At 71.0% G+C, this 113608-nt stretch carries 105 protein-coding genes and 5 pseudogenes (1 of these 110 cut by a window edge); 51 read left to right on the top strand and 59 right to left on the bottom strand.

Going from position 1 to position 113608, the window contains the following annotated elements; translation table 11 throughout:
• Positions 1–1099: 1099 nt before the first annotated feature.
• The 3 genes from I6J71_RS35525 to serA all read right to left on the bottom strand — a co-directional run bounded on the left by I6J71_RS35525 (position 1100) and on the right by serA (position 7642).
• Positions 1100–2140: a 3-isopropylmalate dehydrogenase gene (locus I6J71_RS35525; RefSeq protein WP_204090853.1), complete on the bottom strand. Its 1041-nt coding sequence runs from the start codon at positions 2138–2140 to the stop codon at positions 1100–1102.
• A 292-nt stretch (positions 2141–2432) separates the two neighbouring features.
• Complete coding sequence (locus I6J71_RS35530) at positions 2433–5774, bottom strand: S8 family serine peptidase (protein ID WP_204090854.1); 3342 nt, start codon at positions 5772–5774, stop codon at positions 2433–2435.
• Between the two features lie 269 nt (positions 5775–6043).
• Positions 6044–7642 carry a phosphoglycerate dehydrogenase gene (serA, locus tag I6J71_RS35535; RefSeq protein ID WP_204090855.1) on the bottom strand — a complete coding sequence of 533 codons (1599 nt, stop codon included), beginning with the start codon at positions 7640–7642 and terminating at the stop codon, positions 6044–6046.
• A gap of 1026 nt (positions 7643–8668) precedes the next feature.
• Here serA and I6J71_RS49245 point away from each other — a divergent pair.
• The 3 genes and pseudogenes from I6J71_RS49245 to I6J71_RS35545 all read left to right on the top strand — a co-directional run.
• Positions 8669–8794, top strand: a pseudogene (locus I6J71_RS49245) (ankyrin repeat domain-containing protein); the annotation flags it as partial.
• A 58-nt stretch (positions 8795–8852) separates the two neighbouring features.
• Positions 8853–9512, top strand: a complete 660-nt coding sequence (locus I6J71_RS49250) for an ankyrin repeat domain-containing protein (RefSeq protein ID WP_239155517.1) — start codon at positions 8853–8855, stop codon at positions 9510–9512.
• Between the two features lie 61 nt (positions 9513–9573).
• Entirely contained in the window at positions 9574–10473 is a 900-nt protein-coding gene (locus tag I6J71_RS35545; protein WP_204090856.1) for a nuclear transport factor 2 family protein, read from the top strand.
• A 68-nt stretch (positions 10474–10541) separates the two neighbouring features.
• Here the strand turns inward: I6J71_RS35545 and I6J71_RS35550 are convergent, their stop codons facing one another.
• The 4 genes from I6J71_RS35550 to I6J71_RS35565 form a co-directional block, all read right to left on the bottom strand.
• The gene (locus I6J71_RS35550) at positions 10542–10817 is read right to left on the bottom strand and encodes a DUF397 domain-containing protein (protein ID WP_204090857.1); all 276 of its coding nucleotides are present in this window, start codon (positions 10815–10817) and stop codon (positions 10542–10544) included.
• 83 nt (positions 10818–10900) lie between these two features.
• Positions 10901–11914, bottom strand: a complete 1014-nt coding sequence (gene ilvC / locus I6J71_RS35555; protein WP_204090858.1) for a ketol-acid reductoisomerase — start codon at positions 11912–11914, stop codon at positions 10901–10903.
• Positions 11915–12005: 91 nt separating this feature from the next.
• A complete protein-coding gene (gene ilvN / locus I6J71_RS35560) occupies positions 12006–12512 on the bottom strand; it encodes an acetolactate synthase small subunit (protein WP_204090859.1) in 507 nt (168 codons plus the stop codon).
• Positions 12509–14413, bottom strand: coding sequence for an acetolactate synthase large subunit (locus I6J71_RS35565; protein WP_204090860.1), 1905 nt, complete (start codon positions 14411–14413; stop codon positions 12509–12511). Before I6J71_RS35565 ends, ilvN begins: the two co-directional genes overlap by 4 nt.
• A gap of 344 nt (positions 14414–14757) precedes the next feature.
• Between I6J71_RS35565 and I6J71_RS35570 the strand changes: the two genes are divergently transcribed.
• The gene (locus tag I6J71_RS35570) at positions 14758–15369 is read left to right on the top strand and encodes a PH domain-containing protein (protein ID WP_204090861.1); all 612 of its coding nucleotides are present in this window, start codon (positions 14758–14760) and stop codon (positions 15367–15369) included.
• Between the two features lie 74 nt (positions 15370–15443).
• Complete coding sequence (ilvD, locus tag I6J71_RS35575) at positions 15444–17288, top strand: dihydroxy-acid dehydratase (protein ID WP_204090862.1); 1845 nt, start codon at positions 15444–15446, stop codon at positions 17286–17288.
• 71 nt (positions 17289–17359) lie between these two features.
• Here the strand turns inward: ilvD and I6J71_RS35580 are convergent, their stop codons facing one another.
• Entirely contained in the window at positions 17360–17932 is a 573-nt protein-coding gene (locus I6J71_RS35580) for a DoxX family protein (protein ID WP_204090863.1), read from the bottom strand.
• Positions 17933–17998: 66 nt separating this feature from the next.
• Positions 17999–18907, bottom strand: a complete 909-nt coding sequence (locus I6J71_RS35585) for a 2-hydroxyacid dehydrogenase (protein ID WP_204090864.1) — start codon at positions 18905–18907, stop codon at positions 17999–18001.
• A gap of 142 nt (positions 18908–19049) precedes the next feature.
• On the opposite strand from I6J71_RS35585, the gene I6J71_RS35590 reads away from it, so the two are divergent.
• A complete protein-coding gene (locus I6J71_RS35590; protein WP_204090865.1) occupies positions 19050–20261 on the top strand; it encodes a sorbosone dehydrogenase family protein in 1212 nt (403 codons plus the stop codon).
• A 30-nt stretch (positions 20262–20291) separates the two neighbouring features.
• On the opposite strand, the gene I6J71_RS35595 is transcribed toward I6J71_RS35590, so the two are convergent.
• The 4 genes from I6J71_RS35595 to gatC are packed head-to-tail and all read right to left on the bottom strand — an operon-like array spanning position 20292 to position 24126.
• On the bottom strand, positions 20292–20810 hold the full coding sequence (locus tag I6J71_RS35595; RefSeq protein WP_204090866.1) for a hypothetical protein: 519 nt from the start codon (positions 20808–20810) through the stop codon (positions 20292–20294).
• Complete coding sequence (gatB, locus tag I6J71_RS35600) at positions 20811–22316, bottom strand: Asp-tRNA(Asn)/Glu-tRNA(Gln) amidotransferase subunit GatB (protein ID WP_204090867.1); 1506 nt, start codon at positions 22314–22316, stop codon at positions 20811–20813.
• A complete protein-coding gene (gene gatA / locus I6J71_RS35605; RefSeq protein ID WP_204090868.1) occupies positions 22313–23830 on the bottom strand; it encodes an Asp-tRNA(Asn)/Glu-tRNA(Gln) amidotransferase subunit GatA in 1518 nt (505 codons plus the stop codon). The genes gatB and gatA overlap by 4 nt, the downstream gene beginning before the upstream one ends.
• Positions 23827–24126: an Asp-tRNA(Asn)/Glu-tRNA(Gln) amidotransferase subunit GatC gene (gene gatC / locus I6J71_RS35610; RefSeq protein WP_204090869.1), complete on the bottom strand. Its 300-nt coding sequence runs from the start codon at positions 24124–24126 to the stop codon at positions 23827–23829. The genes gatA and gatC overlap by 4 nt, the downstream gene beginning before the upstream one ends.
• A 211-nt stretch (positions 24127–24337) precedes the next feature.
• Between gatC and I6J71_RS35615 the strand changes: the two genes are divergently transcribed.
• Entirely contained in the window at positions 24338–24991 is a 654-nt protein-coding gene (locus I6J71_RS35615) for an amino acid-binding protein (protein ID WP_204090870.1), read from the top strand.
• Between the two features lie 96 nt (positions 24992–25087).
• On the opposite strand, the gene I6J71_RS35620 is transcribed toward I6J71_RS35615, so the two are convergent.
• The 4 genes from I6J71_RS35620 to I6J71_RS35635 all read right to left on the bottom strand — a co-directional run bounded on the left by I6J71_RS35620 (position 25088) and on the right by I6J71_RS35635 (position 29599).
• A complete protein-coding gene (locus I6J71_RS35620; protein WP_204090871.1) occupies positions 25088–25579 on the bottom strand; it encodes a GNAT family N-acetyltransferase in 492 nt (163 codons plus the stop codon).
• Positions 25572–27737, bottom strand: coding sequence for an NAD-dependent DNA ligase LigA (ligA, locus tag I6J71_RS35625; RefSeq protein ID WP_204097393.1), 2166 nt, complete (start codon positions 27735–27737; stop codon positions 25572–25574). Before ligA ends, I6J71_RS35620 begins: the two co-directional genes overlap by 8 nt.
• Positions 27738–27799: 62 nt before the next feature.
• Positions 27800–28510, bottom strand: coding sequence for a hypothetical protein (locus tag I6J71_RS35630; protein ID WP_204090872.1), 711 nt, complete (start codon positions 28508–28510; stop codon positions 27800–27802).
• 51 nt (positions 28511–28561) lie between these two features.
• Complete coding sequence (locus tag I6J71_RS35635) at positions 28562–29599, bottom strand: methionine synthase (RefSeq protein WP_204090873.1); 1038 nt, start codon at positions 29597–29599, stop codon at positions 28562–28564.
• Positions 29600–29731: 132 nt separating this feature from the next.
• On the opposite strand from I6J71_RS35635, the gene I6J71_RS35640 reads away from it, so the two are divergent.
• From I6J71_RS35640 to I6J71_RS35650, 3 genes are all read left to right on the top strand, one after another.
• On the top strand, positions 29732–30421 hold the full coding sequence (locus I6J71_RS35640; protein WP_204090874.1) for a scramblase: 690 nt from the start codon (positions 29732–29734) through the stop codon (positions 30419–30421).
• 103 nt (positions 30422–30524) lie between these two features.
• Entirely contained in the window at positions 30525–31568 is a 1044-nt protein-coding gene (locus I6J71_RS35645; RefSeq protein WP_204090875.1) for an MBL fold metallo-hydrolase, read from the top strand.
• Between the two features lie 13 nt (positions 31569–31581).
• Positions 31582–32034 carry a GNAT family N-acetyltransferase gene (locus tag I6J71_RS35650; RefSeq protein WP_204090876.1) on the top strand — a complete coding sequence of 151 codons (453 nt, stop codon included), beginning with the start codon at positions 31582–31584 and terminating at the stop codon, positions 32032–32034.
• A 15-nt stretch (positions 32035–32049) separates the two neighbouring features.
• Here I6J71_RS35650 and mnmA read toward each other — a convergent pair whose 3' ends face one another.
• The 4 genes and pseudogenes from mnmA to I6J71_RS35670 form a co-directional block, all read right to left on the bottom strand.
• Positions 32050–33141: a tRNA 2-thiouridine(34) synthase MnmA gene (gene mnmA / locus I6J71_RS35655; protein ID WP_204090877.1), complete on the bottom strand. Its 1092-nt coding sequence runs from the start codon at positions 33139–33141 to the stop codon at positions 32050–32052.
• 4 nt (positions 33142–33145) lie between these two features.
• Positions 33146–34339 carry a cysteine desulfurase family protein gene (locus I6J71_RS35660; RefSeq protein WP_204090878.1) on the bottom strand — a complete coding sequence of 398 codons (1194 nt, stop codon included), beginning with the start codon at positions 34337–34339 and terminating at the stop codon, positions 33146–33148.
• A 64-nt stretch (positions 34340–34403) separates the two neighbouring features.
• A pseudogene (locus I6J71_RS35665) lies at positions 34404–35538 on the bottom strand (MFS transporter).
• Between the two features lie 41 nt (positions 35539–35579).
• On the bottom strand, positions 35580–36794 hold the full coding sequence (locus I6J71_RS35670; protein ID WP_204097394.1) for a LuxR C-terminal-related transcriptional regulator: 1215 nt from the start codon (positions 36792–36794) through the stop codon (positions 35580–35582).
• 214 nt (positions 36795–37008) lie between these two features.
• Between I6J71_RS35670 and I6J71_RS35675 the strand changes: the two genes are divergently transcribed.
• On the top strand, positions 37009–37914 hold the full coding sequence (locus I6J71_RS35675; RefSeq protein ID WP_204090879.1) for an NADP-dependent oxidoreductase: 906 nt from the start codon (positions 37009–37011) through the stop codon (positions 37912–37914).
• 444 nt (positions 37915–38358) lie between these two features.
• On the opposite strand, the gene I6J71_RS35680 is transcribed toward I6J71_RS35675, so the two are convergent.
• The 4 genes from I6J71_RS35680 to I6J71_RS35695 form a co-directional block, all read right to left on the bottom strand.
• Positions 38359–39249 carry a 1-acyl-sn-glycerol-3-phosphate acyltransferase gene (locus I6J71_RS35680; RefSeq protein ID WP_204090880.1) on the bottom strand — a complete coding sequence of 297 codons (891 nt, stop codon included), beginning with the start codon at positions 39247–39249 and terminating at the stop codon, positions 38359–38361.
• Positions 39246–40028 carry a GNAT family N-acetyltransferase gene (locus tag I6J71_RS35685; protein WP_204090881.1) on the bottom strand — a complete coding sequence of 261 codons (783 nt, stop codon included), beginning with the start codon at positions 40026–40028 and terminating at the stop codon, positions 39246–39248. Before I6J71_RS35685 ends, I6J71_RS35680 begins: the two co-directional genes overlap by 4 nt.
• Before the next feature lie 152 nt (positions 40029–40180).
• Positions 40181–41140, bottom strand: coding sequence for an electron transfer flavoprotein subunit alpha/FixB family protein (locus I6J71_RS35690; protein WP_204090882.1), 960 nt, complete (start codon positions 41138–41140; stop codon positions 40181–40183).
• Positions 41141–41168: 28 nt separating this feature from the next.
• Positions 41169–41954, bottom strand: coding sequence for an electron transfer flavoprotein subunit beta/FixA family protein (locus I6J71_RS35695; RefSeq protein ID WP_204090883.1), 786 nt, complete (start codon positions 41952–41954; stop codon positions 41169–41171).
• A 244-nt stretch (positions 41955–42198) separates the two neighbouring features.
• Here I6J71_RS35695 and I6J71_RS35700 point away from each other — a divergent pair, with 244 nt between their 5' ends.
• On the top strand, positions 42199–43038 hold the full coding sequence (locus tag I6J71_RS35700; protein ID WP_204090884.1) for a DegV family protein: 840 nt from the start codon (positions 42199–42201) through the stop codon (positions 43036–43038).
• On the opposite strand, the gene I6J71_RS35705 is transcribed toward I6J71_RS35700, so the two are convergent.
• Positions 43016–43441, bottom strand: a complete 426-nt coding sequence (locus I6J71_RS35705; protein WP_204090885.1) for a hypothetical protein — start codon at positions 43439–43441, stop codon at positions 43016–43018. The genes I6J71_RS35700 and I6J71_RS35705 overlap by 23 nt on opposite strands.
• Before the next feature lie 53 nt (positions 43442–43494).
• Here I6J71_RS35705 and I6J71_RS35710 point away from each other — a divergent pair, with 53 nt between their 5' ends.
• The 3 genes from I6J71_RS35710 to I6J71_RS35720 are packed head-to-tail and all read left to right on the top strand — an operon-like array spanning position 43495 to position 46318.
• Positions 43495–44268, top strand: coding sequence for a class I SAM-dependent methyltransferase (locus I6J71_RS35710; RefSeq protein WP_204090886.1), 774 nt, complete (start codon positions 43495–43497; stop codon positions 44266–44268).
• A complete protein-coding gene (locus I6J71_RS35715; protein ID WP_204090887.1) occupies positions 44265–45800 on the top strand; it encodes a glycoside hydrolase family 57 protein in 1536 nt (511 codons plus the stop codon). The genes I6J71_RS35710 and I6J71_RS35715 overlap by 4 nt, the downstream gene beginning before the upstream one ends.
• A gap of 29 nt (positions 45801–45829) precedes the next feature.
• Positions 45830–46318 (top strand): glutathione peroxidase, encoded by a 489-nt coding sequence (locus I6J71_RS35720; protein ID WP_204090888.1) that lies wholly within the window; start codon positions 45830–45832, stop codon positions 46316–46318.
• Positions 46319–46358: 40 nt separating this feature from the next.
• Here the strand turns inward: I6J71_RS35720 and I6J71_RS35725 are convergent, their stop codons facing one another.
• Positions 46359–48158, bottom strand: coding sequence for a glycoside hydrolase family 2 protein (locus tag I6J71_RS35725; protein WP_204090889.1), 1800 nt, complete (start codon positions 48156–48158; stop codon positions 46359–46361).
• Between the two features lie 79 nt (positions 48159–48237).
• On the opposite strand from I6J71_RS35725, the gene I6J71_RS35730 reads away from it, so the two are divergent.
• From I6J71_RS35730 to I6J71_RS35740, 3 genes are all read left to right on the top strand, one after another.
• Positions 48238–49491, top strand: a complete 1254-nt coding sequence (locus I6J71_RS35730; RefSeq protein ID WP_204090890.1) for a glycosyltransferase family 4 protein — start codon at positions 48238–48240, stop codon at positions 49489–49491.
• A 272-nt stretch (positions 49492–49763) separates the two neighbouring features.
• Positions 49764–50417, top strand: a complete 654-nt coding sequence (locus tag I6J71_RS35735; protein WP_204097395.1) for a phosphoribosyltransferase — start codon at positions 49764–49766, stop codon at positions 50415–50417.
• Between the two features lie 62 nt (positions 50418–50479).
• On the top strand, positions 50480–51031 hold the full coding sequence (locus I6J71_RS35740) for a metallophosphoesterase family protein (protein ID WP_204090891.1): 552 nt from the start codon (positions 50480–50482) through the stop codon (positions 51029–51031).
• A gap of 517 nt (positions 51032–51548) precedes the next feature.
• Here I6J71_RS35740 and I6J71_RS51340 read toward each other — a convergent pair.
• From I6J71_RS51340 to I6J71_RS35755, 3 genes are read right to left on the bottom strand one after another with little or no spacing between them, the layout of a single operon-like run.
• Positions 51549–51797: a transposase gene (locus I6J71_RS51340; protein WP_370542016.1), complete on the bottom strand. Its 249-nt coding sequence runs from the start codon at positions 51795–51797 to the stop codon at positions 51549–51551.
• A 25-nt stretch (positions 51798–51822) separates the two neighbouring features.
• Entirely contained in the window at positions 51823–52602 is a 780-nt protein-coding gene (locus tag I6J71_RS35750; protein ID WP_204090893.1) for a class I SAM-dependent methyltransferase, read from the bottom strand.
• Between the two features lie 55 nt (positions 52603–52657).
• Positions 52658–53116, bottom strand: a complete 459-nt coding sequence (locus I6J71_RS35755) for a nuclear transport factor 2 family protein (RefSeq protein ID WP_204090894.1) — start codon at positions 53114–53116, stop codon at positions 52658–52660.
• 90 nt (positions 53117–53206) lie between these two features.
• Here I6J71_RS35755 and I6J71_RS35760 point away from each other — a divergent pair, with 90 nt between their 5' ends.
• Positions 53207–53755: a TetR/AcrR family transcriptional regulator gene (locus I6J71_RS35760; RefSeq protein ID WP_204090895.1), complete on the top strand. Its 549-nt coding sequence runs from the start codon at positions 53207–53209 to the stop codon at positions 53753–53755.
• Positions 53756–54423: 668 nt separating this feature from the next.
• On the opposite strand, the gene aceB is transcribed toward I6J71_RS35760, so the two are convergent.
• Together aceB and aceA are read right to left on the bottom strand one after the other, a co-directional pair.
• Positions 54424–56070, bottom strand: a complete 1647-nt coding sequence (gene aceB / locus I6J71_RS35765) for a malate synthase A (protein ID WP_204090896.1) — start codon at positions 56068–56070, stop codon at positions 54424–54426.
• Between the two features lie 75 nt (positions 56071–56145).
• Positions 56146–57435, bottom strand: a complete 1290-nt coding sequence (aceA, locus tag I6J71_RS35770) for an isocitrate lyase (RefSeq protein ID WP_204090897.1) — start codon at positions 57433–57435, stop codon at positions 56146–56148.
• A gap of 229 nt (positions 57436–57664) precedes the next feature.
• On the opposite strand from aceA, the gene I6J71_RS35775 reads away from it, so the two are divergent.
• Together I6J71_RS35775 and ilvA are read left to right on the top strand one after the other, a co-directional pair.
• Positions 57665–59089: a short-chain fatty acyl-CoA regulator family protein gene (locus I6J71_RS35775; protein WP_204090898.1), complete on the top strand. Its 1425-nt coding sequence runs from the start codon at positions 57665–57667 to the stop codon at positions 59087–59089.
• Between the two features lie 53 nt (positions 59090–59142).
• On the top strand, positions 59143–60399 hold the full coding sequence (gene ilvA / locus I6J71_RS35780) for a threonine ammonia-lyase IlvA (protein ID WP_204090899.1): 1257 nt from the start codon (positions 59143–59145) through the stop codon (positions 60397–60399).
• A gap of 15 nt (positions 60400–60414) precedes the next feature.
• Here ilvA and I6J71_RS35785 read toward each other — a convergent pair whose 3' ends face one another.
• From I6J71_RS35785 to I6J71_RS35795, 3 genes are all read right to left on the bottom strand, one after another.
• A complete protein-coding gene (locus I6J71_RS35785; protein WP_204090900.1) occupies positions 60415–60756 on the bottom strand; it encodes a nuclear transport factor 2 family protein in 342 nt (113 codons plus the stop codon).
• A gap of 38 nt (positions 60757–60794) precedes the next feature.
• Complete coding sequence (locus tag I6J71_RS35790; protein ID WP_204090901.1) at positions 60795–62246, bottom strand: alpha/beta fold hydrolase; 1452 nt, start codon at positions 62244–62246, stop codon at positions 60795–60797.
• A gap of 145 nt (positions 62247–62391) precedes the next feature.
• Complete coding sequence (locus tag I6J71_RS35795) at positions 62392–63111, bottom strand: FadR/GntR family transcriptional regulator (RefSeq protein ID WP_204090902.1); 720 nt, start codon at positions 63109–63111, stop codon at positions 62392–62394.
• 78 nt (positions 63112–63189) lie between these two features.
• Here I6J71_RS35795 and I6J71_RS35800 point away from each other — a divergent pair, with 78 nt between their 5' ends.
• Both I6J71_RS35800 and I6J71_RS35805 read left to right on the top strand, forming a co-directional pair.
• Entirely contained in the window at positions 63190–64071 is an 882-nt protein-coding gene (locus tag I6J71_RS35800; protein ID WP_204090903.1) for a carbon-nitrogen hydrolase family protein, read from the top strand.
• Positions 64068–65402, top strand: coding sequence for an APC family permease (locus tag I6J71_RS35805; RefSeq protein ID WP_204090904.1), 1335 nt, complete (start codon positions 64068–64070; stop codon positions 65400–65402). Before I6J71_RS35800 ends, I6J71_RS35805 begins: the two co-directional genes overlap by 4 nt.
• Before the next feature lie 13 nt (positions 65403–65415).
• Here I6J71_RS35805 and I6J71_RS35810 read toward each other — a convergent pair whose 3' ends face one another.
• Positions 65416–66171, bottom strand: a complete 756-nt coding sequence (locus I6J71_RS35810; protein WP_204090905.1) for an acyltransferase — start codon at positions 66169–66171, stop codon at positions 65416–65418.
• A gap of 53 nt (positions 66172–66224) precedes the next feature.
• Between I6J71_RS35810 and I6J71_RS35815 the strand changes: the two genes are divergently transcribed.
• Positions 66225–67175 (top strand): nucleoside hydrolase, encoded by a 951-nt coding sequence (locus tag I6J71_RS35815; RefSeq protein ID WP_204090906.1) that lies wholly within the window; start codon positions 66225–66227, stop codon positions 67173–67175.
• Positions 67172–68302 (top strand): bifunctional lysozyme/C40 family peptidase, encoded by a 1131-nt coding sequence (locus I6J71_RS35820; RefSeq protein WP_204090907.1) that lies wholly within the window; start codon positions 67172–67174, stop codon positions 68300–68302. Before I6J71_RS35815 ends, I6J71_RS35820 begins: the two co-directional genes overlap by 4 nt.
• Here the strand turns inward: I6J71_RS35820 and I6J71_RS35825 are convergent.
• Positions 68272–69101: pseudogene (locus I6J71_RS35825) on the bottom strand (helix-turn-helix transcriptional regulator). The gene I6J71_RS35820 and the pseudogene I6J71_RS35825 sit on opposite strands and share 31 nt — an antisense overlap.
• 54 nt (positions 69102–69155) lie before the next feature.
• Between I6J71_RS35825 and I6J71_RS35830 the strand changes: the two are divergent.
• Complete coding sequence (locus tag I6J71_RS35830) at positions 69156–70136, top strand: zinc-binding dehydrogenase (RefSeq protein WP_204090908.1); 981 nt, start codon at positions 69156–69158, stop codon at positions 70134–70136.
• A gap of 350 nt (positions 70137–70486) precedes the next feature.
• Here the strand turns inward: I6J71_RS35830 and I6J71_RS49255 are convergent.
• From I6J71_RS49255 to I6J71_RS35850, 4 genes and pseudogenes are all read right to left on the bottom strand, one after another.
• Positions 70487–70564: pseudogene (locus I6J71_RS49255) on the bottom strand (hypothetical protein); the annotation flags it as partial.
• A gap of 69 nt (positions 70565–70633) precedes the next feature.
• On the bottom strand, positions 70634–70786 hold the full coding sequence (locus I6J71_RS35840) for a sterol carrier protein domain-containing protein (protein ID WP_239154101.1): 153 nt from the start codon (positions 70784–70786) through the stop codon (positions 70634–70636).
• A gap of 69 nt (positions 70787–70855) precedes the next feature.
• Positions 70856–72073, bottom strand: coding sequence for a GNAT family N-acetyltransferase (locus I6J71_RS35845; RefSeq protein WP_204090910.1), 1218 nt, complete (start codon positions 72071–72073; stop codon positions 70856–70858).
• A gap of 65 nt (positions 72074–72138) precedes the next feature.
• The gene (locus I6J71_RS35850) at positions 72139–72810 is read right to left on the bottom strand and encodes a DNA alkylation repair protein (RefSeq protein ID WP_204090911.1); all 672 of its coding nucleotides are present in this window, start codon (positions 72808–72810) and stop codon (positions 72139–72141) included.
• Between the two features lie 218 nt (positions 72811–73028).
• Between I6J71_RS35850 and I6J71_RS50195 the strand changes: the two genes are divergently transcribed.
• From I6J71_RS50195 to I6J71_RS35865, 3 genes are all read left to right on the top strand, one after another.
• Complete coding sequence (locus I6J71_RS50195) at positions 73029–73643, top strand: TetR/AcrR family transcriptional regulator (RefSeq protein ID WP_304503251.1); 615 nt, start codon at positions 73029–73031, stop codon at positions 73641–73643.
• A gap of 21 nt (positions 73644–73664) precedes the next feature.
• Positions 73665–74564 (top strand): carboxymuconolactone decarboxylase family protein, encoded by a 900-nt coding sequence (locus I6J71_RS35860; protein ID WP_204090912.1) that lies wholly within the window; start codon positions 73665–73667, stop codon positions 74562–74564.
• A gap of 91 nt (positions 74565–74655) precedes the next feature.
• Positions 74656–75015 carry a GatB/YqeY domain-containing protein gene (locus I6J71_RS35865; RefSeq protein WP_204090913.1) on the top strand — a complete coding sequence of 120 codons (360 nt, stop codon included), beginning with the start codon at positions 74656–74658 and terminating at the stop codon, positions 75013–75015.
• 46 nt (positions 75016–75061) lie between these two features.
• Here I6J71_RS35865 and I6J71_RS35870 read toward each other — a convergent pair whose 3' ends face one another.
• The gene (locus tag I6J71_RS35870) at positions 75062–75793 is read right to left on the bottom strand and encodes an SDR family oxidoreductase (RefSeq protein WP_204090914.1); all 732 of its coding nucleotides are present in this window, start codon (positions 75791–75793) and stop codon (positions 75062–75064) included.
• 123 nt (positions 75794–75916) lie between these two features.
• Between I6J71_RS35870 and I6J71_RS35875 the strand changes: the two genes are divergently transcribed.
• The gene (locus I6J71_RS35875) at positions 75917–76759 is read left to right on the top strand and encodes a helix-turn-helix domain-containing protein (RefSeq protein ID WP_204090915.1); all 843 of its coding nucleotides are present in this window, start codon (positions 75917–75919) and stop codon (positions 76757–76759) included.
• Positions 76760–76832: 73 nt separating this feature from the next.
• Positions 76833–77560 (top strand): annotated as a pseudogene (locus I6J71_RS35880) (SDR family oxidoreductase).
• 1 nt (position 77561) lies between these two features.
• On the opposite strand, the gene I6J71_RS35885 reads toward I6J71_RS35880, so the two are convergent.
• Genes I6J71_RS35885 through I6J71_RS35895 form a run of 3 tightly spaced genes read right to left on the bottom strand, consistent with a single transcriptional unit; the run spans position 77562 to position 79026 of the window.
• Positions 77562–78062: an SRPBCC family protein gene (locus I6J71_RS35885; protein WP_204090916.1), complete on the bottom strand. Its 501-nt coding sequence runs from the start codon at positions 78060–78062 to the stop codon at positions 77562–77564.
• On the bottom strand, positions 78007–78402 hold the full coding sequence (locus I6J71_RS35890) for a helix-turn-helix transcriptional regulator (protein WP_204090917.1): 396 nt from the start codon (positions 78400–78402) through the stop codon (positions 78007–78009). The genes I6J71_RS35885 and I6J71_RS35890 overlap by 56 nt, the downstream gene beginning before the upstream one ends.
• Positions 78403–78432: 30 nt before the next feature.
• Complete coding sequence (locus tag I6J71_RS35895) at positions 78433–79026, bottom strand: helix-turn-helix domain-containing protein (protein ID WP_204090918.1); 594 nt, start codon at positions 79024–79026, stop codon at positions 78433–78435.
• Positions 79027–79120: 94 nt separating this feature from the next.
• Here I6J71_RS35895 and I6J71_RS35900 point away from each other — a divergent pair, with 94 nt between their 5' ends.
• From I6J71_RS35900 to I6J71_RS35915, 4 genes are all read left to right on the top strand, one after another.
• Positions 79121–80128 carry an NAD(P)/FAD-dependent oxidoreductase gene (locus tag I6J71_RS35900; protein WP_239154102.1) on the top strand — a complete coding sequence of 336 codons (1008 nt, stop codon included), beginning with the start codon at positions 79121–79123 and terminating at the stop codon, positions 80126–80128.
• A 2-nt stretch (positions 80129–80130) separates the two neighbouring features.
• Entirely contained in the window at positions 80131–80751 is a 621-nt protein-coding gene (locus tag I6J71_RS35905; RefSeq protein ID WP_204090920.1) for a cyclopropane-fatty-acyl-phospholipid synthase family protein, read from the top strand.
• A 327-nt stretch (positions 80752–81078) separates the two neighbouring features.
• Entirely contained in the window at positions 81079–81477 is a 399-nt protein-coding gene (locus I6J71_RS35910) for a hypothetical protein (RefSeq protein WP_239154103.1), read from the top strand.
• Complete coding sequence (locus tag I6J71_RS35915; RefSeq protein ID WP_204097625.1) at positions 81474–81809, top strand: hypothetical protein; 336 nt, start codon at positions 81474–81476, stop codon at positions 81807–81809. Before I6J71_RS35910 ends, I6J71_RS35915 begins: the two co-directional genes overlap by 4 nt.
• 5 nt (positions 81810–81814) lie before the next feature.
• On the opposite strand, the gene I6J71_RS35920 is transcribed toward I6J71_RS35915, so the two are convergent.
• Entirely contained in the window at positions 81815–82135 is a 321-nt protein-coding gene (locus tag I6J71_RS35920) for a putative quinol monooxygenase (protein ID WP_204090921.1), read from the bottom strand.
• A 53-nt stretch (positions 82136–82188) separates the two neighbouring features.
• Between I6J71_RS35920 and I6J71_RS35925 the strand changes: the two genes are divergently transcribed.
• Together I6J71_RS35925 and I6J71_RS35930 are read left to right on the top strand one after the other, a co-directional pair.
• On the top strand, positions 82189–82620 hold the full coding sequence (locus I6J71_RS35925; RefSeq protein ID WP_204090922.1) for a MarR family winged helix-turn-helix transcriptional regulator: 432 nt from the start codon (positions 82189–82191) through the stop codon (positions 82618–82620).
• Between the two features lie 333 nt (positions 82621–82953).
• Entirely contained in the window at positions 82954–83940 is a 987-nt protein-coding gene (locus I6J71_RS35930; RefSeq protein ID WP_204090923.1) for a chitinase, read from the top strand.
• A gap of 90 nt (positions 83941–84030) precedes the next feature.
• On the opposite strand, the gene I6J71_RS35935 is transcribed toward I6J71_RS35930, so the two are convergent.
• Genes I6J71_RS35935 through I6J71_RS35955 form a run of 5 tightly spaced genes read right to left on the bottom strand, consistent with a single transcriptional unit; the run spans position 84031 to position 88662 of the window.
• Positions 84031–84792, bottom strand: a complete 762-nt coding sequence (locus I6J71_RS35935) for an HAD family acid phosphatase (protein ID WP_204090924.1) — start codon at positions 84790–84792, stop codon at positions 84031–84033.
• 34 nt (positions 84793–84826) lie between these two features.
• Positions 84827–86050 (bottom strand): class I SAM-dependent methyltransferase, encoded by a 1224-nt coding sequence (locus I6J71_RS35940; RefSeq protein ID WP_204090925.1) that lies wholly within the window; start codon positions 86048–86050, stop codon positions 84827–84829.
• Between the two features lies 1 nt (position 86051).
• Positions 86052–87017, bottom strand: coding sequence for a class I SAM-dependent methyltransferase (locus I6J71_RS35945; protein ID WP_204090926.1), 966 nt, complete (start codon positions 87015–87017; stop codon positions 86052–86054).
• Positions 87014–87793 (bottom strand): enoyl-CoA hydratase/isomerase family protein, encoded by a 780-nt coding sequence (locus I6J71_RS35950; RefSeq protein WP_204090927.1) that lies wholly within the window; start codon positions 87791–87793, stop codon positions 87014–87016. Before I6J71_RS35950 ends, I6J71_RS35945 begins: the two co-directional genes overlap by 4 nt.
• A gap of 56 nt (positions 87794–87849) precedes the next feature.
• Positions 87850–88662, bottom strand: a complete 813-nt coding sequence (locus tag I6J71_RS35955; RefSeq protein ID WP_204090928.1) for an ABC transporter ATP-binding protein — start codon at positions 88660–88662, stop codon at positions 87850–87852.
• Positions 88663–88977: 315 nt separating this feature from the next.
• Here I6J71_RS35955 and I6J71_RS35960 point away from each other — a divergent pair, with 315 nt between their 5' ends.
• Positions 88978–89523, top strand: a complete 546-nt coding sequence (locus tag I6J71_RS35960; protein ID WP_204090929.1) for a cysteine dioxygenase family protein — start codon at positions 88978–88980, stop codon at positions 89521–89523.
• The gene (locus I6J71_RS35965) at positions 89520–89915 is read left to right on the top strand and encodes a rhodanese-like domain-containing protein (RefSeq protein ID WP_204090930.1); all 396 of its coding nucleotides are present in this window, start codon (positions 89520–89522) and stop codon (positions 89913–89915) included. The genes I6J71_RS35960 and I6J71_RS35965 overlap by 4 nt, the downstream gene beginning before the upstream one ends.
• Positions 89916–91116: 1201 nt before the next feature.
• Here I6J71_RS35965 and I6J71_RS35970 read toward each other — a convergent pair.
• From I6J71_RS35970 to glgP, 3 genes are all read right to left on the bottom strand, one after another.
• Positions 91117–91386, bottom strand: a complete 270-nt coding sequence (locus I6J71_RS35970; protein WP_370542017.1) for a hypothetical protein — start codon at positions 91384–91386, stop codon at positions 91117–91119.
• 85 nt (positions 91387–91471) lie between these two features.
• Positions 91472–91975, bottom strand: a complete 504-nt coding sequence (locus I6J71_RS35975; protein WP_204090931.1) for a GNAT family N-acetyltransferase — start codon at positions 91973–91975, stop codon at positions 91472–91474.
• Positions 91975–94518, bottom strand: a complete 2544-nt coding sequence (gene glgP / locus I6J71_RS35980; protein WP_204090932.1) for an alpha-glucan family phosphorylase — start codon at positions 94516–94518, stop codon at positions 91975–91977. Before glgP ends, I6J71_RS35975 begins: the two co-directional genes overlap by 1 nt.
• Before the next feature lie 98 nt (positions 94519–94616).
• Here glgP and I6J71_RS35985 point away from each other — a divergent pair, with 98 nt between their 5' ends.
• The gene (locus I6J71_RS35985) at positions 94617–96038 is read left to right on the top strand and encodes a neutral zinc metallopeptidase (protein WP_204097397.1); all 1422 of its coding nucleotides are present in this window, start codon (positions 94617–94619) and stop codon (positions 96036–96038) included.
• Positions 96039–96112: 74 nt separating this feature from the next.
• On the opposite strand, the gene I6J71_RS35990 is transcribed toward I6J71_RS35985, so the two are convergent.
• Positions 96113–97090: a tetratricopeptide repeat protein gene (locus I6J71_RS35990; RefSeq protein ID WP_204090933.1), complete on the bottom strand. Its 978-nt coding sequence runs from the start codon at positions 97088–97090 to the stop codon at positions 96113–96115.
• A gap of 104 nt (positions 97091–97194) precedes the next feature.
• Between I6J71_RS35990 and I6J71_RS35995 the strand changes: the two genes are divergently transcribed.
• Entirely contained in the window at positions 97195–97599 is a 405-nt protein-coding gene (locus I6J71_RS35995; RefSeq protein ID WP_204090934.1) for a hypothetical protein, read from the top strand.
• A gap of 1 nt (position 97600) precedes the next feature.
• Here the strand turns inward: I6J71_RS35995 and I6J71_RS36000 are convergent, their stop codons facing one another.
• The gene (locus tag I6J71_RS36000; protein ID WP_204090935.1) at positions 97601–97906 is read right to left on the bottom strand and encodes a thiamine-binding protein; all 306 of its coding nucleotides are present in this window, start codon (positions 97904–97906) and stop codon (positions 97601–97603) included.
• A gap of 86 nt (positions 97907–97992) precedes the next feature.
• On the opposite strand from I6J71_RS36000, the gene I6J71_RS36005 reads away from it, so the two are divergent.
• Positions 97993–98493, top strand: coding sequence for a MarR family winged helix-turn-helix transcriptional regulator (locus tag I6J71_RS36005; RefSeq protein ID WP_204090936.1), 501 nt, complete (start codon positions 97993–97995; stop codon positions 98491–98493).
• A 103-nt stretch (positions 98494–98596) separates the two neighbouring features.
• Here the strand turns inward: I6J71_RS36005 and I6J71_RS36010 are convergent, their stop codons facing one another.
• The 3 genes from I6J71_RS36010 to I6J71_RS36020 all read right to left on the bottom strand — a co-directional run bounded on the left by I6J71_RS36010 (position 98597) and on the right by I6J71_RS36020 (position 105023).
• Positions 98597–98968, bottom strand: coding sequence for a DUF3817 domain-containing protein (locus tag I6J71_RS36010; RefSeq protein ID WP_204090937.1), 372 nt, complete (start codon positions 98966–98968; stop codon positions 98597–98599).
• A gap of 218 nt (positions 98969–99186) precedes the next feature.
• Positions 99187–101715, bottom strand: a complete 2529-nt coding sequence (locus I6J71_RS36015; protein WP_204090938.1) for a GH92 family glycosyl hydrolase — start codon at positions 101713–101715, stop codon at positions 99187–99189.
• 77 nt (positions 101716–101792) lie between these two features.
• Positions 101793–105023, bottom strand: coding sequence for a GH92 family glycosyl hydrolase (locus tag I6J71_RS36020; RefSeq protein ID WP_204090939.1), 3231 nt, complete (start codon positions 105021–105023; stop codon positions 101793–101795).
• 338 nt (positions 105024–105361) lie between these two features.
• On the opposite strand from I6J71_RS36020, the gene I6J71_RS36025 reads away from it, so the two are divergent.
• The 9 genes from I6J71_RS36025 to I6J71_RS36065 form a co-directional block, all read left to right on the top strand.
• Positions 105362–106345 (top strand): LacI family DNA-binding transcriptional regulator, encoded by a 984-nt coding sequence (locus I6J71_RS36025; protein ID WP_204090940.1) that lies wholly within the window; start codon positions 105362–105364, stop codon positions 106343–106345.
• Positions 106342–107379: a class I mannose-6-phosphate isomerase gene (locus I6J71_RS36030; protein ID WP_204090941.1), complete on the top strand. Its 1038-nt coding sequence runs from the start codon at positions 106342–106344 to the stop codon at positions 107377–107379. Before I6J71_RS36025 ends, I6J71_RS36030 begins: the two co-directional genes overlap by 4 nt.
• Before the next feature lie 4 nt (positions 107380–107383).
• Positions 107384–108148, top strand: a complete 765-nt coding sequence (locus I6J71_RS36035) for an ATP-binding cassette domain-containing protein (RefSeq protein ID WP_204090942.1) — start codon at positions 107384–107386, stop codon at positions 108146–108148.
• A complete protein-coding gene (locus I6J71_RS36040; RefSeq protein ID WP_204090943.1) occupies positions 108145–109188 on the top strand; it encodes an ABC transporter permease in 1044 nt (347 codons plus the stop codon). Before I6J71_RS36035 ends, I6J71_RS36040 begins: the two co-directional genes overlap by 4 nt.
• Before the next feature lie 37 nt (positions 109189–109225).
• Complete coding sequence (locus tag I6J71_RS36045) at positions 109226–110224, top strand: ABC transporter substrate-binding protein (protein ID WP_204090944.1); 999 nt, start codon at positions 109226–109228, stop codon at positions 110222–110224.
• Between the two features lie 106 nt (positions 110225–110330).
• Positions 110331–111395 carry a sensor histidine kinase gene (locus tag I6J71_RS36050; RefSeq protein ID WP_204090945.1) on the top strand — a complete coding sequence of 355 codons (1065 nt, stop codon included), beginning with the start codon at positions 110331–110333 and terminating at the stop codon, positions 111393–111395.
• The gene (locus I6J71_RS36055) at positions 111392–112147 is read left to right on the top strand and encodes a LytTR family DNA-binding domain-containing protein (RefSeq protein WP_204090946.1); all 756 of its coding nucleotides are present in this window, start codon (positions 111392–111394) and stop codon (positions 112145–112147) included. The genes I6J71_RS36050 and I6J71_RS36055 overlap by 4 nt, the downstream gene beginning before the upstream one ends.
• 238 nt (positions 112148–112385) lie before the next feature.
• Positions 112386–112733 (top strand): hypothetical protein, encoded by a 348-nt coding sequence (locus tag I6J71_RS36060; protein WP_204090947.1) that lies wholly within the window; start codon positions 112386–112388, stop codon positions 112731–112733.
• Positions 112734–113608, top strand: partial view of a cation acetate symporter gene (locus I6J71_RS36065; RefSeq protein WP_204090948.1) — the 5' portion only. The gene runs 868 nt beyond the window's last position; the window shows 875 of its 1743 coding nt (coding positions 1–875); the start codon lies at positions 112734–112736; the stop codon falls past the right edge of the window.

The following is a 113608-nucleotide window of genomic DNA, read 5'->3' on the forward strand; positions in this document are numbered from 1 at the left end:
GGCAAGAAGGCTGCGTAGCGCTCGCCTGCCATCCGGGAAACTCGAGGCCACGTCGGCGATGCCAGAGCCGCAAGTCACCCGGGGCATGGCGGAAGAGTCCGTACGATCCACTGTAGACTAATGAGCCCATCATCCGGCGGTCCGGGCTGAGGGCGAACATCAGCTAGGTGAAGCAGTCGTCGCTGCAGCGACGGCCTCGCCACGGTGAGCGACTGACCGAGGGTGGTGACCGTCTACGGGTAGCCGACGGCGCAGCGAAACTGTCTCCTGTGGACGCTCGACCTCGTGGTGCGGTGAGTGTGGTCGCTAGGACTGTCCTCCGCGGACTCGAGCCGGCCGAACACAACAGCTGCGGCCGGGCGGATACCTGTGTGACACGCGGGACGCGAGCGTTGTCGACTTGTCGCTGGCGTGGGGTCCGAGCGCCAGTACGAGAACGACGCCGATCGGACGACCGCGCGAGCGCCGCGGCGGCGCGGAACCCGCGGCCCCCGGCCAGAGGCACGGCACCGCCGGTTTCCGGGGCAGGTCTCCGCCGGAGGGGCAGCCGCCGGTGGGACCGCATCGGTTGAGGAATCCACGCAGAATGGCATCAGCTGCCTCCGAGAAGGAAGATCCCGCAGGCCAGGAGCGAAAACGGTGCCGACCCCCGCAGAACACGACGGGCAGACCCTCAGTCAGCGACCCGCGAAGAACGACAACAGCCGCCTCCGAGAAGGAAGATCCCGCAGGGCAGGAGCGAAAACGGTGCCGACCCCCGCAGAACACGACGGGCAGACCCTCAGTCAGCGACCCGCGAAGAACGGCATCAGCTGCCTGCGGAAAGGGAGATCCCGCAGGGCAGGAGCGAGAACGGTGCCGACCCCCGCAGAATGCGACGGGCGGGCCCGTCGGTTCAGCGGTCCGCACAGGAGGACGGCAGCCGTCGGAGAGAGCGAGGTCCCGCAGGCCGCGACGGGCCAGGGCGGGAAAGGCAGACGGTGGAACTGAGCCACCGACAATGCCAGGTCGGCCCGCGGTCTGCGAACACAGACGGCGGGCCGACCGTTGCGGATCAGGGCCGGAGTTCGACCGGCTCCGCGGTGGGGTCCGGAATACCTCAGCCGGCTGTGCGGACGTTCGACGAGACGAGCGCGGCGAGCCGGTCGCCGATGGCCTGGGTCGTGCCGGGGGACGCCTGGTCGCGCGTGGCGAGGTCGAAGGCCACCGAGGCCTCGATGCGGCGGGCCGCTTCCTTCTGGCCGAGGTGGTCGAGCAGCAGCGACACGGACAGCACGGCGGCGGTCGGGTCGGCGAGACCCTGGCCGGCGATGTCGGGGGCGCTGCCGTGGACCGGCTCGAACATGCTCGGGTTGCGGCGCGTGATGTCGAGGTTGCCGCTGGCCGCGAGGCCGATGCCGCCGGTCACGGCGGCCGCCAGGTCGGTGAGGATGTCGCCGAACAGGTTGTCGGTGACGATCACGTCGAAGCGGGACGGGTCGGTGACCAGGTGGATGGTCGCGGCGTCCACGTGGGAGTACGCGACGGTCACGTCGGGGTGCTCGAGCGAGGCCTCCTCGACGATGCGCGACCACAGCGACCCGGCGTACTCCAGCACGTTGGTCTTGTGCACCAGGGTCAGGTGCTTGCGAGGCCGCTCCTCGGCGCGGTTGAACGCGTCGGCCACGACGCGGCGGATGCCGAACGCGGTGTTGACGCTGACCTCGGTCGCGACCTCGTGCTCGGTGTCCTTGCGCAGCAGGCCACCGTTGTTCGTGTACGGGCCTTCGGTGCCTTCACGCACCACGACCATGTCGACCTCACCGGGGTCGGCGAGCGGGCCGCGCACACCCGGGTAGAGCCGCGCCGGCCGCAGGTTGACGTGGTGGTCGAGCTCGAAGCGCAGGCGCAGCAGCAGGCCGCGCTCCAGGATGCCGCTCGGCACCGTCGGGTCGCCGACCGCGCCGAGCAGGATCGCGTCGTGCTGGCGGAGCTCGCCGAGCACCGACTCCGGGAGCAGCTCTCCCGTCGAGTGCCACCTCGCGGCACCGAGGTCGTAGTTCGTGATCTCCGCCGCCGGTGCTACTTCACCGAGCACCTTGAGCGCCTCGGAGACCACCTCGGGCCCGATCCCGTCACCTGGGATCACCGCGAGCCGCATCCACACACCTCCGTAGACCAGGCCACCGAACGCACCGATGGCCCATCCGCAAGAAAACGCCAGCAGCGGAAGGTTACCGGCCGTAGACAAGACGCCGTAGCCGCACCACCCTTATGCCGCATCCTCCCGCAGGGTGAGACACCTGAACGGGTGAATGACAAAGGGGGCTTCCCGGGCAGGAGCACCCCGGAAAGCCCCCTTTTCCCACCATTCGGGCGGGCCCGCCGGCGAACCGGGCGTGCCCCGAACGGAGGATCTCGTCACCCCGCCTGGCCGGGTGACGAGGATGCCGCTACGGCCGCGTGACGGCCGACTCCACCCGCACCACACCGGCCCGCGAGCCGGCCGCGTTGTGGTGCTCGATCGCCAGCAGGCCCTTCGCCTTGTCACCGGCGGCAGCAGCCGGATTGCGGGTGACGACCAGCGCCGTGCCCGGCTTCGCGACGTGTGCCAGGGCCGCGTCGCCGCCGCCCTGCACCGAGAACGCCGGGTTCAGCGCGTCGAACGACAACGGCGTGCCGACGAAGTCGATCAGCCCGTCGGTGGTGCCCGGCGCGACGTAGTACCCCGCCGTACCGACCGTGTAGCTGATCCGGTGCGACGCGGCGTTCGGGTCGATGCCCAGCGCGGCGATGCTGACGGGCAGCACCAGCACGTTGGTGTCGAACGCGTTGGTGTCCACGTCGCCCAGCTGCCCGTTGACCGCCTGCAGGTCGACCGTCGGGTTGCCCGACTGCGTCAGCGACACCGTGGCCGACAGCAGCACGTCCGTGTCCGTCGCCTTCGTCACGAAGGTCTCGAAGTCCGGCTTGCCGTCGCCCGTCGTGTCGATGTCCACGAACGGGATGGTGTTGCTGCCGATGTTCGCGAAGTCGCCCCACGTGGTGAGACCGAACGCGAGCATCGCGTTCTCGGCGTCACCGTGCTGCTTCGCCAGCGGAGCCGTCGACGCCGCACCGATGTAGCGCAGGTCGCCGCCCTCGGCCGTTTCGTTCAGGGTGCAGTCGGTCGTGACGCCCGCCTCGCACTCGGGCAGCTGCGGCGATTCCGCCTGCAGCTCCAGGACGCTGATCAGCGAGCGGTAGCGCTGCGCACCGCTGCCCTGGTCGAGGCCCTTGCCGCCGAGGTTGAGCACAGCCTGGTTCTGCCGGTCGCCGAAGCGCAGCGAACCCGGCGTCGTGATGGCCGCGACCGGTTTCGGCGCCGAGTACACGGCCACCCGCAGCGGCACCGTGGCGCCGTCCTTCGGGGTGAACGCGACGCGGCCCGACGCGTCGGCCAGGAACTGGCGGGCGAGGCCGGCCTGCGCGGCCTCCATCGTCGGGTCCATGACCTTGCGCAGCGCCTTCGGGTCGGCGATCCGCAGCGTCACCTTCACCGTCGCGACCCCGCGCGGGTTGAGCTTCAGCGAGCTCTTGTTCACCGAGTACTGCACACCGGGCAGCGAGTTCACAGCTTCGTAGCCGACCGAGTACTCCACCGGCTTCACGCCCTTGTTGACGACCTTGATCGTCTTCGACAGCGTGACGGGCCCGGCCACCTCGACGTCGCCGAAGGTCACGCTGACGGCGCCCGGGTCGTCCTGCACGTACGCGAGGACCTGGTTGTCCAGAGCGGCCTTGGCATCGATGCGACCGGCGCCCACCCGCTGCGGCGCATAGGTGTGGCCCGCGCCGTCGGAGATGTCGTGCGCGGCCGAACCGACGACGTCGGCCTTGACCTCTTCGACGTTCCAGTCCGGGTGCGTCTGGCGGACCAGCGCCGTGATGCCCGCGGTGTGCGGGGTGGCCATCGACGTACCCGAGATGGACAGTCTGCCGTTGCCGCTGCCGCGGAAGGCCGAGGTGATCGTGTCACCGGGCGCGGCGACGTCCGGCTTCACCGCCGGGCCGCGCCCACCGCGCGAGGTGAACGAGCTCGGGGTGTCCACGATGGACTTGTCGGTGGTCTGCAAGCTGGCTCGACCGGTGCCGAAGAGGCGGACGGTCAGCGTGCCCGCGGTCAGGCCTGGCCGCACCGCGGTCGTCGCCTTGCCCGTGAGCTGGAACATCGGCACACCCGCGTTGCCCGCGATGCCGGCGGCGGGGTGCTCCAAAGTGGACGAGAGCAGCACGCCCTTGGCGCCCGCGGCCTGCGCGTTGTTGGCGCGCGCGGCCGAACCGCAGGCGCGGGTGGCGTCGTTGTCGTCCCACTCCAGCCACGCGATCTTGCCCGCGACCTTCGCCTTGTCCTCGGCGGAGAACGCGGCGCAGCCCGCGCTGTTGGCGGCGGAGATCGGCACGACGGGCGCGGTCAGGTCGAGCGTGTCGTAGCCGGTGTAGTCCTGGCTGTACTGGCCCGGCTGCTGGCCCTGGATCGGCGCGGTGACCTCGAGCGCGTCCTTCAGCTCACCGGCGTCGCGGCTGCTGGCGACGGTGAGCGCCTCGGGCGTGTTGCCCGGCGAGCCCGCCACGTCGTTGAGGTCGCCGCCGTTGCCCGCCGCGATGACCGGCAGGACGCCGTTCTGCGCGAGCTTGCGCACGAACAGCGAGTCCGGGTCGTCGGGCGCGCCGAAGTCACTGCCCAGCGACAGGTTGACGATGTCGAGGTGATCGGTGAAGTCGCCGTCGCCGTCGGGGTCGAGCGCCCAGTCCAGCGCCTGCGACGTGACGTTCGTGGACCCCGTGCAGCCGAAGACCTTGATGGCGTACAACAGCGCCTTCGGCGCCGTGCCCGGGCCGATCTTCATGGCGTCGAGCTTGGTCTTGTTCAGCTTCTTGTAGTCGCCGGTGAACGTGGTGCCGTCGGCGTTCACGCCGAAGCCCGCGATGGTGCCGGCCACGTGCGTGCCGTGCTCGCCGCACCCGATGGGGTTGGGGTCCGGCTTCGGCGTCGGCGAGCCGGTCTGGCCCGCGGAGTCGTAGTCGTCGCCGACGAGGTCCGTACCGCCGATGACCTTGGCGTTCGGGAACAGCGGCGACGGCTTGGTCCGGTCCACCGACTGGTAGGCCGCCGGCGTGCCGGGGCCGCCGAAGTCGGCGTGGGTGTAGTCGATGCCGTCGTCGATCACGCCGACGCGGATGCCGTCACCGAACTTGCCGGTCTGCTGCCAGCTCGCGAGCGTGTTGGTCAGCTCCGCGGCGCTGGCGTTGGTCTTGGTCTTCGGCACGACCGTGCGCACCGAAACGACGTCCGGCCGCTTCGCGAGTTCGCGGATCTCCGCCGCGTCGGCGGTGACCACGGCCCCGGCGACGGCGTTCGCCGTCTGCGTGACCAGCTTCGTGCCTGCGTCGGCCTTCTTCAGCTGCCCGACGACCGAATTCACGGCGGCGGCCACGTCGGCCTTCGCGGCACGCGCGGCCTGCTTGGCTTTCTCCTTGCCGGCACCCTTGCCCTGCTCGGCGTTGAACGCGTCGACGGCCGGCTTCTTCGCCAGCTCCACGAACGCGGTGATCTGGCCCCGCGCGGCGCTCAGCCGCGGCGAGATCTTGCCCTGCAACCCCGCGGCGCCGACCTTCGCCGGCGCGACCGGGTCGGCGAGCGGCGTGTCCTGCGCGGACGCGCCCGAAGCCGTTGTGATGGCCGCGGCCAGCACCAGCGCTGACACCGCGGCCGTCGAACGGGCAGCCCACCCGGGTAACCGGGATCTGCTCATGACTATCCAACCCCTTCGCTCGAGGCCTGGATCACGAACCTGCCCGGTCGCTCCCGCACACCACCCCCGACAGGTGAGCCCGGGCGCCGCGCCGTGCTCTCACGGCGCGTGGTTCTGCCTCGCGGCACAGAACCTAGCTGCCCGAAACACCTACTTTCGTGCCGAAAAAGCTCCGTTATGCGAATGTTGCCGGTCTGGGCGAACCGCTGCAAAGGAAAGCCCCTTCCCCGCCGGACGACGGGAAAGGGGCTTTCGAGAAACGAGCGGGACTAGTTGAAGTCCACCGAGCGGATGACGTGCGCCCCCACGGTGGCACCGATCGGCTCGAGGACGTTGCCGTCCACGTGGCGGTCGACGCGCAGCAGCATCACGGCGTCGGAGCCGTCGGTGGTCTGGCTGATCTGCGCGGCCTCGATGTTGATGCCCGCCTCACCGAGCAGCGTGCCGACGCGGCCCATCACGCCCGGGCGGTCCGGGTATTCGAGCAGCAGCACGTTGCCCTCGGCCCGCAGGTCGAAGTGGCGGCCGTTGACCTCGACGAGCTTCTCGACCTCGTCCTTGCCGGTGACCGAACCGGACACCGTCAGCGTCGCGCCGTCCGCGTGGACCGCGCGCACCGTGACCTGGCTGCGGAACTTCGGGCTCTCGGTCTCGCTGACGAGTTCCACCTGCACGCCCAGCTCCTCGGCGAGCCGCGGCGCGTTGACGAAGGTGACCTGGTCGTCGACCACCCCGGAGAACACGCCGCGCAGCGCCGCGAGCTGCAGCACCGAAGTGTCCTCACTGGACAGCTCGCCCTTGACCTCGACGGTCACCGAGGTCGGTGCCTTCGGGCTCAGCGCCGTGAGCACCCGCCCCAGCTTCTGGGTCAGCGCGAGGTACGGGCGCACGTGCTCGCCGACGGAACCGCCGCCCGAGACGTTCACCGCGTCCGGCACGAAGTCACCGCGCAGCGCCAGCAGCACGGAACGCGCGACGTCGGTGCCCGCGCGGTCCTGGGCCTCGGAGGTCGACGCGCCGAGGTGCGGGGTGACCACGACGTTCGCCAGCTCGAACAGCGGGCTCGCCGTGGTGGGCTCCGTGACGAACACGTCGATGCCGGCACCGCCGACGTGGCCGCTGCGGATGGCGTCGGCCAGCGCGTCCTCGTCGACGAGCCCACCGCGGGCGGCGTTGACGATGATCACGCCCTGCTTGGTCTTCTTGAGCGCCTCGGCGTCGATGAGACCCTTGGTCTCCGGCGTCTTGGGCAGGTGGATGGAGATCGCGTCGGCGCGGGCGAGCAGCTCGTCGAGCGGCACGAGCTCGATGCCGAGCTGGGCGGCGCGGGCGGCCGAGACGTAGGGGTCGTACGCGATCAGCTTCGTGCCGAACGCGGCGAGGCGCTGGCTGAACAGCTGGCCGATCTTGCCGAGGCCGACGACACCGACGGTCTTGCCGTTGAGCTCGACACCCGAGAACGAGCTGCGCTTCCACTCGCCGCCGCGCAGGCTCTGGTCGGCGGCCGGCACGCGGCGGGCGACCGAGAGCAGCAGGGCCACGGCGTGCTCCGCGGCCGAGACGATGTTGGATGTCGGGGCGTTGACCACCAGGACACCGCGCTCGGTGGCGGCGGGCACCTCGACGTTGTCCAGCCCGACACCGGCGCGGGCGACGACCTTGAGCTGGGTGGTCGCCCCGAGCACCTCGGCGTCGACCTTCGTGGCGGATCGCACCAAGAGCGCGTCGGCGCTCTTCACCGCCTCGAGCAGCGCGGGACGGTCCGTGCCGTCCACATGCCGGACCTCTACCTCGTCACCGAACACACTCAGCACGGAAGGAGCGAGCTTCTCCGCGATGAGGACGACGGGTTTGCTGGGGTTGGTCACGATGCGGCTCCCACTATCTGGTCACGAAATCGAGGACGCTCTGCTGCGGCGCACGCCATTGTGCCCGGATGCGCGGGAGTTTAGCCCGGTTGGCGGCCCCGGTGCTGCCCGCGTTGTTAACTCGCTCGTAATCCGGGGAAAACGCGGTCCCGGTGCCGGTCAGGGTCGCGGGGGTGTCCGGCGGGCCCGGGCGGCGGATTGCCGCTCGCCGCAACGGAAGCGCCAACCGCCCGGTCCGCGACCGGTCCGGCGCGATCAGATGTTTTGGGTGTTCCACCAGATGAGATGCGATGTCTGGTGCCCGAGTGGTCGATGGGACAAAAGGACTGAACGGGGCCGTAGTTGTCACGCGGACAGGAGGGCCAGGCGGGGTAGAGTGGCGGGGCGCGGTGAGGGCCGCGTCCTGTCCGCGGAAAGGGCTGAGCCCACCCCCGAAGTGAGTGCCGAGTGCGCGCCTTCTTCCCTGCCGGTGCCGGTGGACCACGGGCGAACCGAGGGAAGGAAGGACCCTCCATGGCTGCTCTGCCCGCGAAACTCGATCTCGGCCAGGTGCGCAAACGCGCGAAGGACCTGGCGCGCGCCGAATCGGTCGAACTGTCCGAGGCGCAGTTCCGGATCGCCCGTGAGCACGGATTTCCCAGCTGGCCGAAGTTGCAGGCGTACGTGCGCCGCAGCCTGGAGGGCGCGCAGCACGCCTACCACGCCGACATCGACTACTACAGCGAGCGCGCCCTGGGACTGCTCGCCTCCGCCGACGACGGGACGCCGAGCGCGCGCGCCGCGTTCGACCGGCACCGGCAGCCGTTGACGCGCGGGGGCGCGCGCACGGTCGTCGCGCGGGAGCACGGGTTCACGTCGTGGCGGGGGTTGCGCGAGCACGTCAAGACGCTGACCGGGAGCGGGGAACCGTTCGCGCGGGCGTACCGGCTGGTGGAGGCGCGGGACGTCGACGGGCCGGCGGGGCTCGTGGACGAGTTCCCCGAACTCGCGCACGCCGTCGGCACCAACGGCAACGACCTGCTCGGCATGGCCGGCGCGACGTGCGACGAACGCCTCTCGCGCGTGCTTTTGGCGCGTGGCGCCGATCCCGCACGCGGCAACGCACACGGCTGGACACCGTTGCACCAGGCGGCCTACAGCAACCTCCCGCTGCTCACCGACCTCCTGCTCGACGCCGGCGCACCACTCGACGTCGCGGCCCGTGGCGACGGTGGGACCCCGCTTGTGGTTGCGTTGTTCTGGGGCAACCGGACGGTGGCGGAAAAGCTGGCGCGGCACGGGAAAGCCCCGCGCAACCTCCGCGTCGCCGCGGGCCTCGGGGACGCGGAGCTGCTCGACGAGCTCGTCCGTCCGAACGGGACACTCGCGCCGGCGGCGGGCGCGCATCGCGAGTTCTACCGGCCCACAGCGGTTTCCCGTTCTGGCGCCCGTCCGGCGACCCGGCCGCATCCGCGACGAGGCGCTCAGCTGGGCCGCGCGCAACGACCGCACCGAAGCCCTGCGCACGCTCGCGGCGCGCGGCGCGAACCTCGACGCCGACGTCTACCGCGGCACCGCGCTCAGCTGGGCCGCGGCGCAGGGCAAGGTCACGGCCGTGCGGACGCTGCTGGAGCTGGGCGCGGACGTCAACCGTGTCGGCACGTTCGGCGGGCCGAAGCACGGCGTCGGCATCACGGCACTGCACCTGGCCGCCCAGAACAACCACCTCGACGTGCTCGAGGTGCTCATCGCCGCGCCGGTGCCGACCGCGACGCGCGCGACGGCCAGTGGCACTCCACGCCCGAGGGCTGGGCCGAGGCGTGCGACAGCCCGGCGGCGCGCGAACTCTTGGCGCGAGCCCGGTAGCCCGGTAGACAAGCGGAGTCCGTAGTCCGTATCGTGGCCCGACACGAGACGGACTACGGACTCCGTTTCACGACTGGGAGGACGCCATGACCACACCCCGCGAGGTCTTCGACCGGCTCTCCGAAGGCATCTCCGACGGCCGGTTCGACGACCTTTCCCAGCTCTACGCCGAGAACGCCGTCGTCGAGCACCCCACCGCGATCCCGCGCCCGACAAAGCTCGAAGGCCGCGCCGCGGTGCACGACCGGTTCGTCGGCGCGCTGGCGACCGCGTTCCGGGTGAAGAGCCACGACGTCGTCGTGCACGAGACCACCGACCCCGAGGTGATCGTCGCCGAGTACGCCTACACGGCCGAGTCGAGGAGCACCGGCAAGACCGGCGAAGTGCCCAACATCCAGGTCCTGCGCGTGCGCGACGCCCACATCGTCCACAGCCGCGACTACCACGACTACCTGCGCCTGGCCGCCGTGCAGGGCGCGGCCGAAGGGCTCGCCGGCGCCTACGCCCAGGTCCCGGCCCACGAACCCGGTTCCGCCAATCCGCGCCCGGCGCAGCTCGGCGACCGGATGAGTCCGCTCGGCGTGTTCCAGCGCCTGTGCTTCGGCGTTTCCGACCGCCGCTGGGCCGAGCTGCCCGAGCTGTACGCCGAGCAGACGGACGTCCGCCACCCGTTCCTGCCCGGCTCCCCCGTGCTGCGGTCCCGCGCGGACCTGCGCGACCACTTCGAGGTGGCGGGCAAGATCGGCATCAACCTGCAGGCGACCGATCTCGTGGCGCACCAGAGCACGGACCCCGAGGTGCTCATCGGCGAGTTCGCCTACGAGGGCGAGCTCGGCGACGGCACGCCGTTGCGCGTCAACAACATCTTCGTGCTGCGCGTGCGCAACGGGCTCATCGTCGAGTCCCGCGACTACGGCGACCACCCGGCACTGGCCGCCGCGGCGGGGCGGTTGCCGGAGCTGGTCGCGAGCGTCTCGGCTGCGTAGGACTCCAGGAATCCTGGCGACGCCGGACCCGGCCCGGCAAATGCTCGAGTTCTTGTGGCCGTGACCGGCTAGGCGCCGAGATCGTCGGGCAGGTCGAACTCGCCGTCGCGGACGCCCTTCACGAAAGCGTCCCACTCCGAAGGCGTGAACACGAGCACCACGCCGTCCGGCTTGGCCGACTGGCGCATCGCGACGTACGTGACTCCGTCGGTGTGCGGCACGAACGCGTACTCCACGCAGTCTTCGAGCGTGACGCCCGCGGGCTCGGCGCGGATCCAGGCGGCGGCGGACAGGTCGAGCTCGTGCCGGATGTGCGCCTTGTCGTCGACGGGCTGATCACTCATGGCCCCAGCGTAACGATCGCGCGGGAACGCCGAAGGCCCCCTCACCGGCGCGCGGCGAAGGGGCCTTCGGGAGATCACGGCACTCAGGCGGTCTCGGTGATCGGGCGGTCCACCCACGACATGAGAGCACGCAGCTTCTTGCCGGTCTGCTCGATCGGGTGCTGGTTGCCCTGCTCCTCGAGCTTGGTGAAGTTCGGGCGTCCGGCCTCGTCCTCGGCGACCCACTCGCGGGCGAAGGTGCCGTCCTGGATCTCGCCCAGGATCTTCTTCATCTCCTCCTTGACCGCAGGCGAGATCACGCGCGGGCCGCGGGTGAGGTCGCCGTACTCGGCGGTGTCGGAGATCGAGTACCGCTGACGCGCGATGCCGCCCTCGTACATCAGGTCGACGATCAGCTTCAGCTCGTGCAGCACCTCGAAGTAGGCGATCTCCGGGGCGTAGCCGGCCTCGGTGAGCACCTCGAAGCCGGTCTGCACCAACGCCGACGTGCCGCCGCAGAGCACGGCCTGCTCGCCGAAGAGGTCGGTCTCGGTCTCCTCGGTGAAGGTCGTCTTGATGACACCCGCGCGGGCGCCACCGATGGCGGCGGCGTAGGAGAGCGCGAGCGCCTGGGCGCTGCCGGTGGCGTCCTGCTCGACCGCGATCAGGCAGGGCACGCCCTTGCCGTCCACGAATTGGCGGCGGACGAGGTGGCCCGGGCCCTTCGGGGCGACCATGGCGACGTCGACGTTGCCCGGCGGCTTGATCAGGTCGTAGCGGATGTTGAAGCCGTGCCCGAAGAAGATCGCGTCGCCGTCCTTGAGGTGCGGCGCGATGTCGTCGGCGTAGATGAAGCGCTGCTTCGTGTCCGGCGCCAGGATCATGATGAGGTCGGCCTCTTCGGCCGCCTCGGCGACCGACAGCACGCGCAGGCCCTGCTCCTCGGCCTTGGCCCGGGACTTCGAACCCTCCGGCAGGCCGATGCGGACGTCGACGCCGGAGTCGCGGAGGCTCAGCGAGTGGGCGTGGCCCTGGCTGCCGTAGCCGATCACGGCGACCTTGCGACCCTGGATGATCGACAGGTCGGCGTCGTCGTCGTAGAAGATTTCCACTGCCATGGGGGTACTGCTTCCTTCCTGAATGTCTACGGGGGTCCAGCGTGGGCTTCCCCCGGGCGAAGTCCGGGGGCCGACCCCCGGACAACACTGCTCAGCGGGGTGAGGTGGCGGTGATCGAGCGGGCCCCGCGACCCACCGCGACCATGCCCGACTGCACGAGCTCGCGGATGCCGTACGGCTCGAGCATGCGCAGCAGGGCGCCGATCTTGTCCGACGTCCCGGTCGCCTCGACGGTGAGCGCCTCCGGGGACACGTCCACCACCTTGGCACGGAAGAGCTGAACCGTTTCGAGGACCTGGCTGCGCACGGTGGCGTCGGCCCGGACCTTCACGAGCAGCAGTTCGCGCTGCACCGCGGAAGACGGCTCAAGCTCCACGATCTTGATCACGTTGACCAGCTTGTTGAGCTGTTTGGTCACCTGTTCGAGCGGTAGCTCTTCGACGGCGACCACGATCGTCATGCGGGACACCTCGGGATTCTCCGTAGGGCCCACGGCGAGGGACTCGATGTTGAAGCCGCGGCGGGAGAACAGGCCGGAGACCCGGGCGAGCACGCCGGGCTTGTTCTCGACCAGCACGCTCAACGTGTGGACGGTCATCGGTCTTCTCCTTCCGCATCGTCGGCAACGGCCTCGACAGCTTCGACGGCTTCCCGCGAAACCTCATCGTCGTCGAAGAGCGGCCGGATGCCGCGGACGGCCATGATCTCGTCGTTGCCGGTGCCGGCGGCCACCATCGGCCACACCTGGGCATCCTTCCCCACGACGAAATCGATCACGACGGGGCGGTCGTTGATCTCCATCGCGCGGCGGATCGTGGCGTCGACGTCCTCCTTGGTCTCGCAGCGCAGGCCCGCGCAGCCGAGTGCCTCGGCGAGCAGCGTGAAGTCGGGGATGCGGTGCTTGTGGGTACCGAGGTCGCTGTTGGAGTACCGCTCCGAGTAGAACAGGTTCTGCCATTGCCGGATCATGCCGAGGTTGCCGTTGTTGATGACGGCGACCTTGATCGGCGCGCCCTCGATGGCGCACGTGGCGAGTTCCTGGTTGGTCATCTGGAAGCAGCCGTCGCCGTCGATCGCCCACACCTGCTGGTCGGGCAGGCCGAACTGCGCGCCCATGGCCGCGGGAACGGCGAAGCCCATGGTGCCGAGGCCACCGGAGTTGATCCACGTGCGCGGCTTCTCGTACTTCACGAACTGCGCGGCCCACATCTGGTGCTGGCCGACGCCCGCTGTGAACACCGCGTCGGGGCCGGCGAGCTCGCCGATGCGCTCGATGACGTACTGCGGCGACAGCGAACCGTCTTCCGGCCACTCGTAACCGGCCGGGTAGGTGTCGCGCCACGAGTCGACCTGCGTCCACCAGTCGGTGAGGTCGGGGCGGCGGCCGTGCTCGAACTCGGCCTTCACGGCCGCGATCAGCTCGGTGATGATCTCCTTGCAGTCACCGACGATCGGCACGTCGGCCTTGCGGTTCTTGGAGATCTCGGCCGGGTCGATGTCGGCGTGGACGACCTTGGCCTCGGGCGCGAAGGACGACGTGGCGCCGGTGACGCGGTCGTCGAAGCGGGCGCCGAGCGCGACCAGCAGGTCGGAGCGCTGCATCGACGCGACGGCGGCGACCGAGCCGTGCATGCCGGGCATGCCGACGTGCTGGCGGTGCGAGTCGGGGAACGCGCCGCGCGCCATCAGCGTGGTGGCGACCGGGATCCCGGTCAGCTCGGCCAGCTCCAGCAGCTCCGCGGAGGCCCCTGCCTTGATCACGCCACCGCCGACGTACAGCACCGGGCGGCGCGCGTTCGCGATGAGCTTCGCGGCTTCGCGCACCTGCTTGCCGTGCGGCCGCAGCGTGGGACGGTAACCCGGCAGCCGCATCTCGGGCGGCCAGGAGAACGAGGTCATCTCCTGGAGCACGTCCTTGGGGATGTCCACCAGCACCGGGCCGGGCCGGCCCGTCGACGCCAGGTGGAACGCCTCGGCGATGGTCCGCGGGATCTCCGCCGGGTCGGTGACGAGGAAGTTGTGCTTGGTGATCGGCATCGTGATGCCGCAGATGTCGGCTTCCTGGAACGCGTCGGTGCCGATGAGGCCGCGCGTCTGCTGGCCCGTGATGGCGACGACCGGAACCGAGTCCATGTTGGCGTCGGCCAGCGGCGTGACGAGGTTGGTGGCGCCCGGACCCGACGTCGCCATGCAGACGCCGACCTTGCCGGTCGCCTGGGCGTAGCCGGTGGCGGCGTGCCCGGCGCCCTGCTCGTGGCGGACGAGGACGTGGCGGACCTTCGTGGAGTCGAGCAGCGGGTCGTACGCCGGGAGGATGGTGCCGCCGGGAATGCCGAAGACGACTTCGGCCCCGACCGCTTCGAGTGAGCGGACGAGCGCCTGCGCGCCCGTGACCCTTACCGGGGTTCCCGCCGGCGGCGCCGGCTTCGGACGTGCTCCGGGGGCACCCGGCGCGGTGGGCCCGGGCTTCGCGTCGCTGCGCGACGTGGCACTGGTCATCGGTTCTGCCTCGTGGGTTCTCGGTGTCACTCGTTCGGGTTGCTTCGGGCCGTGCGGCCGGTCTGAAACCGGTTCTACGCAACAAAAAACCCCCGCCGACCATAGGGTCGTACGAGGGTCGCGCGTCGACGCAGCGGAGGCCTTCCTAAGCGTCGACGCGCTTGGGAAGTACGAGGCCGGTCTGCGTGGTCACGGCTGCGACGTTAGTCGGGCGCCCGCGCGAGTGTCAACTCTGCGGGACGGCGGTTCCGCATGCTGGACCGGCAGTGCAGCCGCGCGCCCCCGCACGCGGGCGCCCGCGACCCGGGCGCAGGCGCGCGAGCGGCGCGGTGCACCATTCATTGGTGGCCGAAGAAAAGCAGGACAAACGCGCGGACGAGGGCCGGAAGGCCGTGTTCAAGATCCCCAACACGGCGTACATGGCGATCGCGCTCCTGACCGTGTGTGTGACACCTATCGCACTCGGGGAGATCAACGGGCTGCAGTGGCTCTACATCTTCCCGGTGGCGCTCTTCGTGTTCGTGCTGCGCACGCGGACGGTCGCCACGCGGGCGGGTCTCGAAGTGCGGACGGTGTTCGGCAAGCGCGACCTGCCGTGGTCGGCGCTGAAGGGCCTCGCCATCACCGACCGGGCGCGCGTACGGGCCGTGCTGGGCGACGACACCCAGATCACGCTGCCCACCGTGCGGACGCGCCACCTCCCGGTGCTGTCCCTCGTGAGCGAAGGGAAGATCAAGGACCCCTCCGGTGTGCTGAGCGAGGACGACCTCAAGCCCGGCGCCACCGAGAAGACAACCGAGAAGACCACGGCGGCGACCGCCGAGCAGGCCGCCGCGAAGAGGACCGAAGAAACCGCTGAAAAAGACGCGCCGGAACCCGCCGGCGAAGCCGTCGAGCAGGCCCCCGATGCCGCGCCCGCGGAGACCGGCGGGGATAAAGCCAAACCCGGTGAGTAGAATTGGTAGGACCAGTTTGCGGAGAGAGTTTCCGACTCCGCCTGGACCAGCCTTTCTGACCTGGGAGAACGCCCGTGCCGCACCTCCGTTCCCGGACCACCACCCACGGTCGCAACGCGGCGGGCGCGCGCTCGCTCTGGCGCGCGACCGGGATGACCGACAGCGACTTCGGCAAGCCGATCGTCGCGATCGCCAACTCGTACACGCAGTTCGTGCCGGGCCACGTGCACCTCAAGGACCTCGGTGAGATCGTCGCCGAGGCCGTGAAGGAAGCCGGCGGCATCGCGCGCGAGTTCCACACGATCGCCGTCGACGACGGCATCGCGATGGGGCACTCGGGCATGCTCTACTCGCTGCCCTCGCGCGAGATCATCGCGGACTCCGTGGAGTACATGGTCAACGCGCACCAGGCCGACGCGCTCGTGTGCATCTCCAACTGCGACAAGATCACGCCGGGCATGCTCAACGCCGCCATGCGGCTCAACATCCCGACCGTGTTCGTGTCCGGTGGCCCTATGGAGGCCGGCAAGGCCGTGGTCGTGGGCGGGGTCGCGCAGGCGCCGACCGACCTGATCACCGCGATCGCCGCGTCGGCGAGCAGCGAGGTGGACGAGGAGGGCCTGTCCGCCGTCGAGCGTTCGGCGTGCCCGACCTGCGGTTCGTGCTCCGGCATGTTCACCGCGAACTCGATGAACTGCCTCACCGAGGCGCTGGGCCTGTCGCTGCCCGGCAACGGGTCCACGCTGGCCACGCACGCCGCGCGCCGCGACCTGTTCTCGGGCGCCGGCCGGACAGTCATCGAGCTGTGCAAGCGCTGGTACGGCGAGGACGACGCCTCGGTGTTGCCGCGCTCGATCGCCACCAAGGAGGCGTTCGAGAACGCGATGGCGCTCGACATGGCCATGGGCGGCTCGACCAACACGGTGCTGCACATCCTCGCCGCCGCCCAGGAGGGCGAGGTCGACTTCACGATCTCCGACATCGACGCGATCGGCCGCCGCGTGCCGTGCCTGTCGAAGGTGGCGCCTAACTCCGACTACCACATGGAAGACGTCCACCGGGCCGGCGGCATCCCCGCCATCCTCGGCGAGCTCCGGCGTGGCGGACTGCTGAACACCGGCGTCCACTCGGTCCACTCGCCCGACCTCGACTCGTGGCTGGACGAGTGGGACATCCGCGCGGAGAAGCCGTCGGAGAAGGCGCTCGAAATGTTCCACGCGGCGCCGGGTGGCGTGCGCACCACGCAGGCGTTCTCCACGGAGAACCGGTGGTCCTCGCTCGACACCGACGCCTCGGGTGGTTGCATCCGCGACATCGAGCACGCGTACACGAAGGACGGCGGCCTCGCGATCCTGCGCGGCAACCTCGCCGAGAACGGCGCGGTGATCAAGGCCGCCGGCATCGACGAGGACCTGTGGCACTTCGAAGGCCCGGCCCGCGTGCTCGAAAGCCAGGAAGAGGCCGTGTCGGCGATCCTCAACAAGGAGATCCAGGCCGGCGACGTGCTGGTGATCCGCTACGAGGGACCCGCGGGCGGGCCGGGCATGCAGGAGATGCTGCACCCGACGGCGTTCCTCAAGGGCTCCGGCCTCGGCAAGAAGTGCGCGCTGATCACCGACGGGCGCTTCTCCGGCGGTTCGTCGGGCATCTCCGTCGGCCACATCTCGCCGGAGGCGGCCGGCGGCGGCCTGATCGCCTTGGTGGAGAACGGCGACCCGATCGTCATCGACGTCCACGAGCGGCGCCTCGAGCTGCAGGTCGACCCGGAGATCCTGGCCGAGCGGCGGTCCAAGATGGAGGCGGCCGAGCGGCCGTGGCAGCCGAAGGAGCGCCAGCGCCCGATCACCGCGGCGCTGCGGGCCTACGCGCGGATGGCGACGTCGGCCGACACCGGTGCGGTGCGCGACCCGAACAAGTGATCCTCGGCTGAAGAAGGCCGGTCACCCCGGGGTGGCCGGCCTTCTTCGTGTCTGTGGCTTACGTCTGCGGGTCAGCGAGCGAGGACGATGACGACCACGGACGCCGCCGCGGCCAGCAGCAGCGAGACGATGCCGAGCGGCAGCGGCCGCTTGCGCCACGGCGTGTTCTTCTCCAGCGAGATGCGGCCGGCGCCGGTGAAGATCAGGGCGAGAGCGACGATGCCGATGAGCAGCTCGAACTCCCAGCCGCGCCCGTCACCCACGAAGAAGCCGCCGTGGAACTTGGCGTAGACGGCGTTCGCGGCCACGCCGAGGATCCCGGCGGCCGCGAGCGGCGTGAACAGGCCGACGAGCAGCAGCGCGCTGCCGCCGACCTCGACGATGCCGGTGATCCAGGACAGCAGCGTCGTCTGCTTGTGGTAGCCGAACGTCTCGAGCACCTGGGCGAAACCCGTGATGCCGGGTCCGCCGAACGCGCCGAAGAGGTGCTGCAGGCCGTGCGCTCCCACGATCGCGGCCAGGCCGACGCGCAGGATCAGGAGGCCGAAGCCGAGCCCGCCCTGGCGCACTTCGTCGTCGTCGCCACCGGAGTCGTCGACCCCGGACAGCAGGCTGGTCTGGTAGTCGTCCCCTTGACTGGTCACGCGCGAAGGGTAGGGGATCCCGACCCTAGCCGCGAGCGAGCGCGCCGAGGTCAAGGAACCGACCTGTCAGTATTCGCCGTGCACGAGGTTGTCGGGCAGTTCGCCGCCCGCGTAGCGCGCGATCTCGGCCGCCGCGACGGCGTACGAGCGCTTGCGGACCCCGGCGACGGCGCCGCCGACGTGGGGCGTGAGCAGCAGACCGGGCGCGGTCCAGAGCGGGTGGTCGGCAGGCAGCGGTTCGGGGTCGGTGACGTCGAGCGCGGCGCGCAGGCGGCCGGCGGTGAGCTCGGCCAGCAACGCGCCGGTGCGCACGACCGGGCCCCTGGCGGCGTTCACGAGGACGGCGCCTTCGGGCATCGCGGCGAGGAACTCGGCGTCGACCATGCCGCGCGTGCTCGAGGTGAGCGGCACCATGAGCACGACGATGTCGTGGTCGGGCAGGAGTCGAGGCAGTTCCGCGACGCCGTGCACGCCGTCGCGCGCGGACATGCCGACCATGGTGCAGCGGACGTCGAACGGTTCGAGGCGCCGCCGCAGCTGCCGGCCGAGGTCACCGGCGCCGACGATGAGCGCGCGCTGCCCCTGCAGGGTTTCGGCGGGGAGCTTGCGCCAGCTCTGGTCCTTCTGGGCGGTCGAGAAGGCGTCGAGCTTGCGGTACATCGACAGCAGCACCGCGACGACCCACTCGGCGGTGCTGCCGCCGTGCGCGCCGCGGCACGTGGAGAGCAGGACGCCGTCGGGGAGCTTGCCGACCCAGTCCTCGGCGCCGGCCGACAGCAGCTGCACGAGCTTGAGGTTGGGCAGTTCGCGCCACAGCTCGTCGCCCGCGGGGTGGCGGCCGGGGATGAGGACCTCCGCCTTGGCGGCCTCCGGCGGCACCGGGTCGCCCCACTGGTAGCGCACGGGCTGCACCGCGGGGAGCTCCGAGAGCGCGGCGACGCCCTCGTCGTCGGGGACCAGCACAGTCAGCGTCATGATCGCCACGTTACTGATCCGGCCGAAAGCAGGCGGATCCCGGGCAATACGCGGATAGCCGTGACTGTGGTCGGATCAGTAACCGAACGGCACCGTAACCACTTACTCCCCGCTCACGCGGGGGCACCTAGGCTGGAGCATCATGCGTACCCGGTACCGGTGGTCGGCGCCGCTGGCCCTCCTCGCTTGCGGCGGCCTGCTGCTCTCGGGCTGCGCGCGGTTCGACGACACCGCGGCCGGCCAGAGCTTCAGCCCCGCACCGGTGCCGAGCCCCGAGTCGCCGCCGCAGGTCCAGGACCCCAACGATCCGTCGGGCGACGGGCAGAGCCCCAGCCAGCGTGGCCCGCAGCAGTCGCCCACGACGATCCCGCCGCCGCAGGGGTGCAAGGACTTCGACAAGGCCGTGATCGCGACGTGCCTCGACACGGTCGCGGCCGTCGCCGGTCTGCCCGGTGACGGTGCGATGCCGGCGGCACTGGCGGGCGAACGGAAATCGGGCCGCGTGCTGCTCGCCACCGCGGGCCGCGACGCGACGCCGTTCGAGCAACTGGACGTGGTGGCCACGGGTGACGGCGGACTGACGTCGCTGGCGCTCTCGCCGAGCTACGTCGAGGACCAGCTGGTGTTCGCGTACATCACGACGCCCACGGACAACCGCGTGGTGCGCTTCGCCAAGGGGCAACCGCCGAAGCCCGTGCTCACCGGCATCCCGAAGGGCGCGACCGGCAACCGCGGCGCCCTGCTGAGCGACGGCAAGGGTGCGTTGCTGGTGGCGACCGGCGACGCGGGCAACCCCGCGGCGGCGGCGGACCCGAAGTCGTTGGCGGGCAAGGTGCTCCGGATCGACACGTCCGGCGCGCCGGCCACCGGCAACCCCACGGCGGGTTCGGCCGTGTACGCCTCGGGCCTGCACAACCCGGGCGGGCTGTGCGCTTCGTCCGACGGCAAGCGGGTGTGGGTGGCCGACCAGCCCGGCGGCCCGGACGCGCTCTACCGCGTGCAGGTGGGCCAGGCTCTGTCGACGCCCGCGTGGACCTGGCCGGACAAGCCGGGAGTCCTCGGCTGCGCCGACTTCTCCGACTCGAACGGCATCCTGGCCGTCGCGTCGTCCGTCGGCCTGCAGAACCTCCCGGTCACCCCGGACGGCGCGGTGACCGGCAAACCCACCGTCAGCCTCGACGGCAAGGGCAAACCGCCGATCACGTACGGACGTCTGGCGGGGATGAGCATGATCAGCCCGCAGCTGGCCGTCGCCGGCACGACCAACAAGGACGGCGGGAAAACGGTGTCCAGCGACGACCGCGTCGTGCTGATCACGGTCACCGAAACCGGCGGCGGGCTCGGCAAGGACTGACCGGCCGGCTGCTCGTCCCGGCGTGTCAGCTCAGGAACGGCGCCGCGGTTGGCGGGATTCGGTGCGCGCGGCCCGGATGTCCAGGATCGAGGCGGCGATGGAGATCAGCGCGAACAGCAGGCCCAGGTAGCGCCCGACGCCCGGGTTGATCACCACGCCGGCGGTCGCCAGGAACGCGCGCTGGTCGCTGTCGAAGACCCAGTCCAGCGTGGCCCAGCCGATGATCATGAGCAGTAAGGCCCCGAGGGCGCCGACGAGCCAGAGGTGGGGCAGTCCGCTGGTCCGGACCTTCCGGACCTGGCCGAAGAGCACCACCGCGAGGCCCGCGAGCAGCAGCACGAACGGCGGGAACCACGAGAAGAAGTCCGAATGCCACGCCGAACGCACGACGTCGTCGTGGGGCAGCGTTGCGAACGCGTCTTGGACGTCGGGGGTGGCGGTGTCGGCGGTGAGGACCGTCCAGGGGAAGAACAGCGTCCCGAGCGCGAGCAGCCCGGCCCCGAGGCCGAGCCACTCGCGCCACGACACGCGTTTTACGTCGAACGCCACTCAGGAACCGACGCGCTCGATGATCAGCTCGCGCACGCGCTTGGCGTCGGCCTGGCCCTTGGTGGCCTTCATGACCGCGCCGACGATCGCGCCCGCCGCGGCGACCTTGCCGCCGCGGATCTTGTCGGCGACGTCCGGCTGGGCGGCCAGGGCTTCGTCGACGGCGGCCAGCAGCGCCGAGTCGTCGGACACGACCTTCAGACCACGCTTGTCCACGACCTCGCGCGGCGAACCCTCGCCCGCGAGCACGCCCTGCACGACCTCCTTGGCGAGCTTGTTCGTCAGCTCACCCGAGGACACGAGACCGATCACCTCGGCCACCTGCGCCGGCGTGATCGCCAGCTCCGCGAGCTCGACTTCGCGCGCGTTGGCCTCCTGCGCGAGCGTGTTGACCCACCAGCCGCGCGCCTCGTCGGGCTTCGCGCCGGCCTCGACCGTGGCCGCGACCAGGTCGACGGCGCCCACGTTCAGCAGGTCGCGCAGCGCCTCGTCGGACAGGTTCCACTCGGTCTGGATCCGCTTGCGCCGCTCGGCCGGCATCTCCGGCATCGTCTTGCGCAGCTGCTCGACCCACTCGCGCGACGGCGCGATCGGCACCAGGTCGGGCTCCGGGAAGTAGCGGTAGTCCTCCGCGGTTTCCTTCGTGCGGCCGGCCGAGGTCGTGCCGTCCGCCTCCTGGAAGTGGCGCGTCTCCTGCTTGATCGAGCCGCCGCCGGCGAGGATCGCGGCCTGGCGGGTCATCTCGTACCGCACGGCGCGCTCGACGCTACGCAGCGAGTTGACGTTCTTCGTCTCCGTGCGCGTGCCGAACTCCGTGGCGTCCTTGGCCATCAGCGAAACGTTCGCGTCGCAGCGCAGCGAGCCCTGGTCCATGCGGACGTCGGACACCTCGAGCGCGCGCAGCAGGTCGCGCAGCGCCGTGACGTACGCCCGCGCCACCTCGGGCGCGCGCTCACCCGTGCCGGTGATGGGTTTGGTGACGATCTCGATCAGCGGCACACCGGCGCGGTTGTAGTCGAGCAGCGAGTGCTCCGCGCCATGAATGCGGCCGGTCGCGCCCCCGACATGGAGCGACTTGCCGGTGTCCTCCTCCATGTGCGCGCGCTCGATCTCCACGCGCACGACCTCGCCGTCGTCGAGCGTCACGTCGAGGTAGCCGTTGAAGGCGATCGGCTCGTCGTACTGCGACGTCTGGAAGTTCTTCGGCATGTCCGGGTAGAAGTAGTTCTTCCGGGCGAACCGGCACCACTCGGCAATCTCGCAGTTGAGCGCGAGCCCGATGCGGATCGCGCCCTCCACGGCCTTGCCGTTCACCACCGGCAGCGCACCCGGCAGGCCCAGGCACGTCGGGCACGTCTTCGTGTTCGGCTCGCCGCCGAACTCGTTGACGCAGCCGCAGAACATCTTCGTCTTCGTGTTGAGCTCGACGTGGACCTCGAGCCCGAGGACCGGGTCGAACCGCTCGACGACGGCGGCGTAGTCCATCAACTCGGCCACGGCAGTCACTTCGTTCCTCCCAGCTCCGGGACCTTGTGCACGAGCGACCCGCCGGCGGCGGCGTCGCGCGCGGCCTCATAGGCGGCACCGACGCGGTAGAGCCGGTCGTCGGCGAGCGCCGGGGCCATGATCTGCAGGCCGACCGGCAGTCCGTCCTCGTCGGACAGTCCACTCGGGACGCTCATCGCGGCGTTGCCCGCGAGGTTCGACGGGATGGTGCAGAGGTCGGCGAGGTACATCGCCATCGGGTCGTCCACGCGCTCGCCGATCTTGAACGCCGTGGTCGGCGTCGTCGGCGACACCAGCACGTCGACCTGCTCGAAGGCGCGGTCGAAGTCGCGTTTGATGAGCGTGCGCACCTTCTGCGCCGAGCCGTAGTAGGCGTCGTAGTAGCCCGACGAAAGCGCGTACGTGCCCAGCATGATCCGGCGCTTCACCTCGGCGCCGAAGCCCTTTTCGCGCGTGAGCGACATGACCTCTTCGGCGCTGTGCGTGCCGTCGTCGGCCACGCGCAGGCCATAGCGCATCGCGTCGAACCGCGCGAGGTTCGACGACGCCTCGCTCGGCGCGATCAGGTAGTACGCGGGCAGCGCGTACACGAAGTGCGGGCACGAGACCTCGACGACCTCGGCGCCCAGCGCGCGCAGCTGCTCGACGGCGGCCTGGAACGAGCGCAGCACGCCGCCCTGGTAGCCGTCGCCACCGAATTCCTTCACCACACCGATGCGGACGCCCTTGAGGTCGCCCCCGGCGCCCTGGCGGGCCGCGGCGACGACGGGCGGCACCGGCGCGTCGATGGACGTCGAGTCCATCACGTCGTGGCCGGCGATGACCTCGTGCAGCAGGGCAGCGTCGAGGACCGTCCGCGCGCACGGCCCGGCCTGGTCGAGCGACGACGAGAAGGCGACGAGGCCGTAGCGCGAAACACCGCCGTACGTGGGCTTCACGCCGACCGTGCCGGTGACGGCGCCGGGCTGGCGGATCGAGCCGCCGGTGTCCGTGCCGATGGCCAGCGGCGCCTCGAACGCGGCGATCGACGCCGACGAGCCACCGCCCGAACCGCCGGGGATGCGGGCGTGGTCCCACGGGTTGTGCGTGGGACCGAAGGCGGAGTTCTCGGTGGACGACCCCATGGCGAACTCGTCCATGTTCGTCTTGCCGAGGATGACGACGCCGGCTTCGCGCAGCCGGCGCGTGACCGTCGCGTCGTAGGGCGGGAGCCAGCCCTCCAGTGTGCGCGAGCCGCACGTGGTGGGGATGCCCTCGGTGGTCAGCACGTCCTTGAGCGCCAGCGGCACGCCAGCCAGCGCGGAGGCCGGCTGCTCCCCCGCGGCCAGCTGCTCGTCGACGGCCTTGGCCGCGCCCAGCGCGCCTTCGGTGTCGATGTGCAGGAACGCGTGCACGTGGGTGTCGACCTCGGCGATCCGGTCCAGATGGGCCTGGGTGACCTCGACCGCGGAGACCTCACGCGCGTGGATCTTGCCCGCCAGCTCGGCGGCGGTCAGCTTGACGAGTTCACTCACTGTTCTTCTCCCAGAATCCGCGGCACCCGGAAGCGGCCCTCCTCGGCGGCCGGCGCGCCGGCCAGTGCCTGCTGCTGCGTCAGGCAGGGGCGCACTTCGTCCTCGCGGAAGACGTTCGTCAGCGGCACGGCGTGCGAGGTCGGCGGGACGTCCGCCGCCGCGACCTCGCTCACCTTCGCCACCGAGTCCAGGATCTGGTCCAGCTGGCCCGCGAAGACGTCCAGCTCGTCGTCGGTGACGGCCAGCCTGGCCAGCTTGGCGAGGTGCGCGACCTCGTCTCGGGAAATGTTGGGCACGCGGGTGACTCCCGGGGTGTGCTGTGCGGGTGCTCTCGGAAGCTGCAAGTCTATGGTGACGGCGTCGGACGGCTCGACCGGGTCACGGGCGGGCGGGGCGTCCCGTTCGCCGGACATCGGGTCCCCAACCCGTGCCCGGTCTGTCACAATCGGCGCCCGGTTACCGCGTTCCGCGACAAGGGTGGAACGCCTGAGGCGAGAGGGGCGTGTGGTGTCGTTCCTGCTGCGGGTCCAGCTTCCGGACTCCCCCGGCACCCTCGGCGCCGTCGCGACGGCACTCGGCACGGTGGGCGCCGACATCCTCAGCGTCGACGTCGTCGAGCGCGGAGGCGGGGTCGCCGTCGACGACCTCGTGGTGGAACTCCCGTCCGGGCGCCTGCCCGACGCCCTGATCACCGCGGCCGAAAGCATCGAAGGCGTCGAGGTCGACGCGGTGCGGCCCTACGCCGGGATCCTGGACACGCACCGCGAGCTGGAGCTGGTGGAGGAGATCGCCGCCCAGCCGAAGTCCGGGCTGGACCTGCTGGCCGAAGGTGTGCCGAAAATCATCCGTGCGGGCTGGGCCGTCGTGGTCGCCCACACCGACTCGGGCTACCGCCGGCTGGCCTCGTCCAGCGCCGCGCCGGAGAACCCGTTCGACGACCTGCCCTGGCTGCCGCTTGAGCGCGCCACGGTGCTGGACGGCGAAGAGGACTGGATCCCGGAGACGTGGAAGGAGCTCGGCACGGAGCTCGCGGCCACGCCGCTGGGCAAGCCGGGCAAGGCCCTGCTCGTCGCCCGCCCGGGCGGCCCCAACTTCCGAGCCGCCGAGGTCGCCCGTCTGGCCCACTTCGCCGGCATCGTCGCCGTCGTGCTCGACGGCTGACGAACCGGATCGACCCACCCGGCACCGGCCTCTGCTGGTGTCCGGCCGCGCCTGTGCTCCGAAACACCCCGCACCGAACCCCCTCTTGGCCGGGCCCTACAGGTCGTATTCGTAGGCGATGAGCGTGACGGTCGGGAACGGGCGCCAGTCGCGGGCGGGCAGGCGGCGGAACCCGATCCGTTCATAGAGTCGGTGGGCCGTGCGCATGCGGTCGAGGCTGCTCAGGACGACACGGCGGAGGCCAAGGGCGCGGCCGCGCGTCAGCACGGCGCGGGTGAGGGCCTCGCCGATGCCGCGGCCGCGGGCGGCCGAGGAAACGGCGAGCATGCGGAACTCGAGTTCGCCGTCGCGGGAGATCTCGGCGTAGTGCGTGCCGGGATGGACGATGGCGACGGTGCCGGCGAGCGAGCCGTCCGCCACCGCGACGAGGAGTTCGGCGTGTTCGGCCCGATGGGCCACGTCGCGGAGTTCCTTCTCGTAGCCGACGTCCTCGGCAAGCAGGCCGTCGGCCCGGTAGGCCTCGACGGTGAGGTCCCCGACCACCGCGAACTCCTCCGGGCGCGGCGGGCGGATCTCGACGTCACCCATCGGAAGACCCACCGGCCTCCGAAGACTCGCCGGCCTCGTCGCCGCCCGCGGGCAGTGCCAGCTCGGTGGCCGCCTCGGGGCCGCGCTCCAGCAGCACCCGGAAGCCGCCCTCGTCGAGGACCGGGACCTTGAGCTGCACGGCCTTGTCGTACTTCGAGCCCGGCGAGTCGCCGACCACGACGAAGGCCGTCTTCTTCGACACCGAACCCGCGGCCTTGCCGCCGCGCGCCATGATGGATTCCTTCGCCTCGTCACGCGAGAACGAATTCAGCGAGCCCGTGACCACGATCGACAGGCCCTCCAAGTTGCGCGGGATCGAGTCGTCGCGCTCCTCTTCCATGCGGACGCCGGCTCGGCGCCACTTCTCGACGATCTCGCGGTGCCAGTCGACCTCGAACCACTCCTGCACGGCGTGCGCGATCGTCGGCCCGACGCCGTCGACGTCGGCCAGCTCCTCCTCGCTCGCCTCCTCGATCCGCTGCACCGAGCCGAACTCCCTCGCCAATGCCTGCGCCGCCGTCGGGCCGACGTGGCGGATCGACAGCGCGACGATCACCTTCCACAAGGGACGGTCCTTGGCCGCGTCGAGGTTCGCCAGCAGCTTCTTCGCGTTGGCCGACAGATCACCCGCCTTGGTGCGGAACAGCTCCACCTCTGACAGCGCGTCCTCGTTGAGGTCGAACACGTCACCCTCGTCGGCGACCACGCGCGCGTCGAGCAGCGCCACCGCCGCCTCGTAGCCGAGCACCTCGATGTCGAACGCGCCGCGCCCGGCCAAGTGGAACAGCCGCTCCCGCAGCTGCGCTGGGCAGAAGCGGGTGTTGGGGCAGCGGATGTCCTTGTCGCCCTCCTTCTGGTAGGCGAGCTCCGTGCCGCACTCCGGGCAGTGCGTGGGCATGACGAACTCGCGCTCGTTGCCCGTGCGCGCGTCGACGACCGGGCCCAGCACCTCGGGGATGACGTCACCGGCCTTGCGGATGACGATGCGGTCGCCGATCAGCACGCCCTTGCGCTTGACCTCTTCCGCGTTGTGCAGCGTCGCGCGCGCCACCGTGGAGCCCGCGACCTTCACCGGCTCGGTCACGGCGAACGGCGTGACGCGCCCCGTGCGCCCGACACCGACCTGGATGTCCAGCAGCGTCGTGATCGCCTCTTCCGGCGGGTACTTGTACGCGATCGCCCAGCGGGGCGCCCGCGAGGTCGTGCCGAGGCGCCGCTGCAGGGCGACCTGGTCGACCTTGATCACGACGCCGTCGATCTCGTGCTCGGCATCGTGGCGGTGCTCGCCCCAGTACGCGATGTGGTCGGTGAGTTCCTTCGCCGTGTGCAGCACGCGCGTGTGCGGCGACACCGGCAGGCCCCACGCCGCCAGCGCGTCGTACGCGTGAGACTGCGTGACCGGTTCGAAGCCCTCGCGCTTGCCCAGGCCGTGGCAGATCAGCCGCAGCCGGCGCTCCTTCGTGATGCGCGGGTCCTTCTGCCGCAACGAACCCGCCGCCGTGTTGCGCGGGTTCGCGTACGGCGGTTTGCCCGCGTCGACCATCTTCGCGTTGAGCTCCAGGAAGTCCTCGACGCGGAAGAACACCTCGCCGCGGACCTCGATGAGCTTGGGCACCGGGAACTCCTCGGTGCCCGTGAGCTCGTCGGGGACCTGCTCAAGCGTGCGGATGTTGAGCGTGACGTCCTCGCCGGTGCGGCCGTCGCCGCGCGTCAGGCCGCGCGTGAGCTTGCCGTCTTCGTACAGGAGGTTGATGGCGAGCCCGTCGATCTTCAGCTCGGCCAGGTACTCCGTCTGCCCGATCTCCTTCTCGACGCGCTCCACCCAGGTGAGGAACTCGTCGGTGTCGAACACGTTGTCCAGGCTCAGCATGCGCTCGAGGTGGTCGTACGCCGTGAACTCGGTGGAAAACGTGCCGCCGACGTTCTGCGTCGGCGAGTCCGGCGTGACCAGCGCCGGGTACTCGGCTTCGATCGCCTGCAGCTCGCCGAGGAGCTCGTCGAACTGCCCGTCGGAGACGATGGGCGAGTCCAGCACGTAGTAGCGGAACTGGTGCCCGCGGACGTCCTCGGCGAGGGCGCCGTGGCGCTCGCGCACGTCGGCGGGGACGTCAGTGACGTCAGTGACGTCAGTGACGTCGATGACGTCTCCGGCCGCCACTGCCACTTCAGCGGGGGCGGCCAACTGGTCCTGAGGAAGGTCGCTGCTCACGGGTGGTAACCCTAGCCGGAGCCGCCGACAGTTTCGCCTGGTCGTTCGTTCAGACCCCGGACGAGGTCACGGAGCTCTCCGAGGCTGATCGTGCCCGCCGGCTCGGCCTGCGCGGTTTCGACGCGGCGCAGCCGTTCGGCCGCGAGCCGCTCACCGAGCGTCGCGTCGAGCGGGAGGAAGGTCATCGTGGTGCGCGCCGCCTCGTCGAGCTCCACCAGCGCCGGGTGGTACACCGCGACGTCGACGACGTCCCCGTCCACCTGCGCGACCACCCGCACATCGCCCAGCGAGATGCGGTGCTCGCCGAGGTTCACGGTGACGCCCGCCGGGTCCGGGACCGGGGGCACCGAGTCGTGGTACTCCCAGATCGCGTCGTCCGGCGGCGCGGCGGCCTTCCACGCGTCGGTGAACGGCCGCAGCTCCGGGTCTTCCTGTCCGCTCACCACGAGGGCGTACACGGCCGTCCGGCCGCGTTCGAGCGAGAAGTGCAGCCGCGGGTGCAGGGCTTCGACCAGTTCGCACAGGTCGTGCTCCACGCGGTGCGGCTCGCGGTCGCCCAGCGCGGCGCTGACCTGCGGGAGCAGCTCGAACCACCTCTCCCAGAACGTCACCGCGGCCGCGTCGGCGTCGGACGGCACCGGCTGGTCGGGCCACGGCGTGCGCGGGTCGGGCGGCGTGCCGTCGACCGTCGGATCGGCTGAGCGGCGGCGGAACAAGCGCATCGTTTCGAGTATCCCCCGTTGTCGGTCCTTCACCGACACGCTACCGCGCGCTCACCACGTCTCGGGCGGTTCCACGAAACCCTTTCCGAGGTCGCGGGCCAGCGCCAGCGCTCGCCGCATCCACTCGCCCGTGGCCCCGGCCATCCCGCAGGTCGGCGTCGGCACGGCGCGGCCGGCCAGGATCGACCGGTTGAAGCCGAGGCGGTCGACGAGCTTGAGCACGGGGTCGGCCACGTCCTTCAGGCTCGGCCGCGTCCCCGGGTCCGTCGCCGGGACGAGCCCCAGGAACAGCACGGTACCGCTGTCCCACGTCTCGCCGATCTCGTCGAGCGTCTCGGCCGACGCCCCGCCGAGCAGCGTGACGTCGAAGGCGATCGCGTCGGCCCCCGCCGATCGCAGGAGGGCGAGTGGCGGCTTCGGCGCGCAGCAGTGCACGAGGACGGGCTGGTCCGTGATGGCCTTGACGCCCTCGATCATGGTCGTCAGCACTTCCCGGGCCTCCGGCTCGGGCACGGCGGCCACGTTCCCGTACCCCGACGGCGTCGGCAGGCTCCCGGCCAGCACCGCGGGCAGCGTCGGCTCGTCCAGCTGCACCACGACCGGTGCGCCGATGCGCGCCTTGAGCTCCGCGACGTGCTGGGCCAGCCCGTCGAGCAGCGAGGCCGTGAAGTCCCGCAGTGCGCCGCGGTCGGTGAGCACGCGGTGGCCGCGCGCGAGCTCGATCCCGGCGCCCAGCGTCCACGGCCCGGCCACCTGCGTCTTGACCACCGGCGGCGCGGCGCCGGCCTTCTCGCGGGCTTCCTGCACGGCGTCGAGGTCCCACTGCAGCAGGTCACGCCCGCGGCGGTGGTCGTGCCCGGGCCGGCCCGCGACGCGGTAGCCGCTCGGCACGACCTCGACGGCGAGGTCCACGAGCAGCGCGGCGGTGCGGCCCAGTAGGTCCGCGCCCACGCCACGCGCGGGCAGCTCCGGCAGGTGTGGGAAGTCCGGCAGCTCGCCGAACACGACGGCGGCCGCCTCGACCGGGTCCGTGCCCGGCATCGAACCGATCGCGGTGGCGGCGCCGTCGGGCCAGGCTCGTTCAGTCACGGGCGAATTCTCGCCGACCGCGTCCCGGCGAGCGGCACCGGCCTCTCCCCACTCACCCGGGTGAGCCGGACATTCGCCGCATATCCCTTTGCCAGCACCGATTTCGCGGAGACAGCGATACTCTGGATGGCCATGACGAGTCCCTCGCCACCACCGCCGGGCCGGCACCCCGGCGAGGTGAACCCCGCCCGGCTGCGCCGGTGGGACGGCGAGCCGCGGATCCCCGAACGCCGCTCGCCGCTCGTGGGCGGCACCCTGTTCACCGAAACCGTGCTCGTGGTCAGCCGCCGCGCCGCGGTCGTCGAGACCAGCGAGGAGTACGGCGTCTTCGACCAGCACGGCGCCCGCCTGGGCGGCGTGGCCGACGTGAGCCAGGGCTTCCTGCGCAAAGCCGCGCGGCTGCTGCCGAAGTACGACCAGTACGTGACGCACAAGTTCGAGGTTCGCGACGCCAACCACAGCACGGTGCTCAAGGTGGCGCGCCCGGCGAAGGACCTGCGCTCGCGCTACGTCGTCACCCGCGCGGACGAGACTCCGATCGGCGAGATCGTCCCCGCTCGCGGCACCGACGGCACGCGGTTCACCTTCGTCGTCGGCGGGCGGACGGTCGGCACGGTCACCGCCACGGGAGGCCAGTCCTGGGACGTCGTCATCGAGAACCACGCCGGCACCGAGATCGCGCGCCTCGGTGATCCACCGCCGGGCGCGACCGAGGACACCTACGTCGCCGAAATCCCGCGCCAGCTCCCCGAACCCCTGGCCAGCCTGGTCGTCGCGACGGCGCTGACGATCGACACCGCGCTGACCCGGGAAACCGCCTGAGCGAGTGACCGTTGTCTCAGGCCGTCCAGGTGGACAGGGCGCCGGTCAGCGCCCAATGTGAGGAAAGACGGGACGCCGGAGTCCTGCCTGGACGGAGGTCGCCGTGGAGCCGTTGCCCGAGGACAGCAACCGGAACTGGACGGAACCCGGGGTCTACGAGGTGGCCGCCGGCGTCTACCGGATCCCGTTGCCGTTGCCGAACGACGCGCTCCGTGCGGTGAACGTCTACGCCATCAGCGACGGCACCACGCTGGCGCTGGTCGACTCCGGCTGGGCGCTCACCGAGTCCCGCCAGCTGCTTTCCGACGCGCTGAAGGGCATCGGCGCCGAACTCGGTGACGTGCGGGAATTCCTGGTCACCCACGTGCACCGCGACCACTACACGCAGGCCGTGGTGCTGCGGCGCGAGTTCGGCAGCAAAGTGTCGCTGGGACAGCTGGAAGAACCATCCCTCAAGGTCACCGCGGATCCCGACCAGCTGCCGATGCAGGCGCAGGTCGAGCTCCTGCGCCACTGCGGCGCAGACGAGGTCATCGCCGCGCTGGCGAAGATGTTCGGCGACGTCCCGCGCCGCACCGACGTCGACCAGTGGGAGGACCCGGACGAGTGGCTTACGCCGGGCCGGCGCACGGTGCTGCCGAACCGCGAACTCGAAGTGGTTCACACCCCCGGCCACACCACGGGCCACGTCGTGTTCCTCGACGGCGCGGCCGGCCTGCTCTTCTCGGGTGACCACGTGCTCCCCCACATCACGCCGTCGATCGGCTTCCAGCCCGTGCCGGCGGATCTTCCGCTCAACGACTACCTCGACTCGCTCCGGCTCGTGCGCGCCCTGCCCGACCAGCGCCTGCTGCCCGCCCACGGCCCGGTGGCCGGCAGCGTCCACGAGCGCATCGACGAACTGCTCGAACACCACCGCCAGCGCTTGGAAACCATGGCGGCGCAGATCGACGCGGGCGCCAGCACCGCGTTCGACACGGCGAGCAGGCTGGGCTGGACCCGGCGCGGCCGCAAACTGTCCGAAATGGACGCCTTCAACCAGATGCTGGCCGTGCTGGAGACCGCGGCGCACCTGGATCTGCTGGTGTCGCAGGACAAACTCAGGGTGCAGACGATCGACGGGGTCCGCCACTACGGGACGAACTGAAACACTGGTCCCCATGCCGGGAATCACCGTGCGGCGCGCCCGCCGCGAAGACGTCGGAACCATCGTCGAGCTGCTCGTGGACGACCAGCTCGGCGCGACGCGGGATTCGGCCGACGACCTCGAGCCCTACCTGCGCGCGTTCGAGGCCATCGACGCCGATCCGCAGCAGCTGCTTCTCGTCGCGACGGACGACGACGAGCCCGTGGCGACACTGCAGCTGACGTTCATCCCGGGCCTGGCCCGGCGAGGCGCGCTGCGCGGGCAGATCGAGGCCGTGCGCGTGCGCGCCGATCACCGGGGCGCGGGTCTGGGCGGTGAGCTGGTGCGGTGGGCGATCGACGAGTCGCGCCGGCGCGGGTGCGCGCTCGTGCAGCTGACGTCGGACACCTCGCGCACGGCCGCGCACCGGTTCTACGAGCGACTCGGCTTCACCGCGAGCCACACGGGGTTCAAGCTGCGGCTCTGACCGTCCACTGGGGACTCAGCGGGTGCCGGAGATCTTCGCGCTGCCCAGCACGAGGTCACCGGCCCGCGCATCCGGCCGGTACAGCACCACGACCTGGCCCGGGGCGACGCCGCGCAGCGGTTCGCGCAGCTGGATGCTCACGCGGTCCCCGTCGGATTCCGCGACGGCTTCGGCGATCCCGCCGTGCGCGCGGACCTGCACGACGCATTCGGTCGGCCCGTCGAGCGCCTCTCCGCCGGGCCAGATCGCGCGGTCGGCGTCGATCGTGTGCACACCCAGCCCCGTCTGGGACCCGACCTTCACCGTGCCGGAAACCGGCTCCAGCGACAGCACGTACCGCGGCCGGCCGTCGGCGGCGGGAGCGTCGATGCCGAGGCCCTTGCGCTGGCCGACGGTGAAGCCATGGACACCGGTGTGCCGCCCGAGCACGGCGCCGGTCTCGGCGTCGACCAGCCGGCCGGGCCGCTGGCCCAGCCGGTTCTCGAGGAACTTCTTGGTGTCGCCGTCGGGGATGAAGCAGATGTCGTGGCTGTCGGGCTTGTGGGCCACGGAAAGGCCGCGCCGCTCCGCCTCGGCGCGCACGTCGGACTTCCACGAGTCGCCGAGCGGAAAGATGGCGTGGGCGAGCTGCTCCGGCGTCAGCGAGGCCAGCACGTACGACTGGTCCTTGCCCTCGTCGGCGCTGCGCCGCAGCTGCAGCTCCCCGTCGACGGTCGCCAGCCGCGCGTAGTGGCCCGTGGCCACGGCGTCGAAACCCAGCGCCATGGCCTTGTCGAGCAGGGCCTCGAACTTGATCTTCTCGTTGCACGTCACGCAGGGGTTGGGCGTGCGCCCGGCCGCGTACTCACCGACGAAGGTCTCCACGACCTCTTCGGTGAACCGCTCGGCGAAATCCCAGATGTAGAACGGAATCCCGAGGATGTCGGCGGCGCGGCGAGCGTCGTGCGAGTCCTCGATCGTGCAGCAGCCACGCGAGCCCGTGCGCAGGGTGCCGGGTTTCGCCGACAGCGCCAGGTGCACGCCGACGACGTCGTGGCCCGCGTCGACCGCGCGCGCGGCGGCAACGGCCGAATCGACTCCTCCGCTCATGGCGGCCAGTACCCGCATTACCTCACACCTCTTGCTTCTGGGTCTGCTTGCGCATGCCGGCGAGCCCCGCCTGCCGCGCCCGGGCGACGACCCCGCCGATCTCGCGCGCGAGCGCGGAGACGTCCTCCAGCGTCGACGTGTGGCCGAGTGAGAACCGCAGCGAGCCGCGCGCGGCGGCCGCGTCGGCGCCCATCGCGAGCAGCACGTGGCTCGGTTCGGCGACGCCGGCGGTGCAGGCCGAGCCGGTGGAGCACTCGATGCCCTTGGCGTCGAGCAGCATCAGGAGGCTGTCGCCGGCGCAGCCGGGGAACGTGAAGTGGGCGTGGCCGGGCAGGCGTTCGCCGCCGCCGTTGAGGACCGCGTCGGGCACCTCGCGCCGGACGGCTTCGATGAGCTCATCGCGCAGCTTCCCGACGCGGTCGGCGTACTCGGCGCGGCCTTCGGTGGCCACGCGCACCGCGGCGGCGAAGCTGACGATCGCCGGGACGTCGAGCGTGCCCGACCGCACGCTGCGCTCCTGGCCGCCACCGTGCAGCACGGGCGTGCACTCGGTGTCGCGGCTCAGCAGCAGGGCACCGACGCCGTACGGCCCGCCGAGCTTGTGGCCCGTCAGGGTCAGTGCGGACGCGCCGCTGGCGGCGAAGTCGACCGGGACGGCGCCGACGGCCTGCACGGCGTCGGTGTGCAGCGGGATCTCGTGCTCGGCGCAGATGGCGGCGAGCTCGGTGATCGGGTTGATCGTGCCGACCTCGTTGTTGGCCCACATGACCGTGACCAGGGCGACCGTCTCGGGCGACGAGCCGATGGCCTCGCGCAGGGTCTCGGGCGAGACACGGCCGTGGTCGTCGACCTCGAGCCACGTGATCTCGGCGCCGCTGTGGGACTCGAGCCACTCGACGGTGTCGAGCACGGCGTGGTGCTCCACGGAGCTGCACAGGACGCGGTTGCGCTCGGCGCACCCGCTCTGGCGCGCCCAGTAGATGCCCTTGACCGCGAGGTTGTCACTCTCCGTGCCACCGCCGGTGAAGATGACCTCCGACGGCCGGGCGCCCAGCGCGTCGGCGATGATCTCGCGCGACTCCTCGACAACGCGACGCGCGCGGCGGCCCGAGGAGTGCAGCGCGGAGGCGTTGCCCACGGTGGACAAAGCCTCGGTCATCGCCGCTACGGCTTCGGGCAGCATCGGCGTGGTCGCTGCGTGGTCGAGATAGGTCATCGCCTCCTCAGGGTAGTCCGCTCCGGCCGGTGACGAAGGTCGCCCTGGGCCCGGAAGTGGTCTGTCACACCTTCCGCGGCCACCGGCTCGTCAGCCGGACGCCCAGCACGGCGAGCAGAACCAGCGCGGCGCAGAGGATCGCCATCGCCGGCGCCGGGTGCACAGCCGAGGCGACCGCGGCGAGCAGCACACCCCCGAGGCCGATGAGCAGCGCGGAGCCGACCCAGTCGGCCAGCTGCATCGCGGAAGTGTTGAACCCGCGTTCGCCCTCGGGCGAATACCGCAGCAGCAGCACGGAGATCGACGGCATCCCGATGCCCATCCCGGACCCGCCGACGGCGCAGACCACGAACGCGAGCCACGCCGGGCACCACGGCTGCGCGACGAACCCGAACCCGAGCAGGGCCACCGCGACCAGTGCGAAGCCGACGCGCAGCGTGGCCTGGCGCGACGACCCCGGCCACGCCGTAGACCAGGGCGAGTGGTGACGGGTGCTGGACCGCCCACGTCAGCGCGGCGATCCCGAGCGCTGCGATCACCGCGGGCAGCACGCCGGCGCGCCGGGCCGAAGGCTCCGGGAGGTGCGCGGGCAGCCGCCGGACGACGACCACCAGCAGCGAGACGCCGATCGCCACGAGCGGAACCAGCCCCAGGAACACCCAGCGCCACCCGACGCTGACGGTGATCAGCCCCGCGACCGACGGTCCGATCACGGCCGGCAGGATCCACGCGGCAGCATTCGCGGCGTAGATGACCGGGCGTTCGCGGTCGGTGAACGTCAGAGCGATCAGCAGCGACACCGCGACGAGCAGGAAACCCGAGCCGAGGCCCTGCAGCGCGCGGCCGGCGAGCAGCGCCGGCATGGTCTGCGCGGTGCCGGCGACGATGAGGCCCGCGGCGAAGAGCGTGGGCCCGATCAGCAGCGCCGGTGCCGGGCCGCGGCGGTCACCCATCCGGCCGGACAGCACGGTCGCGACGACGCTCGCGATGAGGAACGTCGTGAAGGGCCACGAGTACAGCGCGAGGCCGTGCAGATCGGCGACGAGCGTCGGCATCGCGGTGGCGACGCCCAGGCCTTCGAAGGCCACCAGCGTGACCACGAGCAGCAGGCCGATCGTCGTGAGCCGGTGGTCCTGGCTCCAGAGAACGCCTTTTCGAGGCCGGCTTCCGCTGGTCCGGGCTTCCACCGTCTGGCTCATGATCGCAGACTGCTACCTCCATCGCGGTGGAGGTCAAGCGATTATCCCGCCGTCCGGTGCACCGGCGCCGCTTCGAGCCGCAGGTCGTGCGCGAGCGCCGCGGCCTCCCCACGGGAGCTGACTTCGAGCTTCTCCAGGAGGTTGCGCACGTGGAACTTCACGGTGTGCTCGGACAGCTGCAGCCGCGCGGCGATCTGCCGGTTGCGCAGTCCCTGCGAAATCCCCGTCAGGACTTCGAGTTCGCGCGCGTTGAGCCGGTCGAGCGGGCGCAGCTCGGGTGGCTCGACCGGGTCGAGCGGCAGCGCGGCGGTGATCGTCGTGCCCCAGCCTTCGACGGCGTCGATCTCCCAGCTGCCGCCCAGCGGCGTGATGCGTTCGGTGAGACCGGGATCGACGACGACGCCGGGCACCGCCGGGTCGTCGTCGCGAACGGTGATGCGGAGGGCGGAGCCGTCGAGACGCCAGGACGCGCGGATGCGGGTCGTGCCGGCGCGGTCCAGCGCGGCCATCACGAGGCCGCGCGTGACCGTGCGCGCCGTGTGGGCGATGTCCTGGCGCAGCCGGCGGTCTTCGGCGGGCCCGGCGAGGTCGACGGCGACGTCGGCGTGGCCGACGATCGGCGCGAGCTGGTCGGCGAGCACGCCGAACGCGGCGCGCGCCGGCTCCGCGGTCAGCGCCTGATCGCGGCCGGCCGCGGCCTTCAGGTCCACGAGCGCGCGGGCAGCCAGGTCGGTCGCGGTCTGGCGCGCGGCCGCATCGGCGAGCCGGCCGGAGCGCAGCACGGACAGGAGCGCGACGAGCGTCGCCGCGTGCGTCTGGCCGAGGTCGGTGGTGGTCTGGGCGCGCGCGGCCGCGGCGGCGAGGTTGCCGGCGAGCACGTCGGGGCTGGGGTCGACCGCGCGCTGCCCGGCGTCGACGCTGGTCAGCTGCCACAGCCGCGCGGAGAGGCGCAGCGCCGTGGCCGAGGGTTCGGCTTCGTTCGGGACGAGGGCGATCACCGCGCCGTTGCCGACGGCCGGGCGCGAGGCGAGCAGGACGACGCGGCGTTCGGCCCCGGCGAGCACCCCGTCGAGGACAACTGCTTCACCCGGCACGGCGCGTTCGGCGAGGTGGTCGAGCTCGGCGCTCGTGACGGCGTCGGTGACCGACTGGTCGCCGGTGACCTTGAACGGGCTGCGCGTGCAGTCGCCCGTCTGCATGGCCGCGGCGCGGTGCGGCAGCACGGCGGCGAGCTCGTGGGAGAACCGGGGCAGCATCTCGGGCCGCGGCGCGGAGACGACGCGCACGGCGACGTCGAGCACGTGCGCCGGGTCGGTTCAGGTTCCGTCCATGCGTCAACAGTAGGCGCGCCCGGGGTGGCGGGGGCTGCTCGTCCGGCTGGTGAACGCTGCTCGTCCGAGCGGTTCGGATCGGGCCGCGGCACAGTTGACTGGAGGAAACACGAACAACCGAAGGGGAGTACGAACGACCATGCGAGCCATCACCTTCGCCGAGTACGGCGGGCCGGACGTGCTGCGGCTGAGCGAAGTACCGGTGCCCGAGCCCGGCCCGGGGCAGGTCCGCGTCGCCGTGCGGCGCGCGGGTGTGAACCCCATCGACTGGAAGATCCGCAGCGGCGCCATGGCCGAGGGGTCCGCGCCGGAGCGCCCGCAGATCCCGGGCGCCGAGTTCTCGGGCGTCGTCGACGCGGTCGGCGACGGCGCGGGCTTCGCCGTCGGCGACGAGGTCTTCGGCTGGTCCGCCACCGGCTCTTACGCCGAGTACGCGCTGGCCGGGGCCATCGCGCGCAAGCCGGCGGACCTCTCGTGGGAAGACGCCGCGGCGCTGCCCGTGGCGGGCGAAACGGCACTGCGCGTGCTGCGGCAGCTCGACGTCAAGTCCGGCGAAGTGCTGCTGATCCACGGGGCGAGCGGCACCGTGGGCCGCTTCGCCACGCAGGCGGCCGTCGCGCTGGGCGCGACGGTGATCGGCACGGCGGGGCAGCGCAGTCTCAACGACGTCAAGGCGCTGGGCGCCATCCCGGTGCTCTACGGCGACGGCTGGCCGCAGCGCGTGCGCGAAGCGGCCGACCGCCCCGTGGCCGCGGTGTTCGACGCGTCGGGCCACGGCGTGCTGCCGGACTCCGTCGAACTGCTCGGCTCGAAGGACCGCGTCATCACGATCGCCGACGGCGCCGCCTTCGAACTGGGCCTGCCCTTCTCCGCCGGCGGTGCCAACGACGCGACGCCCGAGGTGCTGGCGGAAATCCTCCAGCACGTGGGCCGCGGCCTGCGGATCGCGCACGGCAGCAGCTACCCGCTCGAGGAAGCTGCGGCCGCGCAGCAGGAGAGCCAGGCGGGGCACCCGGGCGGGAAGATCACGCTCGTCGTGTCCTGACCGGCGGCGGGCCTGGCCGGGGCGGACGGTGGTCCGAACGGCCAGGCTCGGCAAGCCGGCCTGCCCGGGCCGGCAGCGAAAGGGCGGCTGGGTTCCTTCGACCGGGGCCATCGCACAACCAGCGCTGTCAGCGAACCGGCCACGGCTTCGGGGCAGCCGCGGAGCAGCACCAACCCGAGCACCCCGAGTGGAAGCCCCCATTCGTTTTCGCCTGTCGAATCGCGCGCAGGCAACCCCACCGGGAAAGCGCGGCTGCGGGCTTCTCCCCTCATCGAAACCGGCCCGCGAACAGCGGCGTGCGGGCACCGGCGCCGCGGCTCGGCGGCCTCGCGGCAGGAGAGCCAGGCGGGGGACCCCTGCAGGAAGATCACGCTCGTCGTGTCCCGACCGGCCGCGGGAGACGAAAACGCGGGTGCCCCGGCGGCACCCGCGTTTTCCGTGCGGTCAGTGAACCGGGTGCGCCTCGGCCTTCGAAGTCCCGATGGGCTTCGCCCGGCGGCGGCCCTGGGCCGGGATGCGGACGGTGCCGAGGGCGGAGTGGACGGACGCCTCGGCGAGAGCGGCCAGCGATCGGCGGTCCCCGGCGCGGCCGGGGGCGATTTCGGGGCACACGTGCGCCTCCAGGACCAGCCCGCGCAGCGCGGCGACCCGCCGAAGGGACGCGATGAGGGATTCCGGGCCGATGAACGCGGGCCGGCTGGTCTCGCGGCCGTCGGCGAGGCGGTAGCGCAACGCGATGGGGCGGACGGGCACACCGCCGTCGATGGCGGCCTGGAAAGTGGCCGTGGTGAAGCGGCCCGCCGCCAGGCCGCACCACGTGGTGCCTTCCGGCGTGACGTTCACGAGCGAGCCGGAGCGCAGCGCGTCCGCGAGTTCGGTCATGGTGCCCGGCAGCGTGCGCAGCCGTTCACGGTCGAGGAAGATGCTGCCGCCGCGGCGCACGAGGGTGCCCAGCACCGGCCAGGAGCCGATTTCGACCTTCGCGAGGGCGCGCATCGGGCGCAGCGCGTTGATCGCGACGATGTCCAGCCACGAGATGTGGTTGTTCACCACCAGCGCACCGCGGCCGGCGGGCGCGGCGAGGAAGTCCGCACCGCCGTGGACCACGAGCTTCACGCCGAACGCGCGCAGCACCGAGCGGAAGATGGTGCGCACCAGGCGTTCCCGGCCGCGGCCGCGCAGCACGAGCAGCAGCGGCGCCGCCAGGAGCGCGGTGAAGACGACCCCGATCGCCGACGCGAAGCGCAGGACGCGGCGGGGGAAGGAAACCGTCTCGAAGCCGTCGGTGAGGCAGTCGTCGCCGCAGGGCGACGTCGGCATCCAGGCGTGGCTCATACCTGAACCCCGAGGAAGAACTTCAGGTAGCGCTCATCGACCTGGTGCAGGTCGAGCACCACGAAGAAGTCGGCGACGCCGAAGTCCGCGTCGAGCGCGGGCGGGCCGCACACCGTCGCGCCCAGCCGCACGTAGCCCTTGATCAGCGGCGGCAGCATCGCCCGGTCGGGCCGCGCGATCCCGTCGGTCTCCCACGGGTGCAGGGGCGCGACGCGGCGCGTCTCGTCCGAGTAGTGCTTGGCGCGCAACACATCCCACACGCCGGCGGCGTAGCTGCCGCCATCGCTCAGCGGCACGGACGCGCAGCCCGCGAGGTAGCGGTGGCCCGACAGCAGCATGTACCGCGCGATCCCCGCCCACATCAGGCTCATCACGGCGCCGCTGCGGTGGTCCGGGTGCACGCACGAGCGGCCGGTCTCCACGAGCGAGCCACGCAGGCCGGAAAGCGCGCTCAGGTCGAACTCGCTGTCGGAGTAGAGGCTGCCCGCCAGCGTCGCACGGTCCGGCGGCAGCATCCGGTAGCAGCCGACGATGTCGCCGGTCTTGTCGTCGCGCACCACGAGGTGGTCGCAGAACTCGTCGAAGTAGTCGACGTCTAGTCCCGGTTTTCGGGAATTGAGCTGCGCGCCCATCTCCTCGGCGAAAACGCGGTGCCGCAGCTTCTGCGCGGCGAGCACCTCTTCGTTGTCGTGGGCCACGAGCAGGGAGTACCGCGGCGCATCGGCCGGAAGCTGGACACCCGCCTGATCAGTGCTGACGAGGAGCTGTGACGACGTCATGAACACTGTGTACCTGCCGCCGGGAAACCGCAGAGAGTGCCAATCGATGACCGATTAGTGCACGTTCAGTTAATTGCGGGTTCTCAGGCTCTTCTCAGGAAACACCGATGGCCGCTGAGCGGGACACCCAGCGGCCATCGGAGGGGAGCAGGTCAGCCCTTGCGCTTCTCGACCGCTTCGGTCAGCTGCGGCGCGACGTTGAACAGGTCGCCCACGATCCCGAAGTCGGCGATCTCGAAGATCGGCGCCTCGGCGTCCTTGTTCACGGCGATGATGGTCTTCGACGTCTGCATCCCGGCGCGGTGCTGGATCGCACCGGAAATGCCCAGCGCGATGTACAGCTGCGGCGACACGGTCTTGCCGGTCTGGCCCACCTGGAACTGCGCCGGGTAGTAGCCGGAGTCGACCGCCGCGCGCGACGCGCCGACAGCCGCGCCGAGCGCGTCGGCCAGCTTCTCGACGACGTCGAACTTCTCGGCCGAGCCGACACCGCGGCCACCGGAGACGACGATCGACGCCTCGGTGAGCTCGGGCCGGTCGCCGCCGACGATCGGCTCGATGCCGGTGATCTTCGCCGACTTCGCCGCGTCCTGGGCCGGGATCTCCACGGTCTCCTCGACAGCCGCGCCGTCGGCGGCTTCGGCCTCGACCGCACCCGGGCGGACCGAGACCACCGGAACACCCTTGGCGGCCTTGGACTTCACGGAGAACGCGCCACCGAAGACGGACTGGTCCACCGAGCCGTCGGCGTTCACGCCCACCGCGTCGTAGAGCAGGCCGGAGCCGAGGCGGACGGCCACGCGCGCGGCCACCTCCTTGCCCTCGGCGCTCGCGGCGACGAGCACGGCCGCCGGCGACGCCTGCTCGGCGAGCTTCGCCAGCACGTCGACCTTCGGGGTCACGAGGTAGCCCGCGGCGTCGTCACCCTCGGCGACGTAGATCTTCGCGGCACCGTGACCGGCCAGCGCTTCCTTCGCCTTGGCCGCGGTGCCCGTGGGCCCCACGACCACGGCGGAGGGCTCACCGAGCGCACGGGCGGCGGTCAGCAGCTCGAGCGTGACCTTCTTGACATCACCGTCGACGTGGTCGACGAGGACGAGTACTTCAGCCATTTTCCGGAATCCTCCTCGAAACCGTGTCTCAGATGAGCTTCTGCGCGACCAGGTACTCGGCGACCTTCGTGCCGCCGTCGCCCTCGTCCTCGACCTTCTCGCCCGCCGTACGCGGCGGCTTCGGGGAGGACTCGAGCACGGTGGACCACGCGTTGGCGAGGCCGACCTCACCCGCGTCGACACCGAGGTCGGCGATGGTCAGCTTCTCGACCGGCTTCTTCTTGGCCGCCATGATGCCCTTGAACGACGGGTAGCGCGGCTCGTTGATCTTCTCGCCGACGCTCACGAGCGCGGGCAGGTTCGCCTCGAGGTGCGTGATTCCGTCCTCGGTCTCGCGGTCGGCCTTCACCGAGGTGCCCTCGACGCTCAGCTGGCGCACGTAGGTCAGCTGTGGCAAGCCCAGCAGCTCGGCGAGGATCGCCGGCACGGCACCGCCGCGGCCGTCGGACGCCTCGTTGCCCGCGATGATCAGGTCATAGCCCTCGACCTTGCCGATCGCGGCGGCCAGCACCTTCGCGGTGGCGATGGCGTCGGAGCCGTGCAGCGCCTCGTCGGAGACGTGGATGGCCTTGTCCGCACCCATCGACAGGGCCTTGCGGATGGCGTCGGTGGCGCGGTCGGGGCCCACGGAGATCACGGTGACCTCGCCCTCGCCGGCCTCCTTGATCTTCAGCGCTTCCTCGACGGCCTTCTCGTTGATCTCGTCGAGCACGGCGTCGGCGGATTCGCGGTCAAGGGTGTTGTCGGCACCGGTGAGCTTCCGCTCCGAGTAGGTGTCCGGTACCTGCTTGACCAGGACAACGATGTTCGTCATGGGTCTTCTTCGACCTCCCGGTTGGGGCCGGTCTCTCGGCCGCGGGACAGTGCTCTACTGGCCGGTAGATTAGGGCCAATCCCGCGGCGGGACCCGCCGAGGTGACGGCATTCACCTGGATGAGCAATCTTCTGGGACCATCGTCCCGGTAGTCGACCGGTTAACCCTTCCAGCACACCGCTCGCCCGATCGGACCAACGGTGGGCTACTGGCAGTAGGCCGACAAGCGTTAACCTCCCGCACCATGCCCGCGCACATCGCCGTAGTCACGGACTCGACCTCGTGCCTGCCCGACAAAATCGCCGCCCGCTGGGGCATCGACGTCGTGCAGGTCCAGCTGCACGTCGGGAACCTCATGGACGACGAACACCGCTTCGACCGCGCCGACCTCATCGCTGCCATGAAGTCAGGACAGAACGTCTCGACCTCGCCACCCGATCCGGGCGCGTTCTTCTGGACGTACCAGGACGCCGCCGCGCGCGGCGCCGCCGCGATCGTCAGCCTCCACATCTCGGGGCGGCTGTCGGAGACCGTCCAGGCCGCGCGCGAAGCGGCGCAGCAGGTCCGGATCCCCGTGCACATCATCGACAGCGGAACGGCCAGCATGAGCCTCGGCTACGCTGCCGTGTCCGCCGCGCGCGTCGCCGCCGCCGGCGGCCAGCTCGTGCGCGTGCTCGAAGCCGCCGAACGCCGCGTCCGGTCCGCGACCGAGCTGATCTACGTGGACACGCTCGAGTACCTGCGGCGCACCGGCCGCGTCGGCGCCGCCCAGTCGCTGGTGGGCACGGCGTTCTCGATCAAGCCGCTGCTCACCGTCCGCAACGGAGAGGTGTCGCCGCTGGCCCGCGTTCCCGGCACGAAGCGCGCGATGAACCGCCTGGTCGACCTCGCCGTGAAGGCGGCGGGCGACCAGCGCGTGGACATCGCGGTGACCCGCTTCGGCTCCGACGAGACCGAAGTCGTCCGGCGGCTCAAAGAGCGCATCCCCGGCATCACGGAGGTCGTGGCCGGGGACGCGAGCACGGTCATCGGCGCGCACGTCGGGCCGGGCGCGCTGAGCATCACGGTGTCACCGACGAACTGACCCTCCGCCCGGGCACGAACAGCAGCACGAGCGGGACCAGCACGGTCAGCGCCAGCGAGCCGAGGATCAGCACCCGGTCGAGCGGCGCGTAGTGCCCGGCGTGCGCGAGGTGGTACACGAAGTGCGGCGCGGTGAACAGCAGCGTCGCGATGCACGCGAGCCGGGCGACGGCTGTGGTGCCGATCACGACGGCGCCGATCAGCGTCGCCGCGAGCGCCAGGCTCAGCGCGCCGTAGTCGCGGATGAGGTGTTCGTCGAAGGCGCTGTCCATGCTGACCCAGCCGTGGCGGAAGCCGGGAAAGTCCTGGTAGAAGCCCATGGGCGACAGGGTTGGCCACAGCCCCGACACCGCGGTGAGGAGACCGAGCAGGGCGAGCAGTACACGGGTCACAGTCCGTTGCATGCGCTTTGAACGAGCCGGCGAACGTGAATGTGACACGCGCTAGGGTCGCGCAGGTGACCCACGCAGCCACCCGAGCCGAGGCACTGCACCTCACAGGCGAACGGACCGTCCCGGGCATCCCCGAGGAGAACTACTGGTTCCGCCGCCACGAGGCCGCCTACCTCGCCCTGCTCCCCCACTGCGCCGGCGCGACGGTGCTGGAGGCCGGCTGCGGTGAGGGCTACGGCGCGGGGCTGATCGCGACGAAGGCGAAGCGCGTGCTGGCCCTGGACCACGACGTGCCGACCACGGAGCACGTGCGGCGCCGCTACCCGGACGTCGCGGTGGCGCGGGCGAACCTGGTGCACCTGCCGCTGGCCGCCGGGTCCGTCGACGTGGTCGCGAACTTCCAGGTCATCGAGCACCTGTGGGACCAGGCCGGGTTCCTCGCCGAATGCTTCCGCGTGCTGCGCCCGGGCGGGAAGCTGCTGGTCACCACACCCAACCGGCTCACCTTCACGCCGGACTCCGACACGCCGCTGAACCCGTTCCACACCCGTGAGCTCGCACCGTCCGAACTGGACGGTCTGTTGCGCGCCGCCGGCTTCGCCGTCGAGACGCTGCACGGTCTGCACCACGCGGAGAGCCTGAGGGAACTCGAGCAGCGCCACGGCGGCTCGATCATCGACGCGCAGCTCGCCGTCGTCATGGGCTCACTGCCGGGCCAGGCCGTCTGGCCGGCGGACCTGCTTGCCGACGTCGCCGCGATCCGCGCCGGCGACTTTTCGATCGGCGCCGACGACGTGAACGCAAGCCTCGACCTCCTCGTCGTGGCGGTGCGCCCGTGAGCCCGGCGCCTGCCGAGGGGACCTTCTGCCTCGTTCTGCACAGCCACCTGCCCTGGCTGCCGCACCACGGCAGCTGGCCGGTGGGCGAGGAGTGGCTCTACCAGGCGTGGACGCACTCGTACCTGCCGCTCGTCGACTTGCTGCAGCGCTTCGCCGCCGAAGGCCGCCGTGACGTGCTGACGCTCGGCATGACCCCCGTGCTCGCGGCGCAGCTGGACGACCCGTACGCGATCAGTGCGTGCCACGACTGGCTCGGCCACTGGCAGCTGCGCGCGCGGCACGCGGCGACGCTGTGGGGCGGGGACCCGCTGCTGCGCGACCTGGCCGCGGCCGAGCACCAGGCAGCCGTACGCGCGACCGAAGTCCTGGAAACGCAGTGGCGCCACGGGTTCTCCCCGATGCTGCGGTCGCTTGTGGACAGTGACACCGTCGAACTGCTCGGTGGGCCGCTCGCCCACCCGTTCCAGCCGCTGCTCGACGAGCGTGTCCGCGCGTTCTTCCTGGGCGAAGGACTGGCCGACACCGCGCTGCGCCTCGGGACGCGACCGGCGGGCATCTGGGCGCCGGAGTGCGGGTACGAGCCGGGAATGGAGCACGGGTACGCCGCCGCGGGCGTCCGCCGGTTCCTGGTCGACGGGCCGTCGCTGCGCGGCGATACGTCCGCCGCGCACCCGGTCGGCAGCTCCGACGTCGTGTGCTTCGGCCGCGACCTCGAGGTGACTTACCGTGTGTGGTCACCGAAGGCCGGCTACCCCGGGCACGCCGCGTACCGCGACTTCCACACGTGGGCGCACGAAGTGGGCCTGAAATCCTCGCGCGTGACGGGCAAGCAGGTGCCCTCCCACGAAAAGGCGCCGTACGACCCGGGGCTGGCCGCGGACGTCCTCGGTGTGCACGTGAAGGACTTCGTCGACACGGTCGTCGCGCGACTGCGGTCGCTGCGGGAGCAGCACGGCCGGGAGTCGCTGGTGGTGGCGGCCTACGACACGGAGCTGTTCGGCCACTGGTGGCACGAGGGGCCGGCGTGGCTCGAGGGCGTACTGCGCGCGTTGCCCGAAGCGGGCGTGCGCGTGACGACGCTGCGCGGTGCGCTGGAAGCCGGCCACGTGGGCGAGCCGATCGACCTGCCCGCGTCTTCGTGGGGTTCGGGCAAGGACTGGCGCGTGTGGGACGGCGAACAGGTCGCCGACCTCGTGCAGGACAACGCCGCGCTGCAGAAGCGGTTGCTGGACCTCGTCGACGGCCACTTCGCGGAGCACGGGCGGACCGCTCGCGACCCGGTGGCCGACCAAGCCGTCGCCGAGGCGATGCTCGCCCTGTCGAGCGACTGGGCGTTCATGGTCACGAAGGACTCCGCCGCGGACTACGCGCGCCGGCGCGCCCGCGTGCACACCGAGCGCTTCGACGCGCTCGCCGGGCTCTTGCGCTCCGGCGACCGCGCGCGGGCGCTCGACGTGGCGGCGCAGTTCCGCCGCGCCGATGGACCGTTCGGGCAGCTGGACGCGCGCCGGCTGCTCGGACTGAACGACTGAAACCGCTGGAACGAGGGGAACACCGAGGAATGAGCATTCGCGACATCCCGCTGAAGACGCTCACGGGCGAGGACACCACCCTGGGCGCGCTCGGCGGCAAGGCGCTGCTGCTGGTCAACGTCGCGTCGAAGTGCGGCCTGACCCCGCAGTACACCGGGCTCGAGCGCCTGCAGGAACGCTTCGGCGACAAGGGGTTCTCCGTCGTCGGGTTCCCGTGCAACCAGTTCGCCGGCCAGGAACCGGGCACGGCGGAGGAGATCCGGACGTTCTGCTCCACCACCTACGGCGTCACCTTCCCGCTGATGGAGAAGATCGACGTGAACGGCGAGGGCCGGCACCTGCTGTACACCTCGCTCACCGAGACCACCGACGCCGACGGCGAAGCCGGTGACGTGCAGTGGAACTTCGAGAAGTTCCTGATCAACGCCGACGGCGAGGTCGTCGGCCGCTTCCGGCCCCGGACCGAGCCGGAGGACGACACCGTGGTCAAGGCGATCGAGGCCGTGCTGGCCGCTTGATCCCAGCGTGAGGGGCGGGGTCGGGCGACCCCGCCCTTCACTATGCCGGGTTTTCCGGTGGTTTCAGGGTTTCGACGGCCGGGAACGAGCCGCGCGCGATCACGGCCCGGTTGTGCTCCGCCGCGACGGCCTCGTCCAGCTTGGTCACCCGGCGGTCGTAGGTGAGCAGGCCGTTGACCTCGTTCTCGACGTCCGTGGTCTGGGTGTAGACCGCGCCCGAGAGCCCCAGCTCGTCGACGAGAGCCGCCAACCGCGTGCTGACTTCCGCGTAGCGGCGCGTGAGCTCTTCGGAGCCGGCGGTCATCTCGTACGCGTTGGGCGGGCCGGGCCAGCGGTGCTCGTCGAGCACGAGCCCCAGCCCGCCGTACTCGCCGTCGACCAGCGCGCGGTGGTCCTGCACCCGCGGCTCCCCCGGGCCGACGTAGGTGTGGTCGTCGTAGACGTCGCCGGCGCCGAGGTCCGGGCGGGAGAAGCAGCAGTTGATCCCGCTGTTGGCGACGACGAGCCGCGTCGGGTCCAGGTGCTTGACCAGCTCGGCGATCCGGGCCGTGTCGAACTCGCCCCAGCCCTCGTTGAAGGGCACCCACGCGACGATCGACGGGACGTTGCGCAGCTGCCGCACCATCGTGCGCAGCTCCTCCTCGAACCGCTCCTTTCCTTCGGGCACGGGGTCGGGAGCCGGGCCTGGCGGGCCGTCGAAGGACACCACCAGCGAGGGCATGTCCTGCCACACCAGCAACCCCAGCCGGTCGGCCCAGTGGTACCAGCGCGCCGGTTCGACCTTCACGTGCTTGCGCACGAAGTTGAAACCGAACTCCTTCGTCTTCTCGAGGTCGAAGCGCAGCGCTTCGTCGGTCGGGGCCGTGTAGCCGCCGTCGGGCCAGTAGCCCTGGTCGAGCGGTCCGTGCAGGAAGGTGACCCGGCCGTTGAGCGCGATGCGCGGCCGGCCCCCGGCGTCGGGAACCACGCTCACCGTGCGCAGCCCGCCGTAGCTCGCGACTTCGTCGAGGAGGTCGCCGTGGCGGTCGAGCAGGCGGACGGTCAGGTCGTAGAGGTGTGGGTCGTCGGGCGTCCACCAGTGTGGTTCGGGGACGTCGGCCCGCAACCGGGTGCCGGCGGCACCACGCACGCGCGCGAGCTCGGCCCCGCCCGCCGAAACCACCAGCTCGACCTCCACGCCGCCCGTGACCTGCGGGAACACGGTGAACCCGGCCAGGTCCGGCGTCAGTTCCAGTTCGGTGACGCGGTGTCCGGGCACCGGTTCGAGCCACACCGGCTGCCAGATCCCGGACGTCGGCGTGTAGCAGATGCCGCCCGGCGCGTTGCGCTGCTTGCCGAGCGGGAACGGCGCGATGTCCGTGCGGTCCTCGGCGCGCACGGTCAGCTCCTGCGGCCCGGCCGCGCGCAGCACGTCGGTGATGTCCGCCGAAAACGCCGAGTAGCCGCCTTCGTGCGTGGCCACGAGCTGGTTGTTCACCCAGACCCGCGCCGTTTGGTCGACCGCGCCGAAGTGCAGCAGCACGCGCTGCCCCCGCCAGTCGCCGGGGACTTCGAACAGCCGCCGGTACCAGAGCACCTCGTCGCGCCGGCCGATCCCGGACAGCGCCGACTCCGGCGCGAACGGGACCAGGATGCGCTCGCCGTAACCGACCGGCCGCGGCTCTTCGGGCGAAAAAGGCCACCCCGCGTAGTCCCACACGCCGTTGAGGTTCAGCCACCGCGGCCGCGTGAGCTGGGGTCTCGGGTACTCGGCGAGCACGTCTTCGGGGCCGACGCGGTCGGTCCACGGCGTCGGCAGGGTCACGTCCGCGCGCTGCCACTCGGGCTCGCTGGAAGTCATCACCTCCGATGGTGACAGAGATCCGGACGCGTGACAGCCGGGCGAACCGGCGATATTGACTGGCGAGTAACCTCTGCCCATGCGCGTGCTGATGCTGTCCTGGGAGTACCCGCCCGTGGTCATCGGCGGGCTCGCCCGGCACGTGCACGCGCTGGCGCGCCACCTGGCCCAGCAGGGTCACGACGTGGTCGTGCTGTGCCGCCACCAGGCCGGCACCGACGCGTCCACGCACCCGCGCAGCGACCGCGTGGCCGAGGGCGTGCGGCTGATCCGCGTCGCCGAGGACCCGATGCACCTGACGTTCGAGCACGACCTCGTCGCGTGGACGCTCGCCATGGGCCACGCGATGATCCGCGCCGCCCAGGACCTGCTGCGCACGTGGCAGCCGGACGTCGTCCACGCGCACGACTGGCTCGTGACGCACCCCGCGATCGCCATCGCCGAGGCCGCGCGCGTGCCGCTGGTGGGCACGATCCACGCGACCGAAGCCGGCCGCCACTCCGGCTGGCTCTCGCACCCGCTCAACCAGCAGGTGCACTCCGTCGAGTGGTGGCTCGCCAACCGCGCCGACGCCGTGATCACCTGCTCGCAGGCCATGCGCGCGGAAGTGGCGCACCTGTTCGAGATCGACGCCGCCGATGTCACGGTGATCCACAACGGCATCGAGGAACGCAGCTGGCGGGTGTCCGCGGCCGAGGTGGCGCGCATGCGCGAGCGGCACAGCCCCGACGGCGCGCCGTTCCTGCTGTTCTTCGGCAGGCTCGAATGGGAGAAGGGCGTGCAGGACCTGCTCGCCGCGCTCCCCCGCGTTCGCCGGCGGTTCCCCGGCACGCGTGTCGTCGTCGCCGGCAAGGGGCGCCACCACGACGAGCTCGTGATCCAGGCGCGCAAGCTGCGGATCCGGCGGGCCGTGGACTTCGTCGGCCACCTGCCCGACCGGGAGCTGCGCGCGCTGCTGGCCGCGGCCGACGCCGTGGTGCTGCCGAGCCGGTACGAGCCGTTCGGGATCGTGGCCCTCGAAGCCGCTGCCGCGAAGGCGCCGCTGGTGGCGTCCACGGCGGGGGGCCTCGGCGAGGTTGTCGTCGACGGCGAGACGGGGCTCGCGTTCGAACCTGGTGACGTCGCGGGCCTGGCCACGGCCGTCACGACGGTGCTCGGTGACGCGGCCGCGGCGACGCGGCGGGCGCGCGCGGCCCAGTCACGCCTCGCGGCGGACTTCGACTGGGGACGCATCGCGGAGGCGACCGCGGAGGTCTACGGGCGGGCGCGTCCGGCCGAACCGGTGGAGCTGGGCCGCCCGAAGATCGCGACGGGCAACGCGTTCGAACTGTGAGCGGGCCCGCCGTCAGAAGTGGCAGGGCCGGATGCAGGCGGCTGGGACCTGCGCGGGCACCGGGAACGCCCGCGCGGCGGTGGGAGCAAGGGCGAAAAGGGCGGCGAACCCGGCGCTGAATCTGCTGGTCATGACGACTCCCGGGAATTCGGTGGCGGCCGGAAGCATCCGTCGGGCGCCGTCGGGGAAACAATAGGGGCAGCAGTAGGAAGGCCTACCTGAACGCGGTGGGTGACCGGCTCGCCGGGCACCCGCGCGGGAAGCCGGGACGCATGAAGGTGATGTTCGCCGACCGAACCGACGCCGGGCGGAAGCTGGGGCGGGCGCTCGCGCGCGAGCGGTGGGTGGCGCCCGTCGTCCTCGGGCTGCCGCGCGGCGGCGTCCCCGTGGCGGCGGAGGTCGCGCGGGCGCTCGACGCGCCGCTGGACGTCGTGGTGGCCCGCAAGATCGGGGCGCCGGGGCGGCCGGAGTTCGGCGTCGGCGCGGTGACGGCCGAGGGACCGCCGTACTACTCGATGGCGGCGCTGCACGTCTTCGGGCTCACGCCGGAGCGGATGGCTCGGGCGTGCGAGCGCGAACGCGCCGAAGCGCGCCGCCGGTTGAAGGCCTACCGGGGCGACCGACCGGAGCTCTCGGTGACCGGGCGCGACGTGCTCGTGGTCGACGACGGGCTCGCCACGGGTGTCACCGCGATGGCCGCAGTCCGGCAGCTGCCCGACGCGCTGCGGGTCGTGCTGGCCGTGCCGGTCTGCGCGCCGGAGTCCCTGGTGGAGTTCGAGGGTGAGGTGGACGGGCTGGTGACGCTGGCCGCGCCGAAGCGGTTCGGAGCCGTCGGGCGGTGGTACGCCGACTTCGACCAGGTGTCCGACGCGACCGTGGTGCGGCTGCTCGGAACCGGGCGACCCTCCACAACGGACGGTGCGTAAATCCCTGGCGCGACACCGGGTTCGTGGCGCAAGCTGGTCGCCGACGAAGGAGCGGCACGACCATGGACGTCTGGTTCACCTCCGACACCCACTTCGACCATCAGCTGGTGGCCGGCCTGCGCGGGTTCGCGACCCCTGCGGAGCACGACGCGCACGTGGTCGAGAGGTGGAACGCCACCGTCCAGCCCGGCGACCAGGTGTGGCACCTGGGTGACGTCGGCATGGGCCGCCTCGCGCGGTTCGCGGACACGCTGCGGCAGCTCAACGGCGAGATCCACCTCATCACGGGCAACCACGACGAGCCGTGGCCCGGGCTGCGCCAGGCGCACCGGCACCAGCGCGCGTGGCTGGAACACTTCGCGACCGTGCAAGCTTTCGCGCGCCGGCGCATCGAGGGCCGCAACGTGCTGCTGAGCCACTTCCCGTACGAGGGCGACCACGTCGGGGCGGACCGCGGATCGCAGTACCGCCTGCCCGACGAAGGGCTTTCGCTGCTGCACGGCCACGTCCACGGCCTGTGGCGCAAGCGCGGGCGGCAGCTGAACGTCGGCCTCGACGTGCACGACCTGCGTCCGGTTCACCTCGATGCGGTGGCGGCCGAACTGGCGGGCTAGGCGCGGACGGTCAGTCATCGGAGCCGCAGGATGATGGCGGCGAGGGTCACGGCCTGGTAGTAGGGGCGCGTTTGGCGTAGCGGGTGGCGAGGGCTCGGAACTGCTTGAGCCGGTTGAAGCAGCGTCGCACGACGTTGCGCTGCTTGTAGACCTCGGGATCGAAGACGGGTGCTCGCCCGGCGCGCGAGCCCTGTGGCCCTGCGGCGGGCGATCTGGTCATGGCGCTGCGAGCTGGCAACAGTGAGCCGCCGCCGCATCGCCTCACGGGCCGAGGGGGCGAATACGCCCTGTCCGCGATCAGCGTCTCCGCTCGCGACCTGGGGCGACCCGGACCGGGCCGGGCGATGCCGAGGCCGTCCAGCAACGGAACCCGCTGCGGCAGTGTCTCCGGTTCGGCCCGCGTGAGCCGAAACCCCGCATCGGCAGGCCACCCCCGTTGAGGACGAGGTGGATCTTCGTGCTCAGCCCGTCGCGGGACCGGCCGAGTTCTTCCCCGTCGACGACGATGGCGTCGACCTCACCGCTGTATCCCCGTTTTCCGGGCGCCGGCCGAGTGCTGATGCGCTCGGACCACACTCGAATCCACCGAGACGATCCACTCAAGCTCACCACCAGCGTCGTCTGTGACGATCACGTGGTCGAGGACCTCGCCCCGGGTGCCGTCCTTGGTCCACAACCGCAACCGTTCACGCGCGGTCTTCGACGGCCCACCACGCTCGGGCAGGCCACGCCACGCAGCACCAGTGCGCAGCGACACCAGACACACAGCTCAACCACCTACAGGACATACGCTAGGCGCGGCCGGTCAGGATCGTCACGCGCACGGGTTCGGTGAAGGGCGCGTGCGGCGCGATCGCGGTGCGGATGCGGTCTTCGAACACCGGGCGTTCTTCGGCGGACGGCAGCTGGTCCTCGCCCATGGCCGAGTAGACGCCGCCGATGATCTCCTCCGCGGTGAGGTCGCCGGTGTAGCCGACGACACGGACTTCGGTGGCGTACCCGCCGGCGGTGAGCGCGGCGCGGTAGCGCTCCTGGCTCGCGTCGTCGGTTCCGCAGGCCGCGGTGATCGGCTGGCCGAACCAGCCGGACAGCACGCCGCGCAGGGCCTGCGACCACGCACTGTCCTGCAGCCACAGGGGTTCGCCGTTGGTGACCACCGCGATCCCGCCGCCCGCGCGTAGCAGCGGCTTCACGGCGGCGAAGAGCGTCGCGTGGTCCATCCAGTGCAGGGCTTGCCCGACGGTGACCGCGCCGAGCCCGCCGAGCACGGAGCCCAGCGCGGGGACGTCGGTGTCGCTGCCGAGGAGCCACGACGCGGTGGTGACCCCGGCGTCCGCCGCGGTCTGGCGGGCTCGCGCGAGCATGTCGGGCGAGGGGTCCATGCCCACGACGGCGCGGACGCGCGCGGCCATCGGCACGGCGAGCTGGCCGGTGCCGCACCCGAGGTCGAGGACCACGTCGTCCTCGCCCAGGGCGAACGCCTCCGCGATCGCGTCGAACGCGGCGGGCGGGTACCCGCGGCGGAAGCGGTGGTAGAACTCCGTGACTTCTCCGCTGAATCCGAGGCTCATGCTTCGAGACTGGCGAGAGCCCGAGCCGGATGCACGCGGTTTCGCTGACGGCCGATCAGTAGATCGGGAACTCCTTGCCGTGCTCGGCTTCCGGGCGCTTGCCGAAGATGCGGCGCTCGCTCTCGTCGATCGGGCGGTCGTTGATGCTGGCCTCGCGGCGGCGCATGAGGCCGTCTTCGCTGAACTCCCACAGTTCGTTGCCGTAGCTGCGGTACCACTGGCCGGCCGCGTCGTGCGACTCGTACTGGAAGCGCACGGCGATGCGGTTGCCGTGGAAGCTCCAGAGTTCCTTGCGCAGGGCGTAGTCGAGCTCACGCTCCCACTTCTGCGTGAGGAACTTGACGATCTCCTCGCGGCCGGACACGTGGACGTCGCGGTTGCGCCACTCGGAATCCTCCGTGTAGGCGAGCGCGACCTTCTCGGGGTCACGGGTGTTCCAGGCGTCCTCGGCTGCCTGGACCTTCTGGCGGGCGGTGTTCTCGTCGAACGGCGGGAACGGCGGACGGCCGGTCATGGGGCTCCTCCCGATCATGTGAGAACGCACGTTCTCCCTACTTTCTTGTAGCATAGAGAACGTTGATTCTCAGTACCAGAGGGACACCACGTGAACACGGCGGAAGCCACCGAACGGCTGCTCGAAGCGGCTGAGGACCTGTTCTACACCCAGGGCGTGCAGTCCGTGGGGATGGACGCCGTGCGAGCCCGGTCGGGGGTATCGCTGAAGCGGCTGTACCAGGTTTTCCCGTCGAAGGACGACCTGGTGGCCGCGTACTTGAACAAGCGGGACGAGCGGTGGCGGCGATCGCTGCGGGACTTCGTGTCGGCGCGCGGCGATGATCCGCTGGCGGTGTTCGACTGGCTCCACGCGTGGTTCAGTGAGCCCGGCTTCCGCGGCTGCGCGTTCGTGAACTCCTTCGGCGAGTTCGGGACACCGGCACCTGGAGTGGCGGCGGCGATCCAGCACCACAAGGACGAGGTGCGGGGATATCTGCGGACGCTCGTGGGCGAGGAGGCGCCGGCGGACCAGCTGTTCTCGTTGATGGAGGGGGCGACTGTGCTGGCGGCGATCAACTCGGATCCGGGGGAAGCGTTGGTGGCTCGAGCGGCGGCGGAGACGTTGCTGGCGGCTCGCGGTGCTGTGGTGGGCGGGTAGGCCTGGGGCTGGATTTCTGGGGGGATCGCGGGCCTTCGGGCCGCGGGCTTTTTGGGTTGGCGGAGCCGGCGTAGACGCGGGCGGCTCGCCGCGCTGTCGTGGGTGGGTAGAGACCTGGGGTTGGATTTCTGGGAGGCGCGGGCCTTCGGGCCGCGGGCTTTTTGAGTTGGCGGAGCCGGCGTAGACGCGGGCGGCTCGCCGCGACTGGCGCGCAACGTTGCGCTGGGGACTCGTCCTGCATCCCGAAGCCGATGATGGTAACGACGGTCTGGATCACCTTATCAAGGCTGGAAAGCGTGCTTTGACAAGGTGATTCAGACCGCGTGGGGGCTTCGGATCGAGGTGCAGGGCGGAGTCTGCGTGCAGGTGTGGTGGCCGTGTCCGTGGCGGTTGGTCTGGGTGGCGGCGGCTGGTTTCAGAGCCGGGCTTGGCTTCGCCGTGCGCCGCGGGACAGCCAGACATGCCCCACCCGGGGGGTCGAGCTTCTCCCTCACGACAAGCCGAGTGGCCGACCACCCGAAGGGGCCGGCCGCTGGGCAGGCGAAGTGTGTTTCGGGTCCGGTGGCGGGGAGCCTCCGCCACCGGACCCGTCTCGCCCGCGCCGTCCCAAAGCGGTGCGGGCGAGGCCGGCCGGGCCTGGTCAGGACAGGGGCGGCCGGGGTCGGGGGCTAGCGGCAGTCCGTGAGGTGGCGGGCGTAGGCGCCCGTCGTCAGGAAGCTCGGGAGCTTGTCGCCCAGTGCGGTCTCGGTGAAGATGGCGCGGGCGTCGTCGAGGCGGTGACCGGTGGGCAGGTCGGCGCGGACGCGGTCGAACTCCTCGTCCAGGAATTCCACGGCCAGCTCGCGGGTCAGGGCCGTGCCGTCGGCGAACTTCGTGCCGTTGCGGATCCACTGCCAGACCTGGCAGCGCGCGATCTCGGCCGTCGCGGCGTCTTCCATGAGGTTGTGGATGGCCGCGGCGCCCGTGCCCCGCAGCCAGGAGTCGAGGTAGCGCAAGGCGACGTTGATGTTCGCCCGCACGCCGTCCTCGGTGACCTCGCCGCCGGCGGACGCGACGTCCAGCAAGTCGGCCGCGGTGACGTCGACGTCCTCGCGCAGGCGACCCAGCTGGTTCGGCCAGCCGCCGAGCACCGTGTCGAAGACCTCGCGGCAGACGGGCACCAGGCCGGGGTGCGCGACCCACGAACCGTCGAACCCGTCGCCCGCCTCGCGTTCCTTGTCCTGGCGGACCTTTTCCAACGCGGTCGCGTTCGCCTCGGGGTCCTTGCTCGGGATGAACGCCGCCATGCCGCCGATGGCGTGCGCGCCGCGGCGGTGGCACGTGCGCACCAGCAGCTCGGTGTAGGCGCGCATGAACGGGACCGTCATCGTCACCTGCGCGCGGTCCGGCAGCACGAAGTCGGCGCCGTGCGCGGAGAAGTTCTTGATGACGCTGAAGATGTAGTCCCAGCGGCCCGCGTTCAGGCCCGAGGCGTGCTCACGCAGCTCGAACAGGATCTCGTCCATTTCGAACGCCGCGGTGATCGTCTCGATGAGAACGGTCGCGCGGATCGTGCCGCGCGGGATGCCGAGTTCCTGCTGTGCGAACAGGAACACGTCGTTCCACAGCCGCGCTTCGAGGTGGTTCTCGAGCTTCGGCAGGTAGAAGTACGGGCCGCTGCCGCGCGCGATCAGCTGGCGCGCGTTGTGGAAGAAGTACAGGCCGAAGTCGACCAGGCTCGCGGACAGCGGGCGCCCGTCGATGCGCACGTGCTTCTCCACGAGGTGCCAACCGCGCGGGCGGGCGACGATCGTCGCCGGGTCCTCGCCGATCGTGTAGTGCTTGCCCACCGCCGACGTACTTTTTCCCGCGGAGGCGGCATCAGACACAGTGGTGGTGAAGTCGATGTTGCGGCGGATGGCGTCGTACAGGTTGAGCTGGCCGTCGACGATGTTGTGCCAGGTCGGCGAAGTCGCGTCCTCGAAGTCCGCCAGCCAGACCTTCGCGCCGGAGTTCAGCGCGTTGACGGTCATCTTGCGGTCCGTCGGGCCGGTGATCTCCACGCGGCGGTCTTCGAGACCGGGCGCGGGCGGCGCGATGTGCCAGCTGTCGTCGGCGCGGATGCGGCGCGTCTCGGGCAGGAAGTCGAGGTGCTCTTCGCCCGCCTGCAGGCGCTCACGACGGCGGCGGCGCTCGTCGAGCAGCTCGCGGCGGCGGCCGGCGAAGGTGTTGTCGAGCTTGGCCACGAAGTCCAGCGCGGCCGGGGTGAGGATCTCGGCGAACCGGTCACCGGCGGGTCCGGCGACCTCGATGCGGTAGTTCAGCTTGTCGGCCATCTCGTACCTCCGCGAAGAAAAGGAAGGGGGGCGGGCCGGCGACCGGGTCGCCGGCCCGCGGGAAGAACTGCTGCGTCAGTGGAACTGGTCTTCTTCGGTGGAACCCTTGAGCGCGGTGGTCGAGCTCTCCGGGTTCAGCGCCGTGGACACCAGGTCGAACCAGCCGGTGCCGACCTCGCGCTGGTGCTTCGTGGCGGTGTAGCCGCGCTCCTCCGAAGCGAACTCGCGCTCCTGCAGCTCGACGTAGGCGCTCATGCCTTCACGGGCGTAGCCGTGCGCCAGGTCGAACATCGAGTAGTTCAAGGCGTGGAAGCCGGCCAGCGTGATGAACTGGAACTTGTAGCCCATGGCGCCGAGCTCGCGCTGGAACCGCGCGATGGTGTCGTCGTCGAGGTGCTTCTTCCAGTTGAACGACGGCGAACAGTTGTAGGCCAGCATCTGGTCCGGGTACTGCGCCTTGATCGCCTCGGCGTACTTGCGGGCGACCTCGAGGTCCGGCGTCGACGTCTCCATCCAGAGCAGGTCGGCGTACTGCGCGTAGGCCAGGCCGCGGTCGATGCACGGCTCGATGCCGTTCGTGACCTCGTAGAAGCCCTCCGACGTGCGGCCCCCGGTCAGGTACTTCCGGTCGCGCTCGTCGACGTCGCTGGTCAGCAGCGTCGCGGCCTGCGCGTCGGTGCGGGCGACGACGAGCGAAGGCACGTCGAGCACGTCCGCGGCGAGACGGGCGGCGTTCAGGGTGCGCTCGTGCTGCTTGGTCGGGATCAGCACTTTGCCGCCGAGGTGGCCGCACTTCTTCTCCGACGCGAGCTGGTCCTCCCAGTGCACCCCCGCGGCGCCGGCGGCGATCATGCCCTTCATCAGCTCGAACGCGTTGAGCGGGCCACCGAAGCCGGCCTCGGCGTCGGCGACGATCGGCGCGTACCAGTCGATGTCGGTTTTGCCCTCGGCCCAGTTGATCTGGTCAGCGCGGCCCAGCGCGTTGTTGATGCGGCGGACGACGGCCGGGACGGAGTTGGCCGGGTACAGGCTCTGGTCCGGGTAGGTCTGGCCGGCCAGGTTGGCGTCGGCCGCGACCTGCCAGCCGGACAGGTAGATGGCCTTGAGGCCCGCGCGGACCTGCTGCACGGCCTGGTTGCCGGTGAGGGCGCCGAGGGAGTTGACGTAGTCCTCGGTGTGCAGGAGCTTCCACAGCCGCTCCGCACCCCGGCGGGCCAGCGTGTGCTCCTCGGTGACGGAGCCCCGCAACTTCACCACGTCGGCGGCGGAGTAGGTCCGCTGGACGCCCGCCCAGCGGGGGTCGGTCTTCCACTGCTCGGCCAGCTCGGCCGCCGCCTGCTCGAGCTGCTTGGCCTGCTCGGTCATCGGACTCTCCCGTGTTGCGAAGTTTGCGATTGCTCGCCTTGCCTGGCCACAACCGTGACACGAGCACGAAAAGGCGGTCCATAGTTCCAATTTGCCAATTTCTGTGAATGTTGTGTACCATCTTGCAAAGCTTGCGAATCATGGGTTCACAAGGAAAGGGAAAACCGCCGGGCTTGATCGTTCACGTAATCGTTCAGGCCTGGAGACCTTGCGGCCGATCGGAGGAGCGATGGACAAAACTTTCGCCGGGGCGCGTCTGCGGCATCTGCGCGAGAGCCGCTCGATGAGCCAGGCCGACCTCGCTCGTGTGCTCGAGATCTCACCCAGTTACCTGAACCAGATCGAGCACAACTCCCGGCCGCTGACCGTGCCGGTGCTGCTGCGGATCACCCAGGCGTTCGGCGTGGACACGGAGTTCTTCGCCAACAACGACACGTCTCGCCTGGTCGCGGACGTGAAGGAGGCGCTGCTCGACGAGGTCGTCGGCGTCGACGTGACCACCAGCGAGCTCAACGAGCTGGCCTCCAATCTGCCCTCGATCGCGCAGGCGCTGGTGAAGCTGCACCGCAGCTACCGCAACGCCGTGGAGAGCACGGCCGCGCTCACCACGGAAAACGGCCTGGGCCTGCACGGGAGCGCTGCCGCGCCACTGCCGCACGAAGAGGTGCGCGACTTCTTCTACGAACGCGAGAACTACGTCGCCGAACTCGACGAGCGCGCCGAGCGCATGGCCGCGGAGATCCCGCTGCGCCGCGGCACGGCGCTGACCTCGCTGAAAGACCGGCTCTGGCAGCGCTACGGCGTGAACGTCACCAGCGACGGCCTCGACGAAGCAAAGGGCCAGCAGCACAAGTACGAGCCCGCGACGCGCGTGCTCCGGCTGGCGCCGAGCCTGCGCGTGGGGCAGCAGGCGTTTCGCATGGCTTCGCAGATCGCGTTGCTCGAGTACGACGACCTGATCACCGAGCTGGCCGATTCGTGGGCGTTCTCGGGTCCGGCCGCGCGCACGCTCGCGCGCGTCGGCCTGGCGAACTACTTCGCCGGCGCGCTGATCCTCCCGTACGGACCGTTCCTGGCGACGGCGGAGAAGTTCCGCTACGACATCGAGCGCCTGTGCGACCACTTCGGCGTGGGTTTCGAGACGGTTTCCCACCGCTTGTCCACGCTGCAGCGGCCCAAACAGCGCGGGATCCCGTTCTCCTTCGTGCGCGTCGACCGCGCCGGAAACATGTCCAAACGCCAGTCCGCTGCGGGCTTCCACTTCTCCCGCGTGGGCGGCGCGTGCCCGTTGTGGAACATCTACGAGGCGTTCGCCTCGCCGGGCAAAATCCACACCCAGATCGCCGCGCTCCCCGACGGCAAGCGGTACTTCTGGATCGCCCGCACGGTGTCGCGCAACATCGGCGGCTACGGCAGCCCGGGCAAGACCTTCACCGTCGGCCTCGGCTGCGAACTGCGCCACGCCGGCCGGCTCGTGTACTCGACGGGCCTCGACCTGGACGAGCCCGCCGCCGCGACGCCCATCGGCATGGGCTGCAAGGTCTGCGAACGCCCGAACTGCTCCCAGCGCGCCTTCCCGGCGATCGGCAAACCACTGACCGTCGACGAGAACACCAGCACCTTCGTGCCCTACCCGGCGGTTCCCAAGGTGTGAGAAGCGCCGGTGCACCGGGAGTGGGCCGGTCAGCGGGAAGTACATTCAGCCGGGTGCACGACATCGACACGGTGAACGCGGACCTGGTGGAACAAGCGGCCGAGCGGTTGGCGGGCGTGATTTCCCGGACGCCACTCGAGCCGAACGCACGGCTGTCGGCCAAGGTGGACGCCCGGGTGTGGCTCAAGCGGGAGGACCAGCAGACGGTCCGCTCGTACAAGATCCGCGGCGCGTACAACTTCATCGTGCAGCTGGACGAGCCCACGAGGGCCCGCGGGGTCGTGTGCGCGAGCGCCGGCAACCACGCGCAGGGTGTCGCGTACGCGTGCCGGCGGCTGGGCGCCAACGGGCGCGTCTACGTGCCGGGCACGACGCCGCGGCAGAAGCGCGAGCGGATCGCCACGCTGGGCGGCGCGCACATCGAGGTGATCGTCGTCGGGGAAACCTACGAGGACGCCTTCGCCGCCGCGAACGAGGACGCGCAGCGCACGGGCGCGACCCTGGTGCCCGCGTTCGACGACCCCCGCACGGTCGCCGGTCAGGGCACGGTGGCGCTGGAGGTCGTGGAGCAGCTCGGTTTCGTGCCGGACGTGCTCGTGGTCCCGGTCGGCGGTGGTGGCCTGCTGGCCGGCATCGCGACGTGGGTGCGCGAGCGCCACCCGGACGTCCGCGTCGTCGGCGTCGAGCCGGAGGGCGCGATGTGCATGGCCGCCGCGGTGAAGGCCGGGGAGCCCGTGCAGATCGATTCGGTGGACCCGTTCGTCGACGGCGCCGCCGTGCGCGAGGCCGGCGCCGTGACCTACCCGCTCGTGCGCGACAGCGGCGCGGAACTCACGTCGGTGGCCGAAGGCGCCGTCTGCACCGAGATGCTCGCGATGTACCAGTCCGACGGCATCATCGCCGAACCCGCGGGCGCGCTGGCCGCCGCCGCGCTCGGCACGACCGCCCTCGTGGAACCCGGCCAGACCGTGGTCTGCATCGTCTCGGGCGGCAACAACGACGTCAGCCGCTACAGCGAGATCCTCGAGCGCTCCCTCATCCACGAAGGCCTGCGCCACTACTTCCTCGTCAACTTCCCCCAGGAACCCGGCGCCCTGCGCCGCTTCCTCGACGAGATCCTCGGCCCGGAAGACGACGTCACGCGCTTCGAATACGTGAAGCGCAACAACCGCGAACTGGGCCCCGCGCTGATCGGCATCGAGATCACGCGACCGGCCGAGCTGCCGGGCCTGCTCGCGCGGCTGGCGGCGAGTCCGCTGCAGGTCGAGCGGGTGGAAGCGGGGAGCCCGCTGTTCCACTTCCTGCTCTGACCTCAGAGCGCGGGCTCAGAGTTCCGCGCTGCCCTCGCGGTAGATCTTCGCCGAGGCGATGCGGCCGTCGCGCAGCCGGTAGAAGGCGGCGATCGCGAACGTGCGGTCCTCGCCCTCGTGCGTGAGACGTTCGGTCAGCTCGGCCGCCACCACGTCGCCGTCGGCGACCACGGTGTCGATCGTGAGCGTCGGGAGCAGCCGCGTCACGGCGCTTTCGAACAGCTCCCGCAGCCCGGCGCGGCCGCGGGCCACGGTGGTGCCCGTGATCCAGCCGGCGTCGTCGGTGAAACCGGCGAGCAGCGCCTCGACGTCCCGGTCGTTGAACGCGGCCACATGCCGCCGCAGCAGGTCGCTCATGCATTGACCGCAGCTGCGGCGGCACGTGGCTTTTCGCGTTACGGCTGCGGGGCCGGGATCGGGTCGCCCGGGCACGACTGCGTGGCGGGCTTGCCCGTGTCGAAGAAGGTGACCGCCGCGGAGGCGCAGGGCAGGCTCGACAACGAGCCGTGGGCGTCGTCTTCGACAGTGAGCAGCGAGCCGCCGATCTGACGCTGCATGGCGAACGCCCAGCCGATGGGCGTGACCGGCTCGTAGGTGTGGCCGACGAGCTGCAGCGGGCTCTTGCCGGGCGTGAAGTGCCACTGCGTGGCGGGCACGGGCCAGCCGACGCACAGCTGCTCATAGATGCCGAACCCGCCGGTCTCGGGATTGGCCTTCAGCCGGTCGAGGCGGTCCTGCCACACCGTGTCGAAGTCGCGCGGGCTCGGGGATTCGTTGCACAGCAAGGCGTTCTGCTGGAAGGAATTGCCGCCGGTGCGTTCGGTGTCCCAGCCGAAGCCGGACGACGCCGCGGCGGGCCGCGAACCGGGGGCGCCGCCGGCGCGGATCGACGTCAGCTGCCCGGCCGCCTCGACCCACTGGCGGCGTGGATAAGCGAAGAGCTGGTTGACCGTGTCGCCGTTCACCGGTGAGCCGTCCGGACCCGGGCGCGGGTGGCCGGCGAGCTGGTCTCGCAGAGCGAGCAAGGCCTTCTCGACCTGGGGTTCCGTGGTGCCGAAGTGGTACGCCGAGTCGTAGCGGGCGAGCCAGGCGGCGAACTCGCGGAAGGTGTTCTCCCCCGCCTCGGCCTGGCCGTCGTCCATCGTCTTGACGCTCAGCTCCGGTGGCATCACGGAGTCCAGCAGCATCTTGTCGACGTGGCTGTCGAAGAGCGTCCGGTACTCGGCGCCGAGCGCCGTGCCCCAGGAAACGCCGTAGTAGCCGATCTTGTCCTCGCCCAGCGCCTCGCGGATGCGGTCGACGTCGCGGGCGATGTTCGGTGTGGTGAACGACTTCACCAGTGCCGGGTCCTTCGCGAAGCACGCCGCGTTGGCCGCTGCCCGGTGCTCGGCGGCGAACCGCGCCTGGTCCTTTTCGGACAGTGCGGGATCCGGCTGGGCGTCGTCCTCGTCGCACGCCAGGCTCGCGCTGTAGTCGACGCCGCGCGGGTCGAAGCCGATGAGGTCGTGGTGCTCCAGCAGGCCCGACGCCTTGCTCCCGGCGATGGTCAGCGGCATCTTCATCCCGGACTGGCCCGGGCCGCCCGGGTTGAACACGATCGAGCCCGTGCGCTCACCGGTCGCGCGGATGCGGCTCACGGCGATGTCGATCGTGCGGCCACCGGGGGCGGCGTAGTCGAGCGGCACGGGCACCAGCGCGCACTCCGTGCGCTGGTCGTCGGGGTCCCAGCCCTTCGCGATCGACGCGCAGGGTTTCCAGTCCAGGCCTTGAGCGGACGCCAGTGCGGGCAGGAGGGGGACCATCGCCACGGCCGCGACGACCGGGACGAGCAAGCGGATCTTCGGCATGCCGATGATCATGGGCGAGGGGCCCAGGCGCCCGGATCGGCCGATCGGCCGAGGTGCACCGCCGAACAGCCGAACCGGCGGTCCGACGGTCCGACGGTCCGAAATGGACACAGTAGGCGCTGTGGACGCCGCGTACACCGTGGTTTCAGACCTGGTCGGACAGCCCGACGAACATCGTCCGGTGCAGTTCCCCCACGTGGGCGCGGGTCACGCGCGCCGCCTCGTCCGGATCGCGCGCGGCGATCGCGCGGACGAGCACCTCGTGCTCCCGGTTGGACGCCCGCAGCGCCGACAGCCGGTACGGCAGGTAGAAGCGGTACAGCTCGTGCAGCACTCCCGAGTACTGCTTCACCGCGGCCGCCGGTGCGCCCGACGCCGCCACGGTCAGGTGGAACTCGGCGTCGAGGTCGTGGAACTCGGCCCAGCCGGTGGCGGCGTCCATACGCCGGACGAGATCGCGCAGCTTCTCGACGTCCTCGTCGGAGCGCCGCAGCGCCACGAGTTGCGCCAGCCCCGCTTCGATCACCAGCCGGTGGTCGATCAGGTCGCGCACCTCCGCCGACGACTCGCGGTACGCGCCCACCTCCCCGACCCGGCCCGCCGGCGCGTCGAGGGCCACGTGCGTGCCACCGGTGCGGCCTCGGCGCCGGACCAGCACGCCGTCTTCGCACAGCGACACCAGCGCCCGGCGCACGGTGATGTCACCGACGCCGAGCGCGCTCGCGATCTCGCCGTTGGGCGGCAGCCGCTCCCCCGGCGCGAGCAGGCCCAGCTCGATCGCCAGCGCGATGCGGGCGCGCACGGTGTCGAGCGCCGACAGGCGCCGGATGCCCGTCAGCGCGGGTGAAGCCAGGTCCGCAGCCATGCCGCGAACGATACCCAAGAAAACATCTCAAAGTGAACACTATTGTTTAAGTGTGCAAGATGGACTATTTTTCGGCTCATGCCCCGCCCCTTGCCGATCGCGCTGGCACAGCTGCCACCGCGCCCGTACACCGATGGCATCGCGACGTTCGCGGACCAGGTCGGGACCGTGCTGGCCGAGCACCCCGGAACCCGGCTCGTCGCCTTCCCCGAGCTGCACCTGTGCGGCGTCGAAGGCACTGTCGCCGAACGCACCGAGCAGCTCAACGCGGCCGCGCAGCCCCTCGCCGGGCCCCGGACCCGCGAGCTGGCCCAGCTGGCCGGCGACCTCGGCGTCTGGCTGTCCCCCGGCAGCGTCTGCGAACGCGGCGAACACGGTGAGCTCTTCAACACGGCCCTCGTCTTCTCGCCCGGAGGCGAGCTGGCCGGCAGCTACCGCAAGGTGTTCCCGTGGCGGCCGTACGAGCCCTACGACCCGGGTGACCGCTTCGTCGTCGCCGACCTCGCCGGCGTGGGCCGGCTCGGCTTCTCGATCTGCTACGACGCCTGGTTCCCCGAGGTCACGCGCCACCTCGCGTGGCTCGGCGCGGAGCTCGTGCTGAACCCGGTGCAGACCACCACGCCCGACCGCGCGCAGGAGCTCGTGCTCGCGCGCGCCAACGCGATCACCAACCAGGTTTTCATCGCGAGCGTGAATACCGCCGGTCCGCTGGGGGTAGGTGACAGCGTCCTGGTCGACCCCGAGGGCGCCGTGCTCGACGAGTTGCCGGGTGCCGAGTCCGGCGTGCTCGCCCGCACGATCGACCTGGACGAGGTCGCCCGCGTCCGCCGGGAAGGCACCGCCGGAGTGAACCGGATGTGGGACCAGTTCACACCCGCCGACCACCCCCTGGAACTCCCGCTCTACCAAGGCCGGATCGAGCCCGACCGGTGGCGTCCGCGAGAAGAAGGAGCCCGATGAGCACGACGAAGGCGACCCCCGGAGCCCGGCTCGACCGGCAGCTCGGCCTGTCCGGCGTGCTGCTGTTCGGCATCGCGTACATGGCGCCGCTGATCGTGCTGGGCACGTTCGGCGTCGTGGCGACGACCACCGAGGGCACGGTGCCCTCGGCCTACGTCGTCGCGCTCGTCGCGATGCTGTTCACCGCGGCCAGCTACGGCAAGATGGCCGCGACGCACCCCGTCGCCGGCTCGGCTTACACCTACGTGCGCAAGGCCGTCGACTCCCGCGTCGGCTTCCTCGTCGGCTGGGCCGTGCTGCTCGACTACTTCTTCCTGCCGATGGTGATCTGGCTGATCGGCGGCGCGTACCTGTCGGCGCAGTTCCCGGACGTGCCGAGCTGGCTGTGGCTCATCGCGTTCATCGCGATCACGACGGTGCTCAACGTGCTGGGCATCAAGATCGCGGAGAAGGCCAACTTCATCTTGATGGCGTTCCAGGTGCTGGTGATCGCGTTCTTCATCGTGCTGTCGCTCAAGCAGGTGCTGTCCGACGGGCACTCGCTCGCGAGCGGGGATCCGTTCTTCCACCCGGGCAGCACGTTCGGCACGATCTCGGGCGGCGCCGCGCTGGCCACGTACTCGTTCCTGGGCTTCGACGCCGTCACGACGCTGACCGAGGAAGCCGTGGAGCCCAAGCGGACGATCCCGCGCGCGATCCTGCTGACGGCGCTCATCGGCGGTGGCGTGTTCATCGTGCTGGCGTACGTGACGCAGCTGGTGCACCCGGGTTCCTCGTTCGCCGACGAATCGTCGGCGGCGTTCGAGATCGCCGGGCACATCGGCGGCAACGCGTTCGCCGCGTTCTTCCTCGCGGGCCTGGTGGTCGCGCAGTTCGCGTCAGGCATCGCAGCGCAGGCCAGCGCTTCGCGCCTGATGTTCGCGATGGGCCGCGACGGCGTGCTGCCGCGGATCTTCGGGCGGCTGCAGCCGAAGCTGCACACGCCGGCGTTCGCGATCGGGCTGACCGGGCTCGTCGGGCTCATCGCGCTGGCGCTGGACGTGACCACGTCGACGTCGTTCATCAACTTCGGCGCGTTCACGGCGTTCACGATGGTCAACGTCAGCGTGATCGCCACGTGGCTGCGGACGCGGCACGAGACCAAGCACAACGTGCTGACGTGGCTGGTCGCGCCGGTGATCGGCGCGGTGATCGACCTGTGGCTGCTGGTGAACCTCGACGGGCTCGCGCTGACGTTCGGCCTGGTGTGGCTCGGGATCGGGATCGCCTACCTGGTCGTGCTCACGCGCGGGTTCCGGCGGCCGCCGCCGGAGATGACCTTCGAGGAGTGAGCCGTCAGCCCCGTCAGCCTTCGCCGAGGGTCTTCTGCAGGGCCTTGTTCGCCTTGCGGGCCATGTCGGCGACGGCTTCGCGGCGGGCGGCGTCGGCGGCGTAGTCGTCCTTGCGGTTGCGGACGACGCGCGCCGGCGAGCCCACCGCGATGGAGTACTCCGGGATGTCGCCGCGGACCACGGCGTGGGCGCCGAGCACGCAGCCGCGGCCGATGCGCGTGCCCTTGAGAACGCTGACTTTCGTGCCCAGCCACGTGTCAGGGCCGATGCGCACCGGTGCCTTCACGATGCCCTGGTCCTTGATGGGCACGTGGATGTCGGACATCACGTGGTCGAAGTCGCAGACGTAGACCCAGTCGGCGACGAGCGTGGCGGCGCCGAGCTCGATGTCGAGGTAGCAGTTGATCACGTTCTGCCGCCCGAACACGGACTTGTCGCCGATGCGCAGGGACCCTTCGTGGCAGCGGATCGCGTTGCCGTCGCCGATGTGGACCCAGCGGCCGATCTCGAGCCTGCCGTAGCCGGGACGGCAGTGGATCTCGACGTCCTTCCCGAGGAACACCATGCCGCGCAAGATGATGTGCGGGTTGGCGAGGCGAAATTTCAGCAGGCGGTAGTAGCGTACGAGGTACCACGGCGTGTACGCGCGGTTGCGCAGCACCCAGCGCAGTGAGTCGGCCGTCAGGAACTTCGCCTGCTGCGGGTCGCGCCGGGCCCGCCGCCAAGCGCGCACGCGGGACAAGGCGGGCGCACCCCACATCGACGTCATGCCGTTGACCGTAACCTGTGGGAGGACGCCCGCCACAGGCAAGGGGAGCAGGGATGGGGACCAAGCTGATCATCGACACCGACCCGGGTGTCGACGACGCTTTCGCGATTTCGCTGGCCGCGGTGTCGCCGGACGTCGAGCTGCTGGGGGTGACGACGGTCTTCGGCAACGTGCCGCTGACCAGCACGACCGCCAACGCGCGGCGGCTGCTGCAGCTGTGCGACCGCCCCGACGTACCGGTCGCCGCCGGTGCGGCGCGGCCGCTGGTCCACGCCAACGACCGCGGCTCCCGCACCGTCCACGGCACCGACGGCCTCTCCGGCCGCGCCGGCACGCTGCCCGCCGCGACGCGTCCGCTCGAGTCGCTCGACGCCGTGGGGCTGATGGTCTCACTGCTGGAAGCGGCGGACGAGCCGGTGACCATCGCGCCGATCGGCCCGCTCACCAACATCGCCGCACTGCTCGCGGCGCACCCGGGCGTGCGCTCGAAGATCGCCCGCATCGTGCTGATGGGCGGTGCGATCATGCGCGGCAACACCACGGCCGCCGCGGAGTTCAACGTCTGGGCCGACCCCGAGGCCGCGCACCGCGTGCTCGCCGAGGAGGACCTCCCGACGGTGGTGGTCCCGCTCGACCTCACGCACCGCTGCGCCGTGGACAGCGCATGGCTGGCGAAGCTCGCCGCGTCGGGCCCGCTGGGCCACACGCTCGAAGGGTTGACCCCCGCCTACGTCGCCCACTACCGCCAGGTTCTCGGCTTCGAAGGCATGGTGATGCACGACGCGGTGGCCGTCGCGGAAGCGATCAGCCCCGGGCTCCTGCGGACCGAGACGTACCCGGTCACGGTGGACACCACCTCGGGTCCGGCGCGCGGGATGACCGTCGTGGACCGCCGCGCCGTCCCGGCGCACGCCGTGGGCCGGCCGGTCGAGATCGCCACGGACACCGACCTCGACGGCTTGCGCGAGTTCGTCCTCTCGAGACTCGCCGGGGGTCCGCGATGACGGAGCCAGGCCTCGATTCCGAGCAGCCACCGAGAAAGCCGCGCCGGCGGCGGGCTCTCGTCGTCACCGCGGCGGTGGTCGTGGCCGTCGCGGCGCTGATCATGGCCGTGCAGGTCGCGCCGGGCGCGCAGCAGCCCGTGAACACCGCGGCGACGCCACAGCCGACGCCGGCCGGCACTGCTTCGCCGGTGCCGGCGCCGTCGACGCAGCCGAACGTGCCGCAGCCGAGCGAGTTCGACGCGTGGGCCTCGAAGACGAGCCAGTGGCTGGACATCCCGCTGCGGGCGATGACGGGGTACGCGAAGGCCACCGTCACGCTCACGAAGGAGCAGCCCGGGTGCCACCTGTCGTGGGTGACGCTGGCGGCGATCGGCAAGATCGCGAGCAACCACGGGCGCGCCCACGGCGACCACGTCGGTGACGACGGCGCGATGACCAAGCCGCTGGGCACCGTCGAGGTCCGCGACTTCTACCACCACGTGGTCTCGACGGCGAACGCGTCGGGCCCGATGCAGCTGTCGCCGGCCGTGTGGGCCAAGTGGCAGCGCAGCGCGTCGGGTGGCAAACCGGATCCGCAGAACGTCGACGACGCCGCGCTCACCGCGGGCCGCGCGTTGTGCGCGGGCGGGCGCGACCTGGCGACGGATTGGTGGAACGGCGTCGCCTCGCTGCAGGGCGCACCGGTTTCACTGCACCGGATCCTGGCGACGGTGAACGTCTACGGCACCGTCGGGCAGAGCAGCGGCGCACCGAACCCGGCCGTGCTCAGCGCGGTCGACTTCGCGATCGACCAGATCGGCCTCCCGTACGTGTGGGGCGGCAACGGCAGCGGCGACCCCGACCCGGGCTTCGACTGCTCCGGCCTCACGACCGCCGCGTACGGCAGCGCGGGCGTGAAGCTCACGCGCACGGCCGACACGCAGTTCCGCAGCGTCCAGCACGTGACCGAACCGCAGCTCGGCGACCTGATCTTCTTCGGCGCGCCCGCCACGAAGATCCACCACGTCGGCCTGTACATCGGCAACCAGCAGATGATCGACGCGCCGCAGACGGGCCAGGCCGTGCAAGTCCACCCGTACCGCAGACCCGGCGACGACTACGCGGGCGCCGGGCGGCCGACCGCCTGACCCGGCGCGTGGTTCTGCGCCCGGTGGCGGCCGGGTGTGGTGCCGACGACGGCGGTGAAGGCTTCGATGAAGTGGCTGGGGTTCGCCCAGCCACACGCGTGCGCGACGGACGTCGTCCGGTGCCCTTCGGCGAGCAGGACGAGCGCGTGGCAGATGCGCAGCTGCGTGCGCCACTCGTAGAAGGTCATGCCCAGCTCGTCGTGGAAGAGCCGGCTGAGCGTGCGGGCACTGGCTCCGGTCTTCCGGCCGAGTTCTGCCAGCGCGGTGGTGTCCGCGGGATTCTCGCGCAGCGTCCGGGCGACGGCCCGCAACCGGTCATCGCGCGGTTCCGGCAGGTGCAAGGGCTGCTCGGGTGCTTCGTGGAGTTCGTCGACGAGGACTCGCCGCAGCCGGTCGCGAGCGCCACGGCCGAGGGTGCGGGCGGCAGGGTCGTAGTTGCGGGGGCCCGTAAGGGTGAGCAGGGCTTCGCGGGCGAGGCCGGAGGCGGTGAACACGGCGGGGTGCTCGGGCAGGAGCCGCGCGAGTGAGGCCGGCAGGAACACGATCCGCATGTCGGTGGCGCCGTGCGCGCGGTGGTGGTGCGTGAACCCGGCCGGGGTCCACGCGACCCGGTTGACGGGCACGATCGACGTGCCGCGCTCGTGTGCACCGACAAGACGCCACGAGCCGCGTACACCAGGTGGCCACGCGGATGCGACTGCGTGGGGCTCGCTCCCCCTGCAGGCCAAGCGTGCGCTCCCCCGGACGGCCAGAGGTGTGATGTCGCAGGGGTCCGGGAAGGTTGGCGGCCAACGGGCACAGCTTGGCATTCTACCGGTGGTCCGCCACACCGCGCCCGGACGACAGTGCAGGTATGCGTGCGACGATGCGAGCGGCGGTCTGTGTGAGGGCCGGTGGTCCGGAAGTGCTCGAGCTGAGGGAGCTGCCGGTGCCGGCGGTCCGGGACGCCTGGAGTCTCGTGCGGGTCAAGGGCGCGGGGCTGAACCGCTCGGAGCTGCGGACCCGGCAGGGGTTTTCCCCGAATGTGAGGTTCCCGCGGGTGCTCGGCATCGAATGCGTGGGAACCGTGGCGGTTTCGGCCGATCCCGGGCTGCCGGAAGGCTCGACGGTCGCGGCGGTGATGGGCGAGATGGGCCGGGACTTCGACGGCGGCTACGCGGAATTCGCCCTGCTGCCGAACTCGCTGCTGATGCCGATCACGACCACGCTGCCGGGGGAGGTCCTGGCCGCGCTGCCCGAGACGTACCTGACCGCGCAGGGCGCCCTGGATGCGGCAGGGGCCACGCGGAGGCGGCTGCTGATCCGCGGAGGGACCTCTGCGGTGGGACTCGCGGCCGCGGCGCTCGCGGCGGGTCGCGGCGTCGATACGGCGGCCACGACCCGGCGCCGGGACAAGATCGGCGCGGTGACCGCGGCCGGTGCCGACCACGTGCTGGTCGACTCCGGAGGGTCGCCGGCGGAGAGCGTGTCCGCGCTCTGGCCTGAGGGTGCGGATCACGTCCTCGATCTCGTCGGAACGAGCACGGTGGCGGACTCGCTGCGCCTCGTCCGCCGGGGCGGCACGGTGTGCGTGGCGGGTTCGCTCAGCGGCTGGCTGATCCGGGACTTCGAACCCATCGCGATGATCCCGTCGGGCACCAGGCTCACCGCCTTCCACAGCGACACCCTCAAGGGCAGCGCCGGCGCGGCCGTCCTGCAGCGCATCGTCCACGACGTCGAGACCGGCGCCCTCCGGCCCGCCGTCGACCGGGTCGTCGGCCTGGCCGACATCGGTGCGGCGCACCAGCACCTGGAGGACAACCGCGGCGCTGGGAAGCTCGTCCTGGTGCCGTGACGGTCACAGCCAGCGCAGGCGAGCGTCCTCACCACGGTGCCGACCAGGGCGAGCGCGCCCAGACCGCTCGCGTCGACGGGCCGCGCACTCCCGCACTCGGCTTGGTCGACTTTCGTTGCGGCGCAACGATCCCTGGTGACCACCAGACAGTCGGAAAGCCCATCTGGCGCCGTAACGGTCAAAACCAGTGCAGGCAGTGCGGCACGCGCTCGCCGCGGCCGGGTGACGGGCCCGCGCCGTACCGCCGAGGTGGTCGAGCCTAGGTCGCCTACGTCGAGCGAAAGGTGCAGGCAGTGCGGCGCGCGCTCGCCGCGGAAAAGCGCATCGGAGAAAACGGCCACGGCCCGGTGGCGGGCCTGGACGTGCCCGGCCCGCACGAGCGTGCTCGGCGCGGTGCCCCCGAGATAGATCGAGCCCAGGTCGCTCACATCGAGCGACAACTCGGACGCCGGGTCGTCGGCCTGGACGACAGCGTTCGGCCACCGATACCTGAGCGGTCAAAACCAGTGCGGGCAGTGCGGCGCACGCTCGCCGCGGAAAAGCGCATCGGAGAAAACGGCCACGGCCCGGTGGCGGGCCTGGACGTGCCCGGCCCGCACGAGCGTGCTCGGCGCGGTGCCCCCGAGATAGATCGAGCCCAGGTCGCTCACATCGAGCGACAACTCGGACGCCGGGTCGTCGGCCTGGACGACAGCGTTCGGCCACCGATACCTGAGCGGTCAAAACCAGTGCGGGCAGTGCGGCGCACGCTCGCCGCGAAAAAGCGCGTCGGCAAGAACGGCCACGGCCCGGTGGCGGGCCTGGACGTGCCCGGCGCGCACGAGCGTGCTCGGCGCGGTGCCGCCGAGATAGATCGAGCCCAGGTCGCTCACGTCGAGGGACAGGTCGGGCTGCAAGTCCGTCGGGACGCACTCGGCCTTGCCGTCCCGGGCGGTGAGCAGGTAGCGGCCGTGTTCGGCGAGGAACGGGTCGGCTACGTCGAGGACGAGCTCGCCGTCGGCGAACCAGCCGCGCGTGGTCAGGGCCCGGGGGACGTCGAGCAGGCGTACCCAGAGCCAGTCGGTGTCGTCGGTCACCTGGCCCGCGCGGAAGTCGGCGAGCTGCCAGCGCAGCGGGTGATCGGGCGGGCAACGCTTGAACACGACTTCGCTCACGAGGTCGTGACCGAGCGCGAACCGGGCCAAGGCCGTCGAGACGGCGTCGTCGGTGGTGATGATCTCGTCGACGGTCAGGGTCTCGGGTTCGCTCAGGCAGTAGCTGGCGTACCCGTCCGGGGCGCCGTCGGCGTCGCGGTGGACGGCGACGTAGCGTGGCGCCGCGGCGACCGGCGGCTGCCCCGCACCCGAGGCCCACCAGCGGTGCGGCCGGGAGAGCGCGCCGGGCTGCGCGCGGCGGTAGGAGTCGTAGACCGTTTCCAGAATGTCGCCGCATTCGGCCCGACGCAGCACCTCGATGGAGCCGGCGGCCGGACCGGCCGCCGCCCGGGCTCGCGGGTCGGCGAGGGCCGCCCGGTGGCGCGGCACCGTCAGCCGCTGCTCGTAGGTCGCCGGGCCGTAGCCGAACCTGCGGTAGATCACGGCTTCGGAAGCCAGCAGCACGGAGAGGAACTCGCCGCGGGTGCGCAGTTCGGTGAGCTGGTGGCGCATCAGCGCGGTGAGCACGCCCTGGCGCCGGTGCGAGGGCAGCACGCCGACCGCGGTCACGCCCGCGGCCGGCGCGACGAGGCCACCGGGCAAGGTGAGTTCGAAGGAGTACGCACCGGCGGTGCCGACGGGCCGCCCGTCCGCCGTCACGGCGAGCAGGCTGCGGTCCATTTCGAGCGCCGCCCACCAGACCCCACCGCCGTCGGCAGGGGTTTCCGGGAACCGCGCGAACGCGGCGTGGAGCGTGTCGACGAAGACGTCGAGGTCCTTCCCGGTCGTGGCCCTGATCTCCATCGCCGCCGCTGCCTCCCTGGTGTCCCGCCACAGCGAAGCGCCGGCCCGGGATCGGAGCAACCGAATTACGCGTGCTGCTTGCGGCGCACCATCTCGGTGATCCAGACCGGCGCGTACGGCGACGTGCAGTTCGGCGGAGTCGGGTAGTCCTTGAGCACTTCCAGTCGCTCCCCGATGTCGATCGCGCGGGCACGCAGCGGCGCGTGCTCGATGCCGATCTGCGCCAGGCAGTGGTTCATCGCCCACTGCAGCCGGTCCGGGGCGTCCTTCATCTCGGCTTCGATGACGTCGAGCAGGCCCGCCAGGTCGAGACCGTCGGGCTTCTTCGCCACGCGTTCAGTGCTCAGCGCCCAGCCGGCGCTCGCGACCCCCGGATCCGGGTCGGCGGTCCAGGCCTGGCGCAGCTCCTCGGCGTGCGGACTTTTCTTCACCACGTAGTTCACGAGCCAGTCGTGCACCTTGGGGCTGCGGGCCTCGCGCAGCATGGTGTCCAGCTCGGCCCGCTCGAACGCCTTCGGCCGGCAGATCAGCAGCGACAGCAGCTGGGCCGCGGTGTCGCCAGCCGCCCAGAGCCCGCGCGCCAGGTCCTGCTGCGTCTTCAGCCGTTTCGCGACCGCGCGCAGCTCGCCGAGGTTCACGCCGTGGTCGTCGCCGTGCTTTTCGTTTACCGCACGGGCTTTCGGATCCTCGAGCGCGGCCAGTTCGGCCAGCACCTCGGCCACCGTCGTGTCGGTCACGTCAGCCTCCCGTCCGGTTCGGGCGGGCCCAGCCTAGTCGGCGGGTACGTCCGAATCCGCAGCCGAACACGTGAGCGCCGACGCGATGGTGCGGCCGCCGGTGATCGAACGACGGCTCAGCCATAAGGGGCGGCTTCCACCTGCGCAGGGTCGCATTGGCGCGCCAACGCTACACACGCGTATAGTCCGCTACACGTTTGTGTAGTGAGGGAGGATCCGTGCCCGACCGCAGCCCGGACGTCGACGACCTGACCGCCCGCGCGCGCATCCGCGACGCGGCGATGCAGCAGTTCGGCGAGCTGGGGTTCGACCGCGCGACGATCCGCGGCATCGCCGAGGCCGCGGGCGTCTCGTCGGGCCTGGTGCGCCACCACTTCGGCTCGAAGCAGGAACTGCGCGACGCGTGCGACGCGCACCTCGTGAAGCTGATGCGCGGGCTCAGCGACCAGGTCGAGGCAGGCGCGGGCGGCAACCACGTCGCGGCGGCGCGGATCGCGGTCGGGCCGTACCAGGCCTACCTCGCGCGCGCCCTGGTCGAGGGAGAAGCAGCACCGCTGTTCGACGAGATGGTGGAGCTGAGCGCGCAGTGGCTCGCCGCTCGCGACACCGAACGCAGCGACCCACCGGCCGCCGACGCGAAGGTGCGGGCCGCGGTGAGCACGGCCATGGCGCTGTCGATCACCGTGCTGCACCAGCACGTGTCGCGCGCGCTGGGCGTCGATGTCTTCAGCCCCGAAGGCGACGCGCTGCTCGCGCGCGCCCTGATCGACCTGTACTCGCACCCCATGCTCAGCCTCGAAGACGCGCGTACAGCGCTCCAGCACCTCAAGTGACCGTTCTGGGAGGAACCCGTCATGCCGCACGCCACCAGTCCCCGCATCACTCCGCTGCCGCTGGCGGAGCTGACCCCCGAGCAGCAGCGGCTCGCCCGGCTCGGCGCGGACACCGTGATCCAGGTCCAGGCGAAGAACCCCGCGCTGATGCAGGCGTCCGCAAGCCTCGGCGCGTTCCTCCTGGGCCAGGGCGAGCTGCCCCCGCGCCTGCGCGAACTGGCGATCCTGCGGGTCGCCCTGCGGTGCGACGCGCCGTACGAGTGGGCCAACCATGTACCGGCCGCGCTCGGCGCGGGCGCCACGGCCGACGAAATCAACGCGCTCACCGATCCCGCCGCGACCTGGGCACCCGAAGCCGGCGCGGTGCTGCGGGCCACGGACGAGCTGTGTGCCGAAGCCTTCGTGTCCGACGAGACCTGGGCCGCGCTCGCCGCGGAGTTCGCCGAACCGGCGATCCTGGAAGTGCTGTTCCTCGTCGGGTACTACCGGATGATGGCGGGGTTCCTGAACTCCGCGGGCGTCGCGGTGAAACCGGGCCGGCCGGTGCTGGGCGAACGCGTGGTCCCGGCCATTGCCGAAACCGCGCCGGTCCTCACGCGCCCGAGCAGCGGCCGGACCGGAGTGGACGGGACCTGGCACATCACCTTCACGCACCCGGCCGGCAGCAAGGAACTGGTGCTGGACCTGAAGAGTTCGGGCAGCGCGGTGGCGGGGTCCATCGTGGACACCCAGCTCGGCGTGACGGTCCCCATCACCTCGGGCACGGTGGAAGGGAACCGTCTGGAGTTCGCGGCCGTGGTGACCGAACCGGCGAGGTTCGAGATCGACGTGACGGGCACCGTCGACGGCGACGTGTTCACCGGAGCGGTGACGATCTCCGGCGGCGGGACGTTCCCGTTCTCCGGTACCCGGGCGGGGTGAAGCCGGCCCGGCGAAGGGAAAACCACGCGCCCGGCGAGGTGGCCGGCTGCTAACGTCCCTGCCGTTCACCACCACTCCGGACGGGAAAACCATGCGCGCCAACCTGCGTGCCGGCCTCACCACGGCACTCAAGAACCGCGACCGCGTCGCCACCACCGCCCTGCGCTCGGCACTGGCGGCGATCGACAACGCCGAAGCCGTGCCGGTCGATCAGCCGCTGTCCACCGCGGCGGGCGATGAGCACGTCGTGGGCGCGGCGCTCGGCGTGGGAGCCGCGGAGGCGGACCGCCGGGAGCTGACGGAGGCCGACGTGCGCGCGATCGTGGAGAGCGAGGTGCGTGAACGCACCAGCGCCGCCGACGAATACGAACGGCTCGGGCGTATCGACGCGGCCGACCGGCTGCGCGCCGAGGCCGACGTGCTGCGCCGGCACCTCGAACCGGCTTCGTGACTGCCGATCCGGGCGTCGCCGGCGACCGACGCCCGGATCCGCGCGATCAGACGAGGACCGTGCCGCCGTCGAGGAGGTGGACGGTGCCCGTCGCCCAGGGCTGGGTCATGAAGTAGACGAAGGCGTGCGCGACGTCGGACGGCTCGCCCGCGCGGCCGGCCGGCAAGGCCGAGCCGGAGGCGTACATGACTTCGCGATCTTCAACGGACATGTTCTGCCACAACGGCGATCGCACGACACCCGGCGCGACGGCGTTCACGCGCAGCGGCGCGAGTTCCACCGCCAGGGAGCGCGTGAGCCCTTCCATCGCCGCGCACAGGCTCGCCGCGATGGCCCAGCCCGGGCCGCCGCGCGTGCCGGCCGTGCCGCTGGTCAAGGTGATCGAGCCGCCTGGCCTCAGGTGCGGTACCGCGGCCTGCACGGCGGCGAGCGCGCCGAAGTAGCGCAGGGTGAAGAACCCGCGGGCGACGTCGAGGTCGAGGGTGTCGATCGGTGTCAGCGACAGGGGCTCCCCCGCCGTGAAGGCCAGGTGGTCGAACTCGCCGTGGCCGGCGAAGAACGCGCGGACCGCGGCGGCGTCGGTCAGGTCGAGGGCCTGACCCGTGGCCCCGGACGGCAGCCGGGGCAGCGCGGTGTCCACACTGGACTGCCGGCTCGACGCAACGGTGACCTGCGCGCCTTCCTCGGCCGCGGCCACCGCCGTCGCGAGGCCGATGCCCGAGGTACCGCCGAGAACGACAACACGCCGGCCGGTGAGGCGGCCACTTGCCTGAGTCATGGGTTTCCTTTCGCCGTGGAGGTTCCCTTCCACGATGCGGCCACGACCGGGCCTCGGTCCAAGACCTGTTCCGGCGCCTGTGATACCTCACAGGTATCACTGCGAACAGGTACCGTGGTGCGGGTGAGTGGCAACGATCTCGGAGAGTTCCTGCGTGCACAGCGCGCCCGGCTGGGCCCGGAGTCGGCGGGGGTGACCAGCCACCGCCCGAGGCGGGTGAGCGGGCTGCGGCGCGAGGAGGTCGCGGTGCTGGCGGGCGTCAGCGCCGACTACTACGCGCGCCTGGAGCAGGGCCGTGAGCGCAACCCGTCGGGCCCGGTGCTCGACGCGATCGGCCGCGCGCTGCACCTCGACGCCGACGGTCTCTGGCACGCCTACCGCCTGGCCGGCCTCACGCCCCGGCTGCCGGAGCACCGGCGCGACGACGTGTCCCCCGAGCTGCTGCGGCTCATGGACACCTTCCCCACCGCCGTGGCGTACGTCACTAACCACCGGCTCGATCTGCTCGCCACCAACGCCCTGGCCGACGCACTGCTTTCCCCCGTCGGCAAACCCGCGAACATGGTGCGCACGCTGTTCCACGACCCGGCCGCGCGCGAGCTGTTCGGCGAATGGCCGCAGATCGCGGCCAGCGCAGTCGACGCGCTACGTCTGGCCAGCGGCTACGACCGCGAGGAGGTCGGCGAGCTCGTCGACGAGCTGCTGGAGTCGAGCGAAGAATTCGCGACGTTGTGGGGCAATCACGGCGTGAAGGGACTTTCGGGCCCGCGCAAGACGTTCCGGCACCCGGCTGTCGGACGGATCGTGCTCGACCACCAAACGTTCGACGTGCGCGACGCCTCCGGCCAGTATCTGGTCGTCGGCCTCGCGGAGGCGGGCAGTCCGAGCGCCGACGCGCTGGCGCTGCTCGGGTCGCTGCACGCCGTGGCCGACGGCCCGCGCGGAACCAGGGTGCGCCACACCTAGGCAACCGCGTCCTTCTCCGCAGCTGTGCGCAGCGGCAGCCTCGAGCTCACCGCACAACTCACGAGGAGTACGCATGAACGGCAAGATCGCGCTGGTCACGGGCGCGAGCAGCGGCATCGGCGAGGCCACCGCGCTGCGGCTGGCCGCCGACGGTCACCACGTCGTCTTGGGCGCTCGCCGCACCGACCGGCTCGCGGCACTTACCGCGAAGATCCGCGCGAACGGCGGCCGCGCCGAGTTCCGGGCGCTCGACGTGACCGATCTCGGCAGCGTCCGCGCGTTGGTGACCGCCGCCCACGAGGCCCACCGCCGCGTGGACGTGCTGGTGAACAACGCCGGCGTGATGCCCTTGTCCACACTGGACCAGCTGCGGGGGTCGACGAGTGGCACCGGATGATCGACGTGAACCTGCGCGGCACCCGGCACGGCATCGCCGCCGTGCTGCCGATCCTGCGCGCGCACGGCAGCGGCCACGTTGTGAACGTCGCTTCGACCGCCGGCCTGCGCGTGGACCCGACCGCCGCCGTCTACTGCGCCACGAAGTTCGCCGTCCGCGCCCTGTCCGAAGGCCTGCGCCAGGAGAACACCGACGTGCGCGTGACGATCATCAGCCCGGGGTTCACGCACTCCGAGCTCGCCGACCGCGGCGGCGACCCCGAGACGCAGGCGGGGGCGCGGGCCGCGAGCGGGCGGCTGGGCATCCCGGCTTCGGCCGTCGCGGACGCCATCGCCTACGCCGTGCGACAGCCGGCCGCGGTGGACGTGAACGAGATCGTGGTGCGGCCGACCGTCCAAACGTGACTCACGCGAGCGAGACGGCCAGCTCCTCGAGCGCGTCCAGCTGCTCCTGCATGCCACCCTCCATCCCGGACTCGATGATCGCGTCGCGTACTTGCCTGCTGCCGGTTTCCGTGAGCAGCGTGAGTGTGGTGCGGTCGCCGGTCCCGGCGAACGTGGTCGTGACCAGGACGGCGTCCTCGTCCGGCGCGCCGGACTGCTCGTAGACCTCGGTGTGCACGAGCCGCTCGTTCGGCACGATCTCGCGGTACTCGCCGTGGAAGGAGACCTCGAACCCCCCGTTGGCCTCCATCGCGTAGCGCCACCGGCCGCCGACGCGCAAGTCGATCTCGACGGTCTTCATCGTGCCGCGTTTGCCTGCCCAGAAGCGCTTCACCAGGTCCGGCGTGGTCCACGCGCGGTAGACCAGGTGCCGGGGCGCGGCGAACTCGCGCGTGATCAGGATCTGGTCATCGGCCGGCAGCGTCACCTTCGCCGTGCCCGTTGTCGTGCGTGTCTCGGTCATCTGTCTCACCCTCGGTTCGGTCGAGTTCCTCCAGCACGGAATCCAGCAGCTCGAACCGCTCCTCCCAAGCGCGCTCGAACCGGCGCACCCAGTCGTGGATCGGCTTCAGGGCGCGGCCGTTGAGCCGGTAGAGCCGCTGGCGTCCTTCGTCGCGGACGTCGACCGCACCCACTTCGCGCAGCACGCGCAGGTGCTTCGACACCTGCGGCTGCCCCAGCCCGAGCAGCCGGACGAGGTCGTTCACGGGGTGCTCGCCGCCGGCGAGCACGTCCAGGATTTCCCGCCGCCGGGGCTCCGCCACGGCGTTGAACACGTCGGTCGTCGTCGCTGCTCGTGCCATGCGACCATCATATGCCGATATGGGTATGCGTCAAGAGGCTGCCGGACGAGCCCGCACGTGGAACCGTTCACCCTGCGGCCCGAACAGGGCGAGGACCTCACACGGCACGTCGCCGGGGTTGCCGAACCAGTGCGGCACGTGCGTGTCGAACTCCACGACCTCACCCGGCTTGAGGATCACGTCGTGCTCGCCGAGGATCAGCCGCAACTGTCCGGAAAGGACGTACGCCCACTCGTAGCCCTCGTGCACCCGGGGTTCGGGGTCGCTGTCGGGCCAGCGCGGCGGGAAGATCTGCTTGTACGCGCGCAGCCCGCCGGGCCGGCGCGTCAGCGGGATGAACGTGATGCCGTGGCGCACGAACGAGCGCGTCCGCAACCGCGGATCGCCGGTCGGCGCGGTGCCGACCAGCTCGTCCAGCGGCACCTGGTGGGCGCGCGCGAGGGTGAGCAGCAGCTCCAGCGTGGGCTTGCGCTGACCCGATTCGAGCCGCGAGAGCGTGCTCACCGAGATGCCGGTGGTCTCCGAGAGCTGCGCGAGTGTCGCGTTGCGCTGCTGGCGCAGCGCTCGCAGCCGCAGGCCGACCGTTTCGAGGACGTCGTCGACGTCCGGGAGTTCACCGTCCATGCCTCTATTTGCCACTTCGGCAAACTTATTTGTCAAGCCGGCGAGATCGCCGGATAGTCCGAAGCGGAGACGGACACACAGGAGGGATCCACAGGTGAACGAGAACTACGACGTCGTGGTGGTCGGCGGTGGGGCCGCGGGCTTGAGCGGCGCGGTGGCGCTGGCGCGCTCCCGGCGCTCGGTTCTGGTGGTCGACGCCGGCGAGCCGCGCAATGCCCCGGCCGGCCACGTGCACAACTACCTGGCAAGAGAAAGCACGCCACCCGCCGAACTGCTGGCGATCGGCCGCGAGGAGGTGCTCGGCTACGGGGGCGAGGTCGTGCGCGGTGAAGTCACCTCGGCCGCCGCGCTCGACGGCGGCGGGTTCGCGGTGGGGCTGGGCGACGGCCGGACCACGCAGGCGCGCCGCCTGCTGGTGGCGACCGGCCTCGTCGACGAGCTGCCCGAAGTGGCCGGTGTTGCCGAAAGGTGGGGTCGCGACGTGCTGCACTGCCCGTACTGCCACGGCTGGGAGGCGCGCGATCGGGCGATCGGCGTGCTCGCCACGAACCCGATGGCCGTGCACCAGGCGCTCGTGTGGCGGCAGCTGACCGACGACGTGGTCGTGTTCTCCCACACCGCGGCGGAGTTCGACGCCGAGCAGCTCGACCAGCTGGCGGCGCGCGGGATCCGCGTCGTGGCGGGCGAAGTAGCGGCACTGCGCGTGGAGGGCGACCAGCTGACGGGGGTCGAGCTGGCGTCCGGCGAAGTGGTGGCGCGCGAATTCGTCGTGGTCGCGCCGCGCTTCACCGCGCGGGCCGGCGTGCTCGAGCAGCTGGGGCTCGAGCCGGTGGAGACGGTGGTCGGCGGGCAGGTCATCGGCAGCACGGTGCCGGCCGACCCCACGGGCGCGACCGAAGTGCCCGGCGTGTGGGTGGCCGGGAACGTGGCGGACCTGAAAGCGCAGGTCGTGATCTCCGCGGCCGCCGGGCTCACGGCCGGCTCGATGATCAACGCCGATCTGGTGGCCGAAGACGTGCGGCGAGCGCAGTCGCGGTTCTCGCACGAGGTGGAACGCGAAGTCGCCGCGCTCGTCGGCGGCCCGGACCGGCACGGGGTGTGACGGTGGAGCACAAGGAAGTTCCCTTCGACGAAACGTCGTGGGACGAGTGGTACCGGTCGGCGCCGGTCATCTGGAGTGGGAAGCCCAATGCGCAGCTCGTGACCGAGGCCGGTGGTCTCACGCCGGGGACTGCGCTTGACGCCGGCTGTGGAGAAGGTGGCGATGCGGTGTGGCTCGCGCAGAACGGGTGGCGGGTTGTGGCGGCGGACTTTTCCGCGACCGCCCTGGAGCGAGGGGCGGTGCAGGCCGAGGAGCTCGGGGTGGCGGACCGGGTTCGGTGGCGTGCGGTGGATTTGGCGGAGTGGGTGCCTGAGGAGAAGTACGACTTGGTGACGTCGCACTTCCTGCATTTGGCGTCGGTGCAACGGGAGGTGATCTTCGGGCGCCTGGCTGAGGCGGTGGCGCCGGGTGGGACGTTGCTGATCGTGGGCCATCATCCGTCCGATGTGGAAGGTGGGCATCGGCTGGATGTGCCTGACCTGTTTTTCCTCGCGGAGGATGTGGCGGGGACGTTGGACGGGATGTGGGAGTCGGTGAAGACGGAAGCCCGCGAGCGGAAGGCTGTGATCGAGGGGGAGGAGGTGGTGATTCGGGACACGGTGTTGGTGGCGCGGAGGCGGTGAGGGGCTTGGGGGCCTCGCGGGGGTGTGTCGGGGGGATGCGGGTCCTCGCGGGGCGTGTTGCTGTTGGGCTGTGGCTGGGATGCGGTCCTGCACGGGGGCGTGTCGCCTGGCGTATGCACCCCGGAGCGCGAGTGTGACGACGGCCGCTGACCCCGTGTCAAGGCGGGAAAGCGTGCCTTGACACGGGGTCGGCGGCCGTGTGGAGGCTTCGGATCGAGATGCCGGGCGGGGGCTGGGTGCAGGACACTTGGCGTAGTTCGTCGCGATGCGCCCGCGCGTGCCGAACAACCCGAGCAGCGAGACGCCGCGGAGCGGCACCGCCTGTCCGTGCTCGGCGGGCTCGCCGCCCTGTCCCTGGACGCAATGGCGTCCGTCGCCTACGGGCCCGAGGCGATCGTGCTGGTGCTCGCCGTCGCGGGCGGCGCGGGACTCGGGTTCGCGGTGCCGGTGACGCTGGCGATCGCGCTGCTGCTCACCGTGCTCACGTTCTCCTACCGCCAGGTCTTCGCGGCCTTCCCCGACGGCGGCGGCGCGTACGGCGTGAACCGCGCGCACCTCGGCCGACGGGCTTCGCTCGTGGCGGCCGAGTCACTGGTCATCGACTACGTGCTCAACTTCGCCGTGTCGGTGGCCGCCGGTGTCGCCGCTCTGACGTCGGCGTTCCCGGAACTGCTGCCCTACCCGACGTGGTTGTGCCTCGCGGTGCTGGCAGTCGTGACGGGGTGAACCTGCGCGGCATCGACCTGCCCCGCCGCACGGTGACCGCCACGTTCGCGTCGGGCGAAGGCCGGCAGACCCACACGGAATCCGCCCCCTCGCTCTCGCTGGTGCTCCTGCTGGCCGGCGTGCTGCCGACGCCGGACAAGACCGTCGTCGCGGTCGGATCCGACGGCGACGGCGCGGCGGTGACCCTCGCCGAAGAATCGGCCGGCGGCCGCCCACTGCTGCTCTCGATGGCCGAAGACGGCGCGCCGCTCGACCTCCCCCGCCTCGTCCCCCTGGGCGGCGTGAAGGGCGGCCGCTACGTCTCGGAGGTCACGGCGCTCGCCGTGAGCTGATCCCGTCAGCGGTGGTGGACCGAGGCCACCGCGTACAGGTGCGGGTCGAAGCTCGCCAGCGCGGCCGCCGCGGCCATGTGCTCCCGGCAGCCGGGATCGGCGAGCATCGCCTGGTACTCCTCGACACTCGCCCACTGCGCGTAGTTGACGACGCGGGTTCCGTCGGTGCTCGCGTGGATGTTCGCGGACACGAAGCCCGGGCGGTGGCGGATCGCCTCTTCCGTGGCCGCGGTCAGCACGTCGACCAATTCCCGCTGACGCCGCGGGTCGACGGTGAACACGTTGACCAGCGTCGCGACGTCCGCGGCCGGATCGATCGTCGTCATGACTCCTCCTATGTCAGGTTCCTGACATGCACAGTATGTGTAAGGTTCCTGACATGAGTCAAGCTGAAACCACGGCCCGGCCCGGTTACCTGGTCAAGCGCACGCAGCAGGCGCTGCGCCAAGCGTGCGACGAGAGCCTGCGGCCGATCGGGCTGTCGATGTCGCAGTACGCGGTGCTGCGCGCGCTGGCCGACCACCCCGGCGCCTCGTCGGCCGAGTTGGCACGGCAGTGCTTCGTCACCCGCCAGTCGCTGCGGGACGTCCTCAGCGGACTGCGCACGGCGAACCTCGTGACCGTGGCCGAGAAGGCTTCGACCGGCCGCGCGCGGCCGGTGACCCTGACCCGCGCCGGCCTCGCCCAACTCGAAGCCGCCGAGCAGGTGGTCTTCGACGCCGAGGACCGCATGCTGACGGGCTTGTCCCCCACGGAGCGCCGACGGCTGGCCGATCTGCTGCGCAAGTGCGCGGAAAACCTCGACAGCTGACCAGCCGGCGAGCTCTCCGGCAGAGGCCGAACGACGAGCAACCCCGGCCCGCCCGCTTCCTGCGGCACCGGACCGACCGGCGATCACCTTGCCGGGCTTAGGACAGTCCCGCGATCCCGACCGGCGGCCACCACAGCGAACCCCCGAACCCGGCACCGCGAGCGTCCCGGTCAGCGAAACCCTTGCAGCGCCTGACATCCGTCCTGTCACGACGATCCCGATGAGCGGAACCTCGCGGCATCCGAATGGCCTATGGTCCGAATGGCAGCATTGGTCTATACCATTTGGACAAGGTTTCCCCGTTCTCCAGGTCCCCGCTGTGGAGGTTTCACGATGAGGCTCCCCTCTCCCCGCAGGTTGCTCGCCGCGCTGGGTGGCGTGCTGGCCGTCGCCGCCGGGGTGGCGGCCACGCCGGCCGGTGCGAGTGTCACCGCGGCCGGCTCGCCCGTGCCGGTCGCGCCGTATGTCGACATGGGGGCGTGGCCGACGCCCGTGCTGTCGGCCATGTCGTCGAAGGGTGGTGTGAAGGGCTTCACGCTCGGGTTCGTCACCGGCGCCGGCTGCAAGGCCAGCTGGTTCAACGCCTACGACCCGCGCTCGGCGTGGCAAGCGGCCGAGATCGCGAAGATCCGGTCCGCCGGTGGCGACGTGAAGGTGTCCTTCGGTGGCGCGTCGGGCATCGAACTAGCGCAGGCGTGTACCAGCGTGTCCGCGCTCGCGGCCGAGTACGACGCGGTCGTGAAGGCCTACGGTCTCAAGTACATCGACCTCGACATCGAGGGCGCGGCCGTCGCCGACACCGCGTCGATCCAGCGGCGCTCGCAGGCGTTGAAGACCGTGCAGGACAACAACCCCGGCCTGAAGATCTCGCTGACGCTGCCGGTGCTGCCGAACGGTCTCGACTCCAACGGCGTGGGCGTCGTCAACGCCGCCAAGGCCGCGGGCGTGAACCTCGATCTGGTCAACGTCATGGCGATGGACTACTACCAGGGCGCCGGCGACCAGGGCGCGAAGGCGATCTCCGCGGCCAGGGCCACTCAGGTCCAGGTCAAGTCCCTTTTCGGGCTCTCGGACTCGGCCGCGTGGAAGAAGGTCGGGCTCACGCCGATGTTGGGGGTGAACGACTCGCAGAACGAGATCTTCTACCAGAAGGACGCCACCGCCGTGGTGAACTTCGCGAAGAGCGTGCACCTCGGCATGCTGTCCTTCTGGGAGGCCGGCCGCGACGCCAACGCGTGCAACGGAGCGCTCTACCGCTGCACCAACATCACCCAGCAGCCGTACGAGTTCTCGAAGATCTTCTCGGGTTACACCGGCTGAGCCGCGCCGACGCTCCCGCGGTCCGGGTGTCCACCGTGGACACCCGGACCGCGGGCGTCAGTGCAGGGCGAGGATCAAGCAGGGCGAGGATCAAGGCAGGTAGTACATCGGGTTCGGCAGCTTCACCGGGTGGTCGGCGTACCCACCCTCGAGGTCGCTGAACTGGTCACCGAGGTTGAGCACGATGTGCGCGCCCGTCGCCTGGATGTGGGCGCGCGTGCCGGACTTGTACTGGATCGTCGTGCAGGTCAGGCCGCACGGCAGGTAGTCCGGCGCCGTGCCGGCCGGCTTGAAGAACGCGCCCGCGGGAGCCGGGTACCCCTCGTTGGCGAGGTTCTTCAGCGACTGTGGACCCTGCGGCTGGCTGCGCCCGGTGAGGAAGTAGATCTTCACGCCACGCTGCGCCGCCCAGTTCGCCAGCTCCAGCACGGGCTTGTTGGCCACGAACGTGCCGTTGTCGATCGCCTGCTGCTGCTTCACCGGGTCGAAGCCGAAGTCGTTGTCGGCCTCCCAGCCGTAGGTGATCTCCGAGGTGTCGTCGACGTCGAGCACGATCGCCGGGTTCTTGACCTTGCCCAGCTTCTGCGTGAGGTAGTGCTTCGCGTCGGCGACCACGCGCTGGGTGTCGGTGACGAACCTGCTGGTGTCGGAGTAGTGGTGCTTGCCCGCCGCGTCGAGGTAGTCGCCGTAGTAGGCCTTCACGTCGTTCTTGACCTGGCCGATGTTCGCCGGCTCACGCCCGTGGGCGGCGGTCACGGCGTCGGAACCGGCCAGCGCGGTCGCACCACCCACGACGGTGGCGCCGATCGCGGCTGCGGCGGCGAGCTTGAGCAGAGCGGGAAAACGAGACACGGCGACCCCTCCGGTGTCGTTGGTGAATTCCGGGTTACGAGCGTCCGAAATCTACGCCAACGATCTCGTCCGGAGAACCCTCCGAACGGATGCGTTCGGCGCGGCACACGAACGCCACCGGCGACCGGCCGATGCGCGTGAGCACCACAGTGGACTCTTCGTGACCACGCGGTTTCAGGCGGCGACGCAGGGCGTCCGGATCCACGTCCAGACCACGCACGAGGATCTCCAGCCGCCCCACGTCGAGTCGTTTCAAGCTGGCACGCAGGGCCTTCTCGCTGTACGGGCCGTGTTCCAGCACCCGGAAGGCGCGCACCCCGGGCGGGGGCGTGTCGCCGGTGAGGTACGCGATGCGCTCGTCGAGCTGCCACAGGCCGTGCCGCGCGGCGTAGTGGCGCACGAGCCCGGCCCGCACCACCGCGCCATCGGGATCGACGAGCCACTCCCCCGGCGACCGCGACGGCAGCTCGTCGGGATCCGTGTCGACGACCGTCCACTGCGTACCGTCCGAACGCAACACCGTCGCCCGGCGTGCGACGCCGTTGCCCAGGCCTCGCCACAGGCACGCCTCGCGCACCGCGCCGTCGAGCGAAACCAGCTCGACCTCGTCGGCCCAGGGGACGATCGTGAAGTCCAGGCCCGGCGCGCACTTGACCGACAGCGGCCGTCCCGGGTACGCATCGACGAGCCCGTCCAGCGGCGGCGCGAAATCCGCGGGCTTCCAGGTGCGCCGGCCCGCCGAGTCGCGCCGCGCCGGGTCGGCGACCACGACGGTGTCGCGGCTGGCCGGGCGCAGCGCGTCGGCCTGCACCAGCCCGGCGAGCACGCCCGCGGCGGAAGCGTTGTGGCGCGCCATCTCCAGCCGCACGCGGTCCACATCGGACCCCAAAGTGCGCTTCGCCACCCGGGCCAGCTCGACGAGGTCCGCGCCGACGGAGCACGTGACGTCGTGCACGTCCCGGCCCGCCAGCCGCGCGGCCCGGTGCCGCGCCACCAGCGTCGCGCTCGCCTGCTGCAGGGCGTCGCCCGTGAAGAGCCACTCATCGGCACCCGCGAGCTTGCCGGCCGATTTCCGCCGCAGCACCACCGTTTCCAGGACCGCGGCGGCGAACCGCTCACCTACCGAACGCCGCACAGCGGCGACGTCGGTGAGGCGGGATGCGTCGGTCAGCGGCAGCGCCGCGCCCTCGGCGAGCGCCGCCCGTCCGGCGGCGGAGCGCAGGAAGGCGACGTCGTCGAGCGAGAAACCGTAGGCCAATTCAGGACGGCCGTTTGGTCCCGGTGATCATCACGTTGTAGAACAGCTCGCGCGGCAGCACCTTGGACAGCACCTTCTTGTCCAAAGCGGACAGCCGCAGCCACAGGTGGTAGGCGAACATCCGCCACCGCACTGTGAGCTTCTCCTGTGGCACCGCCGCCTCGAACGTGCGGATCGGCCAGCCCGCGAGCGCGGCCGAGAACTCGTCGGTCACCGCGCGCACGTCCTGCGCGCCGACGCCGCGGGCCATGGCTTCGAGCTCCGACGGGTCGAAGGTGTGGATGTCCACCACGGCTTCGAGCGCCGCCGCGCGTGACGACTCGTCCAGTTCGGACTGCGGTCGCCGCCACCCGTTGAGCGGCGGGAGCTTCGTGATGCGCGTGGTGAGGTACCACGTGAGCTGGCCGAGCTTGCGCGCGTAGAAGTCGCCGACCTTGGTCGGCTCGCCCGCGAAGACGAACCGGCCGCCGGGCTTGAGCACGCGCAGCACTTCGCCGAACGCTTGGCGCACGTCGGGGATGTGGTGCAGCACGGCGTGGCCCACCACGAGGTCGAACGTGTTGTCGTCGAACGGGATCCGCTCCGCGTCGGCGACGCGGCCGTCGACGTCGAGGCCCAGGTTCTCCGCGTTGCGCAGCGCCACCTGCACCATGCCCGGCGAGAGATCCGTGACGGACCCCTTCTTGGCGACCCCGCCCTGCATCAGGTTGAGCAGGAAGAACCCGGTGCCGCTGCCGAGCTCCATCGCGTGGCCGTAGGGCTGGCCGTCGTCACCGGCGACGGCGGTGAACACGTCGGTGGCGTAGGAGATGCAGCGCTCGTCGTAGGAGATCGACCACTTCTCGTCGTACGTCCCGGCTTCCCAGTCGTGGTACAGGACGTTGGCGAGCTTCGGGTCGTCGTAGGCGGCCTTGACCTCCTCCGCCGTGGCGTGCGGGTTCGGCGCGGGGTCGGTCACGGAGGTCACTTCCCCTCGAAAGTGGCCTTGCCCGGGCCGTTTTCGATGAACGAGGTCATGCCGTTCTTCTGGTCTTCGGTGGCCCACAGCGCGGTGAACAGCTGCGTTTCGATCTTCAGGCCCGTGGCCAGGTCGACGTCGAGGCCCGAGTCGATGGCGGCCTTCGCGGCCTTGAGCGCCACGGCCGGACCTTTCACGAACTGCGCGGCCCACTTGCGCGCGGCCGCGTACACGTCGTCCGGCGCCACGACCTCGTCGACGATGCCGAGCTTCAGCGCCTCGTCGGCCTTCACGAACCGGCCGGTGTAGATGAGCTCCTTGGCCTTGCTCGGGCCGATCAGGCGCGCGAGCCGCTGCGTCCCGCCGGCGCCGGGGATGATGCCGAGCTGGATCTCCGGCTGGCCGACCTTCACGTTGTCGCCCGCCACGCGCCAGTCGGCGGTGAGCGCCAGCTCCAGGCCGCCACCGAGCGCGTAACCCGTGATGGCCGCGACGACCGGCTTCGGGATGCCCGCGATGCGCGCGAGCGACGCCGTGAGTTCGGCGCCGAACTTCGCGATCTCCGGGTAGGTGCGGGCGGCCATCTCCTTGATGTCCGCGCCGCCGGCGAAGGTCTTCTCGCCGCCGTAGAGGATCACGGCGCGCACGTCGTCGCGGTCCGAGGCTTCGCGCGCGGCCTCGGCGAGCTCGGCCTGCACCTGGTTGTTCAGCGCGTTGACCGGCGGCCGGTTCAGCCGGATCGTGCCGACGCCGCCCTCGACCTCCAGGCTTACGAACTCTCCCACGCGACATTCCTCCTCGTTGACGGGTTGCCAGCAGGCTACCGGCCGGTAAGGACAACCTACCGGCGGCGGGCGAAGAACCGCTCGCCCGAACGCTGGAGCACCAGGTCCTGGTCGAAGGTCTTCGACAGGTTCTCGCTCGTGATCACGTCGTCCATCAGGCCCCCCACCACGGCGTGGCCGTCGCGAAGCAGCAGGGCGTGGGTGAAGCCGGGTGGGATTTCCTCCACGTGGTGGGTCACGAGCACCATCGCCGGTGCATCCGGGTCCATCGCCAGGTCCGAAAGCCGCGACACGAGGTCCTCGCGGCCGCCCAGGTCCAGACCGGCGGCCGGTTCGTCGAGCAGCAGCAGCTCCGGGTCCGTCATCAGCGAACGCGCGATCAGCACGCGCTTGCGTTCGCCTTCGGACAGCGTGCCGAACGTGCGGTCGGCCAGGTGCGCGATGCCGAGCGTGCCCAGCAGCTCGGCGGCGCGGTCGAGGTCGAGGCTGTCGTAGGCCTCGCGCCAGCGGCCCATCACCGCGTAGCCGGCGCTCACCACGACGTCCTTCACCAGCTCGTCGCCGGGCACGCGCTGGGCGATCGCGGCGGAGGTGAACCCGATGCGGGGGCGCAGCTCGAAGATGTTGACCTGCCCGATCTGGTCGCCGAGCAGGTGGATGGTGCCGGAGGTGGGGTGCAGTTCCGCGGCGGCCAGCCGCAGGAGGGTCGTCTTGCCCGCGCCGTTGGGCCCGAGCACGACCCAGCGTTCGTCGAGTTCGACGTTCCAGTCGAGGTCCGCGAGAAGGTCGTTCCCGGTGCGGCGGACGCCGACACCGGACATCCGCACCACGAGGTCGTCAAGGTCGCTGGGCAGGATCGGCTCGCTCACGCGCCCATTGTGGCCGCCCACGCGCGCGCGTCCGCACCCGCCCGGGGTTGACACCGCGCGAGCGTCCAGCGGCTGAGACAGCGGCGCGTGCAAAGTGCCCCTTGTGGCACGATCGGTTGCGTGTCCCGGTCCGTGTCCGCCGCCCTCCCCGCACCGCGGGGCTCGTTCTGGCGCCGGCGCACGATCGACCTGCTCCTCGTCGCGTCGTGCGGGTGTACCGCCGCGCGGCACTGATCACGGGGACGTTCGCGTTCTCGCGTGCCGCGCTGTGCCGTGACCAGCCCGGACCGCCTTTTCGCTCACGAGGAGCGCCCCTTGACCACGTCGATCACCCGTCCCGACTTCGAGATCCACCCGCACCTGACCGACCCCCTGCTCGTCGAACTGCTGCAACCGGAACGGCTGCTGTGGACGCCGCGTGAGCTCGCCGAACTGACCACGACGGTGACGACCGAGCTCACTTCCGGCCTGCGCGAAGTGCTGCGCTTCGACGAGGACCGCCGCTGGTGGGCGCGGCTCGCGCTGACCGACGGCGTGGAGCTGTGGCTGCTGTCGTGGCTGCCCGGGCAGCGGACGAAACCCCACGACCACGGCGGCGCGGCCGGCTCGTTCACGGTGTTACAGGGCGAGCTCGGCGAGGAGTACCGCTACCCCGGCGGCCCGGTGCGGCGCCGCACGCACGCGGCCGGCGAGGGCATCGGCTTCGGCGCCGGGCGCGCCCACCAGGTCACGGGCCTCGGCGACGCCCCCGCCGCGAGCGTGCACGCCTACTCGCCGCCACTGGTCACGACACGCGAGTACACGAGCCTCGCCGACGTGCCGGCGGAGATCCCGGCGGTCCCGGTCATACTCGGCCGATGAGCTCGATCGACAGCTTCCTCGCCGGCGCCCGGTCCACCCTGGACCGGGTCACGCCGGAACAGGCGGCGCAGCTGCAGGCCGACGGCGCGCTGGTGGTGGATATCCGGCCGCACGCGAACCGCGCGGCCGAGGGCGAGATCCCCGGCTCGGTGGTCGTCGAGCGCATCCACATGGAGTGGCGCCTCGCCCCGGACAGCGACTGGCGCCTCCCAGGTGTGACAACAACCACGACGGCGATCGTCGTGTGCAACGAGGGCTACTCCTCCAGCCTCGCCGCCGCCGACCTGCAGCGCCTGGGGCTGCCGAACGCCACCGACCTGACCGGCGGCTTCCGCGCCTGGGCCGCGGCGGGGTTGCCGGTGGTGGAGGGTGGTTCGGACCCCGTTCCGTGAGCGTTTTGCGCACGCGCTGGTGCGGTGCTGACGCGCTGCGTGCGGGGGCGCGGCCGGGGGCAGGGGCGGGCCGGGGGTGGGCCGAGCAAACGCTGGTGCCTTCACCACCCCGCCTTGTCCGCCGACGCACATCCCCTGCCCCACCACCACGCACTGTCCGCCGACACACAACCCCTGCCCCACCACCACACACTGTCCGCCGACACACGAGCTCTGCGCACCAACCACCACGCCGTGACAGGCGCCGAACAACCACTGCCTCGCAGCCGCTGCCATGTCCAACCTCGAACAACCACTGTTCGGTGGCCACCACAGACTGCGCGCCACGAAACACCCCGCGCCATGGCCGCCACCACGCCGGGACCGCCAACGCACACAAAACGCTGACCGCCCACCACCACACAGCGACGGCCAACGAACAGCCGCTGCCCGCGGCCACCGCGACGTACTGGCCCGGACAAACCCTGCGACTCCGCCACCGCATCCGAACCGCCAGCAGGCATCTCGTGCGAGCGCCACCACGCCGCGTCCGGCGGCGGGCAAACCGTGCACACCAACCACCACGCAGCACCGGCCAACAAACACCGCTGCGCCGCGGCCACCACGGTGTCCGTCCTTGAACAAATCGCGCGCCCTGGCCACCGCATCCTGCGCGCCAGCGCACAGTCCGATGCCGCACTGACCCATGCCTTGCGCGCCAACCAGCTTGCCGTGACTGTCGACACACAATTTCTGTGCGCCGGGCACCACACAGCGGTCGCCAACAAACAAGCCGGAGGTTCGCGAGCACCACTTGTCCGTTCTCGGGTAAAGCGGGTGCCCTGGCCAACATGCCTTGACCGTGCGCGCATACACCGTGGCGTGGCCAGGATGCTGTGTCCGGTGGCGGCAAGACATGCGCGCCGGCCACCATTCGGCGACTTTGCAAGGACAACCGCTGTCGCGGAGGCCTATCCGCCGTGTCGTTCCGCCGACAAACACCGGGCCGCGGCCACCGCGGCCCGGCCGCCAACAGACAACGTCTGCGCACCCACCACCATGTTGTGACTGCCGAAGAACAATCGCTGCCATGCAGGTCACCGTCGTGTCGGCGCTCGAACAGCCCATGTGCCCTGGTCGACATGTCTTGATCGGCGGCGCACACGGCTCGGTGCCCGGGGCACCATGCGGCGAGCGCCGGCGCACAAACGTTGCGCGCCGATCACCACGCCGTCAGCGCGTCCGCGCACAGCACGGCGGCCACCTGCGGATGGCGGCGCAGGACTTCGGCGAGGCGGTCTTCGCCGGTCTGGCGGATGGCGTCCACGAGCGGGATGCCCACCTCCAGCGGCGGGTGGTGGAACGCGACGAAGGCGGGTCCGGCGTGCGCGGCGAGCGCTTCGTCGAGCCAGGCCAGCGTGGAGTCTTCGAGATAACCCGCGCCCTTGCCGGGGATCGTCGAATCGCACAGGGCGAGGAGAACGCCGTTCACGTCCCTCGGCCCGGTTCACCACGCCGTCAGCGCGTCCGCAAAGCCCGGCCCGGCGACGGAGCGCAGCGATCCGCGCGCCGGTCGGTCAGATGTCCGGCTTGCTGAGGTCGATCCAGAACCGTCGCACCGGGCCGTGGCGGGTGGTGGTGGTCTGTTCGCAGACGCCGCCGGCTCGTTGGATGGTTTTCGCCGACGCGGTGTTGGCCGGGTCGCACAGCAGCAGGACGCGGTCCAGGCCGAGGGCGCGCGCCTCGTCGAGCATCCGGGTCAGTGCCCACGTGGCCAGGCCGCGTCCCCGGGCCGTGGGCCGGATGCCGAAGCCGAGGTGGCCGGCCCAGTGCGTGTACTCGTCGTCGGCGTGGCGCAGGGCGATGCCGCCGAGGACCGTGCCGTCCTCGACGAGCCAGCGGTACCGGACGTCGCCGTCGCGGGCCAGCCGCGAGACGAAAGCCGCGAAGCCGGCCGGTGAGGTGACCTCGTCGGCCGGGTCCAGCCCGAAACCGTCTTCGTGCCGGCCAGGCCCCCATTCGGTATAGGCGTCGAGCCAGGCGCGGTGCAGGCGGGTGGTCGGCGCGACCAGGGCCGGCATCAGGCCAGAACCACCCGCGCCAGTTCGGCCGGGCTCGCGAGCAGCGGGTGTTTCGGCAGCACCCGCACCGTGTACCCGATCGAACCCGCGCGCGGCAGCCGCAGGGTGGCGGAAAACGCGCCGATGCCGTCGCCGTGCATGGGGACCGTGACGGTGTCCGTGAGTTCGTCCGCGTCGCCCACCTGGCCCACCACGGCTTGGATGTCCACTTCGGACGGATCGAGGCCGGCCAGGTCGATGCGGGCGCGCACCGTCACCTCGGTGCCGACGACGAGCCGTTCGGCGTGGTCGTAGAGCAGTTCCGAGTCGAAGATGCGCACGCGCGGCCACGCGACCTCGAGCTTGGTGCGGTAGTCGGCCAGGGACAGGGCGCCGCGGTAGCCGTCTTCGGTGGCGGCGGCGACCATGCGCGACGCGGGCAGGTAGCCGGAGTCCACGTACTCGCGCACCATGCGCGAAGCCTGCACGCGCGGCCCCAGCGTCTCGAGCGTGTGCCACACCATCGACAGCCAGCCGGTGGGCACGCCGGAACCGTTGCGGTCGTAGTAGAGCGGCGCGATCTGCTGGCCGAGCAGGTCGTACAGGGCGGCGGCTTCGAGATCGTCGCGGCGCAGCGGGTCGGTGACGCCGTCGGCGGTGGGGATGGCCCAGCCGTTGGAGCCGTCGTAGCACTCGTCCCACCAGCCGTCGCGGATGGACAGGTTGAGGCCGCCGTTGAGCGCCGACTTCATCCCCGACGTGCCACACGCCTCCAGCGGCCGCACGGGGTTGTTGAGCCACACGTCGCAACCCCGGTAGAGGTAGCGCGCCATGGACATGTCGTAGTCCGGCAGGAACACGATCCGGTGCCGCACGGCCGCGTCGTCCACGAACCGGACGATCTGCTGGATCAGCTGCTTGCCGTTCTCGTCGGCGGGATGCGACTTGCCGCCGATCACGATCTGGATCGGGCGCTTCTCGTCCAGCAGCAGCGCGCGCAGGCGGTCGGGGTCGCGCAGCATCAGCGTGAGCCGCTTGTACGTGGGCACGCGGCGGGCGAAGCCGACGGTCAGCACGTCCGGGTCGAACACGCGGTCCGTCCAGCCCAGCTCGAGCGCCGAGGCGCCCCGCTGCATCCACGCGTTCCGCACGCGCCGGCGCACCTCGGCCACGAGCTTCTCCCGCAGCTCGCGCCGCAGCTCCCACAGCTGCTGGTCCGAGACGCCGTCGCGAAGCGAGCTGTCCGGCATGGCACCCTCGTGGCCGAACTCGTCGTGGTTGCCGCCCAGCAGGGCACTCAGCTCGCGCGCGACCCACGTCGGCCCGTGCACACCGTTGGTGATCGACGAGATCGGCACCTCGTCGTCGTCGAACCCGGGCCACAGGCGGGAGAACATCCGTCGCGTGACGCGCCCGTGCAGCTCCGACACCCCGTTGGCGCGCTGCGCGAGCCGCAGGCCCATGTGCGCCATGTTGAACAGGCCCGGGTTGTCCTCCGCGCCCAGCTGCAGCACGCGCCGCACGTCGACGTCGGGCACGAGCCGGCCGTCGGAGAAGTAGCGCTGCACCAGGTCGACGGGGAACCGGTCGATGCCGGCGCTCACCGGCGTGTGCGTGGTGAACACCGTGCCCGCCCGCACGGCCGGGAGCGCCTCGTCGAAGCCGAGGCGGTCGGCCTGGATGATCTCGCGGGCGCGTTCGAGGCCCAGGAACCCGGCGTGGCCTTCGTTGGTGTGGAACACCTTCGGCTGCGGGTGCCCGGTGAGGTCGCAGAACTTCCGCACGGCGCGGAACCCACCGATGCCGGCCAGGATCTCCTGCCGGATGCGGTGGTCGGCGTCGCCGCCGTAGAGCCGGTCGGTGACCGGGCGCAGGTCCTCGTCGTTGGCCTCGATGTCGGTGTCGAGCAGCAGCAACGGGATGCGGCCCACGCGGGCGCGCCAGATCTGCGCGCGCAGGGTGCGCCCGCCCGGCATGGCTACCTCGACGAGCACCGCGTGGCCGCCCTCGGTGACGAGCTCCAGCGGGAACGCGTTGGGGTCGATGACCGGGTAGTGCTCGACCTGCCAGCCGTCGAGCGAGAGGCTCTGGCGGAAGTAGCCGGAGCGGTACAGCAGCCCGACGCCGACCATCGGCACACCGAGGTCGGAGGCGGCCTTGAGGTGGTCGCCCGCGAGCACCCCGAGGCCACCCGAGTAGTTGGGCAGGGCTTCGGTGACGCCGAACTCCATCGAGAAGTACGCGACGGCCTCGGGCAGACCCTCGTCGGTGCGGCGCTGGTACCAGCGCGGCTCCGACAGGTAGCGCTCGAGCTCTGCCGCGGCTTGCCGCGTGCGCTCGAGGAAGTCCTCGTCCACGGACAGCTCTTCGAGCCGCTCCGGCGGCAATGCGGTGAGCATGCGCAACGGGTCGCGGATGGCGTTGAAGAGCTCGGCGTCCATCGACGCGAACAGGTCGCGGGTCGGGGGGTGCCAAGTCCAGCGGAGGTTCGTCGCCAGCGCGCCGAGGCCCCCGAGCGAGTCCGGCAGGCTGGCGCGGACGGTGAAACGACGGACAGCTCGCATGGTCAGCGACCATATCGGGCCGCCCGCCGCCGCGCTCGTGACCCGTTCGGGGATAACGCTCACACCGCGTGCGACCACTTAGTAGGGTCCCAAGCGTGATGAAGCGAGGGGGAGCGCTCGCGGCGCTCGCGCTGGTGGCGGCGCTCGGCGCGGCCGGCTGTGGGAACAGCGCGGCTCCCGCGACGCCAGGCGCGGGCAACGTGGCCGGGCTGCCCGTGACCCACTTCGACAGCGGGCTGAAGAGCGGCGCGCCGCGGCCGGACCTGAACGTGAAGAACGCCGAGGGCGGCCAGGACGACCAGCTCGCGACAGCCGCGATCGCCGACGTCGAGGCCTACTGGGACACCACGCTGCCCGCCGAGTTCGGGCAGAGCTTCAAGCCCGTCACGTCGCTGCTGTCGTACGACTCGCGCACCGACACCGAGGAAACGGCGTGCGGCAGCGTGAAGAAGCTCGTGAACGCGTTCTACTGCTCGCCCGACGATTCGGTGGCGTGGGACCGTGGGGTGCTGCTGCCGATGCTGCGCCAGCGGTTCGGCGGGATGTCGGTGGTGACGGTGCTGGCGCACGAGTTCGGCCACGCGATCCAGTACCGGCTCGGCCCGAAGGCGGGCATCACGAAGAGCACGCCGAGCGTCGTCAAGGAGCAGCAGGCCGACTGCTTCGCCGGCGGTTACTTCCGCTGGGTCGCCGAGGGCAAGAGCAAGTACTACCGGGTCTCGACGGCCGAGGGCCTGAACCAGATCATGGCCGCGATGTTCTTCATCCGCGACCAGGCCGGCACGAGCGGCACCGGCCGCCAGGCCCACGGCACGGCGTTCGACCGCACGTACGCGTTCCAGACCGGGTTCGAAAAGGGCCCGAAGGAGTGCGCGGCGATGAACGCGCAGAACGTGCAGGCGCGCCTCACCGAGCGCCCCTTCGACAGCTTGGACACGGGCAAGGGCGACGCCAAGGTAGACCAGGACACGCTGGCGCTGCTGAAGTCCAGCTTGGACTCGGCGTTCCGGGGCGCCGGCGTGGCGGCACCCGCCATCGTGCCCGGCAGCGGCACCTGCTCCGGCGGGCCGGCCACCCCGCCGGCGTCGTACTGCCCGGCCGGCAACACCGTGAACATCGAGGTCTCACGGCTGACGGAGCTCGCGCAGCCCGTCGACGAGGAAGCCGAGCAGTCCGGCCGCGCGAGCACAGGCCTGGGTGACTTCGCGGCGTTCGCGGAGATCGCTTCGCGCTACGCGATGGGCATCCAGAAGGGCGTGGGAGCGTCCCTGGACAACCCGAACGCCGGCCTGCGCACCGCGTGCCTCGTCGGCGCGTGGGCCGCGTTCACCAACCGCCCGGGCGCCCTTCGGCTCTCGGCGGGCGACCTCGACGAAGCCATCGCCGACCTGCTTCGCCCCGACGGCCTCGTCTCCGCCGACGTCAACGGCAAACGCCCCGACAGCGGTTTCGACCGCGTCGAGTCCCTGCGCCGGGGTTACCTGGAAGGCTCCTCGGTCTGCTCGAAGCAGTACGGCTGAGCTTTTTGAGCCCTGCCCCGGCGCAGGCCCCCGATCCGCGTGAGATCGGGGGCCTGCGCCGTGCGTTCGGATGCTCAGAACAATGCGCTCGCCAGTTCGCGACGCGCCTTCGAGACCCGCTCGTCGGCCGGGTCGAAGAGGTCGAAGAGCGCGACCAGGTGTTCGCGCACGCGGTTGCGGTCGTCGCCGGTGGTACGGCGGACGGCGGCGATCAGGCGGGCGAAGGCGCCCTCCACGTCCTGCTCCGCGATCTGCAGGTCGGCGGCCGCGAGCTGCGCGTCGAGGTCCGAGGGGTCGGCGTCGGCCTTCGCGGCGGCGGAGGGGTCGGCCGCTTCGGCGCGCGCGGTGAACTTGACCTGGGCCAGGGCGTTCTTCGCGAGCTCGTTGGCGGGTTCCGCGTCGAGGATGCGCTCGTAGGCGGCCTGTGCGGCGGCGAAATCGCCCCGTTCGAAGGCTTCCTCGGCTTCGGTGAAGCGCGGGTCCTCCGGCTCCTCGATCGGGCCGCGGGCCTCTTCGGCGGCGCGGATGCCGGGGAGCTTGTCGCGCAGGGCGTCCAGCAGGGCGTTCAGCCACTTGCGGATCTCGGGCTCCGGCAGGGCGCCGGAGAACGCGTCCACGGGCTGGCCGCCGCCGATGGCGACGACGGTGGGGATCGACTGGGCCCCGAACAGCTGCGCGATGCGCGGGTTCGCGTCCACGTCCACCCGGGCGAGCACCCACGCGCCGGCGGCCTCGGTGGCGAGGCGCTCCAGCACCGGGGACAGCTGCTTGCACGGCCCGCACCAGTCGGCCCACAGGTCGACGAGCACGAGTTGGTTCAGCGAGCGCTCGACGACGTCGGCTTGGAACGTGGCCTCCGTCACATCCAGAATCACGTCCGACGGCGGCGCGGCGCCCCCGGCGTCTCCGGCCGGTGCGGCGCCCGCGGCGGGGGCCGGCGGCTGGCTCCGGGACTGGTCGGCCCGGGCCTTCAGCGCGGACAGGTCGACCGCGCGCGACAGTGCGGCCGAAAGGGCCGCCTGGTTTCCTGCAGATCCGCGTGGCTGTGTCACGCCCTCCATCCTGGCACGTTCCGGCCGGAGGTTTCAGCGCGCGTCCGGATTGGCAGGAGCCCGGCGCTCCGGCATGCTCACGGCGGAAACCAGGGAGGGCCGTGATGCTGAGCCGGCGCAACGCCACCGTCGCGGTGGCGGTCACGGTCGGAGTCGTGTGGGTCGTCGCGATCACGCTGCTCATCGCGCACCAGCCCGATCCAGGCGCACCGTCACCGGCGGCCCTGCGCGACGAACTGCGGACGGCACTGGCCGACCGCGACTCCGACGCCCTCGAGGCCCTGCTGAACTACCCCGGCTCCGGCGCGTCGGACTTCGCCGACGACTATGTGGCCGTGCTCGGCGACGAAGACGTCCGGGCCGTGACCGTGCAGCTCGTCCCCGACGAGCACGCCCCCACCAGGGCGGTGGTGAGCGGGGTGACGCGCGGCTCCCGGTTCACCTACTCGCTGGCCGTGACCAGCGAAGAGGGCCGGTGGACCGTGGCGTTCACCCCGCCGATCCCGTGACTCAGTCCTCCCGCAGGTGCGCTTCCACCCGTTCGACCTTCGCGGTCAGCTGGCCCGTGTCGTAACCCGGGCGCAGGTCGGCCTTCAGCACGAGCCCGACGCGCGCCGAACCCTCGCCCGCGGCTTCCACGGCCCGCTTCACCACGGCCATCACCTCGTCCCACTCCCCCTCGACGTTCGTGAACATCGCGTTGGTCGAGTTGGGCAGTCCGCTGTCGCGCACGACCTTCACGGCCCGTGCGACGGCCTCGCTGACACCGCCGTCGGGGTCGCCACCGGAGGGGCTCACGCTGAACGCGACGATCATTTCGGGGTCCTCTCATCCGGGAAATTTCGGGCCGCTGAGCAGGGCGATCGCCGCGTCGCGGGTACCCGCTGGTAACTTCGCGTGTCATGAACCGACCGCTGCCGTTCGACCCGATCGCCCGTGCGGCCGAGCTCTGGGAGGACCGGATCGGTCCCGCCGGAACCATGGCCGCGGTCACCGGTGTGATGCGGGTGCAACAGATCATCCAGTCGGCGGTCGACGGCGCGCTGAAACCGCACGGTCTCACCTTCGCCCGCTACGAGGCGCTCGTGTTGCTCACCTTCGCCCGCAACGCGCGGCTGCCGATGCGGGTGATGGGTGAACGGCTGCAGCTGCACCCCACCAGTGTGACCAACATAGTCGACCGCCTGGAGCGCGACGGGCTCGTGAAGCGCGTGCCGCACCCCACCGACCGGCGCACCACGCTCGTCGAGATCACCGACGACGGCCGCGCGCGCCGCGAAGCCGCGACGGTGGCCGTGACGGAGATCGACTTCGGCCTCACCGGCCTCACCGGGCGCCAGGTCGAGCAGCTCACCGACCTGCTCACCAAGGTCCGCAAGTCCGCGGGCGACTTCGCCGAATAACGGCCGAGCTCACCGAAGACCGGGCCGGGCCCCTTCCCCGCACGAACGAGCGGGCCCGCACGACCGGTGAGGTCGTACGGGCCCGTGAAAGTGTTCGCGGAAGTCAGGCGTTGACGGTCTCCCGCACGCGCGACTCGAACAGGCCGACACCACCGTGGGTGAGGCGCTGCGGGCCGTCGAGGCGGCCGTTGCGCAGGGCCCACTTCTCGAAGAGCCAGGTGAACAGCGGCGGGATGCTGGACAGCAGCGCGAGCACGAGGGTCTTCGGGCGCCAGCCGAGCGGCTTGGCGACGGACAGGGACGTGACGACGTACAGGACGAACATGACGCCGTGAACCATGCCGATGACGGGCACGCCGCCCTCACCGGAGGTGTGCACGACGTACTTCAGGAACATCCCGATCAGCAACGCGGCCCAGGACAGGGCTTCGGCGACTGCGGCCACGCGGAACACGAGAGCGGCCTTGCTGGACACGACTTTCCTCCTGTGACGTCACACGGGTGCGTGCTGCCTGCACACACAAAAACGCATCCTCCGGCGCTGTGATTCCCCGGGGGAATCCGCAGGGGAATTCCACAGGGGACTCGTCCAAGGGGGACATCCCCTCGGTCGTCAACAGCACTGTCGGACGCGTATGAGACCAGTGTGAGGCGTGACCGCCCTCACCGGAACACCGGGGCCCGTGACTATCCTCACGACCCTTGATCGCCTGTGGTCTGAACCACTTGGAGGCCGCCGGGGAAATGCCCGGAAAACCGTGAAGGCTCCCTCCCGGTCTCGTTTCCCGGGAGGGAGCCTTCACTCACAGTTTTCGACCGGGTACTAACCGCACACGGCGACGGCGGCGCCGACGAAGGTGACGTTGCCCACGTCGCCTGCGAAGCGTCGGCCGTCAGCGTGAAGTCGAGAGTGGTCCCCCGCCGCAGCTGCTCGACGCTCACGTACGACTTGTCCGAAGACGGTGCGAGCCACCCGTCACCGACCTTGAGACCCTGGACGTACTGCAGCTTCGCGCCCTCCGCGCCCGGCGCCTTGATCGTCACGGTCCGCCCGTTCTGCAGGTGCAGCACGGACTTCGCGAACTGCGGCGCGTTCAGCACGAAGTTCCCGGTACCGGGTACGGCCGGGTAGAGCCCGAGCGCGCTGAAGACGTACCAGGCCGACATGGTGCCGAGGTCGTCGTTGCCCGTGACGCCGTTGGGCGCGTTCGTGAAGAGCGTGTGAGCCGCGCGCACCACCGCGGAGGTCTTCCACGGCTGGCCGGTGAGCGTGTACATCCACGGCGAGTGCAGGTCGGGTTCGTTGTTGGGGTTGTAGCGGAACTGGTTGTAGTAGCTGTAGGGACCGACCACCCATTCCTCGCGCACGGTCTTCGCCGGGTCCTGCACGAGATCGTTGTAGGCGAAGAAGTCGTCGAGGCGCGCGTGGACGTTGTCCGCGCCGCCCATCGCCTTCTCCAGGCCGGGCACGTCCTGCTGCACGAGCCACTGGTACTGCCACGAGGTGCCCTCGTGGAACCCGTCCTGGCTCTGCGGGCTGTAGGCCTGACCGGCCGGGGTGAACCAGTCGCCGCCGGTGACCTTCGGGCGGAAGAAGCCGGTGAAGCCGCGATCGGTGACAGTCGGGTCCCACAGCGTCGTGTAGGTCCGGCCCTTCGCCGCGAGCGCGGCCGCGTCCTGCTTCTTGCCCAGCGCCGCTGCCATCACCGACAGGGAACAGTCGCCGAGCGCGTATTCGAGCGTGGCCGACGCACCGTGGTTGGGGTCGGTGTCCTGGCCCTTCTTCGGGAAGTCCGGGTCATACTGCACGAACCCGTCGGCCTGGTAGCTCGCGTTGCCCGAACGGCCCTGGAACGGCGACGACGCCGGCGGGATCTCCCGGGAGTTCTGCAGCAGCGCCTCGTAGGCGTGCGCTTCTTCACCCGACAGCGCGCCGAAGCGCCACAGGTCGACCAGGAACGGGGTGACCGGGTCGCCGGTCATGGTGTTCGTCTCCTGGCTCGCGTACGCCCACCGCGGCAGCCAGCCGCCCTGGTCGTGGATCGCGAGGATGCTCTTCGCGATGTCGCGCGCCCGGTCGGGTTTGAGCAGCGCGAGGAGCTGGTTCTGGCTGCGGTAGGTGTCCCACAAAGAGAAGAAGTCGTAGTAGGTCCAGCCGATCGCGCGGTGGATCTTCTTGTCGAAGCCGTAGTAGCGGCCATCGGCGTCGTTCGCGGTCAGCGGCTGCAGGAAAGCGTGGTAGAGCGACGTGTAGAACACGGTCCGCTCGTCGGGCGTGCCGCCGGTGATGTCCACGCTGGACAGCTCCTGGCGCCACGTGCGCTGGGCGTCGGCCTTCACCACGTCGAACGGGCGCACCTTCGAAGCCGCGAGGTTCACATCGGCGCCGTGGGCGTCCACCTGGGAGATGGAGGTGGTGGCCGTGATCTGGCCGCCCTCCGGGAAGGTCAGCCACGCGCCGCGCAGGCCCGCGCCGCCCTCGGCCGACTTGCTGCCGGGCGTGCCACCGGTCGGCGACCACGTGCCGTAGCTGGTGAAGGGTTTGTCGAACTTCGTCGTGAAGTACGTCGTGTACGCCTTGCCGCCGCAGAAGGCCTGCGACTCGACGGTGCCGGCGATCGTGTGGTCGTCGACGATCCGGACGCTGCTGCCGGTCACCGGCTCCTTCGCGTTGGCCTGCCCGACGTTCACGAACACGTTGGCCGGCCCGGACTTGTCGAACGAGTAGCGCTCGACCCCGCTGCGCGTGCTGGCCGTCGTCTCGACGTCGACGCCGCCGTAACCGGTGAGGTGCACCTTGTAGTACCCGGGCTTGCCGACTTCACCGTCGTGCGTGTACGGCGCGGCGTAGTTCGCGTTGTCGAACGTGGCCGGTTTGGTCGTGTCGAACGCGGCGCCCGGGCCGACGTCGCCCGTGGTGGGCAGGGTGGACACCAGGCCGCCCTGCTCCCAGCATCCGGCGCCGGACAGGAAGAAGTGGCCGAACCCGCGGATCGCGGTGTCGGTGTAGAGGTAACCGGCGTAGTGGGTCGTCTGCGGGCTCACCTGCGTCATGCCGAACGGCACCGACGCGCCGGGGAACGTGTTGCCCTCGTCCTGCGTGCCGATGAACGTGTTCACCGACTCCAGCGGATCGGCCGGTCTGGCCTCGGCGGCCACCGGTGTGAGGCCGGCCGCCGCGACGGCGAGCGCGACCGCGCCCGCCAGTGTTGCGCTCCTCATCGAGCTCCCTTCCGGAAACAGGGCCGTGGAGGGCTCCCCCGCTGCGGGCGGAGCCCTCCACGGCTACTTGACGAAGATCAGCCGGCGGCGATCGCGAACACGTGCATCGCGCCGCCGCTGACGTTCGACGGCAACGTCACGCTCGCCACCGTCTTGCCGGCGTCGAGGGTGATCGGCGCGGTGCCGAACACCATCGTGCGGATCTGCTGCGCGTCGCCGCCCGAGGCGTTGCGGTACGGCGTGGACAGCACGATCCGGTTGCCGAACGCCGGCTGCGCCCCGCCGCCGCCCAGCGTCCAGTCGGAGAACCCGACGGTCGCGGTCGACGTGGTGCCGTCGGTGTAGGTCACCGTCAGCGTGCCCTGGGCGTTGCCGTTGGACGCGGCGCCGAGCAGCGCCAGCCGGCCCGAACCCGAGACGGTCACCCGCTGGCCGTTGGCCACGACGTTGTCGGAGTCGCCCGCCGGGAACGACGGCCAGGTGAACTTGATCCCGTCGCTGGTCACCGTGCCGCCCGGGGTGGCGCCGGCCGCGGCCAGCGCGTCGGCCGAGTAGCTCCAGCCGCCGCCGTCGAAGTTGGCCTTGGCCGGGTCGGAGTCGGGCGAGATGCCGGCGTTGTCCACTGTGGCCAGCCAGCTGCCCGGCTGCGCCACGAGCACCGTGAGCACGGCCTGCGTGCTCGCCACGCCCGGCGCGGAGAACGTGACCGGGATGCGGCGGGCGCCGTCGGAGGTGCCCGGGGGAACGGTCACGGTCACCGTGGCCTGCGCCTTGCCCGAAGCCGGCACGTCGACCGAACCCGAAGCCGGGGTCAGCGTGATGCCGTCGGTGCCGGAAGCGCTGTAGCCCCACGTCTTCGCGGTACCGGACAGGTCCTGCACGCCGACGGTGGCCGTCGCCGTCGAGCCCGCCGGGGTCACCACGCGGGCCGGGTTGGCGAACGCCAGGCTCGGCTTCTCCTGCTCGCGGAACGACGGCGGGGCGTCGGCCGCCGCGGACCCCCACTGGGTGGCCGTGGCGGAGCGGGTGAAGTCGAGCGTGCCACCGGTCGAGACGAGGGCCTCGGGCAGCCACGCCTTGGCGGCGTCGGTGCCGTTGACCTTCAAGCCACCCACGTAGTCACCGGTGCCGGGTGCATTGATCGTGATTTTCTTGCCCGCGCCGGTGGTGAGCACGGCGTGCTCGAAGCGCGGCGTGGACAGCAGCACCTCGGCGCGGCCCGGGATCTCCGGGTAGACGCCGAGTGCGGACCACACGTACCAGGCCGACATCTGGCCGAGGTCGTCGTTGCCGATCAGGCCTTCGGGACGCGGGTTGTACAGCTCGTCCATCGACCGGTGCACGATGGCCTGCGTCTTGGCCGGGCTGCCGGCGTAGGAGTAGGCGTAGGGCGCGTTGGAGTTGGGCTCGTTGCCCATGAAGGCGTACGGCTCCTGGGTGCCCGCGTTGAGCTGCGTGAAGAAGGTGTCCAGCCGCGACTGGGTCGCCGTGTCGCCGCCGAACGCGGACACGACGCCGCCGAGGTCGTAGGGCACCATCCACTCGTACTGCGCGCCGTTGCCCTCGACCCAGCCCTGCGAGCTGGCCGGGTTGTAGGTGCCGGCGAACGAGCCGTCCGCGTTGCGCGGCTGCAGGTGGCCCGTGCCCGGGTTGTAGAGGTTCTGCCAGTTCTGGGCGCGCTTCATGAACGTGGTGTACGTCGCGGAGTCGCCGAGGCGCTTCGCGAACTGGGCGATGGCGAAGTCGGCGCTGGTGTACTCCAGCGTGTCCGCACCGGCGCCGGGCACGTAGCCGAGCCGCATGTAGTCCGCGAGGCCCGGGCGTTCGGTGTAGCCCTGGGTCGGCTGCGTGGCGCCCTTGATCATGAGCAGCAACGCCTTCTGGGCGTCGAAGTCACGGGCGCCGAAGGCGTACGCGCTGGAGACGATGATGTGGTAGGGGTCGCCGTTCATCACGCCGGTGTAGTCGTTGGCCACGGTCCAGCGGTCCCACGAGCCACCCTGCTCGGCGTAGGCCATCATCGAGCGCACGATGTCCGAGGTCTGCTTCGGATCGATCGTGGCGAGCAGCGGGATCTCCGAGCGGTAGATGTCCCAGCCGGAGAAGTTGGTGTACATCGCGTGGTTCTTGTCCGCCTGGTGGATCCGGCCGTCGAAACCGGCGTAGGAACCGTCCACATCGGAGAACACGTTCGGCTGGATCAGCGAGTGGTAGAGCGACGTGTAGAACGTCGTCAGGTCCGCGTCGGACCCGCCGCTCACGGCGACCTTGCCGAGCTGGTCGTTCCACGCCTCGCGCGCGCCGGCGGCGACCTGCTCGAAGGACTTCTTGCCGTTGTTCTCGGCCGCCAGGTTCGCCTTCGCGCCGTCGACGGACACGAACGACAGGCCGACCTGCACGTTGACCTGCGCACCGTTGAGGTTCGCGAAGGTCACGTAGCCGCCGCTGCCGGGGCCGCTGACCGTGGTGTCCTGTGTCTTCTGCGTGGCCGGGCGGGCCATCGACGCGTTCACGCCGTTGGGCTGCGCAACCTTGGCGCGAGCGCCCCCGGTCTCCGACGTCTTGCCCGGCGTCACCGCGCCGTTCTTCCAGGTGCCGACCGAAGCGAACGGGGTGTCGAACTTGGCCGAGAAGTACACGCGATAGCTGTTGTCGGCCCCGCAGAAGCGGCCGCTCGTGGCCCAGCCGCTGATGGTGTCCTTGCCGATGGTGATCGACGCGTCGTCGGTGCCGTTGACCGAGCCGGACGTGTTGACCAGCAGCGTCGAGGCGGCACCCGCGGGGTAGGTGAAGCGGCCGGAGCCTGTTCGCTGCGTGGCGCTCAACTCCACCTTCGCGCCGCTGTCCAGCGTGACGTCGTACTCGCCGGCGGTGGCGTGCTCGTTGTCGTGGCTGAACTTCGAGGTGTAGTGGCCCGGGTCCGTCGCGGGCGAAGTGGTGACCTCGCCGACGTACGGGATGAAGGGGATGTCCTCGTAGCTCGAGCAGCCCGCACCCGAGAGGTGCGTGAGGCTGAACCCGGTGAGGGCGTTGTCGTCGTAGAAGTAGCCGCCCGGCTGCGACTTCACCGTATCCGGGCTCCACTGCACCATCCCGAACGGCGCGACCGCGCCGGGGAAGGTGTTGCCGGCACCACCGCCGGTGCCGTGGTCCTCGCCGCCCGGCCGGGTCCCGACGAAGGGGTTGACCCACTTCGCGAAGTCCGTGTCCGGGGGTTTCGCCGCGGCCACGGCCGTGGCGGGCGCGACCGCCGCCACCACCGCCGTGGTCAGGAAGATCAGTCCGGCTCTCCAGCGCGCTCGCGCCATCGCCCTCGCCCTCTCCTGTCGTCGGCACGACCGGGTCATCGGTTCCCGCCAGCGGGGGTTCCGGCGGGATGACAACCTTGTCGCGCACACCGTCGATGCGGGAAACCTTGGGCAATCGCTCACGAAACCGTCAAGGCCGGCGTGGAATGCTGTCCGCTTCAGGACACACTGATCAGCCAATCGCCTTACTACTTTCGCAGGCTGAATCCCATTCCGCGCGAACCGGGCATTGACAGCGACCGGTGCGGTGGTGTGCAATCTGCGCCACTATGACAACGTTGTCTCCTCACGGCCGGGAAGCGGACGGGCTTCCCCGCCCCGCGAGCCGGCGGGCCACGATGAGCGACGTGGCCCGGCTGGCCGGCGTCAGCATCAAGACCGTCTCACGGGTGGTCAACGACGAGCCCGCCGTGCACCCCGACACCGCCGAGCGCGTGGTGGCGGCCATCGAGCAGCTCGGTTTCCGCCGCAACCTGGGCGCGCGCAACCTGCGCCGCGGGTCGACGACCGGCACGATCGGCCTGATCGTGGAGGACGTCGGCAACCCGTTCTACTCCGAGCTCAACCGCGCGGTGGAGCGCATCGCGACGTCGTTCGGCCGGCACGTGCTCACCGGCTCGTCGGAGGAGAATTCCGCCCGCGAGCGCGAGCTGGCGCTGGAGTTCTGCGCGCGCCGCGTCGACGGGATCCTCGTGGTGCCGGCGGGCATGCAGCACGGTTACCTCGTGCCGGAGATGCGCGCGGGCACGCCGGTGGTGTTCCTCGACCGGCCGGCGGGTGACATCGTGGCCGACACCGTGCTGGTGGACAACCTCGGCGGCACCATCGAGGCCGTCACGCACCTGGTGGCGCACGGGCACCGCCGGATCGCGTTCGTGGGTGACAGCCCCGACATCTTCACCGCGGCCGAACGCCTGCGGGGTTTCCGCGAGGGCTGCGTGCGCAACGGCGTCTCCTACGACGAGAGCCTCGTCATGATGCGCACCCCCACGCCGGAGTCCATCGGACAGGCGGTGTCGACGCTGCTGACGGGCCCTTCGGCCGCGACCGCGGTGATCGCCGGCAACAACCGCGTCGCCGTGAACCTGCTGCGCGCACTCGCGCACGCGGAGCACCGGCCGGCGATGGTCAGCTTCGACGACTTCGAGCTGGCGGACCTGCTGGACCCGCCGGTGACGGTCGTCGCCCACGATGTCAGCGCCCTGGGGCACGCGGCGGCGGAGCTGCTGTTCGCGCGGATCCAGGGAGATCAGTCCGCACCCAGAAAGGTAGTCCTGCCCGTGCATCTCGTCGCCCGTGGTTCCGGTGAGGTCGCCCCGTGACCACGCACCTCGAGCCGATCCGGCTCCCGGCCAACCAGCCGCCGCAGTTCTACCGCGGCGGCGACGCGATCGCCGCGCTGCGCGGCGCCACCGGCACCGATTCGAAGTTCGGGCCGGAGGACTGGGTCGGTTCCGTCACCACGATGTTCGGCCAGGAGACCAACGGTCTCACGAAGCTCCCCAGCGGCGGCTGGCTGCGCGACGCCGTGCGCGACAACGCCGAGGGGTGGCTGGGCGCCGCCCACGTCGCGAAGCTCGGTGACTCCACCGGCCTGCTGGTGAAGCTGCTCGACGCGGGCCAGCGCCTGCCCGTGCACTTCCACCCGACCGACGCGTTCGCGCAGCAGCACTTCGACTCGCACTTCGGCAAGACCGAGGCGTGGATCGTGATCGGCACGTACGGCGACGACCCGCGCGTGTACCCCGGGTTCAAGGAGACGGTGAGCAAGGCGACCGTCGCCGAGTGGACCCGCGAGCAGGACGCGCCGAGCATGCTGGGCGCGCTCAACAGCGTCTCCGTGCAGGCCGGCGACACGGTGTACATCCCGGCCGGGCTGCCGCACGCGATCGGCGAGGGCGTGTTCGTGGTGGAACTGCAGCAGCCCACCGACTTCTCGCTCACGCTGGAGTGGCGCGACTTCCTGGCGTCGCCGGAGAAGGGCCACCTCGGCATCGGCTTCGACACCGCGATCGAAACGCTCGACACCTCCGGCTGGGACGCCGAGCGGCTCACCACGATCGTCAAGCACACGGGCGACGACAAGAACCGGTCCGTGGACCTGCTCGCGACGGGTTCGGCCGCGTTCTTCCGCGCCGACCGCCTGCAGCTGAGCGGCGACGCGCTGGCGCTGGACCCGTCGTTCGCGGTGCTCGTGGCGCTCGAGGGCGCGGGCACGCTGCGCACCGAACGCGGCGGCGAGTTCGCCCTGGCCAAGGGCGAGACGTACGTGGTGCCGTTCGACGCGGGCCAGGTCGAGCTGTCCGGCTCGGTCACCGCGATCCGCTGCCGCCCGCCCGCTCCCGACAAGAGGTAGGCCGATGAGCGAGATCCTGCTGGACGCGGTGGACCTCATGAAGCACTACGGGTCGGTGGAAGCCCTGCGCGGCGCCTCCTTCCAGGCCCGCGCGGGTGAGGTCACGGCCTTGATCGGCGACAACGGCGCCGGGAAGTCGACGCTCGTGAAGTGCCTCTCGGGCGCCGAGCAGCCGACGTCCGGCAGGATCCTGCTCGACGGCACCGAGGTGCACCTCGACTCCCCCGTCACCGCTCGGCGGCTGGGGATCGAAACGGTGTACCAGGACCTCGCCGTCGCGCCGGAGCTCGATCCGGCCGCGAACCTGTTCCTGGGCCGCGAGATCCACCGCAAGGGCTTGCTCGGCAAGCTCGGCATGCTGGACAAGCCCGAGATGCGCCGCCAGGCCGTCGCGGAGTTCCAGCGCCTCGGCGTGACGCTGCAGAGCACCGACGTGCCCATCGGCTCGCTCTCGGGCGGGCAGCGCCAGAGCGTCGCGGTGGCGCGCTCGGTGGTGTGGGCGTCGAAGGTCGTGTTCATGGACGAGCCGACGGCCGCGCTCGGTGTGGTGCAGCGCGAACGCGTGCTCGACGTGATCAAGAAGGTGCGGGACAAGGGCATCGCCGTGGTGCTGATCAGCCACAACATGCCCGAGGTGCTGTCGGTGTCCGACCGCATCGAGGTGCTGCGGCTCGGCAAGCGCGTCGCCCGGTTCGCCGGCCCGGACACGAAGCTGGAAGACCTCGTGGCGGCCATGACCGGCGCCCTCGTCCAGGAGGAAGCCGCATGAGCGCGCCCACGAAGGACATCCAGACCACTGTGGATGGTGGCTTCGGCAAGCGCTCGCTCGGCAAACGGCTCGTCGGAGCCAACACGTTCTGGATCGCGCTCGTGCTGGTGGCGCTCATCATCGTGTTCACGGCGCTGGCGCCCGCGGAGTTCGCGACGCTGTTCACGTTCCAGACGCTGCTGATCGAGACGTCCGTGCTGCTGGTGCTCTCGGTCGGCATGACGTTCGTGATCATCACTTCAGGCATCGACCTGTCGGTCGGGTCGGTGCTGATCTTCTCGGGCATGGTGGCCGGCAAGATGATGGAGGCGCTCAGCGGCGGCGACGCGTCGAACGCCGGCTGGGGCGTGATCACGGTCGGGCTCATCGCGTCGGTGGTCGCGGGCACGATCTGGGGCCTGATCAACGGCTGGCTCATCGCCGTGGCGAACATCCCGCCGCTGATCGTCACGCTCGGCACGATGGGCGCGGCGCTCGGCGCGGCGTACCTGCTCAACGGTGGTTCGGACGTGCGCAGCGTGCCCACCACGCTCAACAAGACCCTCGGTTACGGCACATCGTTCGGAGGGGTGCCGAACCTGGTGCTCGTGGCCGTGGTGATCACGCTGATCGGCGCGTGGCTGCTGCACACCACGAAGTTCGGGCGCTACACGTTCGCCGTCGGCTCCAACGCGGAGGCGGCGCGGCGCTCGGGCATCGGCGTGACCGCGCACCTGCTGAAGGTGTACACGCTCACCGGGTTCCTGGCCGGGGTCGCCGGTTTCCTCTCGCTGGCCTACTACGCGTCGACCACGATCTCGGCGCACACCACGGACAACCTCAACGCCATCGCCGCCACGGTGATGGGCGGCACGAGCCTCTTCGGCGGCGTCGGGTCGGTGCTGGGCACCGTGATCGGGGTGTTCATCCCGGCCGTGCTCAAGAAGGGCTTCAACATCACGCACGTGCAGGACTTCTGGCAGATGATCGCCGTCGGCGCGGTGCTGATCGCGGCCGTCTGGTTCGACCAGCGCCGCCGGCGGCGCCGCAACTCCCGCTAGTCCCACCGGTTTCTTGAGTACAAAGGGGTGCTTGCAGATGAAACTGACCAAAACCCTGATCGCGGCAGGGACGCTCGCGTCCGCGGCCACGCTCGTGGCCGCCTGCGGTTCCGGGCAGGTCGGCCAGAGCGGCTCGGGCGGCTCGTCGAACAACCCGGCCCACAGCAAGAAACTCGAACTGGTGCCCGGCGTACAGGCCGAGCCGTTCTACATCTCGATGCAGTGCGGCGCGCAGGACGAGGCGAAGAAGCTCGGCTACGAACTCACCACGCAGGCGCCGCAGAAGTTCGACGCGGCCATGCAGACCACGATCGTCAACGCGCTCGGCTCGAACCCGCCGGCCGCGCTGCTCATCGCGCCGACCGACGACCAGGCGATGCTCGCGCCGATCCAGCAGGTGAAGAACCGCGGCACGAAGATCGTCGAGGTCGACACGTCGCTCAAGGACAAGAGCGTGGCCGAGTCGTCGATCTCCTCCGACAACACCGAAGGCGGCAAGCTCGCGGCGCAGACCATGGCGAAGCTCGTGGGCGACAAGCCAGGCTCGGTGCTGATCCTCGACACGATCGCGGGCACCTCCACCACCGCCGCCCGCGCGAAGGGCTTCGAGGACGAACTGAAGAACCACCCGAACCTCTCCTCGGCCGGCATCCAGTTCACGCAGAACGAGCCGGACCAGGCGGCGTCGAAGGTCACGGCGGCGCTGGCGTCGACGCCGAACCTCGTGGGCATCTTCGCCACGAACCTCAACACCGGTGAGGGCGCGGCGACCGGCCTGCGCAACGCGGGCAAGATCGGCCAGGTGAACCTCGTCGGCTTCGACGCGAGCCCGTCCGAAGTGGACGGCCTGAGGAAGGGCGAGTACCAGGCGCTCATCGCCCAGGACCCGGCCGCGATCGGCACGCAGGGCGTGCAGCAGGCCGTGGCGTCGCTGGAGGGCAAGCCCGTGACGCGGCAGCTGACCGCGGGGCTGCACTCCATCACCAAGGACGACATGGACGCGAACTCGAAGTACTTCTACAAGCAGAGCTGCTGACGTTCCGACTCGACACGAAGGGGACTTCCCGTGCGGAAAGTCCCCTTCGCCGCGTTCGGGGCTAGGATCTACTCCCCACGACCCCGTCGCCGAGGGGAGGCCGCCGATGACGGAGGGTGTGCGGCTGCCGTGGCGGTCCGCAGCGCGCGCCGACGCCGTGCCGGTGCTGGCCGCGGCCCGGAAGATCACCGACGATCTGATCGACGGCCTCACCGGCACCCACGCGCGGCGCGCGGCCCACGGGCTGCGGCGCCTGTTCGGCGTGGCCGGGCTGGGTCTCACGGATCTGTCGGGGTCCCTGCTGTGGTCGGGTCGGCCGGCACCGGACGCGACGATCGCGCACGTGCTCGACGAGGTGCTGCACAGCGAAGAGCCGGCGACGGTGGACGGCGTGGCGGCGGTGCCGCTGCACGTCCACGACGAGCTGGCCGGTGCGTTGCTCGTGGTCGGCGACCCGCGCGGCGAGGTCGTGCGGCAGGCGGCGGACGTCGTGGTGCAGGCGCTGGAGCGCGGCCGGCTCGAGGCGTCGGCCGACCAGGCGGCGCAGGCCGAGCTGCGAGCGTTGCGAGCGGAGATGTCGCCGCACTTCGTGTACAACGCGCTGACCGTCATCGCGTCACTGGTCCGCTCGGAGCCGGACCGGGCGCGGGACCTGATGCTGGACTTCGCCGACTACACGCGGTACAGCCTCGCGCGCCACGGGGAGTACACCGTGGTGGCCGAAGAGTTCCGCGCGGTGGAGACGTACCTGGCGCTGCAGCGTGCGGTGCTGGGTGAGCGGCTGAAGGTGCAGGTGCGCGTGGCGCCGGAGGTACTGGCGGTGGCCGTGCCGTACCTCGTGCTGGAGCCGCTGGTGGAGAACGCGATCCGGCACGGCATCGAACCGCGGGCGCAAGCCGGGCTGGTCCAGGTGCACGGGCAGGCGGAGGGGAACGACTGCGTGATCAGCGTGGAGGACGACGGGGTGGGCATGGAGCCGAAGCTGGCCGCGGACATCCTCGCGGGCCGGGCTTCCGACGGTTCTCGCGGCGGCCTGGGACTGGCCAATGTGGACAGACGACTGCGCAACGTCTACGGCGCGTGGTACGGGCTGACGGTGGAGACGGAGGTCGGGGCCGGCACACGCGTGGTCGTGCGGGTACCGCGGTTCCAGCCGGGGGTGCTGCCGTGAGCGGGCTGCGGGTGCTGGCCGTCGACGACCTGGCGCCGGCGCTGGACGAGCTGTGCCGCATGCTGCGCGACGCGCCGGAGGTCGGCGAGGTCGTGGGCGCGGGTGATGCGTTGCGGGCGCTGAAACTGCTGCAGGCGGATCACTTCGACGCGGTGTTCCTCGACATCTCCATGCCGGGCCTCGACGGGCTGGAGCTGGCGTCGCTGCTGGCGAAGCTGTCGGAGCCGCCCGTGATCGTGTTCGTGACCGCGCACGACGGTCACGCCGTGACGGCGTACGGCATCGGCGCCGTGGACTACCTGCTGAAGCCCGTGCGCACGGAACGCCTGGCGGCTGCACTGGCGAAGGTCGTGCGCATGGCCGGCGACCGCCACCCGGCCGCCGCGCCCGATGCCATGGCCGCCCTCCCGGTCGACGCGGGCGGCCGCACCCGCTACGTGCGCCGCGACGACGTGCTCTTCGCGGAAGCCCACGGCGACTACGTCCGCCTGCACACCCGGACCGGCGTGCACCCCGTCCGCATGCCCATCTCGCGCCTCGCGGAGTACTGGGAGGGCGCCGGCTTCACCCGCGTCCACCGCGGTTACCTGCTCGCGGTGTCCGCCGTGGTCGAACTCCGCAGCGACACCACGGGCGGCCTCCTGGCCCACACCCCCGCCGGCGACGTGCCCGTGAGCCGCCGCCACGCCCGCGACCTCCGCGACCGCCTGCTGGAGGCCGCGCAACAGGGCCGGCTGGGGTCGCCGCGATGAGCCGCGCCCGGCGCGTCGCCGTCACCAGTCCCCCGACCCGTCTCGCCCGCTCCCGCCCGCCGCAGCCGCGCACCTCCGACGCCGAACGCGCCGCCGTGCCCTCGCCCGCGAACCCCCTCGTTCCCGGCGAGCGACTGTCCCCGTCCCGCCCGCGCCGCCGCGGCCACACCGACCGCACGCCTCGCCCCGACGAGCGACCGGCGACCACCACGCGCCGCCCGCAGAAACGCGGTGCGCGATGAGCCGCACCCGGCGCGTCGCCGTCACCAGCCCCCAGACCCGCCTCGCCCGCTCCCGCCGCCAGGCCCGTGGCCGCTGGCGCATGCCCAGACTGCGCACCTCCGACGCGGAACGCGCCGCCATCCTCTACCGAACCCAGCGGAAACGCGGCATCCCCGCGCTCGTGGCCATGTTCGTGCTCGTCCTCGGGTTGCCGGTGGTATTCGCCGTGGCGCCGGGGCTGGACGGTGTGCGCATGTGGGGCATTCCGTTGTCCTGGTTGATGATCGCGGTGCTGCCCTACCCCGTGATGGCCGGGCTGGCGCGGTGGCAGCTGCGGCGCGCGGAGAAGGTCGAGGACCGCTAGGTGGACCTCGCATTGGCGGTGACACCCGTCGTGCTCATCACGCTGCTCATCGGCGTGCGCGGGGTCGCCGCGATGCGCACGACTTCGGACTTCCTGGTGGCGTCGCGGCGGATCTCCCCGCTCGTGAACTCCGCGGCGGTGTCCGGGGAGTACCTGTCGGCCGCGTCGTTCCTCGGCGTCGCCGGGCTCGTGGTGAAGGACGGCATCGGGGCGCTGTGGTACCCCGTCGGGTTCACGGCCGGGTACATCGCGATGCTCGTGCTCGTCGCGGCGCCGATGCGGCGTTCCGGTGCGCTGACGGTCCCCGACTTCGCCGAAGCGCGCCTCGCGTCGCCGGCCCTGCGCAGGATCGCGGCGGTCGTGGTGCTGGTGATCGGGACGATCTACGTCGTGCCGCAGTTCCGCACGGCCGGGCTCGTGCTCACGGCCGTGGGCCACACGCCGTACTGGGTGGGGGTCGTCATCGCGGGCACGGCCGTCAGCGTCACGCTCGCGCTCGGCGGCATGCGCGCGGCCACATACGTGCAGGCGTTCCAGTTCTTCCTGAAGCTGTTGCTGTTCCTCGTCCCCGCGCTGTGGCTCGTGCTGCACGTGAGCACCGCCGACCGCGACGCCGCGCTCACGCCCGTCGAGTTCACCCGTTTCGCGCACCAGACGCCCGTGGACTTCCAGTACGACGTCACCATGGTCCTGCGCGAACCCACCACGATCGTCACCGACGCCGGTCCGAAAACGCTCGGCCCCGGCCCCCTCACCGCGCACCGCGGCGACCACCTCACCTTCGCCGCGGGTGCGCCCGTCCCCGACGTGAGCGGCGGCGCCGCACTCGGCGGCCCCGGCTGGCAGCGGCCGCTGCTCGACGTCGAAAAGGGCTA

This window comes from Amycolatopsis sp. FDAARGOS 1241 (assembly GCF_016889705.1).
Lineage (GTDB): Bacteria > Actinomycetota > Actinomycetes > Mycobacteriales > Pseudonocardiaceae > Amycolatopsis.

Coding starts and splice junctions, on each gene's coding strand:
- I6J71_RS35845 (WP_204090910.1), bottom strand. CDS start 72,073: ATGGAGATCAGGGCCACGACCGGGAAGGACCTCGACGTCTTCGTCGAC.
- I6J71_RS35720 (WP_204090888.1), top strand. CDS start 45,830: ATGAGCATTCGCGACATCCCGCTGAAGACGCTCACGGGCGAGGACACC.
- I6J71_RS35810 (WP_204090905.1), bottom strand. CDS start 66,171: ATGACGTCGATGTGGGGTGCGCCCGCCTTGTCCCGCGTGCGCGCTTGG.
- I6J71_RS35930 (WP_204090923.1), top strand. CDS start 82,954: ATGAGGCTCCCCTCTCCCCGCAGGTTGCTCGCCGCGCTGGGTGGCGTG.
- I6J71_RS36020 (WP_204090939.1), bottom strand. CDS start 105,023: ATGGCGCGAGCGCGCTGGAGAGCCGGACTGATCTTCCTGACCACGGCG.
- I6J71_RS36035 (WP_204090942.1), top strand. CDS start 107,384: ATGAGCGAGATCCTGCTGGACGCGGTGGACCTCATGAAGCACTACGGG.
- I6J71_RS35965 (WP_204090930.1), top strand. CDS start 89,520: ATGAGCTCGATCGACAGCTTCCTCGCCGGCGCCCGGTCCACCCTGGAC.
- mnmA (WP_204090877.1), bottom strand. CDS start 33,141: ATGCGGGTACTGGCCGCCATGAGCGGAGGAGTCGATTCGGCCGTTGCC.
- glgP (WP_204090932.1), bottom strand. CDS start 94,518: ATGCGAGCTGTCCGTCGTTTCACCGTCCGCGCCAGCCTGCCGGACTCG.
- I6J71_RS35530 (WP_204090854.1), bottom strand. CDS start 5,774: ATGAGCAGATCCCGGTTACCCGGGTGGGCTGCCCGTTCGACGGCCGCG.
- I6J71_RS35895 (WP_204090918.1), bottom strand. CDS start 79,026: ATGGACGGTGAACTCCCGGACGTCGACGACGTCCTCGAAACGGTCGGC.
- I6J71_RS35630 (WP_204090872.1), bottom strand. CDS start 28,510: ATGCGCTTGTTCCGCCGCCGCTCAGCCGATCCGACGGTCGACGGCACG.
- I6J71_RS35525 (WP_204090853.1), bottom strand. CDS start 2,140: ATGCGGCTCGCGGTGATCCCAGGTGACGGGATCGGGCCCGAGGTGGTC.
- I6J71_RS35805 (WP_204090904.1), top strand. CDS start 64,068: ATGAGCACGACGAAGGCGACCCCCGGAGCCCGGCTCGACCGGCAGCTC.
- aceB (WP_204090896.1), bottom strand. CDS start 56,070: ATGGCCGACAAGCTGAACTACCGCATCGAGGTCGCCGGACCCGCCGGT.
- I6J71_RS36015 (WP_204090938.1), bottom strand. CDS start 101,715: ATGAGGAGCGCAACACTGGCGGGCGCGGTCGCGCTCGCCGTCGCGGCG.
- I6J71_RS35545 (WP_204090856.1), top strand. CDS start 9,574: ATGACCACACCCCGCGAGGTCTTCGACCGGCTCTCCGAAGGCATCTCC.
- I6J71_RS35730 (WP_204090890.1), top strand. CDS start 48,238: ATGCGCGTGCTGATGCTGTCCTGGGAGTACCCGCCCGTGGTCATCGGC.
- I6J71_RS35750 (WP_204090893.1), bottom strand. CDS start 52,602: ATGAGCCTCGGATTCAGCGGAGAAGTCACGGAGTTCTACCACCGCTTC.
- aceA (WP_204090897.1), bottom strand. CDS start 57,435: ATGACCGAGCAGGCCAAGCAGCTCGAGCAGGCGGCGGCCGAGCTGGCC.
- I6J71_RS36000 (WP_204090935.1), bottom strand. CDS start 97,906: ATGATCGTCGCGTTCAGCGTGAGCCCCTCCGGTGGCGACCCCGACGGC.
- I6J71_RS35670 (WP_204097394.1), bottom strand. CDS start 36,794: ATGCTGCCCCGGTTCTCCCACGAGCTCGCCGCCGTGCTGCCGCACCGC.
- ilvN (WP_204090859.1), bottom strand. CDS start 12,512: ATGACCGTCCACACGTTGAGCGTGCTGGTCGAGAACAAGCCCGGCGTG.
- I6J71_RS36040 (WP_204090943.1), top strand. CDS start 108,145: ATGAGCGCGCCCACGAAGGACATCCAGACCACTGTGGATGGTGGCTTC.
- I6J71_RS35860 (WP_204090912.1), top strand. CDS start 73,665: ATGCCGCACGCCACCAGTCCCCGCATCACTCCGCTGCCGCTGGCGGAG.
- I6J71_RS36025 (WP_204090940.1), top strand. CDS start 105,362: ATGAGCGACGTGGCCCGGCTGGCCGGCGTCAGCATCAAGACCGTCTCA.
- I6J71_RS35775 (WP_204090898.1), top strand. CDS start 57,665: ATGGACAAAACTTTCGCCGGGGCGCGTCTGCGGCATCTGCGCGAGAGC.
- I6J71_RS36045 (WP_204090944.1), top strand. CDS start 109,226: ATGAAACTGACCAAAACCCTGATCGCGGCAGGGACGCTCGCGTCCGCG.
- I6J71_RS35820 (WP_204090907.1), top strand. CDS start 67,172: ATGACGGAGCCAGGCCTCGATTCCGAGCAGCCACCGAGAAAGCCGCGC.
- I6J71_RS35550 (WP_204090857.1), bottom strand. CDS start 10,817: ATGAGTGATCAGCCCGTCGACGACAAGGCGCACATCCGGCACGAGCTC.
- I6J71_RS35650 (WP_204090876.1), top strand. CDS start 31,582: ATGCCGGGAATCACCGTGCGGCGCGCCCGCCGCGAAGACGTCGGAACC.
- I6J71_RS35685 (WP_204090881.1), bottom strand. CDS start 40,028: ATGACGTCGTCACAGCTCCTCGTCAGCACTGATCAGGCGGGTGTCCAG.
- I6J71_RS35830 (WP_204090908.1), top strand. CDS start 69,156: ATGCGTGCGACGATGCGAGCGGCGGTCTGTGTGAGGGCCGGTGGTCCG.
- I6J71_RS35865 (WP_204090913.1), top strand. CDS start 74,656: ATGCGCGCCAACCTGCGTGCCGGCCTCACCACGGCACTCAAGAACCGC.
- I6J71_RS35660 (WP_204090878.1), bottom strand. CDS start 34,339: ATGACCTATCTCGACCACGCAGCGACCACGCCGATGCTGCCCGAAGCC.
- I6J71_RS35735 (WP_204097395.1), top strand. CDS start 49,764: ATGAAGGTGATGTTCGCCGACCGAACCGACGCCGGGCGGAAGCTGGGG.
- I6J71_RS35800 (WP_204090903.1), top strand. CDS start 63,190: ATGCCCCGCCCCTTGCCGATCGCGCTGGCACAGCTGCCACCGCGCCCG.
- I6J71_RS35675 (WP_204090879.1), top strand. CDS start 37,009: ATGCGAGCCATCACCTTCGCCGAGTACGGCGGGCCGGACGTGCTGCGG.
- I6J71_RS35740 (WP_204090891.1), top strand. CDS start 50,480: ATGGACGTCTGGTTCACCTCCGACACCCACTTCGACCATCAGCTGGTG.
- I6J71_RS36050 (WP_204090945.1), top strand. CDS start 110,331: ATGACGGAGGGTGTGCGGCTGCCGTGGCGGTCCGCAGCGCGCGCCGAC.
- I6J71_RS36005 (WP_204090936.1), top strand. CDS start 97,993: ATGAACCGACCGCTGCCGTTCGACCCGATCGCCCGTGCGGCCGAGCTC.
- I6J71_RS35795 (WP_204090902.1), bottom strand. CDS start 63,111: ATGGCTGCGGACCTGGCTTCACCCGCGCTGACGGGCATCCGGCGCCTG.
- I6J71_RS35640 (WP_204090874.1), top strand. CDS start 29,732: ATGACGAGTCCCTCGCCACCACCGCCGGGCCGGCACCCCGGCGAGGTG.
- I6J71_RS35885 (WP_204090916.1), bottom strand. CDS start 78,062: ATGACCGAGACACGCACGACAACGGGCACGGCGAAGGTGACGCTGCCG.
- I6J71_RS35890 (WP_204090917.1), bottom strand. CDS start 78,402: ATGGCACGAGCAGCGACGACGACCGACGTGTTCAACGCCGTGGCGGAG.
- I6J71_RS35985 (WP_204097397.1), top strand. CDS start 94,617: ATGAAGCGAGGGGGAGCGCTCGCGGCGCTCGCGCTGGTGGCGGCGCTC.
- I6J71_RS35920 (WP_204090921.1), bottom strand. CDS start 82,135: ATGACGACGATCGATCCGGCCGCGGACGTCGCGACGCTGGTCAACGTG.
- I6J71_RS35680 (WP_204090880.1), bottom strand. CDS start 39,249: ATGAGCCACGCCTGGATGCCGACGTCGCCCTGCGGCGACGACTGCCTC.
- I6J71_RS35690 (WP_204090882.1), bottom strand. CDS start 41,140: ATGGCTGAAGTACTCGTCCTCGTCGACCACGTCGACGGTGATGTCAAG.
- I6J71_RS35700 (WP_204090884.1), top strand. CDS start 42,199: ATGCCCGCGCACATCGCCGTAGTCACGGACTCGACCTCGTGCCTGCCC.
- I6J71_RS35725 (WP_204090889.1), bottom strand. CDS start 48,158: ATGACTTCCAGCGAGCCCGAGTGGCAGCGCGCGGACGTGACCCTGCCG.
- I6J71_RS35790 (WP_204090901.1), bottom strand. CDS start 62,246: ATGCCGAAGATCCGCTTGCTCGTCCCGGTCGTCGCGGCCGTGGCGATG.
- I6J71_RS36060 (WP_204090947.1), top strand. CDS start 112,386: ATGAGCCGCACCCGGCGCGTCGCCGTCACCAGCCCCCAGACCCGCCTC.
- ilvC (WP_204090858.1), bottom strand. CDS start 11,914: ATGGCAGTGGAAATCTTCTACGACGACGACGCCGACCTGTCGATCATC.
- I6J71_RS35785 (WP_204090900.1), bottom strand. CDS start 60,756: ATGAGCGACCTGCTGCGGCGGCATGTGGCCGCGTTCAACGACCGGGAC.
- I6J71_RS35565 (WP_204090860.1), bottom strand. CDS start 14,413: ATGACCAGTGCCACGTCGCGCAGCGACGCGAAGCCCGGGCCCACCGCG.
- I6J71_RS35705 (WP_204090885.1), bottom strand. CDS start 43,441: ATGCAACGGACTGTGACCCGTGTACTGCTCGCCCTGCTCGGTCTCCTC.
- I6J71_RS35995 (WP_204090934.1), top strand. CDS start 97,195: ATGCTGAGCCGGCGCAACGCCACCGTCGCGGTGGCGGTCACGGTCGGA.
- I6J71_RS35870 (WP_204090914.1), bottom strand. CDS start 75,793: ATGACTCAGGCAAGTGGCCGCCTCACCGGCCGGCGTGTTGTCGTTCTC.
- I6J71_RS35590 (WP_204090865.1), top strand. CDS start 19,050: ATGCGTACCCGGTACCGGTGGTCGGCGCCGCTGGCCCTCCTCGCTTGC.
- I6J71_RS35755 (WP_204090894.1), bottom strand. CDS start 53,116: ATGACCGGCCGTCCGCCGTTCCCGCCGTTCGACGAGAACACCGCCCGC.
- I6J71_RS35975 (WP_204090931.1), bottom strand. CDS start 91,975: ATGCCGGCCCTGGTCGCGCCGACCACCCGCCTGCACCGCGCCTGGCTC.
- I6J71_RS35815 (WP_204090906.1), top strand. CDS start 66,225: ATGGGGACCAAGCTGATCATCGACACCGACCCGGGTGTCGACGACGCT.
- I6J71_RS35695 (WP_204090883.1), bottom strand. CDS start 41,954: ATGACGAACATCGTTGTCCTGGTCAAGCAGGTACCGGACACCTACTCG.
- I6J71_RS35620 (WP_204090871.1), bottom strand. CDS start 25,579: ATGGGTGACGTCGAGATCCGCCCGCCGCGCCCGGAGGAGTTCGCGGTG.
- I6J71_RS35925 (WP_204090922.1), top strand. CDS start 82,189: ATGAGTCAAGCTGAAACCACGGCCCGGCCCGGTTACCTGGTCAAGCGC.
- I6J71_RS35585 (WP_204090864.1), bottom strand. CDS start 18,907: ATGACGCTGACTGTGCTGGTCCCCGACGACGAGGGCGTCGCCGCGCTC.